Annotated in this window: 90 protein-coding genes and 1 riboswitch (1 of these 91 only partly in view); of the genes, 52 read left to right on the top strand and 38 right to left on the bottom strand. The window is 65.4% G+C overall.

The window, feature by feature from the left end:
• Positions 1-311: 311 nt before the first annotated feature.
• From C8J98_RS13015 to C8J98_RS13005, 3 genes are read right to left on the bottom strand one after another with little or no spacing between them, the layout of a single operon-like run.
• Positions 312-1,916 (bottom strand): PepSY-associated TM helix domain-containing protein, encoded by a 1,605-nt coding sequence (locus C8J98_RS13015; protein ID WP_107913617.1) that lies wholly within the window; start codon positions 1,914-1,916, stop codon positions 312-314.
• Positions 1,917-1,920: 4 nt separating this feature from the next.
• Positions 1,921-2,184 (bottom strand): hypothetical protein, encoded by a 264-nt coding sequence (locus tag C8J98_RS13010; RefSeq protein ID WP_233260226.1) that lies wholly within the window; start codon positions 2,182-2,184, stop codon positions 1,921-1,923.
• Entirely contained in the window at positions 2,184-2,453 is a 270-nt protein-coding gene (locus C8J98_RS13005) for a hypothetical protein (RefSeq protein ID WP_146171636.1), read from the bottom strand. The genes C8J98_RS13010 and C8J98_RS13005 overlap by 1 nt, the downstream gene beginning before the upstream one ends.
• 306 nt (positions 2,454-2,759) lie before the next feature.
• Here C8J98_RS13005 and C8J98_RS13000 point away from each other — a divergent pair, with 306 nt between their 5' ends.
• The 7 genes from C8J98_RS13000 (at position 2,760) to C8J98_RS12970 (ending at position 7,848) form a co-directional block, all read left to right on the top strand.
• Positions 2,760-3,194 (top strand): hypothetical protein, encoded by a 435-nt coding sequence (locus tag C8J98_RS13000; protein ID WP_107913615.1) that lies wholly within the window; start codon positions 2,760-2,762, stop codon positions 3,192-3,194.
• A gap of 69 nt (positions 3,195-3,263) precedes the next feature.
• Complete coding sequence (gene rsmG / locus C8J98_RS12995) at positions 3,264-3,893, top strand: 16S rRNA (guanine(527)-N(7))-methyltransferase RsmG (RefSeq protein WP_107913614.1); 630 nt, start codon at positions 3,264-3,266, stop codon at positions 3,891-3,893.
• Positions 3,894-4,032: 139 nt separating this feature from the next.
• Complete coding sequence (locus C8J98_RS12990; RefSeq protein ID WP_107913613.1) at positions 4,033-4,878, top strand: ParA family protein; 846 nt, start codon at positions 4,033-4,035, stop codon at positions 4,876-4,878.
• 12 nt (positions 4,879-4,890) lie between these two features.
• Positions 4,891-5,763, top strand: a complete 873-nt coding sequence (locus tag C8J98_RS12985; RefSeq protein ID WP_107913612.1) for a ParB/RepB/Spo0J family partition protein — start codon at positions 4,891-4,893, stop codon at positions 5,761-5,763.
• Positions 5,764-5,787: 24 nt separating this feature from the next.
• Positions 5,788-6,321 (top strand): sigma-70 family RNA polymerase sigma factor, encoded by a 534-nt coding sequence (locus C8J98_RS12980; RefSeq protein ID WP_159890234.1) that lies wholly within the window; start codon positions 5,788-5,790, stop codon positions 6,319-6,321.
• Positions 6,318-7,055 carry a DUF3379 family protein gene (locus tag C8J98_RS12975; RefSeq protein WP_107913610.1) on the top strand — a complete coding sequence of 246 codons (738 nt, stop codon included), beginning with the start codon at positions 6,318-6,320 and terminating at the stop codon, positions 7,053-7,055. Before C8J98_RS12980 ends, C8J98_RS12975 begins: the two co-directional genes overlap by 4 nt.
• Before the next feature lie 73 nt (positions 7,056-7,128).
• Positions 7,129-7,848: a glycosyltransferase gene (locus C8J98_RS12970; protein ID WP_199229919.1), complete on the top strand. Its 720-nt coding sequence runs from the start codon at positions 7,129-7,131 to the stop codon at positions 7,846-7,848.
• A gap of 146 nt (positions 7,849-7,994) precedes the next feature.
• Here C8J98_RS12970 and C8J98_RS12965 read toward each other — a convergent pair whose 3' ends face one another.
• Together C8J98_RS12965 and C8J98_RS12960 are read right to left on the bottom strand one after the other, a co-directional pair.
• A complete protein-coding gene (locus C8J98_RS12965) occupies positions 7,995-8,942 on the bottom strand; it encodes a patatin-like phospholipase family protein (protein WP_107913608.1) in 948 nt (315 codons plus the stop codon).
• 13 nt (positions 8,943-8,955) lie between these two features.
• Positions 8,956-9,948: a YafY family protein gene (locus C8J98_RS12960; RefSeq protein ID WP_107913607.1), complete on the bottom strand. Its 993-nt coding sequence runs from the start codon at positions 9,946-9,948 to the stop codon at positions 8,956-8,958.
• Between the two features lie 211 nt (positions 9,949-10,159).
• Between C8J98_RS12960 and C8J98_RS12955 the strand changes: the two genes are divergently transcribed.
• Both C8J98_RS12955 and C8J98_RS12950 read left to right on the top strand, forming a co-directional pair.
• Entirely contained in the window at positions 10,160-11,089 is a 930-nt protein-coding gene (locus C8J98_RS12955) for a hypothetical protein (protein WP_107913606.1), read from the top strand.
• Positions 11,090-11,142: 53 nt separating this feature from the next.
• Positions 11,143-12,159 carry a DUF481 domain-containing protein gene (locus tag C8J98_RS12950; protein ID WP_199229909.1) on the top strand — a complete coding sequence of 339 codons (1,017 nt, stop codon included), beginning with the start codon at positions 11,143-11,145 and terminating at the stop codon, positions 12,157-12,159.
• A gap of 125 nt (positions 12,160-12,284) precedes the next feature.
• Here C8J98_RS12950 and hemC read toward each other — a convergent pair whose 3' ends face one another.
• The 8 genes from hemC to C8J98_RS12910 form a co-directional block, all read right to left on the bottom strand.
• Positions 12,285-13,205: a hydroxymethylbilane synthase gene (hemC, locus tag C8J98_RS12945; protein WP_107913605.1), complete on the bottom strand. Its 921-nt coding sequence runs from the start codon at positions 13,203-13,205 to the stop codon at positions 12,285-12,287.
• A gap of 64 nt (positions 13,206-13,269) precedes the next feature.
• Positions 13,270-13,989 (bottom strand): LytTR family DNA-binding domain-containing protein, encoded by a 720-nt coding sequence (locus C8J98_RS12940; protein WP_107913604.1) that lies wholly within the window; start codon positions 13,987-13,989, stop codon positions 13,270-13,272.
• Positions 13,967-15,034 (bottom strand): histidine kinase, encoded by a 1,068-nt coding sequence (locus C8J98_RS12935; protein WP_107913603.1) that lies wholly within the window; start codon positions 15,032-15,034, stop codon positions 13,967-13,969. Before C8J98_RS12935 ends, C8J98_RS12940 begins: the two co-directional genes overlap by 23 nt.
• Before the next feature lie 44 nt (positions 15,035-15,078).
• On the bottom strand, positions 15,079-15,747 hold the full coding sequence (locus C8J98_RS12930; protein ID WP_107913602.1) for an alpha/beta hydrolase: 669 nt from the start codon (positions 15,745-15,747) through the stop codon (positions 15,079-15,081).
• Between the two features lie 101 nt (positions 15,748-15,848).
• Entirely contained in the window at positions 15,849-16,949 is a 1,101-nt protein-coding gene (locus tag C8J98_RS12925) for a glutathionylspermidine synthase family protein (RefSeq protein ID WP_107913601.1), read from the bottom strand.
• Positions 16,949-17,443 carry a hypothetical protein gene (locus C8J98_RS12920; RefSeq protein ID WP_107913600.1) on the bottom strand — a complete coding sequence of 165 codons (495 nt, stop codon included), beginning with the start codon at positions 17,441-17,443 and terminating at the stop codon, positions 16,949-16,951. Before C8J98_RS12920 ends, C8J98_RS12925 begins: the two co-directional genes overlap by 1 nt.
• A 10-nt stretch (positions 17,444-17,453) precedes the next feature.
• Entirely contained in the window at positions 17,454-17,858 is a 405-nt protein-coding gene (locus C8J98_RS12915) for a DUF350 domain-containing protein (RefSeq protein ID WP_199229908.1), read from the bottom strand.
• Positions 17,859-17,970: 112 nt separating this feature from the next.
• On the bottom strand, positions 17,971-20,073 hold the full coding sequence (locus tag C8J98_RS12910; protein ID WP_107913599.1) for a prolyl oligopeptidase family serine peptidase: 2,103 nt from the start codon (positions 20,071-20,073) through the stop codon (positions 17,971-17,973).
• Positions 20,074-20,156: 83 nt separating this feature from the next.
• Here C8J98_RS12910 and C8J98_RS12905 point away from each other — a divergent pair, with 83 nt between their 5' ends.
• Positions 20,157-22,559 (top strand): prolyl oligopeptidase family serine peptidase, encoded by a 2,403-nt coding sequence (locus tag C8J98_RS12905; protein ID WP_107913598.1) that lies wholly within the window; start codon positions 20,157-20,159, stop codon positions 22,557-22,559.
• A 190-nt stretch (positions 22,560-22,749) separates the two neighbouring features.
• On the opposite strand, the gene C8J98_RS12900 is transcribed toward C8J98_RS12905, so the two are convergent.
• Complete coding sequence (locus tag C8J98_RS12900) at positions 22,750-22,932, bottom strand: hypothetical protein (RefSeq protein ID WP_107913597.1); 183 nt, start codon at positions 22,930-22,932, stop codon at positions 22,750-22,752.
• On the opposite strand from C8J98_RS12900, the gene kdpF reads away from it, so the two are divergent.
• From kdpF to C8J98_RS12855, 9 genes are all read left to right on the top strand, one after another.
• Positions 22,931-23,023, top strand: coding sequence for a K(+)-transporting ATPase subunit F (gene kdpF, locus C8J98_RS12895; RefSeq protein ID WP_107913596.1), 93 nt, complete (start codon positions 22,931-22,933; stop codon positions 23,021-23,023). The genes C8J98_RS12900 and kdpF overlap by 2 nt on opposite strands.
• Complete coding sequence (gene kdpA / locus C8J98_RS12890; RefSeq protein ID WP_107913595.1) at positions 23,020-24,741, top strand: potassium-transporting ATPase subunit KdpA; 1,722 nt, start codon at positions 23,020-23,022, stop codon at positions 24,739-24,741. Before kdpF ends, kdpA begins: the two co-directional genes overlap by 4 nt.
• A gap of 3 nt (positions 24,742-24,744) precedes the next feature.
• Positions 24,745-26,823: a potassium-transporting ATPase subunit KdpB gene (gene kdpB / locus C8J98_RS12885; protein WP_107913594.1), complete on the top strand. Its 2,079-nt coding sequence runs from the start codon at positions 24,745-24,747 to the stop codon at positions 26,821-26,823.
• A 12-nt stretch (positions 26,824-26,835) separates the two neighbouring features.
• Entirely contained in the window at positions 26,836-27,024 is a 189-nt protein-coding gene (locus tag C8J98_RS12880; RefSeq protein ID WP_107913593.1) for a hypothetical protein, read from the top strand.
• Between the two features lie 74 nt (positions 27,025-27,098).
• The gene (locus C8J98_RS12875) at positions 27,099-28,517 is read left to right on the top strand and encodes an outer membrane beta-barrel protein (protein WP_107913592.1); all 1,419 of its coding nucleotides are present in this window, start codon (positions 27,099-27,101) and stop codon (positions 28,515-28,517) included.
• Positions 28,518-28,528: 11 nt separating this feature from the next.
• Positions 28,529-29,104, top strand: a complete 576-nt coding sequence (gene kdpC, locus C8J98_RS12870) for a potassium-transporting ATPase subunit KdpC (protein WP_107913591.1) — start codon at positions 28,529-28,531, stop codon at positions 29,102-29,104.
• 158 nt (positions 29,105-29,262) lie between these two features.
• Positions 29,263-31,923: a sensor histidine kinase KdpD gene (locus C8J98_RS12865; RefSeq protein WP_107913590.1), complete on the top strand. Its 2,661-nt coding sequence runs from the start codon at positions 29,263-29,265 to the stop codon at positions 31,921-31,923.
• Entirely contained in the window at positions 31,920-32,618 is a 699-nt protein-coding gene (locus C8J98_RS12860; RefSeq protein ID WP_107913589.1) for a response regulator transcription factor, read from the top strand. The genes C8J98_RS12865 and C8J98_RS12860 overlap by 4 nt, the downstream gene beginning before the upstream one ends.
• Before the next feature lie 279 nt (positions 32,619-32,897).
• A complete protein-coding gene (locus tag C8J98_RS12855) occupies positions 32,898-33,293 on the top strand; it encodes a hypothetical protein (protein WP_107913588.1) in 396 nt (131 codons plus the stop codon).
• Between the two features lie 140 nt (positions 33,294-33,433).
• Here the strand turns inward: C8J98_RS12855 and C8J98_RS12850 are convergent, their stop codons facing one another.
• Positions 33,434-34,234, bottom strand: coding sequence for a helix-turn-helix transcriptional regulator (locus C8J98_RS12850; protein ID WP_199229907.1), 801 nt, complete (start codon positions 34,232-34,234; stop codon positions 33,434-33,436).
• Between the two features lie 142 nt (positions 34,235-34,376).
• Between C8J98_RS12850 and C8J98_RS12845 the strand changes: the two genes are divergently transcribed.
• From C8J98_RS12845 to C8J98_RS12825, 5 genes are all read left to right on the top strand, one after another.
• Positions 34,377-34,619, top strand: a complete 243-nt coding sequence (locus tag C8J98_RS12845; RefSeq protein WP_107913586.1) for a hypothetical protein — start codon at positions 34,377-34,379, stop codon at positions 34,617-34,619.
• Between the two features lie 78 nt (positions 34,620-34,697).
• Positions 34,698-35,156, top strand: coding sequence for a MarR family transcriptional regulator (locus C8J98_RS12840; protein ID WP_107913585.1), 459 nt, complete (start codon positions 34,698-34,700; stop codon positions 35,154-35,156).
• A 23-nt stretch (positions 35,157-35,179) separates the two neighbouring features.
• Complete coding sequence (locus C8J98_RS12835; RefSeq protein ID WP_107913584.1) at positions 35,180-36,640, top strand: efflux transporter outer membrane subunit; 1,461 nt, start codon at positions 35,180-35,182, stop codon at positions 36,638-36,640.
• Between the two features lie 24 nt (positions 36,641-36,664).
• The gene (locus C8J98_RS12830) at positions 36,665-37,876 is read left to right on the top strand and encodes an HlyD family efflux transporter periplasmic adaptor subunit (protein ID WP_107913583.1); all 1,212 of its coding nucleotides are present in this window, start codon (positions 36,665-36,667) and stop codon (positions 37,874-37,876) included.
• Positions 37,877-37,888: 12 nt separating this feature from the next.
• Entirely contained in the window at positions 37,889-39,415 is a 1,527-nt protein-coding gene (locus tag C8J98_RS12825; protein ID WP_107913582.1) for a DHA2 family efflux MFS transporter permease subunit, read from the top strand.
• Between the two features lie 163 nt (positions 39,416-39,578).
• Here the strand turns inward: C8J98_RS12825 and C8J98_RS12820 are convergent, their stop codons facing one another.
• A complete protein-coding gene (locus C8J98_RS12820; protein WP_233260225.1) occupies positions 39,579-40,112 on the bottom strand; it encodes an acyloxyacyl hydrolase in 534 nt (177 codons plus the stop codon).
• 246 nt (positions 40,113-40,358) lie between these two features.
• On the opposite strand from C8J98_RS12820, the gene C8J98_RS12815 reads away from it, so the two are divergent.
• On the top strand, positions 40,359-42,965 hold the full coding sequence (locus C8J98_RS12815; RefSeq protein ID WP_146171635.1) for an EAL domain-containing protein: 2,607 nt from the start codon (positions 40,359-40,361) through the stop codon (positions 42,963-42,965).
• Between the two features lie 132 nt (positions 42,966-43,097).
• Complete coding sequence (locus C8J98_RS12810) at positions 43,098-43,871, top strand: class III extradiol ring-cleavage dioxygenase (protein ID WP_107913580.1); 774 nt, start codon at positions 43,098-43,100, stop codon at positions 43,869-43,871.
• Positions 43,872-43,998: 127 nt separating this feature from the next.
• On the opposite strand, the gene C8J98_RS12805 is transcribed toward C8J98_RS12810, so the two are convergent.
• Complete coding sequence (locus C8J98_RS12805; RefSeq protein ID WP_107913579.1) at positions 43,999-44,775, bottom strand: SDR family oxidoreductase; 777 nt, start codon at positions 44,773-44,775, stop codon at positions 43,999-44,001.
• Between the two features lie 110 nt (positions 44,776-44,885).
• Between C8J98_RS12805 and C8J98_RS12800 the strand changes: the two genes are divergently transcribed.
• From C8J98_RS12800 to C8J98_RS12790, 3 genes are read left to right on the top strand one after another with little or no spacing between them, the layout of a single operon-like run.
• The gene (locus tag C8J98_RS12800) at positions 44,886-45,788 is read left to right on the top strand and encodes a LysR family transcriptional regulator (RefSeq protein WP_107913578.1); all 903 of its coding nucleotides are present in this window, start codon (positions 44,886-44,888) and stop codon (positions 45,786-45,788) included.
• Between the two features lie 55 nt (positions 45,789-45,843).
• On the top strand, positions 45,844-46,404 hold the full coding sequence (locus C8J98_RS12795; RefSeq protein WP_107913577.1) for a DUF2239 family protein: 561 nt from the start codon (positions 45,844-45,846) through the stop codon (positions 46,402-46,404).
• The gene (locus C8J98_RS12790; RefSeq protein WP_107913576.1) at positions 46,401-47,813 is read left to right on the top strand and encodes an MATE family efflux transporter; all 1,413 of its coding nucleotides are present in this window, start codon (positions 46,401-46,403) and stop codon (positions 47,811-47,813) included. Before C8J98_RS12795 ends, C8J98_RS12790 begins: the two co-directional genes overlap by 4 nt.
• A 167-nt stretch (positions 47,814-47,980) precedes the next feature.
• Here the strand turns inward: C8J98_RS12790 and C8J98_RS12785 are convergent, their stop codons facing one another.
• The 5 genes from C8J98_RS12785 to C8J98_RS12765 form a co-directional block, all read right to left on the bottom strand.
• Positions 47,981-51,181 carry an efflux RND transporter permease subunit gene (locus C8J98_RS12785; protein WP_107913575.1) on the bottom strand — a complete coding sequence of 1,067 codons (3,201 nt, stop codon included), beginning with the start codon at positions 51,179-51,181 and terminating at the stop codon, positions 47,981-47,983.
• A 225-nt stretch (positions 51,182-51,406) separates the two neighbouring features.
• The gene (locus C8J98_RS12780; protein WP_107913574.1) at positions 51,407-53,290 is read right to left on the bottom strand and encodes a TonB-dependent receptor; all 1,884 of its coding nucleotides are present in this window, start codon (positions 53,288-53,290) and stop codon (positions 51,407-51,409) included.
• Positions 53,291-53,426: 136 nt separating this feature from the next.
• Positions 53,427-53,664, bottom strand: a riboswitch (cobalamin riboswitch).
• Positions 53,665-53,710: 46 nt separating this feature from the next.
• Complete coding sequence (nagA, locus tag C8J98_RS12775; protein ID WP_107913573.1) at positions 53,711-54,856, bottom strand: N-acetylglucosamine-6-phosphate deacetylase; 1,146 nt, start codon at positions 54,854-54,856, stop codon at positions 53,711-53,713.
• A 17-nt stretch (positions 54,857-54,873) separates the two neighbouring features.
• On the bottom strand, positions 54,874-55,908 hold the full coding sequence (locus C8J98_RS12770; RefSeq protein ID WP_107913572.1) for an SIS domain-containing protein: 1,035 nt from the start codon (positions 55,906-55,908) through the stop codon (positions 54,874-54,876).
• A gap of 15 nt (positions 55,909-55,923) precedes the next feature.
• Positions 55,924-56,676, bottom strand: coding sequence for a GntR family transcriptional regulator (locus C8J98_RS12765; protein WP_107913571.1), 753 nt, complete (start codon positions 56,674-56,676; stop codon positions 55,924-55,926).
• Between the two features lie 238 nt (positions 56,677-56,914).
• On the opposite strand from C8J98_RS12765, the gene zwf reads away from it, so the two are divergent.
• From zwf to C8J98_RS12740, 5 genes are all read left to right on the top strand, one after another.
• A complete protein-coding gene (gene zwf / locus C8J98_RS12760; RefSeq protein WP_107913730.1) occupies positions 56,915-58,387 on the top strand; it encodes a glucose-6-phosphate dehydrogenase in 1,473 nt (490 codons plus the stop codon).
• Complete coding sequence (gene pgl, locus C8J98_RS12755) at positions 58,387-59,088, top strand: 6-phosphogluconolactonase (RefSeq protein ID WP_107913570.1); 702 nt, start codon at positions 58,387-58,389, stop codon at positions 59,086-59,088. Before zwf ends, pgl begins: the two co-directional genes overlap by 1 nt.
• A 109-nt stretch (positions 59,089-59,197) precedes the next feature.
• Positions 59,198-61,009, top strand: a complete 1,812-nt coding sequence (edd, locus tag C8J98_RS12750; protein WP_107913569.1) for a phosphogluconate dehydratase — start codon at positions 59,198-59,200, stop codon at positions 61,007-61,009.
• Positions 61,010-61,028: 19 nt separating this feature from the next.
• Positions 61,029-61,673, top strand: coding sequence for a bifunctional 4-hydroxy-2-oxoglutarate aldolase/2-dehydro-3-deoxy-phosphogluconate aldolase (gene eda, locus C8J98_RS12745; protein ID WP_199229906.1), 645 nt, complete (start codon positions 61,029-61,031; stop codon positions 61,671-61,673).
• Positions 61,674-61,900: 227 nt separating this feature from the next.
• Positions 61,901-62,743 (top strand): DMT family transporter, encoded by an 843-nt coding sequence (locus C8J98_RS12740; protein ID WP_107913568.1) that lies wholly within the window; start codon positions 61,901-61,903, stop codon positions 62,741-62,743.
• An 11-nt stretch (positions 62,744-62,754) separates the two neighbouring features.
• On the opposite strand, the gene C8J98_RS12735 is transcribed toward C8J98_RS12740, so the two are convergent.
• The 3 genes from C8J98_RS12735 to C8J98_RS12725 form a co-directional block, all read right to left on the bottom strand.
• Positions 62,755-63,417: an NYN domain-containing protein gene (locus C8J98_RS12735; protein ID WP_107913567.1), complete on the bottom strand. Its 663-nt coding sequence runs from the start codon at positions 63,415-63,417 to the stop codon at positions 62,755-62,757.
• Positions 63,418-63,670: 253 nt separating this feature from the next.
• Positions 63,671-64,699, bottom strand: coding sequence for a LacI family DNA-binding transcriptional regulator (locus tag C8J98_RS12730; protein WP_107913566.1), 1,029 nt, complete (start codon positions 64,697-64,699; stop codon positions 63,671-63,673).
• 64 nt (positions 64,700-64,763) lie between these two features.
• A complete protein-coding gene (locus C8J98_RS12725; RefSeq protein ID WP_107913565.1) occupies positions 64,764-66,053 on the bottom strand; it encodes a sugar MFS transporter in 1,290 nt (429 codons plus the stop codon).
• Between the two features lie 166 nt (positions 66,054-66,219).
• Between C8J98_RS12725 and glk the strand changes: the two genes are divergently transcribed.
• From glk to C8J98_RS12710, 3 genes are all read left to right on the top strand, one after another.
• Entirely contained in the window at positions 66,220-67,476 is a 1,257-nt protein-coding gene (glk, locus tag C8J98_RS12720) for a glucokinase (RefSeq protein ID WP_343125723.1), read from the top strand.
• A 119-nt stretch (positions 67,477-67,595) separates the two neighbouring features.
• Positions 67,596-70,328, top strand: a complete 2,733-nt coding sequence (locus C8J98_RS12715) for a TonB-dependent receptor (RefSeq protein ID WP_107913563.1) — start codon at positions 67,596-67,598, stop codon at positions 70,326-70,328.
• An 811-nt stretch (positions 70,329-71,139) separates the two neighbouring features.
• Complete coding sequence (locus C8J98_RS12710) at positions 71,140-73,416, top strand: family 20 glycosylhydrolase (protein WP_107913562.1); 2,277 nt, start codon at positions 71,140-71,142, stop codon at positions 73,414-73,416.
• 138 nt (positions 73,417-73,554) lie between these two features.
• Here the strand turns inward: C8J98_RS12710 and C8J98_RS12705 are convergent, their stop codons facing one another.
• On the bottom strand, positions 73,555-77,844 hold the full coding sequence (locus C8J98_RS12705) for a DEAD/DEAH box helicase (RefSeq protein ID WP_107913561.1): 4,290 nt from the start codon (positions 77,842-77,844) through the stop codon (positions 73,555-73,557).
• Positions 77,845-77,989: 145 nt separating this feature from the next.
• On the opposite strand from C8J98_RS12705, the gene C8J98_RS12700 reads away from it, so the two are divergent.
• Both C8J98_RS12700 and C8J98_RS12695 read left to right on the top strand, forming a co-directional pair.
• Positions 77,990-80,206 carry a glycoside hydrolase family 3 C-terminal domain-containing protein gene (locus C8J98_RS12700; RefSeq protein ID WP_233260236.1) on the top strand — a complete coding sequence of 739 codons (2,217 nt, stop codon included), beginning with the start codon at positions 77,990-77,992 and terminating at the stop codon, positions 80,204-80,206.
• Positions 80,207-80,249: 43 nt separating this feature from the next.
• Positions 80,250-81,026 (top strand): transporter, encoded by a 777-nt coding sequence (locus C8J98_RS12695; RefSeq protein WP_107913560.1) that lies wholly within the window; start codon positions 80,250-80,252, stop codon positions 81,024-81,026.
• 158 nt (positions 81,027-81,184) lie between these two features.
• Here the strand turns inward: C8J98_RS12695 and C8J98_RS22175 are convergent, their stop codons facing one another.
• The 3 genes from C8J98_RS22175 to mprF all read right to left on the bottom strand — a co-directional run bounded on the left by C8J98_RS22175 (position 81,185) and on the right by mprF (position 85,364).
• Positions 81,185-81,346 (bottom strand): hypothetical protein, encoded by a 162-nt coding sequence (locus C8J98_RS22175; protein WP_199229905.1) that lies wholly within the window; start codon positions 81,344-81,346, stop codon positions 81,185-81,187.
• A 647-nt stretch (positions 81,347-81,993) separates the two neighbouring features.
• Positions 81,994-82,788, bottom strand: coding sequence for an AcvB/VirJ family lysyl-phosphatidylglycerol hydrolase (locus C8J98_RS12690; RefSeq protein WP_107913559.1), 795 nt, complete (start codon positions 82,786-82,788; stop codon positions 81,994-81,996).
• A complete protein-coding gene (mprF, locus tag C8J98_RS12685) occupies positions 82,785-85,364 on the bottom strand; it encodes a bifunctional lysylphosphatidylglycerol flippase/synthetase MprF (RefSeq protein WP_233260223.1) in 2,580 nt (859 codons plus the stop codon). The genes C8J98_RS12690 and mprF overlap by 4 nt, the downstream gene beginning before the upstream one ends.
• Before the next feature lie 242 nt (positions 85,365-85,606).
• Between mprF and C8J98_RS12680 the strand changes: the two genes are divergently transcribed.
• Positions 85,607-87,580: an alkaline phosphatase family protein gene (locus tag C8J98_RS12680; RefSeq protein WP_107913557.1), complete on the top strand. Its 1,974-nt coding sequence runs from the start codon at positions 85,607-85,609 to the stop codon at positions 87,578-87,580.
• A 108-nt stretch (positions 87,581-87,688) separates the two neighbouring features.
• On the opposite strand, the gene C8J98_RS12675 is transcribed toward C8J98_RS12680, so the two are convergent.
• Both C8J98_RS12675 and C8J98_RS12670 read right to left on the bottom strand, forming a co-directional pair.
• A complete protein-coding gene (locus C8J98_RS12675) occupies positions 87,689-89,110 on the bottom strand; it encodes a nicotinate phosphoribosyltransferase (protein WP_107913727.1) in 1,422 nt (473 codons plus the stop codon).
• Positions 89,111-89,151: 41 nt separating this feature from the next.
• Entirely contained in the window at positions 89,152-89,853 is a 702-nt protein-coding gene (locus tag C8J98_RS12670; protein ID WP_107913556.1) for a pirin family protein, read from the bottom strand.
• 197 nt (positions 89,854-90,050) lie between these two features.
• Here C8J98_RS12670 and C8J98_RS12665 point away from each other — a divergent pair, with 197 nt between their 5' ends.
• Positions 90,051-91,058 carry an LLM class flavin-dependent oxidoreductase gene (locus C8J98_RS12665; protein ID WP_107913555.1) on the top strand — a complete coding sequence of 336 codons (1,008 nt, stop codon included), beginning with the start codon at positions 90,051-90,053 and terminating at the stop codon, positions 91,056-91,058.
• 4 nt (positions 91,059-91,062) lie between these two features.
• A complete protein-coding gene (locus C8J98_RS12660) occupies positions 91,063-91,485 on the top strand; it encodes a putative toxin-antitoxin system toxin component, PIN family (protein ID WP_107913554.1) in 423 nt (140 codons plus the stop codon).
• Between the two features lie 60 nt (positions 91,486-91,545).
• Here the strand turns inward: C8J98_RS12660 and C8J98_RS12655 are convergent, their stop codons facing one another.
• A complete protein-coding gene (locus tag C8J98_RS12655) occupies positions 91,546-92,448 on the bottom strand; it encodes a LysR family transcriptional regulator (protein WP_107913553.1) in 903 nt (300 codons plus the stop codon).
• A 102-nt stretch (positions 92,449-92,550) separates the two neighbouring features.
• On the opposite strand from C8J98_RS12655, the gene C8J98_RS12650 reads away from it, so the two are divergent.
• A complete protein-coding gene (locus C8J98_RS12650; protein WP_107913552.1) occupies positions 92,551-93,261 on the top strand; it encodes an SDR family oxidoreductase in 711 nt (236 codons plus the stop codon).
• A gap of 12 nt (positions 93,262-93,273) precedes the next feature.
• Here the strand turns inward: C8J98_RS12650 and C8J98_RS12645 are convergent, their stop codons facing one another.
• The gene (locus tag C8J98_RS12645) at positions 93,274-93,921 is read right to left on the bottom strand and encodes a DUF6348 family protein (protein WP_107913551.1); all 648 of its coding nucleotides are present in this window, start codon (positions 93,919-93,921) and stop codon (positions 93,274-93,276) included.
• Between the two features lie 27 nt (positions 93,922-93,948).
• Positions 93,949-94,782: a DUF72 domain-containing protein gene (locus tag C8J98_RS12640; protein ID WP_233260222.1), complete on the bottom strand. Its 834-nt coding sequence runs from the start codon at positions 94,780-94,782 to the stop codon at positions 93,949-93,951.
• A gap of 51 nt (positions 94,783-94,833) precedes the next feature.
• Between C8J98_RS12640 and C8J98_RS12635 the strand changes: the two genes are divergently transcribed.
• Positions 94,834-95,454, top strand: a complete 621-nt coding sequence (locus C8J98_RS12635) for a response regulator transcription factor (protein WP_107913550.1) — start codon at positions 94,834-94,836, stop codon at positions 95,452-95,454.
• Between the two features lie 12 nt (positions 95,455-95,466).
• Here C8J98_RS12635 and C8J98_RS12630 read toward each other — a convergent pair whose 3' ends face one another.
• Positions 95,467-96,444 carry a helix-turn-helix domain-containing protein gene (locus tag C8J98_RS12630; RefSeq protein ID WP_107913725.1) on the bottom strand — a complete coding sequence of 326 codons (978 nt, stop codon included), beginning with the start codon at positions 96,442-96,444 and terminating at the stop codon, positions 95,467-95,469.
• A gap of 96 nt (positions 96,445-96,540) precedes the next feature.
• Here C8J98_RS12630 and C8J98_RS12625 point away from each other — a divergent pair, with 96 nt between their 5' ends.
• From C8J98_RS12625 to bla, 3 genes are all read left to right on the top strand, one after another.
• Positions 96,541-97,182: an HD domain-containing protein gene (locus C8J98_RS12625; protein ID WP_107913724.1), complete on the top strand. Its 642-nt coding sequence runs from the start codon at positions 96,541-96,543 to the stop codon at positions 97,180-97,182.
• Between the two features lie 72 nt (positions 97,183-97,254).
• Positions 97,255-98,355, top strand: coding sequence for a PepSY-associated TM helix domain-containing protein (locus tag C8J98_RS12620; RefSeq protein WP_107913549.1), 1,101 nt, complete (start codon positions 97,255-97,257; stop codon positions 98,353-98,355).
• Positions 98,356-98,522: 167 nt separating this feature from the next.
• A complete protein-coding gene (gene bla / locus C8J98_RS12615) occupies positions 98,523-99,344 on the top strand; it encodes a subclass B3 metallo-beta-lactamase (RefSeq protein WP_107913548.1) in 822 nt (273 codons plus the stop codon).
• An 89-nt stretch (positions 99,345-99,433) separates the two neighbouring features.
• On the opposite strand, the gene C8J98_RS12610 is transcribed toward bla, so the two are convergent.
• Together C8J98_RS12610 and ligD are read right to left on the bottom strand one after the other, a co-directional pair.
• The gene (locus tag C8J98_RS12610; RefSeq protein WP_107913547.1) at positions 99,434-100,324 is read right to left on the bottom strand and encodes an acyltransferase; all 891 of its coding nucleotides are present in this window, start codon (positions 100,322-100,324) and stop codon (positions 99,434-99,436) included.
• Between the two features lie 47 nt (positions 100,325-100,371).
• The gene (gene ligD / locus C8J98_RS12605; protein WP_107913546.1) at positions 100,372-102,927 is read right to left on the bottom strand and encodes a DNA ligase D; all 2,556 of its coding nucleotides are present in this window, start codon (positions 102,925-102,927) and stop codon (positions 100,372-100,374) included.
• Positions 102,928-103,069: 142 nt separating this feature from the next.
• On the opposite strand from ligD, the gene C8J98_RS12600 reads away from it, so the two are divergent.
• The 3 genes from C8J98_RS12600 (at position 103,070) to C8J98_RS12590 (ending at position 106,592) form a co-directional block, all read left to right on the top strand.
• Entirely contained in the window at positions 103,070-104,008 is a 939-nt protein-coding gene (locus C8J98_RS12600) for a fimbrial protein (protein WP_107913545.1), read from the top strand.
• Between the two features lie 89 nt (positions 104,009-104,097).
• Positions 104,098-105,786, top strand: coding sequence for a copper resistance system multicopper oxidase (locus tag C8J98_RS12595; protein WP_107913544.1), 1,689 nt, complete (start codon positions 104,098-104,100; stop codon positions 105,784-105,786).
• Complete coding sequence (locus C8J98_RS12590; RefSeq protein ID WP_233260221.1) at positions 105,783-106,592, top strand: copper resistance protein B; 810 nt, start codon at positions 105,783-105,785, stop codon at positions 106,590-106,592. The genes C8J98_RS12595 and C8J98_RS12590 overlap by 4 nt, the downstream gene beginning before the upstream one ends.
• 4 nt (positions 106,593-106,596) lie before the next feature.
• Here C8J98_RS12590 and C8J98_RS12585 read toward each other — a convergent pair whose 3' ends face one another.
• Positions 106,597-107,301 carry an SDR family NAD(P)-dependent oxidoreductase gene (locus tag C8J98_RS12585; RefSeq protein WP_107913543.1) on the bottom strand — a complete coding sequence of 235 codons (705 nt, stop codon included), beginning with the start codon at positions 107,299-107,301 and terminating at the stop codon, positions 106,597-106,599.
• Positions 107,302-107,409: 108 nt separating this feature from the next.
• Here C8J98_RS12585 and C8J98_RS12580 point away from each other — a divergent pair, with 108 nt between their 5' ends.
• The gene (locus C8J98_RS12580) at positions 107,410-108,315 is read left to right on the top strand and encodes a LysR family transcriptional regulator (protein WP_107913542.1); all 906 of its coding nucleotides are present in this window, start codon (positions 107,410-107,412) and stop codon (positions 108,313-108,315) included.
• 230 nt (positions 108,316-108,545) lie between these two features.
• On the top strand, positions 108,546-115,343 hold the 5' portion of the coding sequence (locus C8J98_RS12575; protein WP_158272696.1) for a YDG domain-containing protein. It continues 2,253 nt past the right edge of the window; only the first 6,798 of its 9,051 coding nucleotides appear in the window; the start codon lies at positions 108,546-108,548; the stop codon falls past the right edge of the window.

Genomic DNA, 115,343 nt, shown 5'->3' with positions numbered 1-115,343 from the left:
TAGTAAATCCGGCGTTACGTGATACCACTTGATCGCCCGTGTTAAAAATCCGTGTGATGTCAGCGCCTTGAGTGGTACGTAAACGTTTGCGGCGACGCAGCAGCCGCCGTGACGCAAATTTCACGGAGGTAAATAAATGTCGCGTTTAGTAACGCGCGTTACATGCGATCTCGTGATTTCTTGCGCCTGTCTTGTGGGAGCCGATTCATCGGCGAACGGGTGCTCGCGACAAAGGGGGCCGCTGCCGCGGCATCGCCGATGAATCGGCTCCTACACGCCGATGAATCGGCTCCTACAGGTAGAGTCGCGCTTCAGGCTTCCTGAGCGGTGGTCGAGGTGGTCGCAGTGGCGACCGCACGCTTCGACGACCACACACTGCACGGATCGCCTTCCACGGCACGCTTGCGGGTGGCGATGCCGAGCCAGGCAAAGCCAACGCCCATCGCAATGGCGACGAGGTCCACGCCGAGCACGGCAAAGCGGCCTTCGCCCAGCGTGTGCATAAGGCGATCGCCGTAGATCGTCATGTCGAGCACGCCCACTACGATGCTCACCAGCGCTGTGGCCCAGAGCAGATCCACCGCAGCCTTCGCCGGGCGCCGCCAGAAGGTCCAGATCACCGCGACCGCGAACGCGGTGAAGCACACCGGCTGGACGATCGCTTCCGGCTCGGCGCCTAACAACGGACCGACCAGATTGCCGAGGAAGGTCACCGAGATGGCGAAGCAGGACCCGATGCACACACCCACGGTGGCCGTGGCCATGGCGCGCACCTTCATTGGCTGCTCGGCCTGACGACGCTTACGACGCGTCTCGATGTAGAGCAGGTTGCCGGAATAAAAGAGGAAAGCACCGGCAAGGCCGAGCAGGAAGTAAAGCCAGCGCAGCGAGACGTTGCCGAACGAGCCGAAGTGCAGGCCGAAGATCGCCGAGTAGGTCGCATGGTTCGCGTCGCGCGCGCCACTTACCTGGACCTTCAACACACGGCCGTCGATGGCATCGAGCGAGACCATGCCGTATTCGCCGAGCGTCTTGGTCGAGGTGCCGCGCACTTCGGCAGCAGCTCCTTGCTGGCCGTAATGCACGTAACGCATGTAGTCGGGTTCGAAGTTCGCAGCACCGGAGGCGAGCGCCGCCTGTCGTGCCCGTGCACCGAGTTCGGTCGGGGTCAGCATCACCGCGCTGCCACCCTTCGCCGTGGTTTCGGGAAGCGCGCTGGTCATGCGTTCGAACGCGGGCAACAGCTTGCCGTCGAAGGCCACCGTGCTGAACGCCATCAACATGACCATGGTCAGGCAGAGCAGCGCGCCGGTGATGGCGAAGATGATGTGGAAGGGCAGGCTGAGGATGCCGATGACGTTGTGCGCGTCCTGCCACAGCCGCTTGAGGTTATGACCCGGACGCAGCGCGAACAGCTCGCGCAGCAGGTTGGGTAGGTGGATCAGCAGGCCGGTGAGCAAGGCGAGGCCATAGATCACGCTGACGATACCCATCAGGTAGATGCCGATCGCCGGAATGCCGAGGTCGTAGTGCAGCTCGTAGACGAAGTCGGCGAGCGCGTGCTCATGGTCCTCCGCATCGCGCGCGCCGCTTTCATCCAGCGTCTGGGTTTTCCAGTCGCCGCCCTTGTCCATCCAGTAAGCGGCCACTTCGTGCGACGGGTGATCGGCAGGGAAGGTCACGCCGATCTGGTCGCGTGCCCCGGGATGCGTGGCGACGATGCCTTCGAGCATCTTCCCCGCGCGATCCATCGTATCGGCGCGAGCCATCTCGGCCTTCGGCGATGCCCAGGTGTCGATCTCATCGTGGAACATCGTGAGCGCGCCCGCGTAGAACGCGATGAACAGCGCGAAGCCGGCGAGCAGGCCGGTCCACGTGTGCACGACAGTGAACGTGCGAACGGTCGAGGCTTTCATCGGATCAGAGCCCCGGCATCGTGTGCTTGGCAAGGAAGAGCGCGCCGAACGCGGCGAGATTGGCCATGGCCAGCCACGCCCACGCACGGGCGCCGCTGCGGAACATATAAGTGGCCGCCATGATCCCGGTCCAGGCCGGGAAGAAGGCGACCAGGAACGGCAGCGTCACGGATTCGCTCGAGCCGGGCCAGATCCAGATCACCACGGCGATGAGGGCCACCGCCAGCGGCAGGCCAAGCAGGATGCCGGCGAAGGTCTTGGCGAGCATCAGCGGGGCTTCCGCTCGGAGGCGGGACGGAAGAGCCACGCCACATAGGGGTAGGCGACCGCGCCAAGCATTAGCGCGGTGAGTGCGGAGAAGATCCCGGGAAGCGACGTCTCGCCGGCGATCCATGCGGTGAACGCGACCACGGCGAAGACCCACGCGGCCGTGCGGGTCTTGCGCCCCAACGGATGCGCCAGCAGGCGCTGGTTCCGCGCGGCGAGATAAGCGAGAGCCATGGCGACGAGGGCCGCCAGACAGCCAAGAAGATTCATACACGTGGCCGGGTCTGAGACTGATTGATAATTATTATCATTTGCAGAAGAGGCGTCAATTTCGCGGAACCGCTCACGACCGCCTTTGAACCGCCAAGCCGTGCCTCGGATGCACCGGCCGCTGGTCAACAAATCACCACCTGCTCAAGTTTTGACCAAACCGACCGTTAACTGAATACGGGGGTTAAGTAAAACTAGCGTTAACCCTCGCGTTAAATTAGAATTAACACCACACGAATCACCGCGTTGGCGTGTCTCGCCACGCAGTGCGACAGGAAACCAAGGTAACTCGTTGAAATAGCAGCCATGTTGACCACCATCCTCATTGCCACCACCCTCGTTGCCTTCGCTGTTGCGGCGGCCTCGGTGCGACGCATTCCGGAAGGCCAGGTCTACAGCGTGCGCCGCCTCGGCCGCTCGCCCTCGCTGCTTACCGCCGGCACCCACGTGCTCCTGCCGGTGATCGACCGCGTTTTCCACAAGATCGACCTCGGTGGCCAGGTGCTTCGTTTCGACGGCGGCACGGTCTACTGGCAGGTGCTCGAGCCGGCAGTGGCCGACGAAGTGATCGACGAAGCGCCTGAGATGATTCGTAGCAACGTCGTCGCCGCCCTGCGCGACGCGAGCACGGCCCATTCGGCCGACCGCCGCGCCGTCGGTACCCAGCTCAAGCACACCATGAATGGCTCGCTGCGTTCGCGCGGCATGCTGGTCACCCGCGTCGAGCTCGACGCCGCCTGATCCCCGCGCTGGCGCCTTCGCGCCGGCGCTTTCATACTCTTGCGCCCCATCACCATTCCCCGGTGCCGCATGACTGCGCGCGAAGCCCTGCAAACCCAGCTCGAACGCGGTATCGCCACGCTCGGCACCGCCCTGCCCGACGGCGCCGTGGCGCGCCTGCTGGATTACCGCGAGCTGCTGGAGCGCTGGAATGCGGCCTATAACCTCACAGCAGTCCGTAACGCGGACGAGCAGGTCGCGCGCCACCTTCTGGATTCGCTGGCCATCGTGCCGTTCGTCGAGGGCACGACGCTCGCCGATCTGGGCACCGGTCCGGGCCTTCCCGGCATCCCGCTGGCGATCGCCGAGCCCGCGCGTGAAGTCCTCATGGTTGACTCCAACGGCAAGAAGGTCCGCTTCCTGCGCGAGGCGATTCGTTCGCTGAAGCTAACCAATGGCCGCGCCTTGCAGAGCCGGGTCGAGGATGTTGAGGGCACGTTCGGCTGTATTACCGCCCGCGCGTTCGCCAGCCTCGCCGATATGCTCGGTTGGGGCGGGCACCTGCTGGCGCCGGGTGGGGTGTGGCTGGCGATGAAGGGCAAGCATCCGGCTGAGGAGCTGGATGGGGTGCCTGCGGGGTTTACCGTCGAGGGGATTCATGTGTTGACGGTGCCGGGGGTTGAGGGGGAGCGGCATCTGGTTGTTATTCGGCGGGGTTGATCCGCCGGGACCCATCGCGAGCACCCTTCGCCGCTGAAGCGGCTCCCACAAGGAGCAGCTGGCTGGCAGCCTGTAGGGCTCAGCCTGCTGGCAATGCTACGCTAGCGCCCCTTCCGCGCTCGGTAGATAACGACCCTCCATGGCCCGCATCCTCGCAGTCGCCAACCAGAAAGGCGGCGTCGGCAAGACCACCACCTCCGTCAACCTCGCTGCGGCCCTGGCCGCCGCGCGGCGCAAGGTGCTGCTCGTCGACCTCGATCCACAGGGCAACGCCACCATGGCGTCGGGTGTGGACAAGCACGAGGCCAAGCCGAATGGCTGCGAAGTGCTGCTGGGCGAAGTGGAGATCGGCAGCGTGCTGGTGCGCACCGAGGCGGGTTACGACCTGCTCCCGGGCAACGGCGACCTCACCGCCGCCGAGCTGAAGCTCATGGACGGCATGGCGCGCGAGCATCGCCTGAAGGAGCAGCTCGCCAAGGTTGCGGACAACTACCACACCATCCTGATCGACTGCCCGCCGTCGCTGCATTTGCTGACGCTCAACGCGCTCACCGCGGCCGACGGCGTGCTGATTCCCGTCCAGTGCGAGTACTTCGCGCTGGAAGGCCTGTCGAGCCTGCTCGATACGATCAAGGCCGTGCGCATGCGCCTGAATCCGGAGCTCGAGGTCGAAGGCCTGCTGCGCACCATGTACGACGTGCGCAACAACCTCGGCAACGAGGTCTCGGCCCAGCTCACCCTGCACTTCGGCGACAAGGTGCTGCGCTCGATCATTCCTCGCAATGTGCGTCTTGCCGAGGCGCCCAGCCACGGCCAGCCCATTCATCTTTACGATCGCGGTTCGCGCGGCGCCATCGCCTACATCGGCCTCGCCGGCGAAATCATTCGCCGCGAGCGCGCGATGAATGCACAAGCCGCAGGCGATACCCCAGAGACCGACGACGCGGCGCCCGGCGCCACCGACACGGCTCCGACGGCACCTTAAGGAATTCCTTCAATGGCAGCAGCGAAGAAACGTGGACTTGGCCGTGGCCTGGATGCCCTGCTCGGTGGTGGTGCCGGCCCTGACGCCGGTCCGTCGATCGTGGAGCAGGAAGGCGAGCTGCGGCTGCTGCCCATCCAACAGATCCAGGCCGGCAAGTACCAGCCGCGCCGCCACTGGAACGACGAGGCGCTCGACGAACTCGCCGCCTCGATCAAGGCCCAGGGCCTGATCCAGCCGGTGGTGGTCCGCGCCATCGGCAAGAACAGTTACGAACTCATCGCCGGCGAGCGCCGCTGGCGCGCCGCGCAGCGCGCGTCCATGAGCGAAATCCCGGCGCTGGTGAAAGACGTGCCCGAGCAGTCCGTGCTCGCCATGGCGCTGATCGAGAACATCCAGCGCCAGGAGCTCACGCCGCTCGAGGAAGCGCAGGCCCTGCACCGCCTGATCGACGAATTCGACCTCACGCACCAGCAAGCGGCCGACGCCGTGGGCCGCTCGCGTGCGGCCGTCTCGAACCTGCTGCGCCTGATCGACCTGCCGGAGTCGATCAAACAGCTGCTGGACGAGAGCAAGCTCGAAATGGGCCACGCGCGCGCCCTGCTCACCCTGCCGCACGGCATTGCCGAGCCGCTGGCGCTGGAAGCCGCGCGCCATGGCTGGACGGTGCGCGAACTGGAAGAGGCCGCGCGCAAAGCGCAGCTGGCGCCGAAGGGCAAGGCCAAGGCGAACGCCATCGACCCGAACATCGCCAACCTCGAGCGCGAGCTGGCCGAGCGTTTCGCCACGCGCGTCGAGCTGGCTCACGGCCGTGGCGGCAAGGGCAAGCTGGTCATCCATTACCACAGCCTCGACGAGCTCGACGGCATCCTGACCAAGGTCCGCTAAGCGCGGATCTGAAAGGAAATGCCCATGCCTCCGGTCCATAAGGACGTGAACCCGAAGCAGCGCCAGTACGAAGCGATGGTGCGCGCCCTGTCGGCCGACCTCTACCGGTTTGCCTTCTGGCTGTCGCGCAACGAATCCGTGGCCCAGGACCTGGTCCAGGAGACCTTCCTGCGCGCGTGGAAGAACCTCGACTCATTGCGTGACGCCGAATCGGCCAAGCCCTGGCTGATCACCATCCTGCGCCGCGAACACGCGCGTCTTTACGAACGAAAGCGCTTCGACACCGTGGAACTGGACGACACCGTGCCCGAAGAGGCCGCGTTTGCCAGCCCCGAACGAAGTGGCGACGCCGCCCAGGTGCGCGACGCCATGCTCAAGCTGCCCGACAAATACCGCGAGCCGCTGGCCATGCAGGTGCTCGGTGGGATGAGCTGCGACGAGATCGCCGCCGCCACCGACCAGCAGCCCGGCGCGGTGATGACCCAGTTGTTCCGTGCCCGTCAGCGTCTGAAGGACCTGCTCGGCGGACGCGCCGCGGCTGAAGGAGGCCGGAAATGAACTGCCTCGAATTCCGCCGCCGCATCGGCGCCGAGCCACGCTCGCGCGCCCCTGAACTGCTCGCCCATCGCGATAGCTGCAAGGACGGCTGCGCCGCGTTCTGGCAGCGTGCCCAGCGCTTCGACGACGACCTTGAAGCCGCGCTGGTCATCCCCCTCCCCGAAGGCCTGGTCGATCGCATCCTGCTGGCCCAGGCCACCGGCGAGCGCCGCCGCCAGGTGGGCATGCGCCGCGCCTGGCTGGCCATGGCCGCCTCCGTCGTGATCGCCTTCGCCGGCGTGGGCATGCTCTGGCGTCAGAATGATCTCAACTCACTACCCGCCCTCGCCGTCGCCCACATGCCGGGCGAGATCGAGGCGCTGAGCCTGACCCAGCCCATGACCGATGCCCAGGTCGAAGCCGGCTTCATGGGCCGCGCGACCCGGCTCAAGGGACCGATGCCCAATGGCGTCACCTACGTGCATGACTGCACGGTGGGGCCGTATCCGGCGGTACACCTTGTTACCCGCATGAACGATGAGCCCGTCGTGGCCCTGTATATGCCCGGCAAAATGGACACCAAGCCCGGCACGTTCGAGCGCGATGGCTGGGAAGGCCGGCAGATGCCGCTCCGTGGCGGCACGCTTGTGGTCCTCGCCCAGCGGGGTGCCAGCCGCGGCGCCATGGACGCCGTGGAGCGGGGCTGGCGTGCAGCGATCGAGGGTCCGGCCGCCCAGACCATCGGCCGGATCTGAACGAACGCCACGCGCACGGCCCCTTCCGTGGCCGGCTGGGCGATAATGCCGCCCCGAATCGAGCCACCCCGGAATCGCGATGACCGACCTCGCCGTAGTCGTGCCCGTCTTCAACGAGCGCGACAACATCCCGCCCCTCCTCGCCGAGATCGCCTCGGCCCTGCGCGGCCGGATCGATTTCGAGATCATCTACGTCGATGACGACAGCACCGACGACAGCGTTGCCGTGCTCACCGCGGCCAAGGCCCGGTATCCGGAGCTGCGGATCATCCGCCATCTCACCCGCAGTGGGCAGAGCACCGCCGTGTGGAACGGGGTGCGCAACGCCCGTGCACCGTGGATCGCCACGCTCGACGGCGACGGCCAGAACGACCCGGCCGATATCCCCAAGCTGCTCGACGCCCGCGAGGCCGCGCCGACGCTGAAGCTGTTCGCCGGCTGGCGCGTCACCCGCCGCGATAGCTTCAACAAGCGTATTTCGTCGAAAGTCGCCAACGCGGTCCGTTCGCGCATGCTCCAGGACAGCACGCCGGATACCGGTTGCGGCCTGAAGCTGTTCGAGCGCGAGACGTTCATGCGCCTGCCCTACTTCGACCACATGCACCGCTATCTGCCGGCGCTGGTAAAGCGTGCGGGGTTTGCCAGCCAGAGCGTCCCGGTGGGACACCGGCCGCGTACGGCGGGGACGTCGAAGTACGGGATGCTGGATCGACTGTGGGTCGGGCTGGCGGATCTTCGCGGTGTGGCGTGGTTGATGCGACGGGCGAAGATTACCCGTACGGAAGAGGTGTAAGGGCAAGAGCATCGCCGATGAATCGGCTCCCACAAGAGCCTAGGGAATCGCCGATGAATCGGCTCCCACAGAGCCTAGGGAATCGCCGATGAATCGGCTCCCACAAGAGCCGCTTTAATGTGGGAGCCGATTCATCGGCGATGCTCTTAACGCGTCAGCATCCGCGGCTGCCACGCATCCAACGCCCTAGCCGTCCGCTCCCGTCCCAGTTCGATCAATTCCCGCGCGCGGTAGAACTCATACACCGTCGACACATTGCGCGGAATCTCGATCAGCACATCCGGCTGGTAAGCGGCAAGGCGCAAACGTGAGAGATTGGCCTGCATCAGGTCCATGGCCTGGGTCATCAGGTCGAACGCGCCGGGATCCCTGAGCTTCGGTTTGCCATCCGAACCGGGCAGTACACGACCGATCAAGCGCCCAAGCTTGGCCGTGTAGCCCTCGTCGGTCGTGACCGTTACGTCCTTCTCGGGCGGCTTCTGCATCTCGGCCGCGCCATCCACGCTCACGGCGATCACGTAGTCGGCGTCTTCGCGCATCAGCGGCAGCACCGGCAGCGGATTCAGCAGTGCACCGTCGACCAGGCGGCGACCGTCGTGGACATAAGGCCGGAACAAGGTCGGGATGGCGATGGACGCGCGGATCGCATCGAACAGCGGGCCTTTGGTGAGCCACACCTCACGCTCGCGATCCAGGTCGGTGGCCACCGCGGTATAGGAGATGCTGAGCTCCTCGATGTTCACCTCGCCGATAAGCTCACGCAGGGCGGCCATGATCCGGTCGCCCTTGATGAAGCCACCGCCGGAGAAACTCCAGTCGACCAGCCGCAGCACGTCGAAGCGCGCCAGCGTGGAGACCCAGTCTCGATAGATATCGAGCTTGCCCATGCCGTAGATGCCGCCGATGAGCGCGCCCATCGAGGTGCCGGCAATGGCGACGACTTCGAAGCCGCGTTCCTCCAGCACTTCGAGCGCACCGATATGGGCGAGCCCTTTGGCTGCACCCGCGCCCAGTGCAACAGCGACTCGCGGCTTTCGCGGCATGCCGGTGGCGGCGGGCAAGGCGCCCGGATCCGCGATATCGATCTCACTCATGCAGCGGCGGCGCTCAGTGGTGGTTGTTCGACGTGTTCTGGTAGCCGGTCAGCGCCAGCTGGAGCAGGATTTTCATTTCTTCGCGAAGCGGCAACGGCGAGACGATCTCGGCATCCGGTCCGTACTTGAGTACGTCCATCAGCAGCTCGCGCGAGTTCGAATACGGCACCTTCAGCTCATAGCGACCGTCCGGCAGCGACTCGCCCTTCTGCTGCGAGTGCCAGTGTTCGTCGGCCACCCAGCGTGCGGCGTGCGAGGAGAAGCGGATCGTTGCCCAGGCCTTGGGTTTGCCGGCGAAGATGCCGTAGCTGGAGGCGAGCAGGTCGTTGAGCTCGGCGTCGTCGACGTCTTTCGCTTTCGCCTCCAGCGATTGCGGGTCGGCGATGCGGTCCACCGCAAAACTGCGGAGGGCTTCGCGGTCGTGGTCCCAGACATCCAGGTACCAGTTGTCGCGGTAGTGCGTGAGCCGCTGCGGCGACACCGTGCGTTTGGAATCGGAATTGGTGGTGCGCGCACGGTAGCGGAAAGTCAGCTGCCGGCGCTCGAGCGTGGCGCCGGCCACGATGCGGAACACCTGCTGGTCCATCTTGCGTGCGCCCCAGGAGATCACCCGGATGCGGTCCACCGGCAATGCCTTGCCGCTGCCGTGATCGGAGAGCAATCGTTCGATGCGCGCCTTGAACGGAGCCAGGGCTCCGGCGAGCACGCCGGGGTCGGATCGGCCGATGAGTTCGTTGAGCGCCATCAGTGCGGCGAGCTCGTCGCTGGTCAGCCACAGGCCGGGCAACTCGAAGCTATCGGCCTCGGTCGCGTCATAACGGAACGAGGCCTGTTCGCCGGCGACGCTCTGTACGGGCGCGCCCAGCGCGTCGCGGAGGAAGGCGACATCGCGATAGAGCGTGGCTCGCGAGCATTCGAGCTCGTCCATCAGCCGGGACAGCGGCACGGGATAGTGCGCTGACTTGAGCAGTCGGTGCAGGGTGAGAATGCGCTCGTAGCGGTCCATGGGTATCGCCGGCTGGATGGTGCTTCGGGAAGTGTGTCCGCGCGGGCGTGACGCCCGTATCTACGCGGCTCAAGCATGGCGGTGGTGCTGGCCGTCCGCAAGGGACGTGAGACTCGGCCATTCGTCGGGGTCTGCGGGGTACCGGGTTTGCGCCGGGGGCCATAAGGCGCAAAAATGCTGCTTTGCGATTCGCCGAAGGCCTCCCCCGACCATGGCGGAACCCAAGCACGCAGGTCCGGCCCTGGCGGGTCCTCACGATCCGCCAGCCGACGTTCCTCGCGCCGACATCCTGTTCAGCAGCCCCCTCGTGGTCATCCAGACGGCCACGGCGGCCGGCTACGGGCTGTGGATGGTGCTCGGTACCTCGCTGGCGCTGGGCCTCTACCCCGACGGCCGCGGCGAGGTGCTGGTGCCGCTGTCCATCGGCCTGGTGTTCGCCAGCCTTGGCCTGATCGCCACCTGCCTGCGCCTGAAGTTCGCCCAGGACTGGCATGGCTGGAATCCGTCCAGACGCATGATGCCGACGGTGGAAGGCCTGGTCGCCATGGCCAACTACCTGCCCATGCTGGCCCTGGCCGGGCTGGCGCGAGGCGGTAACGACTTCTGGGCGACCCGCCTGACCGGTGCCATCCTGGCCCTGTGCACCCTCGCTACCCTTGTCTTTACCGCCCGCAGCGCCTCCCGGCAGCTGCCCCCCGGCATTGCCGCGGTGGCCAACACGCAGCCCCTGGGGCGCACGGTGTCGGCCGTGTTCGCCGGTGGCCTGTGGTTCTGGGTCTGCATTGCCATGCAGAATGAGGCGCCGCTCGACCCGCTCACCCCCTGGCGACTCGGCCTTCTCGCCGTGGCGCTGGCGCTGGGCATTGTCGAAGGCATGCGCTGGCGTGCACTGCGTCTTCTGGCCGAGGAGCGCGGCGTGCCGGACCGTTTCACCACAGGCGGTGCGGCGGCTCGCCTGCTGGTCGGGCGGGTCGGGGTTGCCGTGCTCTCGGTCGGCCTGCCCTGCCTCCTGCTGGTCTCGCACCCCGTTGGCCGGCTGCTGGCGCTGGCCGCTGGTTTGGCCGCGTTAAGCTGCGGTATCGGTCAATGTCTCGAGCAGCGGCTCTACGGGCGGGCGTACGCGCAGCTCGTGGTCGCCTGACCACCTTTCCCACCTATTGCTCCACATACGATTCCTCCACATACGGGTAGACGATGAAACCATCCCTGATCGCCACGCTCGTCCTTGCCGCGCTGCCGTTCACCGCGTCGGCGCAGGACGCCAGCGCCACCAAGAACGCCGCTTCTGTTACGCCCGCTACAACGACAACGGCGACGACAACGACCACAACAACAACGCCGACTGCAACGACCACTACCACGACCGCGCCGGTTCCCGCCCCGGCTCCCGCTCCCGCTCCGTTCGACGCCAATGCGCAGGCACCCAACGCTGCCCCCAATGCGGCCCAGAACGGTGGCTGGACCGGTTCCGGCGAATTCGGTTTCGCGTCGTCACGCGGTAACTCGCGCACGGAAAACGCCAACGCCAAGCTCGGCCTGAGCCAGGAAAACGAGCTCTGGAAGAACAACATCTATCTCAATGGCCTGCGTTCGAAGGGCGAAACGTCGGTCCCCGATAACGATGGCAATGACGTCAACAGGTTCAGCACCACGGCCAACCGATACGACACCGGCGCGTCGGTGGGCTATAAGTTCGATCCGCGCAGCTACATCGTTACCGCCGCCCGTTACGAGCACGATGACTTCGGCGCCAACCTGTGGCAGGGCATCGTCTCGGTCGGCTATGGCTATGTAGCCTTGAAGAACGAGCGCGCCGAGCTGTCCTTCGAAGTCGGTCCCGGTTACAAGCGCTACCAGCCTGCCAAGTCCACGCGTCCGGAACTCAACGCCGACGGCACGCCGGTGGTGGATCCGGCGACTGGCGCCGAGGTCTCGGTGCCCTATACCCCGAATACGGAAGGCGAGGTGGTCGCCCGTAGCCTGATCAACGGCAAGTACCGCCTCACCGACAACACGGCGCTGGAAGATACGTTGCTGATGGAAGCGGGCTCGAAGAACCAGTACTACCAGAACGATATCGGCCTGTCGGTCAGCATGACCAAGAAGATGGCGTTGAAGCTGGGTTACCAGATCCGCTACAACAGCGACACCCAGCCGGGTACGGTGAGCACCGACAAATTGATGACGACGAACCTCGTCTACAACTTCTGACGCGAGCACCCATCGCCGATGAATCGGCTCCCACACAGAGCTGCTCTTGTGGGAGCAATTCATCGGCGATTGCTTTTTGTAGGAGCCGATTCATCGGCGATCCCGCGGCAGCGGGCCGGGCTACCTCAACGCTGAGGCGCCAGAAACGCCTCAGCGCCCAAGCCGATCAACATCGCCGCCACCTCATGGCCCAGCTCCACAGGCGTATCGGCCGTCGCATCAGCCTGCGCACGCAGCAGTTCACCCGTATGCGCATTGCCGACCATACCGTGCAAGGTGAGGCCGTACTCGGCAACCACGCACCAGGCGCCGATGGCCACGGCGCAGCTTCCGCCCAGTCGTTCGTTCATGGCGCGCTCCGCGTCCACGGCTATCTGCGTCTCGGCATCGCGCAGGGCAACCATCAGTTCGGTGACACGGGTGTCGCTTGCACGCGACTCGACGGCGATCGCGCCCTGTCCCGGCGCCGGAAGCCAGTCGGGGCTCGCCAGTCGCGTGGTGATGCGTTGGCCGAGGCCGAGCCGTTCCACCCCGGCGCAGGCGAGGATGATGGCGTCGTAGTGGCCTTCGTCGAGCTTGGCCAGCCGGGTGTTCACGTTGCCGCGCAGGTCGAGCAACTGCAGGTCGGGTCGCACCGCGCGCAGCTGCGCCTGGCGACGGAGCGAGGAGGTGCCCACGCGCGCGGCGTGCGGCAGCTCGGCCAGATTCGCGTACCGGTTACTGATGAAGGCATCGGCGGCATCCGCGCGCGGCAGGATGGCCGAGAGCACGAAGCCCGGCTCCAGCTCCGCAGGGACGTCCTTCAGCGAGTGCACGGCAATGTCTGCGCGGTCGTCGAGCATCGCGACTTCGAGTTCCTTGAGGAACAGGCCCTTGCCGCCGATGGTGGCCAGCGAGCGATCGAGGATCTCGTCGCCGCGGGTCGATAGCGGCACCAGTTCCACCTGCAGCCCCGGATGCGCCTGGCGCAGCAAGGCGGCCACGTGCTCGGCCTGCCAGAGGGCCAGGGCGCTCTTGCGGGTGGCGATGCGAAGCGGTGCGGTCATTTCTATCCTGGCGGTCGATCGGTCGAGGCGCGATTGTCCCGCGTTTCGACCCGGCCGTGCACGCTCAGTCGGCGTCGGTACGCAGCAGCTGGCGCACGGCCGGCAGGTTGCGCCGGCTCACCTCGGGCGTGACCTCGGTGCCGGAGAGACGGGCCAGCACGCGGCCATCGCTCAGCGTTCGCAGGCCAAGCAGGCGACCGCGCGGCACCAGGCAGTTGCGATGCAGGCGGACCAGCCGGTCACCGTGCGTGGTCTCGAGCTGGCGCAGGGACTCGTCGATCAGCCACATGCCGCCGCCATGGTGCACGGCCACGTACTTCTCGTCGGCCAGCAGGTAAAGCACATCGTCCAGGCGCACGCGCACTTCGTCGGCGCCACTGCGCGCACGCAACCAGGCCGGCTGTGCGGCTGGGGCTGGGGCTGGCCGCAAGCGGGCAGCCGCACGATCGAGTGCCTCGTCCAGGCGTTCCGCGCGCACCGGCTTGAGCAGGTAATCGGTGACGCCGAGGTCGAAGGCGCTGAGCGCGTGCTGCTCGTAGGCGGTGCAGAAAACCACTTGCGGGCGCGTCGGCGCCTCGGCGAGACGACGTGCCACGGCGGTGCCGCCCAGACCGGGCATCTCGATGTCGAGCAGGATCAGATCAGGCTGCAGCGAAGCGCAGGCCTCGAGCGCGGCTTCGCCATCGGCCACGCTGCCGACCACCTCGACATCGGCGCGACGGGCGAGCAACGAATCCAGCCGTGCCCGTGCGAGCGGTTCGTCATCGGCGATCAGTACGCGCATTCGCGGACTCCGGCAGGAAAACGGTCACGATGAAACGATCGGCCAGGGTGTCCACCCGTACGCTGGCGCGCGCGCCGTAGTGAAAGCGGACGCGTTCGCGGACGTTGCGCAATCCATGACCCGTACCCGGCGTGGGCGCACCGTCGGCGACAGGGTTGTCGACGACGATTTCGACGCCGCCGGGAACCCTGCGTCCCAGGAGGCGGATCGTGCCACCGGCACGGTTGGGCTGCACGCCGTGGCGGATGGCGTTCTCCACGAGCGGTTGCAGGAGCAGTCGCGGCATGGGCAGTTCGACGGGCACGTCGATATCGCGTTCCACGCGGAGCCGATCACCGAGGCGCAGCGACTCGATGTCCAGGTAGCGGTCGACGAGGTTCCATTCTTCGCCCAGCGTACCGATGGATTCCGGGTCGCTGCCCAGTGCGGCACGAAACAGCTCGGCGAGGTTCTCGACGGTGCGCTCGGCGGCGTCCGGATCGACACGGATCAGGGCGGCCACCGCATTCATGCTGTTGAACAGGAAATGCGGACGGATGCGCGCCTGCAGGGCGGCGACCTGCGCCTGCGCCGCCGCGGCCACGCGTACCTGCCACTGCGCGACGACGAAGAAGTAACGCAGCAGGCCCGCACCGAGCAGGCCGGTAGCGACCATGCTGTCGCGCACGAAGCGGCCGGTCGGCGAGGGCGTGATGCCGACGGTGAGGCTCTGGTCCATCCAGCCCAGCACCGCCGCGCTGATCCCGACGGTCGCGACCAGCAGCAGCCAGACAGCGGCATAGGGAAGCAGGCCGTTCAGGCGTTGCATGCCGGTGCGCAGCTTGCACAGCAAGACGGTCAGCAGGACCGAAAGCCAGCTGGTGAAGAGCACGGCGATGCAGTAATCGCGAAGGTTGCCCGATCCGCCGGGCGCCAGCCACATCAGCGTGACGGTCAGCGCGCCCACGACAAGCAGGGCGAACAGCACCGGCAGGCTGCAGAAATCCGGCAGCGGTGCCGATGGCGGCTGCGGAACGTCGGTCGTCTGGGAGGGGGTGACGGGCATGCGGCGAGTATGCCGGATGCCCGTTCACACCGACGAGTACACGATCACGCGTCGGCGAAGCGCTCGGTCAGCCAGGCACGCACGTCGGCGATTTCGGGCAGGCTGACCTGATGGGCCATCGGATAGGTGTGCCAGTCGATCCGGTGGCCGAGCGATTCGAGCGCCTCCCGCGAGTGCTCGCCGAGCACCAGCGGAACGATGGGGTCGGCCGTGCCGTGACCCCAGAAGATCGGCGTGCTGTGGTTCGCGCCGGCACGCTCGGCTTCGATCGTGTCATGCAGGGGCAGGTAAGCCGAAAGGATCAACAGCCCGGCCAGCGTTTCACGGTGGCGCAGCCCCGCTGAAAGGGCCATCGCGCCGCCCTGCGAGAAACCGGCGAGGATGATGCGCGAAGCGGGGACACCGCGGTCTTCTTCGCGCGCGATCAGCGCTTCGACTTCCTCGATGGAGGCGCGGATGCCCTCGGCATCCTGCTTGTCGGCGATGGCGAGACCCTTGATGTCGTACCAGGCGCGCATCGGCGCGCCGTTGTTCACGGTCACCGCGCGCACCGGTGCATGTGGAAAGACGAACCGCACGCCCGGCCATGCCGCGTCGACCAGTTCCGGCACGATCGGCGCGAAGTCGTTGCCATCGGCACCGAGCCCATGCAGCCAGATGACCGACCAGGTCGGCGATGGCCTGGTTTCAGTTTCGACGGTAGGCAACGGCATGGCGGGAATTCCTGGGTGCGATCGAACATGTTACACGGCAGCCTCCATGTAGGAGCCGATTCATCGGCGATGCCCTTGCCCGCAACCTTCGTCCCGCACGACTATCTGAACAAGTGCGGGACGAAACAGCTCGTATTACGGGTAATTCGATCACCGTCTTCGCGAATACCGATACCCGCGGGTACATCGCCAATAACCCAGGAGCCGACCAGTGCATGCTTGCCATCGAAGACAGGTAACGGCGCCAGTGCCTGATAGATCTGGAACGGCGACTCCGACCCGCGCTCATGGGAATCCAGTACAACGATGCCTTCGCCTTCGCGGCCCCAATACGGCTTCGCCACCGCGGCGCCTTCGATGTCCTCGCGGCGCAGGCTTGCAGGAAGCAGGTTCGGGTGTCGCGGAAAGTATTCCCAGAGGATAGGCAGGATCGCCTTGTTGGAGAGCAGCATCTTCCAGGGTGGCTCGATCCACCGTGTGCCGCTTGCGGGAATATGCTGGGCGAATGCTTCGCTCATCAACCATTCCCACGGATAAAGCTTGAACAGCCGGTCGATCGGCCGGTCGGCAAGGTCGATGAAGGCCTTGCCGGACCAGCCGATCGATTCGATGTCGAGGGCATCTACCACGTGGCCCGCCTGCGTGCAGGTGTCCAGCAGGTAGTCGCACGTCGTCGCGTCTTCGGGGTTGTCGTAGCACGCGGCGAAGTGCACGCGCGGTCCACCGCCGACGACGCGCCAGCGCTCGATCAGCTTCTCGTGAATGGAGTTGAACTGATCCGCATCGGGCGCGACATCCTCCAGCCAGTACCACTGCACCACGGACGCTTCGAAAAGCGACGTAGGCGTGTCGGCGTTGTGCTCAAGGAGCTTCGGCGGCGAGTGGCCATCGAAGGAGAGATCCATGCGACCGTAGAGCGCGGGATCGCGGTCGAACCAGCTGCGCTCGATCAGTTGCGCGGCGCGGTCGTCGAGACCGAGGTCGGCGTAGCGGCCGGCACGGACAATGCGATCGACTGCTTCGAGGCAGAGTCCGTGCAGCTCCGCCGTAGCCGCCTCGAGCATGTCCACGGCGACTTCGTCGAACATATAGCACGCATCTTCACGCCAGTAGGCCTGGCCGTCGATCGTGTGGAAGCCGAAACCGAGCGCCTCGACCTTGCCTTGCCAGCCTTCGCGAGGTGCGATGGATTCGCGGCGCATCAGCCGCCCCGCGCGGACACGCGGCCGCTCGAGCCGAAACCACCGCGGCTTCCGAAATCGAATCCGCTGGGACCATGGCCAGTGAAACCACCGCCGGAAGCGTAGCTGCGGCCGGGGCCGGGATCGCCTTTGATGGGACCGCTGCGCCAGTCACTGCGGTACCAGGGGCCGTAGTAGTGGTAGCCACCCGCGTAGCCTCCGCCACCCGCATTCCCGGTGCCTCCGACCGGCTGGTCGCGTGTGCACTGGCCGGTCGCGTAGTCGTGCTCACAGTCTTCCTGCGAGTTGTAGCTGTTGCGTTGCACGTCCTTGCCGCCGAGGGTGGCAAAGCCAACGGCTGCCGCGCCGAGCACGCCAAGGGTAATGGCGACCGTACGCTTTCGCGTCAGCGGCTCTTGCTCGGGGTAGAACGAGGGGTGGCGATACTTGCTGACAGGATTGAGCGCGGGTGCTTTCGGCTTGACGACAGACTTCGACTTCCCTTTGTTTGCCATGCGATCGACCTCAGTAGGACATCGCAGCGGCGTTCAACGCACCGACGCAGACCGCGACGATGGCGACGAACAGGGCGACCGACCTCACGTCCTCTTCGATCTTCCGGCGCAGGTCACGCACCAGCAACCGAAGCACGAAGTGGGTGAGTAACTGCACAACCCAGGCGACCAGGCCCCACAGGGCAAGATCCGCGAGGCTCACACTGTGCGCGATGGCACTGGCCAGGGGCTGGACGAAGCCGAGGGCCGCACCGCCAAGGCTGATCGCCGCGGCGAGGTTGCCGTCGCGGATCAATGCCATTTCGCGTTGGGGCGTGATCCAGATGTAGGTCACCACGAAGGCGACGAAGTAGAAGATGCCCAGGGCGAGATACGCCACGAAGGCCGGCAGGGTGAACAGGTCCGAGACGATCACGAACGCTTCCTTGTATGAGTGTGTGTGTTTCGCAAGCACCCTTCGCCGATGAATCGGCTCCTACACAGAGCGTATTGCATCTTTTGTAGGATCCGATTCATCGGCGATGTTCTTACTCCCCGAGACCCAGTTCGGTAGCAAAGAACGTCATCGACAGCGCCGCATTACCGACGCGCTGGCTGAAGGGCGCACCGATACCGTGCCCGGCATTCATGCGTGTCAGCAGCAACACCGGCTGGCCGGAGGTGGTGGCGTCCTGCAATGAGGCGGCGAACTTGCGCGACTGCCACGGGGCGACGCGCGGATCGTTCGCGCCGGTGGTCAGCAGCACCGCTGGATACGCGGTGCCCTTCTTCACGTTATGCAGCGGCGACCAGGCCAGCGTGGCCTTGGCCTGCGCGTCGTCTTTCACCGTGCCGTACTCGCTCACGTTGTACGGCCCGTTAGCAAACGCGGTCTCGTGGCGCGGTACGTCGTAGATGCCGACGGCGCCGACCACGGCGCGGTACTGCTCGGGATGCTGGGTGAGCGCCGCGCCCATCAACAGGCCGCCATTGCTACCGCCGAGGATGCCGAGATGCTTCGTGTCGGTCCAGTTCGACGAGACCATGGCTTGCGCCGCGGCGTAGAAGTCGTCGAACACGTTCTGCTTGTGCAGTTTCTGACCCTGCTCGTGCCAGGCCTCGCCGAACTCGTTGCCGCCACGGATGTTCGCGTAAGCCAGCACGCCGCCACGCTCGAGCCAGGCGAGATTGGCGCCGACGAAGCCCGGCGTTACCGGAATGCCGAAGCCGCCGTAGCTGTAGAGAATGGTCGGGCGCTTGCCGTTGGGGGTGATGCCATCCATCGAGATCACGGTGACCGGGACCTTGCTACCGTCCTTCGAGACACCGTCCACGCGGGTGACGCGCACCTTCGAATAGTCGGCAGCCGGCTTCACTTCGAAGATCGTTTTCAGCGAGCCGCTGGCACCGTCGTATTCCGCCCAGTGCGTCGGCGTGGTCCAGCCAGCGTAGGCGATCAAAGCCTTGTTCTGGCCGGACTCCGACGCGATGCCGCCGATCGCCACGCCGGTGGCCGGCAACGGCACACGACGCACGAAGCCTGCCTTGGCGTCGTACTGGTCGGCCCACCAGTCGGGGCCGGCGCTGCGCACGACCAGGAAGCCATCGCCCAGCGGGGTCACGCGCTGGATAGCGCCCTCGCCCTGGTCGAGTACGGGGCTGGTCTTGCCGCCGGCCGCCACGGCAACGATCTTGCCGCGCGGCGCACCGGCGAAGCTGACCACGAAGAGGCGGTTGCCCACCCAGGCGGCCGAACGCACGTCCGCGTCATGGCCGAGCACGCGGGCGAAGTTGCCCTTGCCTTCGCGCAGGTAAACCTCGGCCGGCCCGCCGTCGCCTTCGTTGGCGAGGAGCGCAACGGACTTGCCTGCACTGCCTTCGAGCAGGATGTATTCGGCGACGTGCGAGTAACCCTTGCCGAACACCGTGCGGTCCTTCGTGGCGGGCTCGCCGAGGGTGTGATGCGCCAGCACGGCGTCGAACTCGCGCAGGGCCTGGCCGGCCTTCGGCGCTTCGAAGCGCGCGTAGGTCACGCCCTTTTCGTCCGCGTCCCAGGCCAGCGCTTGCGGCGTGGTGCCACCGCCGGCCAGCGGGAGAACGTCACCGAATGGCTTGGCCGTGGCGGTGTCGAGAATGTGGATGGTGGTCAGCTCGCTACCGCCTTCGGCCGTACCGTAGGCGAGGTAGCGGCCGCTCGGCGAGGGCCAGTACTCCGTGATGGCGGTGTTGCCGTCACCCTGGTTGAGGTCGACGAGGGTGCGCGTCGGGCCGTCCGGCCAGGCCTTGGCGACCAGGACCGGCTGCGGCTGTGGCGGCGTGTTCTCGAAATAGAACAGCGTGCCGCCGGCCAGCGTGGGCGACGAGCGTGTGGTCGAGGTGATCGCCAGTTCGCGAATGCGCGCGCTCAGCGTCTTGCCCAGCGGCATCGCGCCGATGGTCGACTCCGTATAGGCGTTCTGCGCGTCGATCCACTTCTTCACGTCCGCCGCGTCGGGGTTCTCCAGCCAGCGGTAGGGATCGTTCACCGGCTGCCCGGCGAGAGTTTCGGCGACCACGTGCTTTGGGGTCGGCGGCGGGCTGGGGGTGGCGGCGTGGGCGCCACAGGCAACGAGCAGGCTCGCGGCGAGCAGGCGGGGAACGAGTACGCGCATGGGGGACGACTCCGGTGGACGGGACCCGAGCGTAGCAAAGGCGCGCTATCCTCGACCGATTTGCCAGACCCGGGAAACGTTCGATGCGCGTACTCGCCGCCGCCCTGCTCACCATCCTCGCCACCGCGCCGGCCTTCGCCGCGCCGCCGCCTCTGGACATGGAAACCATCATGGCCGACCCGGACTGGATCGGCGCACCGGTCGAGGACGCCTACTGGAGCGTCGACGGTAGTCAGCTCTACTACTCGCTCAAGCACGACGGCAGCCCCGTGCGCGATCTCTACCGCGTCGCCGCCACCGGTGGCTCACCCCAGCAGCTCGACCCCAAGGCCGCCGCCGGCGCCGACGGCACGAAGGGGGTGTTCGACCGTGACCATCGCCATGCAGCCTTCATTCGTCATGGCGACATTTTCCTGCGCGACCTTGGTACCGGCACCACGGTGCAGGTGACCCGTTCGGCGGCCAAGGAACGCGACCCGCGCTTCTCCGCGGATGGCCGCCTGCTCTCCTTCCGCAGTGGTAACAACTGGTTTACCTACGCCATTGCTGGCGGCCCGGTAACCCCGGCGGCCCTGCTCGAAGAGAAGGACGATCCGAAGACGAAGAAGTCCGACGACCTCAAGGACGACCAGCAGGCCATCTTCAAGACGCTGCGCGGCCTGCGCGCGGACGACGATGCCGTGACCGCCGACGCCGAGGCGCTCGCCGCCGCCGATCCTGGCCAGGCACCCCAGCCGTTCTGGCTGGGCAAGAACGTGACCGTGACCGATACCTCGCTGTCGCCGGACGGCCGCTGGATGCTGGTCGTCACCCAGGCCAAGGACGCCGAGGAAGGCAAGATCGCCGACCTCACCCACTATGTGACCGACTCCGGCTACGCCGAAACCGAAGCGACGCGCGTCTATGTCGGCCGTAACGCTCCGGCGCCGCAGTCGCTCCGCCTGCTGGACCTGCACTCGCACACCAGCTTCAACCTCGACACCGCGAAGCTCCCGGGCATCGGCGAGGATCCGCTTGCCGAGCTGCGCGCGAAGACCATGGCCGCGCTGCGCAAGGACGGCAAGGGCGACCGCGCCGACGCACTCGCCGCGCCGAAGGTCCGCCCCGTGATCGTCAACGGCGAGTACAGCCCGGGCATCGTCTGGAGCGACGATGGCCACAACGTGGCGGTGCAGCTGCGTGCGATCGACAACAAGGACCGCTGGATCGCCACCGTCGACTTCGACAAGCACACGCTGCTCAACCAGCACCGGCTGACCGACAAGGCCTGGATCAATTGGGACGGCAACGACTTCGGCTGGCTGCGCGACGGCCGCACGCTCTGGTATCTCAGCGAGGAATCCGGCTTCGCGCAGCTCTACACACGGCCGCTGGGGGGCAAGGCCACAGCTCTCACCAGCGGTCGCTTCGAAACCGACCACCCGGTGCTCAGCCCGGATGGCGCGACGTTCTACGTGCGGACCAACCAGGTCGCGCCGTACAGCTACGACATCTACAGCGTGCCTTCGACCGGCGGCGCACTGACCCGCATCACGCACTTCGAAGGCCTGGACGATTTCGCCCTGTCGCCGGACGGCCGTTCGCTCGCCGTCCTGCACTCGTCGTCGTACGTGCCCTCGCAGCTGGCGACGATCGGCGTGGACGGCTCGGCCGCCCATGAGCTCACCGACACGCGCAAGCCTGGCTACAAGGCTCGTGAGTGGATCGCGCCGAAGATCGTGCAGGTGCCCTCCAGTCACGGCGCGGGGACGATCTGGGCGAAATTCTACGGCCCGGCCAATGATGCTGCCGCCGCCTCGCGGCCGGCGGTGATCTTCGTCCACGGTGCGGGCTACCTGCAGAACGTGCACCTGTCGTATCCGTCGTACTTCCGCGAGCAGATGTTCCACAACCTGCTGGTGCAGCGCGGTTACGTCGTGATCGACATGGACTACCGGGCTTCGAAGGGCTATGGCCGCGACTGGCGCACGACGATCTACCGCAACATGGGCCACCCGGAACTGGACGACCTGCTCGACGGCAAGGCCTGGCTGGTGAAGAACCAGCACGTGGACCCGAAGCGCGTGGGCATCTACGGCGGCAGCTATGGCGGCTTCATGACCCTGATGGCGCTGCTGCGTGCACCGGGTGAGTTCGCCGCTGGTGCGGCGCTGCGCCCGGTGACCGACTGGACCAGCTACAACCACGAGTACTCGGCCAACATACTCAACGACCCCCAGCTCGACCCCGAGTCGTATGCCACCAGCTCGCCCATCATGTACGCGGACAAGCTCGCCGATCCGCTGCTGATGGAGCACGGGCTGATCGACGACAACGTGCTGGCCAGCGACACGGTCCGCCTGTACCAGCGGTTCATCGAGCTGCATAAGAAAAACTTCTGGATGTCGCTGTACCCGCTGGAGCGGCACGGCTTCGTGCACCCGGATTCCTGGTACGACGAATACTGCCGCATCGACGAGCTGTTCCAGCAGAACCTGCACCAGTAAGGCCGGCACCCATCGCCGATAAATCGGCTCCCACAGGGTTACGGATGCCATGTGGGAGCCGGTTTATCGGCGATGCTTTCTGTGGGAGCCGATTCATCGGCGAGGGGGCGTTCGGCTAAACCGCTTCGTTGGCTTTTCGCCGATGAATCGGCTCCCACAAACGCCGCTGCGTGGAGACTTTACGCAGATTTTACGCGCCACGCGGGGCGCGATACGCAAGAAATATCGCCAGGGGAGAACAATACGCCGTCTTCTCCGACGGAATGCCCCCGTGGAACTCCTGTACGTTCTTCTCGTTGTCGTCCTTACGGCGGTGACGATCGGTTTCCTCATGATTTGCGACCGTCTCGGTCGCCGTTGAGGAACCTGTCATGACTCCCGTCCTGTTCATCGCCACCGTGGTGGCGGTAGCCCTCGTTGGCTACCTCTGCGTCGCCCTGTTGAAGCCGGAGTGGTTCGAATGACCGCGAACGACTTCTTCCAGGTCGGCCTGTATCTGGCTGTCCTCCTGGTGCTGGTGAAGCCCGTGGGCCACTACATGGCCCAGGTGTTCGCCGATACGCCTAATCGCGTGAACCGCTTCGGCGCACGTGCCGAAAGCCTGCTCTATCGTCTTTCCGGCATCCGCGCCGATGAGGACATGAGCTGGAAGCGCTATGCCATCGCCATGCTGGTATTCAACGTGGCCGGCCTTGCCGTCGTCTACATTCTCCAGCGCACGCAGCAGTGGCTGCCGTTGAACCCGCAGCACTTCGGCGCTATCACGCCCGATTCGGCGATGAACACCGCCGTGAGCTTCGCGTCGAACACGAACTGGCAGGGTTACGCCGGTGAGTCGACGATGAGCTACTTCACCCAGGCGATCGGCCTGGCCGTGCAGAACTTCCTCTCGGCGGCGACCGGTATCGCCGTGCTGATCGCGGTGATCCGTGGCTTCAGCCGTCGCGGTGTCGCAGCCGTGGGCAACTTCTGGGTCGACATGACCCGCGCCACGCTTTATGTGCTTATTCCGTTTTCCCTGGTGATCGCCTTGCTGCTGGTTTCGCAGGGTGTGGTGCAGAACGTGTCGGCCTATGTGGACGTCGCGACCCTGCAGCACGGCCAGCAGACCTTGCCGATGGGGCCGGCGGCCTCGCAGATCGCGATCAAGATGCTCGGCACCAATGGTGGTGGCTTCTTCAACGCCAACTCCGCGCATCCGTTCGAGAACCCGACGCCGTTCTCCAACTTCGTCGAGATGCTGGCGATCTTTCTTGTTCCGGCGTCACTTTGCTACACCTTCGGCAGCATGGTCGGCGATCGCCGCCAGGGCTGGGCGCTGCTCGCCACCATGCTGCTCATTTTCGTGCCGCTGACGCTGGGCCTCGTCGCCGCCGAACAGGCCGGCAACCCGGCGCTGCACGGACTCGCCATCGACGCGCAGGCTTCGGCCACACAGGCCGGCGGCAACATGGAAGGCAAGGAAACCCGCTTCGGCATCGCCGCCTCCGGTCTGTTCGCCGCGATCACCACGGCCGCGTCCTGCGGCGCCGTGAACGCCGCGCATGACTCGCTTACGCCGCTCGGTGGCCTCGTGCCCATGTGGCTGATGCAGTTGGGCGAAGTGATCTTCGGTGGTGTCGGTTCGGGTCTCTACGGCATGCTCGCCTTCGCCGTGGTCGCGGTGTTCATCGCCGGGCTGATGGTTGGCCGCACGCCGGAGTACCTCGGCAAGAAGATCGAAGCGCACGAGATGAAGATGGCGAGCCTTGCCGTCCTGATTCCCTGTGCCCTGGTGGTGATCTGTACAGCGATCGCGGTGATGACCCCGGCCGGTACGGCGGCGGTCGCCAACCCGGGTGCGCACGGCTTCAGCGAGATCCTCTATGCGGTGAGCTCGGCGTCGAACAACAACGGCAGCGCATTCGGTGGCTTGTCGGCGAACACGCCCTTCTGGAACGTGTTGCTCGCCATCTGCATGTTCCTCGCCCGCTTCCCGCTGGCCATCGCCATGCTCGCCATGGCCGGCTCGCTGGCTGCCAAGGGCCATGTGCCGGAAACCGCCGGCACGCTGCCGACGCATACACCGCTGTTCGTCGCACTGCTTGCCTGCGTCGTCATCGTCGTCGGCGCACTGACCTTTCTCCCGGCACTCGCCCTCGGGCCGATCGCCGAACAACTGATGTCCGCCACGGGCCACTGATTCATGACTTCCCAAGCCCATACTCCGCGCGGTTTCGATCGTGCGCTGGTGATCCGCGCCCTCGGCGATTCGTTCCGCAAGCTGTCGCCGCGCCTGCAGTTCCGCAACCCGGTGATGTTCGTGGTCTTCGTGTGCAGCGTGGCGACCACGCTGCTCTGGTGCCAGGCCCTCGCCGGCCACGCCGAAGCGCCGACCGCGTTCATCTTCTGGGTCAGCCTGTGGCTATGGTTCACCCTGCTGTTCGCCAACTTCGCCGAAGCACTGGCCGAAGGTCGCGGTAAGGCCCAGGCCGACGCGCTGCGTGGCTCCCGTCGCGACGTGATTGCGAAGAAGCTCGCTTCCGCCGACCGCAACGCGCCGGTCGTGTTCACCCCGTCCAGTGAGCTTCGCCTTAATCACTACGTGCTCGTCGAAGCCGGCGATATCGTGCCGGGTGACGGCGAGATCGTGATTGGCGCGGCCAGCGTGGACGAGAGCGCGATCACCGGTGAATCCGCGCCGGTGATCCGCGAATCAGGCGGCGACCGCAGTGCAGTGACCGGTGGTACCCGCGTGCTCTCCGACTGGCTCGTGGTGCGTATCAGCAGCAACCCGGGTGAGAGCTTCCTCGACCGCATGATCTCGATGGTCGAAGGCGCGTCGCGTCGGAAGACACCGAACGAGATCGCGCTGACGATCCTGCTGGCGAAATTCACGCTGATCTTCCTGCTGGCCTGCGCCACCCTGCTGCCGTACTCGATCTACAGCGTGCAGGCCGCCGGTGCGGGCGAGCCGATCAGCCTGACCGTCCTCATCGCCCTGCTCGTCTGCCTGATCCCGACCACCATCGGTGCGCTGCTCTCGGCCATCGGCATCGCCGGCATGGATCGCATGATCCGCGCCAACGTCATCGCCACCTCGGGTCGTGCCGTCGAAGCCGCCGGTGACGTCGACGTGCTGCTGCTCGACAAGACCGGCACGATCACCCTGGGCAATCGCCAGGCCGTGGCCTTCTACCCGGCGCCGGGCATCGAAGAGCGCGAACTCGCCGAAGCCGCCGAGCTCGCCTCGCGCGCCGATGAAACGCCCGAAGGCCGCAGTATCGTCACCCTGGCCGCGAGGTACATCAGCGTCAGCGTCAGCGAGCGCCGCCACGACGACCGTCGCGCCGAGTTCGTGCCGTTCACCGCGCAGACGCGCATGAGTGGCGTGGACGTCGGCGCCCGTCACATCCGCAAGGGCGCGATGGATGCCGTCGAGCGCTATCTCGACGCGCAGGACAGCCACCTTCCGCCGCTGGTCCGTCGCATGGCCGAGGACGTTGCCCGTCGTGGCGCGACCCCGCTGATCGTGGTCGACGGCTCGCTGACCCTGGGCGTGGTCGAACTCAAGGATATCGTCAAGGACGGGATCAAGGAGCGCTTCGCCGAGATGCGCAAGATGGGCATCCGCACCATCATGATCACCGGTGACAATCCGCTCACCGCGGCCGCGATCGCCGCCGAAGCCGGCGTGGACGACTTCCTCGCCGAGGCCACGCCGGAAGCCAAGCTCAAGCTCATCCGCGACATGCAGGCCGAGAACCGCCTGGTGGCGATGTGCGGCGACGGCACCAACGATGCACCGGCGCTGGCCCAGGCCGACGTGGCCGTGGCCATGAACAGCGGTACGCAAGCGGCCAAAGAAGCCGGCAACATGGTCGACCTGGACTCCAATCCGACCAAGCTGATCGAGGTCGTGGCCATCGGCAAGCAGATGCTGATCACCCGCGGCGCGCTGACCACGTTCTCCATCGCCAACGATATCGCCAAGTACTTCGCGATCATCCCGGCGGCGTTCGCCACGACGTACCCGGCGCTCAACGCGCTCAATGTGATGCACCTGGCCACGCCGCGCAGCGCGATCCTGTCGGCGGTGATCTTCAACGCCCTGATCATCATCTGTCTCATTCCGCTCGCGCTCAAGGGCGTGGCGTATCGCGCGCTCGGTGCCGGCGCGCTGCTACGTCGCAACCTGCTCGTCTACGGACTCGGCGGCATCGTCGTGCCCTTCATCGGCATCAAGTTGATCGACATGTTGCTGGTCCTGCTCGGACTGGCCTGACCGAGGCTCCCCATGCATTCCGTGAAGCTCACCGTTTTCATTGAAGACCACGCCGACCTGGACATGGAAGTCCGGGTGGTCGCCCCGGAACACGGAGCGGCCGTTGCAGCCGCGCCGGTCGCGACGATCAAGCCGCGCATCGTTCCGGTCACGCCACCCAACGACGACGAATACACGCTCGGCGGCTACGCCGGCATCTGAAACACCCGCTCCTGATAGGCACAACCCACTAACTCCACCGATAAAGGGGTCCCGAGAGGGATCGGTCAAACGCCATGCGTACCACTCGTTATGCTCTCCTCGCCGCTATCTGCGCTCTCGCACCTGTCACCAAGGCCATGGCCTCGGGCAGTGACGATTGCTCCAAGGGTTTTGCTTCGCGCTTCGCCGCTGCCTACCGCGAAGACGCCCAGCCCGCCGACCCCAACGCTGAGGCGCCGGCACGCCGCGGGCTTGCCTCGCCGTTCTCGTCACCGCCGTTCCCCTCGGCGGAATGGCAGCTAGGCGGCGTCGCCTATCCGATTGGCGTGCCCAATCTGAATTCGCAGTATCCGCTCGAGAAGGCACTCGCCTGCACCAGCGTCGGCTCGTGGATGAAGGACAACCGCATCGAGGTCTATGGCTGGCTCAATGCGTCGGCCAACCTGAGCACGTCCTCGCATACGAACTATCCGGTGTCGTATGCGGTGCGTCCCAATCGCGTCGAGTTCAACCAGGCCCTGTTCCGCATCGAGCGTCTGGCCGACACCGTGCAGACCGATCACGTGGACTGGGGCTTCCACCTCGACAACCTCTATGGGTACGACTACCACTTCACCACGGCGAAGGGTGTCCTCAGCAACCAGCTTCTGAACAATCCCAAGCCGAACGAGCCGCTCAACGGCAAGATCTACGGCTACGACCCGATGCTGTTCTATGGGGATATCTACTTGCCGCACGTTGCCGAGGGCATGGACATTCGCATCGGTCGCTGGCTGTCGCTGCCGGATATCGAGGCCCAGTTCTCGCCGAACAACTACCTGGTAACCCACTCGATTCTCTACACGGTTGATCCGTATACGCAGATGGGTGTGATGACCACGACGCGCCTCAACCAGCAATGGACATTGCAGGTCGGCGTGAACGGCGGCAACGACACCGCCGTGTGGAATCATTCGGCACGCCCGACCCTGCAGGCCTGCGTGCGCTACGTGTCGTCCGACAACAACGACATGCTCTACCCCTGTGTGAACAGCTTCAATAATTCGGACTACAACTACAACAACGTGCAGATGTACGTGACGACCTGGGGTCATCGCTTCAGCGACAACGTGCATATCCTCACCGAGGCTTACTACATGTACGGCCGCAACATCCAGGGCTACGGCGCTGGTTTCGACCCCAAGGTCGCCGGCTCTTCGCCGCTGGCGGGCAAGGCCGCCGAGTACGGCATCGTGAACTACTTCAACGTCGAACTCGATCCGAAGAACATGATCTCCTTCCGCAACGAGTTCTATAACGACCAGAAGGGCCAGCGCACCGGCTTCCCGACAAAGTACACCAGCCACACGCTCGGCCTCACCCATTGGGTAAGCCCGGACCTCGAGATCCGTCCCGAGATCCGTTACGACAAGTCGTACGACGTCGACGCATACGACGGTGGCCGCAAGGACTACCAGGCAACTGCGGTTGTCGACGCTATCTGGCACTACTGAGGTAAACCACCATGACCACCCTGCTGCGTAACGCCATCGTCCTGCTCCTGCTCATGACCGCGGTCACCGGCGTGGCCTATCCGGCGGTGGTCGGTGGGCTCTCCGCCCTGTTGTTCCCGCACCAGGCCGGGGGCAGCCTGGTCGAACGTGACGGCAAACCGGTCGGCTCCGAGCTGATCGGCCAGTCGTTCACGGCGCCCGGTTACTTCTGGGGCCGCCCGTCGGCGACGACGCCGGCCCCGAACAATGGCGCGGCGTCCACCCCGTCGAACCTTGGCCCGACCAACCCTGCCCTGACCAAGGCGGCGAACGATCGCATCGCCGCGCTGCGTGAGGTTGATCCGGCCAACAGGGCCGCCGTACCGGTGGACCTGGTGACGGCTTCGGGCAGCGGCCTGGATCCGGAAATCAGCCCGGCTGCAGCCGAGTACCAGCTGGCTCGCGTTGCTCGCGCGCGCCATCTCGACCCGGCGAAGCTGCGGGAGCTTGTTGCGGCGAGTACAGCCGGTCGCCAGCTTGGCGTGCTTGGCGAGCCGCGGGTGAATGTCTTGAAGCTGAATCTGGCGGTTGATGAGGCGGCGCGGTAACGCCCATCGTCTCGGCAACCCCATCGCCGCTGAAGCGGCTCCCACAGTGAGCATCGGCACCGGCTCTTCTGTGGGAGCCGATTCATCGGCGAAACCAGATTGCCCCGGCCCATCGGCTACCCTTCGCTTCATGCTCCCTTCTCTTCCCGGCCACCCTCATGACTGACGACCGCGACGCCCGCGCCAACGCGCTGCTCAGTGCCGCCAGGGAAGAGGATGGCCAGCGGCTCAAGGTCTTCCTTGGCGCCGCGCCGGGCGTCGGCAAGACGTTCGCCATGCTTTCCGCGGCTCGTGACCTCAAGCGCCAGGGTATCGACGTGGTCGTCGGCCTGGTCGAAACCCACGGTCGCGCGGACACGGCCGCCTTGCTCGAAGGCCTCGAAGTACTTCCGACGCGCCCTGTGCGCTATGCCGGCCGCGACTTCCGCGAGTTCGACCTCGAAGCCGCGCTACTCCGTCGTCCGGCCGTGTTGCTGGTGGACGAGCTCGCTCACACCAATCTCCCCGGTGGCCGTCACACGCGCCGTTGGCAGGACATCGCCGAACTTCTCGATGCGGATATCGAGGTGTATACGGCGCTCAACGTCCAGCACCTTGAGAGCCTCAACGACCAGATCCGGCGGATCACCGGCGTGGCCGTGCGCGAAACCGTGCCTGATGCCTTTCTCGATCGCGCCCGCGACATCGTGCTGGTCGACCTGCCACCGCGCGAACTGATCGGTCGGCTCAAGCAGGGCAAGGTGTACGTGCCGGAAACCGCGGCCGTTGCGCTGGATGCCTACTTCTCGCCGACCAACCTCGCCGCCCTGCGCGAGCTCGCGGTCGAAACCGTGGCCTCCCACGTCGACAGCGATCTTCGCGAGCACATGCTTGCCCGCGGCGACGCCATGCCGGTACGCCGCCGCTGCATGGCGGCCATCGACGGCCAGGGCCAGAGCGAGTACCTGGTGCGCATCACGCGGCGTATCGCCGAGCGGCGTGGTGCACCGTGGAGTGTCGTGTTCGTCGACCGCGGCGGCCTCGACGCCGAGCGCCGCGAGCGCGTGGATTCGGCGATGCGCCTTGCCCGCCGTCTCGGTGGCGAGGGTGTGATCCTGCGCGGTCATGCCGTGGCCGACGAGCTGCTCGCCTGGGCCGATCGTGAAGGCGTGGGCCAGATCATCGTCGGACGGACACGCGAGCGGCCGATCGCGCGGCGCCTGGGCTTCTCGCTCACCCAGCAGCTTCTGCGTCGCGGCGCCCACCTCGAGCTGACCATCGTCGCCACGCCCGCCGAGCGTGCCCGTGCGCGTCGACGCCTGCGTTTCAAGGATGGCAACGGATCACGCCGCGAGTACGCTTTCGCCACGGGTGCGACCGCCATCGCGATGGCGTTGTCGTTCGTTGCCGACCGTTTTCTCTCGGTCGCCAACCTCTCGCTGATCTTCCTCACCGCCGTGCTCGTCGTCGCGGTGCGCACGCGCATGGCCGTCGCGGTGTATACCGCGCTGCTGTGCTTCCTTGGCTACAACTTCTTCTTCGCCCCGCCGCGCTACACGCTGGCCATCGCCAATGCCGACGACGTCCTGGCGGTGATCCTGTTCCTTGTCGTCGCACTGGTCTGCAGTCGCCTGGCGACTCGCCTCGCCGGGCAGGTGACCTCGTTGCGAGCGGGACAGGTGCGTGCCCGCGCGCTGGTGGCGCTGGGCCAGCAACTGGCGACCAGCGCCGACGCCGACAGCATCCGCAAGGCCGGCGCGGCGGCGCTCGCGCGCGCGCTGTCCATCGAGATCGCGATGCTCACGCGCGATGTGAGTGGCCACCTCAAGGTGGTCAATTCGGTGCCCGACGCCTTCGCGCTCTCCACGCAGGACCTCGCTGCGGCCGACTGGTGCGAGGGCCACGCCGAGCCCGCGGGCCGCTATACCGATACGCTGCACGCCGCCTCCTGCTGGATGCTGCCGCTCGGCGCCGAGCATCAGCGCGCCGGTGTCGTCGCCCTGCGTTTTCCACTCGGCACGCGCGAGCCCGATGCCGATCGGCGCAGTCTCGCCATGGCGATGGTGCAGGACATCGGCCAGGCACTCGATCGCGCACGCCTCGCGCACGAACTGGAAGGAGCGCGCGTGCAGGGTGAAACCGAACGCCTGCGCAGTGCCCTCCTCTCGTCGGTGTCGCACGATCTCCGCTCGCCGCTGGCTTCGATGATCGGCTCCGCGGGCACCCTGCTCAGTTACGACGCGCAGCTGCCCGCCAATGAACGGCATGAGCTGCTCCAGGCCATCCTCGGTGAAGGCCAGCGTCTGGATCGCTACATCCAGAACCTGCTCGACATGACCCGCCTCGGCCATGGCACGCTGCAGCTCCAGCGTGACTGGGTGGACGCCGGTGAGATTGTCGCCGCCGCCGTGTCGCGCATGCACAAGCTTTTCCCCGAGGTGCGGATCGACGTGCACCTGCCGGCCGAGACCGTGCTGCTGCATGTGCATCCGGCGCTGATCGAGCAGGCACTGTTCAATATCCTCGAGAACGCGGGCCGCTTCACCCCGCCGGAGGAGCCGATTCGCGTCACGGTCCGCTCCGAGGCCGGCCGCCTGCTGGTGGACGTGGCCGATCGCGGTCCGGGCATCCCGGAAGACGAGCGCGCGCGGATCTTCGACATGTTCTATTCGGTAACGCGTGGCGATCGCGGCGGCAAGGGCACCGGACTGGGCCTGGCCATCTGCCGCGGCATGATCGGCGCGCACGGCGGTAGCGTGGAGGCCTTGCCCCACGCGGGCGGAGGCACGACCATCCGGGTTTCGCTGCCCCTGCCGCCGCCGCCCGTCGAGAACGCATGAACCCTACCGCTCCACGAGTGCTGGTGATCGACGACGAGGCGCAGATTCGCCGCTTCCTCGACATCGGGCTGCGTGCCGAAGGCTACCAGGTGCTGCTCGCCGCTACGGGCCAGGAAGGCCTGGGGCTCGCGGCGACGCAATCGCCCGACGTGGTCGTTCTCGACATCGGGCTACCGGACATGGAAGGCCACGACGTGCTTCGTGAGATTCGCACGTGGAGCGAGGTGCCCGTGCTGATGCTCTCCGTGCGCGATTCGGAAACGGAGAAAGTCCGGGCGCTCGACCACGGCGCGAACGATTACGTGACCAAGCCCTTCGGCATCCAGGAACTGATGGCGCGCTTGCGCGTGTTGCTACGACAGGGAGCCAAAGGCGGTCAGGCCGACGCCCCGGTGCGTTACGACGACGGCAACCTCGTGATCGACCTGGCTCGCCGCGAGGTGCTGCTCGACGGCGCTCCTGTCGCCTTGACGCGCAAGGAGTTCGCTGTGCTCTCGCTCCTCGTGCGTCACCCCGGCCGCGTCGTCAGCCAGCAACAGATCCTGCGCGAAGTCTGGGGCGCCACCCACACGCAGGACACGCACTACCTGCGCATCGTCATGGGCAAGCTCCGCCTGAAACTAGGTGACGATCCGTCCACACCGCGCTGGCTGAAAACCGAACCCGGCGTCGGCTACCGCTTCCCCGCAAGCTGACATCTTGAAACCTGCACGCTCCCTGTGGGAGCCGCTTCAGCGGCGAAAGCATGCCCGCAAAATCGGCACGTACAGAAGGTGGGAATCGATTCATCGGCGAACAAGTGCTCGCAAAATCGGCACCCGTAGGAGTCGACGATGTCGGCAATTGCTCCCGCGACCGACCCCAACTGTGACGCAGCCCACAGCCCAACAAACCCGCCGTTTTTTTCAGACTATTCTGATTCCCACCCCACGATGAACCCATGACCTTCCGCCCCTCTCACCAAGGAGCAAGGCATGAAACCGTTCCGTACCCACGCAGTGATCCGACGCATCTCGGCAGCCGCCAGCCTGCTCTCGGGCCTGGTCACTGCGACTCCTGCATTCGCCGGTTCCCCCGCCTGCACCAGCGAACATTTCAGAACCGGCAAGCTCACCCTGCCGAGCTACGACGAAGCGATGGCCGATTGCATCACGCAAGAAACATCGATGACGAATACGGCATCCGGCACGTTCGAGCCGCTGCGGTCTTGCCACGACATCGGACCGCGAGGCAACCATGGCCCATGGATACATGGTCGCATCGGTGTCGACGTCGTCGAGCGAAGCAGTGGCGATCGCTACACGTTCGAAGGATTGTGGATGTGCAAGCCGGTCGCCGAGGCTGTCTTCGACGGCCCCTCGAGCCGCTGACCGCTTCCTGTGGGAGCCGGCTACGCCGGCGATTGTGGGAGCCGCTTCAGCGGCGATGCTTTCGCGAGCACCCATCGCCGATGAATCGGCTCCTACAGCGAGCACCCATCGCCGATGAATCGGCTCCTACAGTTCAAGGCTCAGGCGCCGCTGGCTTGTCGCGCGAGATAACGGCCTGGCGAATCGCCGAAGGCGCGCCGGAACATCGCCACGAAGGCACTCGGCGTGGCGTAGCCAAGGGCGTCGGAGACGACCGAGACGGCCTCGCCGTGGGCCAGCCGTTCGAGCCCACGAGCCAGCCGCGCCTGTTGCCGCCACTGCGCCACGCTGCACTGGGTTTCCTGGCGGAACAGGCGTGTGAGCGTGCGCGCGGACATACCTGCCCAGCTAGCCCATTCTTCGATGCCGCGCGTGTCGTGTGGACTCTCGTACATGGCCATGGCCACGCGGCGAAGGCGGCGATCCACCGGCATCGGCAGGTGCAGCGATTCCACCGGGGCACGACGCAGTTCGTCCAGAAGCACGGCGAACAGGCGTTCGCGCTCGGGGTCGGTCTCGGTGGTAACGACATCGACCGGCCAGGTGGCGGCGCGCTTGACGATGGCGCGGAACAGGTCGTTTACGCCGACCACGCAGGGGCGGTCCGGCAGGCAGGCGGCAGCGCAGGGGGCGATGAAGACGCCCCATGCGTGACTCGGACCCGCGATGCTCACCGTGTGCATCATTCCCGGCGGCATCCAGCCGGCGCGGTGCGGCGGCAGCAGGTAGGAGCCGTGCTCGGTACGACTGATGAAAAGCCCCTGTTCCACATAGAAAAACTGACCACGCACATGGCTGTGCCAGTCGGTTTCGCGCAGCGGCAGCTCGCCTCGGGCCTCGTAAGCGATGAGCGGCGGGCCGTCCGCGCTCTCGAGTAATCGATGTAGAACTTCGTCGTGCATTTGGCCGAATCTCGACATAAGTTGGCCCACTAACGATATCAGGCCGATAGCTTCCATAGCTATCATTTGCAACCCCAAGCAAATGTCCCTGCGCACGGCATCCGTCGACACCTGCGCCCGTGACCCTGAAGCGGAGATCCCTATGATCCGTCTCGTCACTACCGATTTAACCGATTTGAGCGAGGGCCAGGAGGCCGGCGACGCTCTGGTGACCTTCGTCGCCTGCGCCCACGCCATGCTCGATCCGACCACCCCTGAAGAGCAGGTTCGCCGCCTGGAACCCCGCTTGCTGGCTCAGTTGCCGACCCTCAGGGCACTGGGTGTCTTCGACCTGTTCGAGGTGCGTGACCCGGCTCTGGCGGCGTTGCTGGCCGACGAAGGATGAATATCCGAGAAACCTGAACTATCCGCCTAGCGTATATTTGCCTTGACAACTATCTTCAGGGCAATAGAATGCACGTCCATGAACAACCACCTGTGCCTTTCCTACGACGGTCGCGACACCCTCGGTGCCCTCATCGGCATGGTGCGTAGCGAAATCGTCCGCGCCATCGAGGCCGATCTCGCCGCGCTGGGCGCGGACCTCAAGTTCACCCAGTTCCATGTACTAAAGCGTCTGGCCACCCACGGTGCGATGACGGCGACGGAGCTGGCACGGGCGGTGGATCTCGACGGCGGCGCCATGACGCGCCAGCTCGACCAGCTGGAGTCCAAGGGCTACCTGCGGCGCAAACAGCACGAGCAGGATCGCCGTGCATTGCGCATCGAGCTGACCGAAGCCGGTGAGGCGCTCTGGAAGCATCTGTACGAAAGCAACATCGCGACGCTGGATCGGGCCCAGAAGGACCTCTCCAAGACCGAGCGCGATCAGTTGCACGATTACCTGGAACGCGTGCTCAACGCGCTCCGCGACAAAGACTGAACTAAACGTCCGAGGCAAAACGCATGCGTCTGCACACTCTCGTGGCGGCCGTCGGGGCCGCGTTGATTCTTTCCGGCTGTGTCACCAGCCGTGGACTGGATCCGCAGGGTCAGCTCACCGACCCGACCACCCTTCACGCCGACCGTACCTTGTCGAAGGTGGCCGTCTCCCCGGCCGGCTGGCCGTCGGCTGACTGGTGGACCGGTCTGGGCGACAGCCAGCTCGCATCGCTGATCGAGGAGGCGCTGAAGGACAATCCGGATCTGGCTACCGCCGACGCACGCGTGCGCCAGGCACAGGCACAGAGCAGCGGGGCCGATGCCGCGCGCGATCCGACCTTCAGCGTCGGCGCTGGCGCCGCTGGCGCGCACCTGCCGGGTTCGCTGCTGCCGTCGCCGCCGGGTAACCACTTCTCGTGGACGAAGTTCGGCTACGGCAACTTCAGCTGGGACCTCGACCTGTGGGGCGGCAAGCGTGCCGCGTGGGAAGCCGCCCTCGGCAGCCAGCGTGCCACGGAGATCGACGCCCGCGCCGCGCGTATCGAGATCTCGACGAGTGTCGCCCGCGCCTACGTGCAGCTCGGCTACGCGTTCACCCAACTGGACGTGGCCAAGGCCGAGCTCGATCGCAGTAACGCCTCGCAGAAGCTGACCGTGCAGCGCGTGGCCGCCGGCGTCGACAACCAGACGCAGGTAAAACAGGCCGACAGCGAAGTGGCCTCGGCCGAGCGTGAGATCGCCGTGTCGGAACGTGCCATCGATACCGCGCGCATCCAGCTCAGCATGCTGCTGGGCAAGGGTCCCGACCGCGGCATCGACATTACTCGTCCCGCCGCGTTGACCCCATCAGCGGTAGCGATTCCGGCGAACCTTCCGGCCGACCTGCTCGGTCATCGTGCCGATCTGGTCGCCGCTCGCTGGCGTGTCGAGGCGGCATCGAAGGACATCGTCTCGGCAAAGACGGAGTTCCTGCCCAACGTATCGCTCGGCATCCTCGCCGCGCAGGCGGCCAGTGGTTCGGACAACCTGTTCTCGTCGCGCGCGCGCTTCTGGCAGGTGCTGCCGGCGGTGAGCCTGCCGATCTTCGACGGCGGTCGCCTTCGCGCCAACCTGTCGGGCAAGGACGCCGAGTACGACCTCGCCGTCGCGCAGTACAACAAGACGCTGGTGGGTGCGCTCAACGAAGTGGCCGACGACCTCTCGGGTCTCGACTCGCTGGGCACGCAGATCCAGGCACAGCAGCGCGCGCAGGACGCGGCACAGCAGGCATACGACCTCTCGCAGCTGCGTTACAAGGCGGGTGTCGGTAGCTACCTGGAGTCGCTCGCGGTACGTCAGCAGTTGCTGGAAGCCCAGCAGCGCATGGCCTCCCTGAAGGCGCAGCAGGTCGACACGTCCGTCCAACTCATTCAGGCGCTCGGCGGCGGTTTCCGCCCTGAGGCCGACGACCAGCCGGTCGTCGCCGCCACGCCCGCAACCCACTAAAAAATCGCACCGAGGCAGCTTCCGATGTCACAAGAAACCATTGCCCCATCCGGCGCCGTCGTTGCGCCGCCCCCGAAGAGCCGTCGCGGCTTCTTCCTCAAGCTCCTGGTTGCCGTGATCGTGCTCGCCGCGATCGGCTGGACCGTCTGGTACTTCGTGGACGGCCGCTGGGAAGAGGACACCGACGACGCTTACGTCAACGGCAACGTCGTGCAGATCACCCCGCAGATCGCCGGCACCGTCACCTCCATCGGTGCCGATGACGGCGACCTCGTCCATCAGGGCGACGTGCTGGTCAAGCTCGATCCGAGCGACGCCGAAGTCGCCCTGGAGAGTGCGCGCGCCAACCTCGCCAACACGGTACGCAAGGTACGTGGCCTCTACAACAACGTGACCTCGTCGCAGGCCGATGTCGCCGTGCGCCAGACCGCGGTCGATCGCGCTCGCCAGGACTACAACCGTCGCCGCGATCTCGCCAAGTCCGGCGCGATCTCCGCCGAGGAGCTCTCGCATGCTTCCGATACGCTGACCTCCGCCGAGAGCAGCCTCGCTTCCGCGAAGCAGGCATACAGCAGCAACAAGGTGCTGGTCGACGATACCGTCGTCGCCTCGCATCCGGACGTCCGCGCCGCGGCCGCCAAACTGCGTTCCGCTTACCTCGACGACGTTCGCGCCACCCTGGTCGCGCCGGTGGACGGTTACGTCGCCAAGCGCACGGTGCAGGTCGGCCAGCGCGTGCAGCCGGGCGCCGCCCTGATGGCCGTCGTGCCGCTCCACGAGGTGTGGATCGACGCGAACTTCAAGGAGACCCAGCTCAACAAGATGCGCATCGGCCAGCCGGTGGAAGTGACCGCGGACGTATACGGCGGCAAGACCGTCTACAAGGCGAAGATCCGTAGCCTGGGTATCGGCAGCGGTAGTGCGTTCTCGATCCTGCCGGCGCAGAACGCGACCGGTAACTGGATCAAGATCGTCCAGCGCGTACCGGTACGCGTGGTCTTCACCGAACCCCGGCAGCTCGAAGAGAAGCCGTTGCGCCTGGGCCTGTCGACCAAGGTCACCGTGAACCTGCACGACCAGAGCGGCCCGCTGCTCTCGACGCAGGCGCCGACCAAGGCCGAGTTCTCCACGCCGATCTACGACAAGCAGCTTGCCGATGCCGACAAGGACATTGCGCGCGTCATCCACGAGAACGCATCGGCGGGTGAAGGCGAGCAGCAGAAGGCTCCGAAGTAAGGAGGCCGCGCAATGAGCACCGAATTTCGACCGCCAAACCTGGCGCTGTCCACGATCGGCCTGTCGCTTGCGACCTTCATGCAGGTGCTCGACACGACGATCGCGAACGTGTCGCTGCCGACCATCGCGGGCAATCTGGGCGTCAGCTCCAACCAGAGCACGTGGGTGATCACCTCGTTCGCGGTCAGCAACGCGATCGCGCTGCCGCTGACCGGCTTCCTGACGCGGCGTTTCGGTGAAACGAAGCTGTTCGTCATGGCCACGCTGTTGTTCTCGCTGGCATCCTTCCTGTGCGGTATCGCGCAGAGCATGACCATGCTCATCGTGTTCCGCGCTATCCAGGGCGCGGTGGCCGGCCCGATGTATCCGATCACGCAGAGCCTGCTGATCTCGATTTATCCACCGGCCAAACGAGGCATGGCCCTGGCCCTGCTGGCGATGGTCACCGTCGTCGCGCCCATCGCAGGTCCGATCCTCGGTGGCTGGATCACGGACAACTACACCTGGCCGTGGATTTTCTTCATCAATGTGCCGATCGGCATCTTCGCCAGCTTCGTCGTGGCGAACCAGATGAAGGGACGCCCGGAGGTCACCGAGAAGCCCAAGGTGGATTACGTGGGCCTGATCACGCTGATCATCGGCGTGGGTGCACTGCAGGTGGTGCTCGATAAGGGCAACGACGAGGACTGGTTCTCGTCGCCCTTCATCATCGTTACCGCGATCATCGCGGTGATCGGCCTGGCCGTGTTCCTGATCTGGGAGCTCACGGACAAGGACCCGATCGTGAACCTGAAGCTGTTCCGGCATCGAAACTTCGCCATGGGCACGCTATGTCTTGTGCTGGCCTACGCGGCGTTCTTCGCCATCGGCCTGCTCGTGCCGCAGTGGTTGCAACGCAACGTGGGGTACACGTCTACGTGGGCGGGCCTGGCCGCGGCGCCGCTGGGTATCATTCCGGTGATCCTCACCCCCTTCGTCGGTCGCTACGCGCATAAGTTCGACCTGCGCGTGCTGGCCTCGGGCGCGTTCCTGGTGATGGGCGCGACATGCTTCATGCGCTCGGAGTTCTATCTCGACATCGATTTCTACAGTGTCGCGATGGTGCAGCTGATCCAGGGCCTGGGCGTGGCGTTGTTCTTCATGCCGATCCTCAGCATCCTGCTGTCCGACCTGCAACCGCGCGAAATCGCGGCAGGCTCCGGCCTCGCCACCTTCCTGCGTACGTTGGGCGGCAGCTTCGCGGCGTCGCTGACCACGTTCCTGTGGGATCGACGGGCGATCGTGCACCACGAGCGGCTGACCGAAACGATCACGCCGTTCGATCCGACGGCCCAGCAGGCGCTGACCACGATCGGCCACGGCGATTCGCAGTACGCGACCTCGGCGTTGAACGCGATGATTACCAACCAGGGGTATCAGATCTCGTTCAACGAGGTCTTCCACCTGCTGGGGTATGTGTTCATCGCCCTGGTGTTTATCGTCTGGCTGGCGAAGCCACCGTTCGCGGCAAAGGCCGGCCCGGCGGCTGCAGGCCACTAAGACCAGATGTGTGTGGGAGCCGCTTCAGCGGCGATGCCCCTCGACGAGAAAGCCGGCGCATCACAGCGCCGGCTTTTTGTCTTTTGTGGGAGCCGGCAACGCCGGCAACGGCGTTACGGCACCCTGGCCTTTCGCCGCTGAAGCGGCTCCCACATTTCCTTGATCAGAGATTGAAGCCGATACCCACCAAAGCCATCGTCTCGCCGCGGTTCGGCTCGTGGAAGCTGCCGTTCGAGATATGGCGGATCTGGAAGCTGACGTTCTTCATCTGCCAGCCGAGTGTGCTGACGAACTCGTAGTCGCTGGATAAGGCCTGGGTGTGACCACCGGCCGTGCCCGCCACCTGGAAGCTGAAGAACAGCGGCTGGTACCAGTCTGTGTCGTTACCGTAGTGGAAGCGGGCGCCGGCGGCGCCGACCCATACGTTATTGGTGACGCCGGGGTGGTAGTCGGCGTAGCGCCCGATGTGGCGACCGTCGATATAGCCGATGGAGACATCCGGCGACCAGGTGAAGCGGCTCTGGCCCATGGGATGGGCATCGAACACAGACTCGATGAAGAAGACGCTGGTGCCGTGGGTGTCCATGTAGCTACGGCCGCCCTGGAGTTCCAGGTGGGTTTCGGCAGCGGCGGGGATGGCGACAGCGGACAACGTAAGGGTGGCAATGACGCCAAGTGCAAAGCGGGACGAGCGCATGGGGGAACTGGTCCTTGGTGGTGGGGCGTACTGTTTGTGAACTGAATCGTTCGGTAAATAGTGTTCAGCAAACGTGAATGAAAGAGGGTACATAAGAATATTCGTGCCGATATTGCATCTCCCTTTCGCGCGCGCGACTTGCTCGCCGTGGCGATCAAGACGACGGGCCGCCTGCCGTTACAGATGCACAGGGCCCCGCCGCCGACCGGCCGCGGGAATAGGATCGGCGTTGCGGCGCAAGGGGGCGTGACGGTGGAAGGCGCGATGGACAAGGGCGCGGCGAAGCTGCGCACCCGGCGTATCCGTCTGGCCACCTGGGGCGTCTCGCTCGGCCTCAGCGTGGGTCTGGTCACGCTGGTCGCCTTCCTGCAGATCGATGTCTACCGCGGCATGCTCGCGAACGGGCGCCGTCAGCTCGCCGGCTCGGCCAGTGGCACGGTACGCATGGTCGACCAGGACATCGACGCCAGCCTCGGGCCGCTGCTCGCGCTGCGCAATGCAAGCGACACCGCCGAGTCCGGTTCCCTGCACATGCGCCTGGCCGAAGTGCAAGCGCGCCACCCCGAGCTGCCCACGTTTGTCGCCCTGGATGCGGGAGGCGGCGTGCTCGCCTGTACCAGCGCGCCCCTGCTGAACTGGCGCGAGGGCCTGGACGCTCCCCGGCGCGAAGCGCTCGGCGCCAGCGTGCGCGTCCTCGTGGCCGACGGACAGAACGGGGCGCCACCGACCATTCGCATCCTGGTCGACTCGCGTGTGCCTGAGCCGGCGGCCTTCGGCACCGTGATCGACGAGGCGCGCGTGCGCGATGGATTGAGTCGCTCGATCATGGGCGGCACCGCGGACATGACCGTTTTCTCGCTGGATGGGCGTCGCTTCGCCAGCAATCGTGCCGACCGTGTTTCATCCTGGAGCGGTCCCGTGCCGACGCCCGGAACGAGTGGCCAGCATGCCGACGACCTCCGGATCTACGCGTGGGCCGCATCGGCGCATTATCCGTTCGCCGTGCAGGTCGGCCTCGAACGTGCGGGCATCTTCGACGAATGGTTCCGCCAGGCTCGCTCGTCGATGCTGGCGACCTTCGCCCTGGTCCTCCTGCTCAATGCCTTTGCCGCCGCGTTCGACCGTGCCTATCGCCGGCAGAGCCACCTCATCCGGGCCCTGTCGCTCAGCACGCTTCATCAGCGCGACACCGACCGCGACCTCGCTGCAAGCGAGGCCGCCTACCGCCAGTTGATGACGCGTATGCCATTGCCCGTGATCATCGTGCGCAACGACCGCATCGAGTACGCCAACCTGCTCGCCGAGGAGCGCCTCGGTCACGACGGCGCGACCCTGGTCGGCCGTCACGCGGCGGAATTCATGGATGCCGATGCGCTCGAGGCAATGCGCGGTGGAACGCCCGAAGGCACCAGTGTGACCGCGTGGCTGAACCCCGAAGAGGGCATGCCGTTCGAGGCCGAGCTGGCGCTCTCGGACTACCGCGATTCCCGCGGACGCGGCACGCTGGCGATCGTGCGCGACGTGACGCAGCAGCGCCGCTACGAAGAACGACTGAACCACCAGGCGACGCACGACGAGCTCACCGGCCTGCCCAACCGTCGCGCGCTGCGCGAGAAGCTGGAGCATCTGATCCGGCAATCTCAGCGCGACGGCTCGGGCCTCATGGTGCTGTTCATCGACCTGGATCATTTCAAGTTCATCAACGACGCGCTCGGCCACGCGCTGGGTGACCAGGTGCTGCGCGACGTGACACTCAAGCTGGGCGACGTGCTCGACGGCCTCGGTCACATCGGCCGCTTCGGCGGCGACGAGTTCGTCGCGATGCTGCCCTTCAGCTGTTCGCCGGCACGCGCACTCGACGTGCTGCCGCGCATCCAGAGCGCCATTGAAGAGCCCCTGGAAGTGGGCGGTTCGGTGCAACGCCTGAAGTGCAGTATCGGTGTCGCCTTCGCCACACGCGATGGTTCGGATGCGGACACGCTTATTCGTAACGCCGACACGGCGATGTACGACGCGAAGCGGTCGGGGCGACATACATGGAAGCGTTATTCCGCCGACATGCATGCAACCGCCATGGCCCGCCTTACCGTGTTGTCGCGCTTATCCGGCGCCAATCTCGACAATGAGCTCGCGCTGGCATGGCAGACCCAGCACGCCGGCGACGACGGCCGCGTCATCGGTGTGGAGGCCCTGCTGCGCTGGCCGTCTGCGCCGGGAGATCTCGGCACGCCCGACAAGCTGGTGCCCTTGCTGGAAGAAACTGGCGCCATCGTGCAGATCGGTCAGTGGGTCTTGCGCGAGGCATGCCGGCAACAACGTCGCATCGCGGGATTGCTGGGTGCCGACTGCCGGATCGCGGTGAATATCTCGGCGCAGCAACTGGTACACGTCGATCTCGTGGCTGAAGTGCGGCAGGCGCTGGCGGAGACGGGCGCGAGTGCGTCGCTGCTGGAACTGGAGCTGACCGAAAGCGCCTTCATGAATGAGCCTGCGCGGGCCATTCGCACCTTGCATGAGCTGCGCGCGATGGGTGTGAGCATCGCGCTGGACGACTTCGGTACCGGCTACTCGAACCTGACGTATCTGTCGCGGTTGCCGCTGGACAAGATCAAGATCGACAGGCACTTCACCAGCGCGCTCCTGCAGGACGACGTGGACGCCTCCATCTGCCGCTCGATCGTCTTCCTCGCCCGCAGCCTCAACCTCGAGGTGGTCGCCGAGGGCGTGGAGACCGACCGTCAGCGTCGCTGGCTGCTCGACGAGGAGTGCACGTCGATGCAGGGCTTCTTCTTCTCCCGGCCGGTACCGATCGACGAATTGGGTCCGGCGACACACGAACTCCGCTTGACCTGACGCTGGCAGGTCGCGATGACCGGTTGTTCCCCGGGAGAGCCAATGTGTTCTTCCCACGGCGATTTATCCCCCGGGTCACACCCCTTACATTGCTAAGAGGAGGCAGCCGCTTCCGCTTTTCAGGTATTCGCCATGCCCCGCGCGCCCGCTCTCTTCATTTCCCACGGTGCCCCGACGTTTGCGCTGGAGCCGGGTCTGCTCGGCCCGCGCCTGACCGACATCGGAGAGCGCCTGGCCAACGCCATGGCCATCGTGGTGGTCTCGCCGCACTGGCAGACGGGCGGTATCCGGGTGACCGGCGCAGCCACGCCGGGAACGATCCACGACTTCGGCGGCTTCCCGCCGCCGCTCTACGCGCTGACGTATCCCTCGCTGGGCTCGCCGGGGCTGGCGTGCGAGACGGCGTCGCTATTGATCGACGCAGGTTTCGTCGCGATCGTCGATCCCGAGCGCGGGTATGACCACGGCGCGTGGGTGCCACTGCGTTACCTGCGTCCGGATGCGGACATTCCGGTGATCCAGGTGTCGATGCCGCACAACCTCGACACCGCCGGGGCGCTGCGCCTGGGTAAGGCGCTGGCGCCGTTGCGTGAGCAGGGTGTCGTCGTCGTCGGCTCGGGGAGCCTTACGCATAACCTGTACGAAGTGCGGCGCGCCGGCGAGAACGCCGCGTATGCCAGCGACTTCGCGGCCTGGAGTCGCAGGGCCGTGCTCGAGCGCAATACCGACGCACTGCTCGATTACCGCCGGCTCGCGCCCAGCGCCATCCGCGCGCATCCCACCGAGGAGCATTACCTCCCGCTCCTCGTCGCTGCCGGTGCGGCAGGGAACGACACCCCCACCGCCATCGATGGGGGCATCACCTATGGCGTTCTCTCCATGGACTCCTACGCCTGGGGTTTGTAGGTCTTTGTGGGAGCCGGCTATGCCGGCGATGGACCCCGACTAAACCGCCCCGTTGGCTTGGCGATAGACCTCGGCTACACCGCTTCGTTGGCCTTTCGCCGCTGAAGCGGCTCCCACATTGTTCTTTTCAGATCTGGGCCTGGCCGCCATCGACGAACAGTTCGATGCCGGTGATGTAGCTGGCTTCGTCGGAGGCGAGGAACGAGACGGCCTTGGCTATCTCGTCCGGCGTGCCTGTACGGCCCAGCGGCGTGATGCTTTCCACGTAGGCGCTGTAGTCGGCGATCTGCTGTTCGCTCATGCCGAGTTCCGATGTGTAGGCCGGCGTGACGACGGTGCCGGGTGCGACGACATTGACGCGGATGTCGCGACCCTTCAGGTCGCTGGCCCAGGTGCGCGCAAACGAGCGGAGCGCCGCCTTTGTCGCCGCATACACGCCGAAGGCCGGCGCGCCCTTGATCGACACCATGGAACCGTTGAGCACGATGGCCGAGCCCGGGCCCATCAGTTCCAGCGCTTTCTGCACGGTGAACAGCGTGCCCTTCACGTTGATGCCGAAGTACTTGTCGAACTGCGCTTCGTTGATCTGGCCGAGCGGCGCGAACTCACCGCCGCCAGCGTTCGCGAAGAGGATGTCGAGGCGGCCGCTCGTTTCGCGGATGGTGGCGAAGATGCGGTCCAGGTCGGCGGCGCTGGCGATGTCGCCCTGGATAGCGGTGGCACCGATGGACGCGGCGGCGGCATCGAGTTCCGCCTGGCGGCGACCGGTGATATAGACGGTGGCACCTTCGCGGACGAAACGCTCCGCCGTGGCCAGGCCGAGGCCAGAGCTGCCGCCGGTGACGAGAACGATCTTGCCGGCATGGCGAGTGGCGTGGATGTTGCTGGTGGCAAGGGTGTGCATGGTCTTCGGCTCCGATAACCGCGGTGCGGTCGATACGCACAAGATGGTTATTCGGCGTTCGTGGATAAATAATGGAATCGCGATTTCATTATTCATGCCGGGAAACAGCCATGGACCATCTGCTTGCCATCCGTGTCTTTGGTCGGCTCGTCGAGACCGGCGGCTTTGGCCGCGCGGCGGATGCCCTGCGTATGCCCAAGTCCACGGTGACCAAACTCATCCAGGGTCTGGAGGCCGAATTGGGAGTGCGCCTGCTCGAGCGGACTACCCGGCGTGTCACGGTGACCGCGCACGGGGCCGCGTATTACGAGCGCACCCGTCAGTGGCTGGCGGAACTGGACGAGTTCGAGACCACACTGGCACGCGGCCGCAACAGTCCCATAGGCAACCTGCGTATCGACACCGGGGGATCGGTCGCGGCCGGCCTGATTATTCCGGCGCTACCGACATTCCGGGCGCGCTATCCGGGCATTCACATACAACTCGGAGTGACGGACCGCACCGTCGACCTGATCAGCGAAGGTATCGACTGCGCCATTCGCAGCACGGGGGACGACCCCAACCTGGTCACGCGACAGATCGGCGAGCTGTCCTGGACGCTTTGCGCAACGCCAGACTATCTTGCCCGGCGCGGCACACCCGCGGTGCCGGACGATATCGTCCGCGACGGCCACGACGTGGTCGGCTATTTTTCCGCCCGCAGTGGGCGCATGCATCCGTTGCGCTTTCGCGAGGGCGAGCGAACGTTCGAGATCGAGTTCACGGCCTCGATCGAGGTCAATGAAAGCAATGCGCATACCGCCGCGGCGATCGCTGGCCTCGGGCTCGCCCAGGCCCTCGACTTTACCGTCGCCGATCGCGTCGCCAAGGGAGAACTACTGCCTGTGCTGGCGGCATGGCAGCCCGCCCCACTGCCGGTCTATCTCGTCTACCCGCCCGATCGACGGCACAATGCGCGCCTGCATGCCTTCGCTGAGTGGCTCGCCGTCGAGGGTTTTACCCGGAAGTATTGACGAAGTATTTAATCCGGGTAATATCGCGGCATCGCACTGGATTATCGAGACACCCATGACTACCTTTATCGCCTTCGACGGCATGACGCGCCTTGCCGCGGGCTCGCTCGCGGCCGTTGTCGAGCGCTGCAAGCACCTGCTCGACGCCCAACCGGATGCCTCGCCCATCATCTATGACGACAGTAGCGGCCGCCCCGTCGATGTCGACTACCGCGGTACGACTCACGACGTGCTGGCCAGGCTCCCGGGCAACGAGGCGCCGGCCAAGCGTGGACCCGGGCGGCCGAAGCTCGGCGTGGTGGCACGCGAGGTGACGCTCCTGCCTCGGCACTGGGGCTGGCTCGCTGCACAGCCTGGCGGGGCGTCCGTCGCCCTGCGCCGGCTGGTCGAAACCGCAAGTCGCGAACGCGCACCGGCCGATCGCCTGCGCCAGGCCAGCGAAGCGGTGGATCGCGTGATGATGGCGCTGGCCGGCAACCTGCCCGACTACGAAGAAGCCTCGCGCGCCTTCCATCGGAACGACCGCGAGCGATTCGACGTACTCACCGACGCGTGGCCAGCGGATATCCGCGATTACGTGCGCCATCTCGCCGCGCGTGCCGGCGGTGAAGCATGACGTCGCCGGCATCACGTATCGCGCTGACCGAAGGCCCGATCGCCCGCACGTTGTTGCTGTTCTCGCTGCCGATCCTCGGCGCGAACGTGCTGCAGTCGCTGAACGCATCGATCAATGCGGTATGGGTCGGGCACTTCCTTGGGGAGTCCGCCTTCGCCGCTACATCCAACGCCAACCTGATCCTGTTCTTCCTGCTGGGCGTGGTTTTCGGCATCGGCATGGCGACGACGATCATGGTCGGACAGACCGTCGGCGCGCATGACATTCCCGAAGCGCGGCGCGTGGTCGGCACGGGCCTGGGCTTCTTCGTCGCGATCTCGCTGCTGGTCGCTATCGGTGGCTTCATCGCCACCCCGGCGATGCTTCGCGGCATGGGCACACCGCACGATGCGCAGCCCTACGCCATCGAGTACCTGCGGATCATCTTCGTCGCGCTGCCGGCGATGTACCTCTATACGTTTCTCGGTATGACGCTGCGTGGCGCGGGTGATTCGCGCACGCCCTTCGTCTTCATGCTGGTCTCGGTGATCCTCGACATCGCGCTCAATCCGCTCTTCATTTTCGGTCTGGGGCCCATACCGCGCATGGGTATCGCCGGCTCCGCCGTGGCGACGCTGATCGCACAGACCAGCACCTTGCTGGCCCTGCTCGCCTGGCTGTACCGGAAGAAGTATTTCCTCTGCATCCATCGCAACGAGCTGCGCTTGCTGGTGCCCGATGTCACCCTCCTGAAGAGCCTGATCGCAAAGGGACTGCCGATGGGTGCGCAGATGGTCGTGATCTCGTCGTCGGCGATCATCATGATGTCCCTGGTCAACCGGCATGGTTCCCAGACAACCGCCGCTTTCGGTGCCGCCTCGCAACTGTGGACCTATATCCAGATGCCCGCGCTGGCGATCGGTTCCGCCGTGTCGTCGATGGTCGCGCAGAACGTCGGGGCGAAACGCTGGGATCGTGTCGCCGGCATCGGCCGCGCGGGCGTGCTGACCAACTTCGCGCTCACCGGCACGCTGGTGCTCATCATCTACCTGTTCAACCGTGCCGCACTCGCGTTATTCCTTGGCAGTGACAGCTCGGCGATCGGTATCGCGCAGCACCTCAACCACATCGTGGTCTGGTCGTTCCTGCTGTTCGGTGTGACCTTCGTGATGTTCGGCGTGGTGCGCGCCACGGGCGCAGTGATGCTGCCGCTGGTCGTGCTGATCATCTCGATGTGGCTCGTGCGCTTCCCGTTCGCCGCCCTGCTGGAGCCGGTCATGGGTGCGGATGCGATCTGGTGGAGCTTTCCGGTGGGATCGCTCGTGTCGCTTGCGATCACGACGGTGTACTACCGCCGTGGCACCTGGAAGAAGGCGCATATGTTACCGGCCACGCCCCCGGTCATAGCCGAGGTCGAGCCGGTCGTCTAATCCCTGCTCTCTGTAGGAGCCGATTCATCGGCGATCCCGCGGCAGCGGGCAAGGGTGCGGCGAGCACCCAATCGCCGATGAATCGGCTCCCACAAGGAGCCCGGCTCCCACAAGGAGCCCGGCTCATGCCGTGAGCCTGCGCGTGCCTTATTGAGCCTGCGCGTGCCTTATGTGGGAGCCGCTTCAGCGGCGATGCCCGGATGTCCGCCGGCCTTCCTGATCTTCAACCAGACCTTATAGCGACGCTTCAACATACGACGATGCTTGCGCCGTGCCACGCGGATCTTGCGGTCGTGGTTCCACAGGTAGATGGCCGGCGTGCTGAGCAGGGTCAACAGCTGCGATACCAGCAGGCCGCCGACGATGGCGATACCCAGCGGGCGACGCATCTCCGAGCCCACGCCGAAGCCGATGGCCAGCGGCAGCGCGGCGCCCATCGCGACCAGGGTGGTCATGGTGATGGGGCGGAAGCGCACCAGCGCGGCCTGTCGGATCGCCTCCACCGGTGTCATGCCGTACTCGCGTTGGGCGACGAGCGCGAAGTCGACCATCAGGATAGCGTTCTTCTTCACGATGCCGATCAACAGCAGCACGGCGATGATCGTCATCAGCGTGAGTTGCTGCTGCGTGATCAACATGGCGAGGAAGGCGCCCGCGCCCGCGGCCGGCAGCGTCGAGATGATCGTCAACGGATGCCCGAGGCTCTCGTAGAGGATGCCGAGCACGATATAGACGGCGAGGATCGCACCGATAAGTAACACCATGCCGTTGGACTGGGCGTCTTTCAGCCGCTGGTTCGTGCCGGTGAAGTCCATGCGGATCCCCTCGGGCAGGTTGAGCTGGCGCACGGCCTCCTCGACCATGGTGTTGCCCTTGTCCGGGGTGACCTTCGGCGGAAGGTTGTAGGTGATGTCGGCCGACTCGAGCTGGTTCTGGTGAGTGATCGTGGTGGGCGTCGCGACCGGTGCGATTTTTGCAAGCGCGGACAGCGGCACCATGACGCCTGTGGCGCTCTTCACGTAGGTATTCAGCAGGGCGTCGGGGCTCAACGTTTGCGCCGCGGCTGCCGTGAGCACCACCCAGTACTGGTTGATGTCGGAGTAGATGATCGACACCTGACGCTGGCCGAAGGCGTTATAGAGGGCGGAATCGACCATGCCCATGCCAACCGACAGGCGCCCCGCCGAATCGCGGTCCACCTGGAGCATCTGCTGCTTGCCCACCACGTCGAAGTCGCTGCCGACGTCCTTGAATTCGGGAATGGTGCGCATCTTGCGCACCAGCTTCATCACCCAGGGCTGGAGATTCTCGCCGCCGGTACTGATCAACTGGAACGAATACTGCCCTCGGTTGCCGTTGTTGCCACCGCCGCCGAGGAACTGCACGGGACTCATGAACACCTGGACGCCGGAGAGCTTCTCGTAGTCCTTGCCCAGTCGCTCCATGATCTCCTTGATCGACTCCTTGCGATATTCCGGCCCGCTGCCCTTCGGCTTGAGATCGACGAACATCAGGCCGGAATTGCCGACGGCCGCACCGTCGTTGCCGCTGCCAAGAATGGTATTCACGTCGGCGACGGAGGGATCGTTCTGCATCATGTCGCCGACCCGCTTGAGGCGGCGCGACATTTCGTCGGGCGAGATGTTCGCGTCCGCTGTCACCTCGGCCTGCAGCATGCCGGTGTCTTCGTCAGGCATGAAATTACCGCCGGCGGTCTTCACCACGGCGAAGCCAAGCGCAAACGTCGCGAACAGAAGGATCAGCGGCTGCCAGCGCATCACCCGCCGATGCCGCATGGCCCAGTCGAGCGCGCGTTCGTAGGTGCCCAGAAGGCCACGATCGAAGCGCTCGAGCGCGCGCTCCCAGCGGCTTACCTTGCGATCGGCTTCGTCGTGCTTGAGATACCGGGCGCACAGCGCCGGCGTCAGGGTCAACGAGACGACGGCCGAGATCACTACGGCGGCGGCGAGCGTCACCGAGAACTCGCGCAGCAGCTTGGTGATCATGTTGTTGCCGAACAGCAGCGGCGCGAACACGGCGATCAGCGATAGCGTGATCGAGACGACGGTGAAGCCGATCTCGCGTACGCCTTCCAGCGAGGCCGGCATCGGGCCCGTTCCATTCTCCATGTGGCGAACGATGTTCTCGATGACCACGATGGCATCGTCCACGACGAAGCCGATGCACAGCACCAGCGCCATCAAAGACATGGTGTTGAGCGTGTAGCCGAGTGTCCACATCACCACGAATGCACCGGCCAGCGAGAGCGGCACGCTGAGCGTGGCGATCAGGGTGGGGCCGAGGCGGCGCAGGAACACCATCATCACCAGCACCACCATCACGATGCTGATGAGCAGCGCGACCTTCACTTCGTGCAGGGCCGACTGGGTGGTCTGCGTGAGATCGAAGATCGGGGTCACCACGGCATCGGCCGGCAACGACGACTGGAACCGCGGCAACGCAGCCCGGATCGCCTCGGCGGTCGCGATGGAGTTGGCTTCCGGCCGCTTGCTGATCTGCATGGTGACCGAGCGTTCGCCCTGGAACCACGCTGCCTGGTACTGATCCTGCTCGCCGCTGGTCACCTTGGCGATGTCCGACAGGCGCACCGGCACGTTGTTGCGCACGGCGATCAGGATCTTGGCGAAATCTTCCGGTTCACGCAGGCCATCGTTGGCCGTCACCGTCATCTGCGTGGCGCCGTCGGACAGCACGCCCTGCGGGGAATTCACGTTGGCCGCGTTCAGCGCATTGGAGACATCGTTGGCCGTGAGCTGCTTGGAGGAGAGTGCGTTGGTATCGAGCTCGATACGCACGGCATGCGGCGTGCCGCCGAACACCTGTACGCGCGACACGCCGTCGATCTGCTTCACGCTCGGCATGATCAGCGTATTGACCACGTCGAACAGCTTGTCCGGTGGCATCGTCTTCGAGGTGAAGGCCACAAGCAGGACGGGGATCTGGCCGGTGTCGAACTTGAAGTACTGGGGCGGCGTCGGCATGCCGGCCGGGAGGTCGGCCGCGGCCGCATTGATGGCCGCCTGCACGTCGCGCGCGGCGGCGTCGGTGCTGCGGTCCATGGTGAAACGGACACGAACGAAACCAGCCCCTTCGGAGCTGTTCGAGTACATCTGGTCGACGCCTGGAATCTGGCCGAGGTGGCGTTCCAGGGGCGCGACGATGGTCGACGCCATGGTCTGCGCGTTGGCGCCCGGCATCTGCGTCTGGATGAATACCGCCGGCACCTCGATCGAGGGCAGCGCCGCCACGCCCAGCAGCATGTACGCGATAGCACCGGCAAGGGTCAGCCCCGCCGCAAGCAGCGACGTACCGATCGGCCGGCGAATGAATGGTGCAAAAAAGTTCACGACACTTCCTGTGATCGCGGGAAGCATACCCGCGCCCGTGGACTTTATGACGGCAGCGCGACGGTGTCGCGTGTGCCTTTAGTGGGGGCCCTGCCGGAAGGCAGGGGTGCCTTGTTCATTTAGATCGAGGGAATCGCCGATGAATCGGCTCCCACAAAAAGCCCGGTACCTATCAGGCACAGGCAGCTGTTCTGTGGGAGCCGCTTCAGCGGCGATCGGTTCGCCTCAACGCGCCGGCGAATACCGCACGGTCAGGTAATACGTCCGGCCCAGCTGGTTGTAATACGCAGCAGTTTCATAGTGACGGTCGAACGCATTGGCCAGGCGACCCTGAACGCTCCAGTCGCTATCGACGTGCCACGTAGCACGCACATCGGCCGTGGCGTAACCACCAAGGCGCGTCGTATTGGCCGCATCGTCGTAGCTGTAGCCAGCCGCGTAGACCGAGCCGCCGACCGTGAAGGAGCCCAGGTCGCGGTCCACGTCGACACGCGCCGTGCGCTTGGGACGACGGGCGAGCAGGTTGTTGTACTCGTCGCCGCTGTCCCGGTCCTTCGGCTGCTGCAAGGTGGCGTAGCCACGCAGGTGCCAGCCGTCCACGTCCGCGCCCAGCTGCCCTTCCAGGCCGCGAATGCGCGCCTGGCTGACATTGATCGGCAGGAAGTTCGCGTCGAAGCCGATCAGGTCGTCCACCTTGGTCTGGTAGGCGTTGACCGCCCAGTTCCAGATGCCCGGGCGGGCCGACAGGCCGATCTCGGCCGTGCGCGACTTCTCGGGGCTCAGGTTCACCGGGGCGCCGTACGGGTAGTACTCGTCGTTGAAGGTCGGCGCATGGAACGCGGTGCCATAGGAGGCGGTGACCTTCATGCCGTTGTCGAAGCGGAAGCCGTACGCCGCCTGACCGGTGGTGTGGTTGCCGAACTGCGTGTTGTGGTCGTGGCGCGCCGAGAGCTGGATCTCATTGGCGCCGAAGATGCCCTGGTACAACGCGAACACGCCGGTGTTGTTGCGGGTGTCCTTGAGGTAATCCGTGTCGCTCTTCAGCTTCTCCTGCTGGTAGTCGACGCCGACGCTCAGGGTCTGGCCTGTCGCGAGGGTGATGTCGTTCTGCCAGGACGCCTGGTTGCGCCTGGAGTACAGGTAACCCACGCGTGCCTTGTCCACACCGTAGTTCACGAAGTCCAGGGTCTTGTCGGCGCCGTTGAGGTAGTTGTCGGCACGGTCCTGGTTCTGGCCCAGGCTGATCGACATGCGCCAGTTCTCAAGCGCGTTGAAGGCGAGCTTGGTGCCGGCGACCTGCTGCGAGCGGCGGGTCAGGTTCTGGAAGTCGCCGTCGTATTCGATGTCGCCCTTGCTGCGCAGCCAGCTCCCGGTGAGCTCGGTGCCGTCGTCCCAGCGGTAGCCGCCGGAGAGTGCGCCGTTGTAGGTGCGGTAGGCATCGTGGTCGGGCTCGTTGGTGAAGCAGCCCTTGAACACGTCGCCCGCGCCGACGCGGCAGGCATTGATACCCGAGGTGTACTGGCCACCGAGGCTGGCGTTGTACCAGCTGTGCTGGGTGCCACCGGACAGACCGAACTGGCCGTCGGTGTAGCCATGGCTGCCACCGGTGACTGAAAGCGACGGGGTCGGCGCTTCGCCGGCCTGGCCGTGGCGGGTGAAGATCTGGATGACGCCGCCGATGGCGTCGGAGCCGTACAGGCTCGACTGCGGGCCGCGGACGATCTCGATGTGGTCGATCTGGTCCACCGGCAGCTGCTCGTAGGCCGGGATGCCGGCACCGACGGTGCCGACGCGAACGCCATCGAGCAGGACCAGGGTGTGCGAGGAGTTGGTGCCGCGCATGAACAGCGAGGTCTGCTGGCCGATGCCGCCTGCGTTGGCGATGACGATGCCCGGCAGGCCGGTGAGCAGGTCCTGCACACTGACCGGCTGCAGGCGCTCGATGTCCTCGCGGGTGATCAGCGTGACCGGCGCGAGCACTTCATCGAGCGGCGTGGCCGCACGATTGGCGGTAACGACCACCGGGTCGAGCCGGTCGGCAGGAGCGTCGGCCGCGTGGGCGGCGGCGATGGACGACAGCAGGGCCATCGCGAGCAGGGTCTTCTTCATGGAGCCGTTTCCTTATTGCGTCGCTAAAGGCGACACGGAGGACAAACGGCGAACGGCATGCGGGCACGGATCGACCCGGAACGCTGTCCGGATCCGCCCTCCGCGAATCGCCCAACATAAAACGCCCCGCGATAGTCGCGAGGCGAATGCATCGGGCCGGTCTCCGGACTCACTTCAGCCACCTGCCGTGGCGGAACCCGGCGCCTTCCCGCTTTCGCAGTGGCGTATGGCCGGTTTCCGTAAAGACCTTCAGGCCTTCCTGTCGCTTACCGTTGCGGGGGCAGTGCCGGAATAGTCGCGAGGCGACGCACCGGCTTCCCGTTTCATCCCGCTGGCCTCAGGCCAGTCGGGACACCCGAACCGCGCCACTTTAGCGGGCCGTTGGGTTGGTGTCACGCGGATTTAACAACCGTATCGTCGTCAGCCGACCACGCGTACGCCGGCGATCCAGGTCTCCACGACGTCGTGGTTGTCGTCCATCACGACCAGGTCGGCGCGGTAACCGGCGGCGATGTGGCCATGGGTGGCGCCAAGACCGAGGAAGGCCGCGGGGTAGGTCGACGCCATGCGAGCCGCTTCGTCGTAAGGCACGCCGACCATGTTGATCGTGTTGCGCACAGCCGTGGCCATGTCCAGCGCGGAGCCGGCCAGCGTGCCGTCGGCGGTCTGGCAGACGCCGTCTTTCACCGTGATCGTCTCGCCCTTGAGCACGAAGGTCGGATCGTCCGAGCCGACCGGCGGCATGGCGTCGGTCACCAGCATCATCTTCTCGCGCGCCTTCGCCGCGATGGCGACGCGCAGCGAAGCCGGGTGTACGTGATGGCCGTCGACGATCAGGCCGCACCAGCTGGCCGGGTCCTCAAGTGCCGCGCCGACCACGCCGGGTTCGCGACTGGTGAACGGCGTCATCGCGTTGAACAGGTGCGTGAAACCGCGAATACCCGTGGCCAGTGCGTTGCGTGTGGTGTCGTAATCCGCTGCGGTGTGGCCGGCGGCGACGATCACGCCGTTGGCGACCAGTTCCTGCAGCACGGCGGCGCTGGCGCGCTCCGGCGCGAGGGTGAGCAGGGTCACGCCACCATGGCGGCGGGCGACCATCGCTACGTCACTCGCATCGGCGATGCGAAACTTGGCCGCATCGTGCACACCCTTGCGCTCGGGCGCGATGAACGGGCCCTCGAGATGGATGCCGAGCACGCCCGGTACGCCCTGCGCCACGGCGTCGTTCACGGCGTCGATGGCCTTCGCCATCACCTCGACATCGTCGCTGATGAGGGTCGGCAGGAAGCCGGTGGTACCGAACTTCGCGTGTGCCTCGCCGATGGTACGAATCGCATCGACGGTGGGCACGTCGTTGAACAGCACGCCGCCGCCGCCGTTGACCTGGCAGTCGATGAAGCCCGGCAGCAGGGTGCGGCCACCGAGGTCGTGGCGTTCCGCCGCGCGAACGCGCGGGTCGGACGGCAGAGCGAGTCCGGTAATCTTTCCATCGTCGATCAGGACGGCGAAGCCACCCTGGAATCCGTTATCGGTAAGGACGCGGCCGTTGACGAGGGCGAGGGTCATACGAGGAACTCCGTAGATCAGACGGTTTCCGTCACCTTGTTCAGGTGCGGCGGGACGTCGGGATTGAAGCCACGGCGCAGCGCGAGCGCGGCGGTGGCGCGATAGAAGCTCTGTACGGTGACCAGCACCGCGGCGATGGGCGCGGTGGCGACCAGCGGGAGGATGTCGTCGCCTGTGGCGCCCGGCGCGGCTACCCAGACCCTGGCGCCGCGCTTGCGGAACTCGGCGGCGACGTCGAGAACGCCGGGCAGCGTGTCGTCGTTCTGCGCGAAGAACAGCACGGGGAAGTCCGGACCGACCAGAGCCATCGGGCCGTGCTTCACTTCGGCCGCACTGAATGCCTCGGCGTGCAGGCCGCAGGTTTCCTTGAACTTCAGTGCTGCTTCGAGTGCGCCGGCAAAGCCGAAACCACGACCGACGACGAACAGGTTATGCGCATCCACCAGGCCATCGGTGAGCGCCGACCAGTCGGCGTTCCAGCCGTGACGGAGCTGGGCAGGCAGCGCGGTGATCGCGTCGGCGATCTCGGGCTTGCCACTCCAGCGTGCGGCGATATGCAGGATCGCGAACAGTGCACCGAGGTAGCTCTTGGTCGCGGCGACGCTGGTTTCCGGGCCGGCATGCAGCGGCACGACCACATCGGCGACAGCGGCCAGCGGCGAGTCCACGACGTTGACCAGGGCGACCACATAGGCGCCGGCCTTCTTTGCGGCCTCGGCATTGCGGACCAGGTCGGGGCTCTTGCCGGACTGCGATATGGCGACGTAGAGCGCGCCATCGAGGCGCTGCGCCGCGTGGTAGATCGAGGTGACCGACGGCGAGGCCGAGGCGGTGACGACACCGAGCTGGGTCTCGAACACGTACTTGGCGTACATGGCCGCGTGATCCGAGCTGCCGCGTGCGCAGGTGATGACCATGCGCGGCGGTGTGGCGCGCAGGCGTTCGGCCAGGGCACCGATCACGGCTTCGTTGTTGGCGAGTTGCCGCTCGACGACCTCGGCGGTCTCGTGCGCTTCGCGGAACATCAGGGTGTCTTGCGGCTGGATCGTCATGGTCTGGTTGGCTCGTTAGTCGCTTTGCAGCTCGGCGACGAAGTCATAGATGTCCCCGCGGTACCAGGAACAGGTGAATTCGACGATCCGGCCGTCGTCGAGGAAGCTGCGGCGTTCGATGCTGAGGCCCGCACTGCCCGCGCTCAGGCGCAGCAAGCGGGTCTGCGCCGGACCGAGCACTACCGCGCGCAGGCGCTGCAAGGCGCGAAGCGGACGGTTGCCCAGTTTGTCGAGGGCCTCGTAGAGGGAGTCCTCGACCAGGTTCGGATCGGGCAGGAGCGACAGCGGAACGGCGCTGCGCTCGATGGCCAGCGGTTCGTCGCCGGCGTAGCGCAGGCGGTGCAGGCGGACCACCTGGGTGCCCGGCGACAGGTTCATCGCCATGGACTCCTCAGGAGTGACTTCACCGATCGCGCGCTCGAAAAACTCCGAGCGCGGGTTGAGGCCGCGGGCACGAAGGTCTTCGGTGAAACTGGTCATCCGCGAGAGCGGCTTGACGATGCGCTCGGAGACGAAGGTGCCGGCACCGTGCCGCTGCGTGAGCAGGCCGTCCTCGACAAGGCCACCGATGGCCTTGCGCACGGTGACCCGGGACAGGGTGAGGGCCCGGGCCAGGTCGCGTTCGCTAGGCAGCGCATGGCCGACCTGCACCTCGCCGTTCTCGATCACGTTGCGGATCGCCCGGCGCAGGCGAATGTACGCCAGCGGCAGCCGGGCGGCCGGGTCGTGCTGCAGGCGCTGGTATTCGGCGACGAGGGCGATTTCCATTTCCTGAAGATACCAATACCTGACCACTGGGGCAAGCGCGTGCAAGTTCGCCCATACCACCGGGGGATTCAAACATTCGTTTGCACGATCCAAATGGGCTGTGGAAACGTTTCCGTTGGGTATTCATGCCGTCAATGGCGGCGAAACGCCGCGGCGATTGGTACGGGGCTGGTATGACCTGGTATGTCACTGGTACGATCCGGTGGCATCTTCCCTCGACTTTGAACAGGCCACTGTCGTGAGCGCACAACTCCTGCCGATCGAGCCATTCGATCTGGTCATTTTCGGCGGCACCGGCGACCTCGCCGTCCGCAAGCTCCTTCCCGCCATGTACCACCGCTTCGTCGACGGCCAGATCCAGCCGAGCAGCCGGATCATCGGTGTGGCTCGCGAAGGACTGGACGACGCCGGGTACCGCGAGCAGGTTCGCGTCGCCATCGAGAAGGGCGTGGCCCATGTCGCCAAGGCCCAGCTCGACGCCTTCATCGCGATGATCGGCTACCGCTCCCTGGACGCCCGCAAGCCCGACGGCTGGGACGAGTTCTCGGCCCTCATGGCGGCGCAGCCCACGCACATCCGCGTGTTCTACCTGTCGACCTCGCCGGACATCTTCACCGACATCTGCCAGCGTCTGGGCTCGCTTGAACTCAACGGCGAACGCTCGCGCGTCGTGCTGGAGAAGCCGATCGGCCGTGACCTCCAGAGCGCCAATGCGATCAACGACGCCGTAGCCGGTTACTTCACCGAATCGCAGACCTACCGCATCGACCATTACCTCGGTAAGGAAACGGTGCAGAACCTGTTGGCGCTGCGCTTCGGCAACGCCTTGTTCGAGCCGCTGTGGAATGCGCAGCACATCGACCACGTGCAGATCACCGTCGCCGAAACGGTCGGTGTCGGCCATCGCGCCGGCTACTACGACCGTGCGGGCGCGCTGCGCGACATGGTCCAGAACCATATCCTCCAGCTCCTTTGCATGCTCGCCATGGAGCCGCCGTCGTCGCTGGCGCCGGATGCCGTGCGCGACGAAAAACTCAAGGTGCTCCGGTCGCTGCGTCCCATCGACGCCAGTAACGCCGGCCAGCTCACCGTGCGCGGGCAGTACCGCGCCGGTGCGGCTGAAGGCCAGAGCGTCCCGGGCTACCTGGACGAACTGGGCAGCGACCAGTCCAAGACCGAAACCTTCGTCGCCCTCAAGGCGGAGATCGGTAACTGGCGCTGGGCCGGTGTCCCGTTCTACCTGCGCACCGGCAAGCGCCTCCCCAGTCGCGTATCGGAGATCGTGGTGACGTTCCGTGCGTTGCCACATTCCATCTTCGACCCCGCCAATGGCCCGCTGTTACCCAACCGCCTCACGCTGCGCCTGCAGCCCGACGAGGGCGTGAAGCTGTGGCTGACCATCAAGCATCCGGGCCCGGGTGGCCTGCGCCTGCGCCACGTGCCGCTCGACATGAGCTTCGCAGCGGCGTTCGGCATCCAGCAGCCCGATGCCTACGAGCGCCTGATCCTCGATGTGGTTCGTGGTAACCCGACCCTGTTCATGCGTCGCGACGAAGTCGAGGCGGCATGGAACTGGGCCGGCCCCATCCTCCAGGCGTGGGAGGCTGGCGGTGACACGCCGAAGCCGTATACCGCGGGTACCTGGGGTCCGAGCGCCGCCGTGGCGCTCATCGAACGCGATGGCCGTACCTGGGCCGAGGACGCTGCCTGATGAACGCAAAAGTGAATCGTCATGAATTCGCCGATCGCCTGACCCTTGGCGACATGCTGGCCCGCGACATCGCGAGCAAGCTCGACGCCGCCATCAAGGCGCGCGGCAAGGCCAGTCTCGTCGTCAGTGGCGGCAGCACGCCGAAGCTGATGTTCGCCGTGCTGGCAGAACAGGAAATCGACTGGTCGAAGGTCACCATCTCCCTGGTCGACGAGCGCTGGGTGGACGAAGACAACGAGCGTTCCAACGCGCGCCTCGTCAAGAAAACGCTGATCGCACACGAAGCGCATGTCGCGGGCTTCCAGCCACTGTTCGACAAGGCGCATGCGGATGACGTCGACGCCGCGCTCGCCGGCGTCGGCGAAAAGGTCGATGCCCTCGGCAAGCCCTTCGACGTCGTGGTCCTTGGCATGGGTCCGGACGGCCATACCGCTTCGTTCTTCCCGGGCGGCGATCATCTCGCCCAGGCGCTCGATCTCGACGGCAAGCAAAGCGTCCTGTCGATGCGCGCCGAAGGCGCCGGTGAGCCGCGCATCACGCTCAGCCTGCCCCGTGTGCTCGATACGCGTGCGCTCTACCTGCACATCGAAGGCAACGACAAGAAAGAGGTTCTCGGCAAGGCGCTTGCCGGCGAAGATTTCCCGATTGCCTCGGTGTTGAAGCAGGAACGCGTCCCCGTCGACGTGTACTGGTCGCCCTGAGACCGACTGTCCCAACGCTGTTAAAGCCATCGTGCCGCGCGGGATACGCGCGGCCCGGGTCGCCCCGGCGGGGGCCGGCGACCCCACTACGTAGCCACGCGGAACTGCCATGACCATTCACCCCATCCTCGCCGAGGTGACTCAGCGAATCGTCGAGCGTAGCCACGCCTCGCGCGCCGCCTTCCTGGCGAAGATCGAAGGCGCGCGCGGCAAGGGTGCGAAGCGACACCATTTGTCGTGCGGCAACCTTGCCCATGGTTTCGCCGCCTGCGGCGAGAACGACAAGGAGGCGCTGCGCAACGGCCACGCCGCGAACATCGCCATTGTCACCTCGTACAACGACATGCTTTCCGCGCACCAGCCGTACGAAAGCTACCCGGAGCGCATCCGTGCCACCGCGCGCACGTTCGGCGCCACGGCGCAGGTCGCCGGTGGCGTGCCGGCGATGTGCGACGGCGTCACCCAGGGGCGCCCGGGTATGGAGCTGTCGCTGTTTTCGCGCGACCTCATCGCCATGGCCACCGCGGTGTCGCTGTCGCACGACATGTACGAAGGTGCGCTCTACCTGGGCATCTGCGACAAGATCGTGCCCGGCATGCTGATCGGTGCGCTGAGCTTCGGCCATCTCGCCAGCGCCTTCGTGCCGTCGGGCCCGATGCCCTCGGGCATTCCCAACGAAGAGAAGTCCAAGGTCCGCCAGGCCTTCGCCGCCGGCAAGGCCTCTCGCGCCGAACTCCTCGATGCGGAAGCACGTTCGTACCACGGTTCCGGCACCTGCACGTTCTATGGCACCGCGAACTCCAACCAGATGCTGATGGAGATCATGGGCCTGCATATTCCGGGTGCCAGCTTCGAAGCACCGGACACGCCATTGCGCGAAGCGCTCACCGCGGCTGCCGTCGAACGGGTGCTGGCGACGGACTGCCTTGGCGATCACTACATGCCGATCGGTCGCATCGTCGACGAGCGCGCCATCGTCAACGGCGTGGTCGGCCTGCATGCGACCGGTGGTTCGACCAACCACCTGCTGCATCTGGTTGCCATCGCGCGGGCCGCGGGCATCGAGCTGCGCTGGGATGATTTCGACGCACTTTCGGCGGTCGTACCTCTGCTGGCGCGCGTGTATCCGAATGGCTACGCGGACGTGAACCACTTCCACGAAGCCGGCGGCATGGCCTTCCTGATGGACCAGCTCCTGGACGGCGGCCTGCTGCACGGCGACGTGAACACCATCATGGGTCATGGCCTGGAAGCGTATCGCCATGTGCCCCGGCTTGAAGGCGAGAGGCTCGCTTGGCAGCGCGTTTCCAAGGAGAGCGGCAACCGCGGCGTGCTCCGTTCGATCGCCGAACCGTTCCGCCAGGACGGTGGCTTGCGCATGCTCTCGGGCAATGTCGGCCGCGCCGTGATCAAGGTCTCTTCCGTGCCCGACGATCGCATGATCGTCGAAGCACCGGCCATCGTCTTCGACGAACAGGATGACGTGAAGGCGGCCTTCGATCGCGGCGAGCTCAATCGCGACTTCGTCGCCGTCGTGCGTTTCCAGGGGCCGCGCGCGCGCGGCATGCCCGAGCTGCACAAGCTCACGCCGACCCTGAGCCTGCTGCAGGACCGTGGGCACCGCGTCGCCCTGCTTACCGATGGCCGTATGTCCGGTGCGTCGGGCCGTGTGCCAGCGGCCATCCACGTCACCCCGGAAGCCGAAGCCGGTGGTCCCATCGCGCGCATTCGCACCGGTGACCTCGTGCGCCTGGACGCGCTCGCCGGCACGATCGAAGTGCTGGTCGACGCCGAAGACTGGAACAGCCGCATTCCCGACAACATCGACCTCGCCATGCACCACACCGGCATGGGTCGCGAACTTTTCGCCATGTTCCGCCAGTCCGCCGTCACGGCCGACCTCGGTGCGGGCGTCTTTTGATATTCCGGAGCCGTACCTGATGAGCAACGAAGCCAAGCAACAACTCGTCGAATCCACCCTGCGCCTGGCGCCGGTGGTTCCCGTGGTGATCATCGAAGACGCCTCCAGAGCCGTAGGCATGGCACGTGCGCTGGTGGCCGGTGGCATTCGCGCCATCGAGGTGACCCTGCGTACGCCGGCCGCGCTCGACGCTGTGCGTGCGATCGCCGCGGAAGTCGAAGGCGCCTTCGTCGGCGTCGGCACGGTGCTGACCGCGCGCGACCTCGAGGCGGCATACAAGGCCGGCGCGAAGTTCGCCGTGTCGCCGGGCAGCTCGCCGCGCCTGCTCGACGCCGCCGCCGACCACGACCTGCCATTGCTGCCGGGTGCCGCCACCTCCAGCGAGGCGATGAACCTGCTCGAGCGCGGTTACCGCTTCCAGAAGTTCTTCCCGGCGGTGCCGGCCGGCGGCAGCAAGCTGATCGGCGCCTGGGCCAGCCCGTTGCCGCAGATCACCTTCTGCCCCACCGGGGGCATCAGCCTGGCCAACGCCGCCGAGTTCCTCGCGCTGCCGAACGTGGTTTGCGTGGGCGGCTCGTGGCTGACGCCAGCGAACCTGCTGGCTGCTGGCGATTACGCCGCGATTGAAGCGCTGGCGCGCGAGGCTTCGCAGCTCGGTCGCTAGTACCCATCGCCGCTGAAGCGGCTCCCACAGGGAGAGCTGCTCCTTGTGGGAGCCGCTTCAGCGGCGATGCTCTGTGCTCTCTGTGGGAGCCGCTTCAGCGGCGATGCTCTATGCTCTCTGTGGGAGCCGCTTCAGCGGCGATGCTCTATGCTCTCTGTGGGAGCCGCTTCAGCGGCGATGCTTCGTGCGAAACTTGCCAGCTTCGCCCCACCGCGACATCCCCGCCCATGATCTACATCCTCCTCGCCGTCGCCTTCAGCGTCACCGTCTCGGTCCTGCTGAAGCTCGCGCGCCGCGCGAACGTCGACATCGTCCAGGCGGTTGCCACCAACTACATCGTGGCCGCGGGACTCGCCGTATGGTTGCTCGGCGCGACGCCACAGGCGGCCCTCCAGTCCGATGCACGCACCCCGCTGATCCTGCTCGGCATCCTGCTGCCGGCGATCTTCGTCATGCTCGCCCGCTCGGTCAGCAGCGCCGGCATCGTCCGCACCGACGTAGCCCAGCGCCTGTCCTTGTTCCTGTCGCTGGCGGCCGCCTTCCTCCTGTTCGGCGAGGTACTGGTTCCGCTGAAGATCCTCGGCATCGTCCTCGCACTCGTCGCCGTGGCCTGCATCCTCTGGCGCAAGGAGCGCACCGAACGCGCAGGCTGGCTCGCACCGCTGGCCGTGTTCGCCGGCTTCGGCGCCATCGACATCTGTTTCAAGCTGATCGCGCAGGCGCATGCGCCCTTTCCCAGCGCCCTGCTCGCTTCGTTCCTCATTGCATTGGTGCTCTGCTGGATCGCCGTCTTCGCCCGTGCTCTGACCCGCCAGGCGGCGCTGTCCTTGCGCAGCATCGGTTTCGGTGCGGTGCTCGGCGCGGCGAACTTCGCCAACATCCTCTTCTACGTCCGCGGCCATCAAGCGCTGCCGAACGATCCTTCGTTGGTGTTCGCGTCGATGAATCTCGGTGTCGTGCTGCTTGGCGCGCTTGTCGGCGCGCTGGCGTTCCGCGAGAAGCTCTCGTGGCTTAACTGGCTTGGCCTTGCGATCGCCGTTGCGGCCATCGGGGTGATGACGGTAGCCTGACCTCGCATCGATCAGGCCTGGGCGGGACTCGTTGCCGCCAGTCGTGCGAACCACTCAGCCACACCGCTCGGCAGGACGACGTCAGCGTGGTGACGCATAGGCTCCTTGACGCCATGTCCAAGCGTGACAAGGACAAGTTGCGTGCCTTCGCGGCGCGCGAACTTCATGGCAGGAACAAAATCACTGTCGCCCGTCACGAGCACGATCAGCGACGAAAGCTTCTTTAGCGTGAGATTCGCCATGTCGAGTCCGATGCGCATGTCAACGCCCTTCTGACCGACTATCGGTTTGATGTCGTCGGAGCGAAGCGTGAGACTTTCCTCGGTCACCTTGCGGAGATCCTTCTTCGGCGTCCAGCCCTCGACAGACAGCTCACCGAGTCGGTTTGCAAAGAAGTCCTCGCATGCCAGTTGGTTGTGCATGACCTCACTGGCTCGATAAGCCCTGGTCGTACCGAAATCGAGTCGTTCCCCGGAAAAGGGATTCTCGATGATCTCGGAAGACGGTGCCGCATCGTAGAAATAGATGCGGTGCAAGCGGTGAGAAAGGAGGAGCGGGTGGCTTCGTATGGCCGCCGACAGTCGGACAATGTCGTCAGACGTGGCAGGTTTCGTTGCGCTGCCGGTCTTCCGCCTGACAAAGCCACCATCGAGCATGATGGAATAGGTGAGCATCCATTCTCCAAGTTAGCCGCCAAGCAGGTGGAGGACGAACCTCGCTTATATGTCACCCGCAGGGCAGCCGTTTCTTGTGTCAAAGGTTCGGTGTCTTGAACCGTCGTCACGACACAGGTGGAGGACGAACCTCGCTTATATGTCACCTGCCGCGCAGCACTTCTTGTGCCGCAAGTTCTACGTGAACCGCCGCCATTATCGCCGCCTTAAGCTCTCCGTCAATGTCGCCCCGACCGATAAGTTCTGTAGGCGCTCACAACCGCCGAGGCGCTGTCGAACCGCGAACGACGAGGTCCGGGCTGAAGCCCTCGTTCTCGATGATGTGCTCGTCACCGTCCCGCTCGAGTTCAGCGATGAGCCGCTGCGCCGCATGACGACCGATTTCTTCCGTGTTCTGCCGCGCGGTGGTAAGCGCCGGCCACGACTGCTTCGAGAACGGACTGTCCTCGAAGCCGGCGATGGAAAGCTCCCATGGCACGTCGACACCACCCGACCGGGCGGCCGCGAGGACACCAGCAGCGATCTCGTCGTTCGAGCCGAAGATGGCGGTTGGCGGTTCCTTCAGTGCGAGCAGCTTGCGCGCACCGCGGAAGCCATCGTCGAAGGAGTAATCGCCTTCGACCACCAGTTTCTTGTCGACCGGTAGACCGTACTCGCGCAGCGCATCCTCGTAACCCTGGTAGCGCTCAGGGCTGGAACGATGCTCCTTGCCACCCCAGAGGAAACCAATGCGATGGTGTCCGAGCTGGATCAGGTGCTCGGTGATCGCATAGGCGGCGTCGCGATCGTCGACGAAGACGCAGGGCCAACCGTCCTTCGGATCCTGCCGTGCGGAGATGATCCGCACGAAGGGGATCTTGTGCTCGGTCAGCGTGGCCAGCAGCCGTGGCTGCTCGGACATGGGCGGGGCGAGCACGAGGCCGGCAAGGCGGTTACGCCGCACCAGGTCGCTCAGCTGCTCGGCCAGCTTGGGGGCCGACGAGTCACAGGGGTGGATCTGCAGGCCGAAGCCACGCTCCCGACACACCGACAGCACGCCGTTCTGCATGGCGATGACGTAGTGGGCGTTCGGGTTGTCGTACACGAGGCCCAGCGCGTAGGTCCTGGCGCTGCGCAAGCTGCGCGCCGCCTGGTCCGGCTGGTAGTCGAGGGCGTCGATGGCACGCTGCACCTTGTCGCGGGTGCGCGCATGAACGGATGGCTCGTGGTTGATGACGCGGGAGACGGTCTTGAGTGACACGCCGGCCCGCTCGGCCACGTCCTTGATGGTAGGGCTACGCAATCTCGGACCCTCAATAGCAAGACGGCCATCCTAGCGGATGGCCGTTACGTAGCGAAGGCGGACGTTAGTCCTTGATGTGCTGACCGACCCGATGGCCGGCCGCGCCGTAGTACAGGATGTACAGGTAGCAGGGGACCATCAGGCAGAGGAACACGGCCTGGAAGTCGTGGCTCTGCTTCAGGTGGGCGAAGAGCACCGGGATGATCGCGCCACCGGCGATGCCCATGATCAGGAAGGCCGAGCCGAACTCGGTCAGCGCGCCCAGGCCCTTGATCGCCAGCGGGAAGATCGCCGGCCACATCATGGCGTTGGCGAAGCCCAGCGCGGCGACGAAGCCCACGGCGGCATATCCGCTGGTCATATAGGTGCCGATCGAGAAGATCACGCCGAGCACGGCCGAGAACGCCAGGTACTTCTGCTGCGAGACGAACTTCGGAATCAGCAGGAGGCCGGCGATGTAGCCGAGCAACATGGCGAACAGGGTGTATGAGGTGAAGTGCTTGGTGTCTTCCGGCGTCATGCCGAAGCCCTGGCCGTAGGTGCCGATGGCGTCGCCGGCCATTACTTCCACGCCCACGTAGACAAAGAGGCAGAGCACGCCCAGCCACAGGTGCGGGAAGCTGAAGATGCTGCCCTTGGCGTGGCCGATGGCGCGCTCGGAATTCGCACCGGAAGGCTTGATTTCAGGCAGCGAGGAGCGAACCACCCAGACGGCGAGTACAACCAGCAGGCCGGCCATGACCATGTACGGCAGGTGCACCTTGGCGGCGAATGCGGCGAGCAGGGCATCCTTCTCGCCGGGTGAACCGGCGGCGGCGATCTGCTTGTCGAACGTGCCGATATTGCTCATCACCACGGCACCGAAGACGAACGGAGCGAGCGCGCCGGCCACCTTGTTGCAGATGCCCATGAAGGCGATGCGCTGCGCGGCGCTGTCGATCGGGCCGAGGATGGAGATGTACGGATTGGACGCCGTCTGCAGCAGCGAAAGGCCGGCACCGATGACGAACAGGCCGGTCAGCGCGCCCGGGTAGATACGCATGGTGACGAACTGGCCGAACAGCACGGCGCCGATCGCCATGACGAACAGACCCAGGCCCATGCCCTTCTTCATGCCGGTCTTCTTCAGGATGAAGGACGAGGGCAGGGCGAGGAAGAAATACGACAGGTAGAACGCCATCGGGACCAGGAAGGCATTCACGTCGTCCAGGTTGAAAGCGAGCTTCACGAACGTGATCAACGGGCCATTGAGCCACGTGACGAAGCCGAAGATAAAGAACAGGACGCCGATGATGATCATCGGAACCAGACTGGAATGTCGTGTCTCGTCGACGCCGACCGCGGTGGATGACATGGGTGCTTCCCCTCGTGTTGTTTTCGGTATCCAGGCGGGGGCACCGCCGGATACGCCCCGATTTGTCGCCTTTATTGACTCGTGTGCGTAACGTTGTCAATTGGCTTTTTACGCGGCCCCGCCCCATCCGGCCCCGTTTTCGACTTTCGATGTCGCGCCGCGTCAAATGCCCGATCGACCATGCATTCGCCGTGCCGCACGCCGCGCCATGCCGCGAACTGGACGAGAACGAGGGCGTCCGCAAACGTTTCCTGCTGCGGCGCAGGATGGAATGGTGGATGTCCTAGCCATTTGTCCTGTTGACAACGTTGTCATTCGACTCACAGACTCCGCCTCAATCAGGGGCGTCACAGAAAGTTCATGTGACGACGAACGCATTAGTCATAAGGGGCGGGGCGTGGGCGAATCGGCCAAACAACGGGAAATCGTGCGTGCTTCGCGTTCCGGGGCGTTCATCGCCGCCGACGTGGGCGGGACGCATGCCCGTATCGGCCTGGTGCGTCGTGCCGCCGGCTCGACCGCCATCGACGTGCTCCGCTACGAGCGTTACGCCTGCGCCGACTGGCCGAGCCTGACCGCCGTGCTGCAGGACTTCGTCAGCCGCCTGGATGGCCAGCACCACATCGAACATTGCGCCGTGGCGAGCGCGGGCTACGTGCTAGGCGACGCTATCGTCAACGAAAACCTGCCCTGGCCGGTCTCGATCGGCGATATCCGCGAGACCCTCGGGCTGCTCGGTCTGGCCGTGGTCAACGACTTTGAAGCCGTGGCTTACGCCTGCCAGTTCCTCGAGAACCACCAGACCACGCCGATCATCGAGACCGCCGCCGCACCGGCCGTGGGTCCGATCCTCGTCATGGGACCCGGTACGGGCCTGGGTTCGGCTGTACTCCTGCCGGGTTCGCCGCATGCCACCGTGCTGCCGACCGAAGCCGGCCAGATTTCCCTCGCGCCGGGCAACCCGCGCGAGGTCGCGATCCTCGGCGAGCTCGCCCGCGGCCGCGACTACGTTTCCTACGAGACCGCCCTGTCGGGACCGGGTCTTGTCCACCTCTATGAAGCCATTTCGACGCTGCGCGGCACGCCCGCGACGCTGACCGAGCCCGCCGAAGTCACGCGCGCCGCCCTGGACGGGAACGATCCCGCCGCGGTGGAAGCGCTGGACGTTTTCTGCGGCCTGCTCGGCAGCTTCGTCGGCGATCTCGCCCTTCTCTACGGCGCCCGCGGCGGCGTGTTCCTTGCGGGCGGCATCCTGCCCCAGGTTCGCGACCGCCTGCTCGCCAGCAGCTTCGCCTCCAGGTTCTTCAACAAGGGCGTTATGCGCGCCTTTCTCCAGCAAGTACCGGTACGTCTGATGGACCACGGGCAGTTGGGTGTGATCGGTGCCGCCGGTCTCTACCTGCACGGTTCGAACGCTCACTGAAGAGCGGGAAAGGAACGCAGGCTCAGTACAACAACCGGGTCGAAAGACCCTTCGATAGCAACGAAGCATGACGCGGCCGCGAAACCCGTCACTGCTACATCCTCTGAGGGGAGGACACCATGTCGCATCGTAGAAACCTGCTGACGGCGAGCATCATCGCCGGACTCTGTTGTGTTACCAGCATCGCCGCCGCGCAAGACGCGACGCCGCCGCCGGCAAAGCCGCAGACCGCCCAGCAAAAAGCTGAAGCCGCCAAGGCCCAGCAGCTCGAGGGCATCACCGTTACCGGCATCCGCGCCAGTCTCGAGAAGTCTCTCGATACCAAGCGCAATGCCGATGCCATCGTCGAAGCGGTTACCGCCGAAGACATCGGCAAGTTCCCGAACACCAACGTCGCCGAAGCGATGACGCAGATCCCGGGCGTCACGATCGACCGTCAGTTCGGCCAGGGCGACCGCGTCTCCATCGACGGCACCGATCCCAGCCTCAACCTTACCTTCCTCAACGGCCAGGCGATCTCGCAGACGCCGTGGCAGTATGGTGCGCAGCCGAACCGCGGCTTCGATTTCACCATGCTCGCGCCGGAAATCATCGGTCGCCTGGAAGTCTACAAGTCGCCCGAAGCGCGCCTGACCGAAGGCAGCCTCGGCGGTACGATCCTGCTGCATACGCTGGAACCGCTCGACCTGCCGGCCAACACGGTGCGCGGTTCGTTCGGCCTGAACTACAACGACCAGGGCAGTGGCGGCTCGCGTCCCACGGCGTCGGCGTTGTACAGCTGGAAGAACACGTCCAACACCTTCGGTGTGATCGCTTCGGCGCAGCACTACGAAGAGAAGATCGACCGCCAGGGTCTGGAAATCTTCAGCTACAGCCCTGTCTCGAAGTGGGCATCGAGCCCCGCCGTCGCCGCAGGCATAGCCAACGGTTCGCTCAATCCGAACGCGAAGGTGCCCGACGAGGTCAACTCCGCCTGGTTCCAGCAGAACCGCAAGCGCGACACCGCGACCCTCGGTTTCCAGCTGCGTCCGACGGATAACTGGGATATCAATCTCAACAGCCTGTTCATCCGCGAAAACTTCGACAACTGGAACCAGTCGATGTACCCGTTCACGGGTAATGCGCCTGGCAACGTGACCAGCTTCACCCAGGGGCCGAATGGCGTCGTCACCGGCGGCCATGTCTGCGGTAACGACAATCCGGGTTGCCCGGCCATCGGCCCGACCCTGATGGACAGCAACGTCCGCAAGTCCGTGGTCCGCACGGCGGCGTTCGACCTGAAGTCGACGTATCACGGCGACGGTTGGAGCCTGGGCGGCGCGGCTGGCTACAGCAAGGCCCGCAATGACAATATCTCGCAGGCGGTGATCGAACCGCAGTACGCGGGCGGCTATACGTGGGACATCAACCACGGCTTCAACTTCGACAGCCCCGCGGCGGCAAAGAATCCGGCCAACTGGCACATGGGTGACGCGGACGGCCTTGGTGGCTGGCCGGGCAACTACGGCTCCTACAGCGCGGATTCGCGCGACACGTATGCCCAGCTCGATTTCAGCAAGGACTTCGACAACTTCTTCAACGAGTTGCAGGTTGGCTATCGCTGGAACCGCCACGAAGAAGGCATGAACGCGCACGTCTACGGCGGTAATGGTCCGATCTCGCTCGCGGATCTTGGCACCGACGGTCTCACCAATGTCCTCGGCAGCGTGGGTGGTTGGGATGGCTCCTCGCAGCACGTCAGCGCCGATCCCAACGCGCAGTACGCCTGGGTTCGCGGCACCAATGGCGGTAACGAAGATCCGGGTACGTTCCTCAACGGCACATACAAGCTCATCGAGAAGACCAACGCGGCCTACGCACAGCTGAACTTCGCCGGTGGCGATTTCCACGGCAACCTGGGCATGCGTTACGTCGATACCAAGACCGACGGCTTCGGCTACAACTACTCGGGCGCCCCGGTGCTTCCCGCTCCCGTTGGCAGCTACCAGCAGGCGTCGCAGACCAGCAAGAACTGGCTGCCGTCGCTCAACGTAGCCTATGACGTGGCCGAGGACGTGATCCTGCGCTTCGCCGCCGCCAAGGTCATCGCTCGCGCGCCTTACAACATGCAGGTCAACAACCTGTTCCTCAACGACACCGTGCTGACTGGCTCCGGCGGCACGCCGGACCTCAAGCCGTTCAAGTCGAAGAACTTCTCGCTTTCCGGCGAATGGTACTTCGCACCGCAGTCGTACTTCGCGATCACCGGCTTCTACAAGAAGATCGACGATTACGTCTTCCAGGACGTGGTCCAGGAACAGCACTTCAACTCGGCGACCTCCACCGATCCCGTCCAGTTCGCCAAGGAACTCGCGGCGGGCCTGTGCACGGCTGACGGCTTCTGTACCTACGACATCTCCCGCCCGGCCAACGTCGGCTCCGGCAAGGTCAGGGGCGGCAACGCCAGCTTCCAGCAGGCCTTCTGGGATACCGGTTTCGGCGTCACGGCGAACTACACGTACGCCAAGGGCACGCTCGATTCGGGTGGCCAGCTGCCGTACAACTCGAAGAATGCGTACTCCATCAGCCCGTACTACGAGTTCGGCCCGTTCAGTGCCCGCATCAACTACAACTGGCGTAGCGCGTACCTCGCCGGTGGCTACGTGGCCGGTGCGCCGCCCGCAACCACCGAGGCTTACGCCGATCTCGGCGCAACGCTGGGCTGGAAGCTCAACAAGCAGGTGTCGTTCACGCTCTCGGGCATGAACCTCGCCAACGAACAGTACAAGCAGTACATCGGCACGAAGGACTTGCCGGTTGCGAAGTACACCACGGGTCGCCGCTACATGGCCTCGGTGCATTTCGACCTCTGATAAAGCGTCATGGATCAGCGGCCAGGGAAGGCCGCAAACCCCTCGAAGCTTCATTCCCCACGGGCCCGACTAATCATTATCGGGCCCGCTTTTTTTGGTTCTTCGCGGATTACCGGGGACCGCGCGCGCTCGGCTTCACCGTCGCTCTCTACACTTGGGCGTCTCGCGGGGGAGACCTTGGTGCCCACCCTCGCTGCTCAGACAGTCCTCCGCGTTCGACAAGGAAAGGCCGCTCACGCGTCCCATGTATCTATCTGGCCTACGGCCGCTCCACTTGTGCGGAACTCGCCTCGAGGGTGGACACCAAGGCCTCTCACCACGATACGGTGGAGTGGAAGGAGAGCCGTTGCGTGGTGCCGTCGTCGGCCCCGTCGGCTCTTGGGACACCAGGGCGAAGCGGACGCGGTTGCCATTACCCGGTTGCCGAACACCTTCCTCGCGCCTGTGCCAGCGTGCCGATGTGCTGGCTGACGATGCTGCCGCGCGCTTTGTCTCGACCCACGCGAACCTCAGGGTTCGGAAGAGCCTTCGGTGCCCACCCTCGAGGCGAGTTCCGCACAAGTGGAGCGGCCGTAGGCCAATAAGAACACGGGCCGCGCAGCGGCCCTTCCGGTACGAAACGCGGAGGACTGTCTGAGCAGCGAGGGTGGGCACCGAAGGCTCTGCACCGCTACGTCCATACCCGCCGCGGCGTGAGTTGGTAGCAGCGAGAGAGGCGACGCCTTCGGCGTGCGCGGACGTCCGCGAAGAACCTTTTTTTTGTACGTTTCCGGCACAATCGGGCGGTTGCCCAAATTCACAGGAGCTATCGATGCGCCGAACCCTCATCCTCGCCATGGCCCTTGGCCTTACCGCTTGCGCCAGCCAGCCGAGGCACGAAGCCGGCCCCGTCGATAGCACACCGCTCTCACTGATCCCGCAGCCGGCATCACTGCAGCGCCTGCCAGGGCATTACCGTCTCAACGCCTCGACCACCATCGTCGTGGCACCGGACAACGCCGCGGCGAAGAAAGTCGCGAGCCAGCTGCAAGGCTGGATCCGCCAGGCACGCGGTGTGGATATCGCCATCGTCGAGGGCAAGCCGCGAGACGGCGCGATCGTCCTGCTTACCGACACGACGACCAAGGGTCGCGAGGCCTATACGCTCGACGTGAACGGCAACGGGGTACGCATTGCCGCCAACGATGAAACCGGCCTGTTCTACGGTGCGGTGACCTACTGGCAGTTGCTCACCGATCCGGCCACGCAGAATGGCGTGCCCGCCGTGCACATCGTCGATGCGCCGCGTTTCGCCTGGCGCGGCCTGATGCTCGACTCCGCCCGTCACTTCCAGTCGGTCACCGAAATCGAACACCTGCTCGACCAGATGGCGCTGCACAAGCTCAACACCTTCCATTGGCATCTCACCGACGACCAGGGCTGGCGCCTGCAGATCCTCAAGTATCCGAAGCTGACGGAGGTTGGGGCCTGCCGCAAGCCGATCGGTCCGGACGTGGCACTCACCGGTGACCCGGACCGCCCGTATTGCGGCTTCTACACGCAGGACGAGGCGAAGCAGATCGTCGCCTATGCGGCAGAGCGGCACATCACCGTGGTGCCCGAGATCGAAATGCCGGGTCACGCGCAGGCGGCCGTCGCGGCGTACCCGCAGTTCGGTGCCGGCAGCAAGAAGCTCGGTGTCTCGACGGACTGGGGCGTCAACACGGCGTTGTTCAACGTGGACGATGGCACCTTCACCTTCCTGGAAAATGTGCTCGACGAGGTGATGGCGATCTTCCCGTCGACGTATATCCACGTCGGTGGCGACGAAGCGGCCAAGGACGAGTGGGAGCATTCGAAAACGATCCAGGCGAAGATGAAATCGCTCGGTATCGACAACGAGGAGAAGCTGCAGGGCTGGTTCGTCGAACGTATCGGCAACTATCTCGACCAGCACGGTCGCCGGATCATCGGCTGGGACGAGATCCTCGACGGCAAGGTGCCGGCGAGTGCAACCGTAATGTCCTGGCGTGGCACCAAGGGCGCGATCAAGGCTGCCAATGCAGGGCACGACGTGGTGATGGCGCCCTCGCCGACGCTCTACCTGGACCGCCTCCAGTCCACCCTGCCCGACGAGCAGCCGGGTAGCCCCCAGGTCCAGACATTGAAGAACGTCTACGACTTCGACCCGGTGCCGGCGGACATCGCCGCGGACAAGGCGACCCACGTGCTCGGCGCGCAGGTCACGGTGTTTACCGAGTACCTGCCGAACTGGTATCGCACGCAACACGCTGTCTTCCCGCGTATTGCCGCTCTCGCCGAGCGCACCTGGTCGCCGACGGCGGACTGGAATGGCTTCGTCGCGCGCCTGCCGGCGGAGATGTCCCGCTATCGCGCCGCCGGCATCGTGCCTGCCGACGGTGCCTACGCGGTCGCCATCGCCGCCGCCGCTGCGGATGGCGACAAGGCAAAGGTCACCCTGTCCACCCAGACCGGCTACGGCGCCATCCGTTACACCACGGATGGCTCATCGCCAACGGCGCAGTCCACCGCGTATACCGCGCCGTTCGACGTGTCCTTGCCGACGACGGTCCGTGCCAATGCGTTCGACAACAGTTTCGCCCTCGCCGGCCCGCGTGACGAAGCCATCGACGCGAAGTCGCTCCTGCGCCGGTCCAGCGACCAGCTCGATACATGCGCCGACAAGCTAGTGCTCCGCATCGAAGCGCCAGACGCGGTAAACGGCGTGCGGCCGGTGTACAAGGTCGACATCATGAACACCTGCTGGGTGTGGAAAGGCGTGAAGCTCGACGGCCGCTACGGCGTGGACGTGTCCGTGAACCGCCTGCCGTACAACTACGCACTGTGGAAGGACACCGTGGGCATCGTTTCGCGCAAGGCGCGCTCACGTGCCGGCGAGATCGAGGTGCACCAGGATTCCTGCGACGGCCCGAAGATCTCGACCATTGCGCTGGACAAGGCGAAAGACGGCCGCGCTACGTTGCAGGGCATCCTGCCCAAGCGCGAAGGTGTGCATGACCTGTGCTTCGTGATTACCGGCAAGCCGGGGCCGAAGATCTGGGTGATTGGGGATGTGCAGCTGCGTTGAGAAGCATCGCCGCTGAAGCGGCTCCCACACATCGCCGCTGAAGCGGCTCCCACACATCGCGGCTCCCACAGAAAGCAGCTGTTGCCTTGTGTGGGAGCCGCTTTCTGTGGGAGCCGATTCATCGGCGATGCTCTTGCCTCAAAACGACATCGCCGTCGAAAACGTCGCATGCCTCTGTAACGCCGAGCGCGCTTCCCGCTCGTCATCGCCTTCCAAACGCATCAGTGTGACGAACTTGCCGGCGATCATCGCCGCCAAGGGCATGCCGTCACGTATGGCAATACGCGTGCCGAGCACCGCGGGAACCTTCGCCGCTCCCGCGATGATCGTGCCGATGAGATTCAGCGGATCGGTGCCCGCGATACAGACCATTTCACCATCATGCTCGCGGTGGCGAATCTGCCGTAGCGCCGCGAGTGCCTCCGGCAGCGCGAACTGCTCGCCCACCAGGCCATCGACGAAACGGCCGCCGCGGATCTCGCCGCGTGCCTCCAGGCGATGGAACACCCGCCGCAGATCCCGCCACGTTGGCAACCACGCAGCCTCGCGTTCGAGGATGCGCCAGCTGACCACGCCATAGCGGCGCAGCAACGTGCGTGCCATGTGGTCGAGCCCATCGGCATCATTGCGCTGTTCGTTCGGCCGACGCGCCAGCGACCAGCGACCCGCATCCTCGATACCACTCATCATGTGCCGGCGCGTGCGGCGATGACGGCTGCCGTTGCGCCTGGACGCCGGGAGCAACAAGGCGCGCAGCCCGGCGAAGCTGTCCGCGGTGACGCGGCCGGCGGCCACCAGTTCGCCAAGTGCATCTTCGAGTTCGGTACGTAGCAGGCGCGTCGACGACGCGAGCTCATCGAAGAACAGCGCGCCTTCATCGCGCAGTGCATCGGCCACGGCCTGCGCCCGCGAGGACAGCGGCAATTCTTCGGCGATCGCCGGTGCCGCCGCCGACCAGATCGGCAACTGCCGCCGCGGCAGCAACACGATGGGCGTGGAGCGGACGGGGCCGCCGCTGCCCGTACCCAGGCGCAGGCGACTCCACACCACGCGTCCGGCCCGGCAAAGGTCATCGAGCCAGCCGATGCTGTAGTCGCTGACACGCGCAGGCAGCAGCTCGGCCTCCCACGCACCCGCGGCGGCCTCGAAACCTTCGAGCTGTGCGATCACGCCAGCCAGCGCATCGGGACCGGCGACCTGTGTATTGCGGGTCACGTGTTGCCAGTCGAGAAGGAAGCGCATGAAGTCGCGCGGCGCGACCGGTTCGATCTCGCGACGCAAGCGGCCGATGGTGTAGCGATGGATACGCGCGAGCAGATGCCGCTCACACCATTCCACCTCCGTGGTGCCCGGGGAGAACGGCCCGCGCATGACGTAGCCTTCGGTTTCGAGCGATGTCAGCGCGAGATCGATGGCGCTGTTCTCCACGCCGAGGGACGAAGCGAGCACGCGCGCAGGCACCGGGCCGAGACCGCCGAGGCGGCCGCGAACGATGTCGACCAGGGCCGATTCCATCGTCCACGCCTGCGCTTCAAACTCCGGCGGCGCGGCGATGGCAGGCGACGCCGCTGCACCAGGCTGGATAGCGCGCCATGTCGGCAGGCGCTCGGCGGCAACCCACAGCGATACCTCGCCGTGGGTAAGCACCGTCGCACGCGCATCCTTCGCCAGCGCGTGCAGCAGTCCGGCCCATGCGGGGTGCTCGTGTATGTCGTTTTCGGTCACGGCACCTAGCAGCATGAGCGCCTCATGCATCTCGTCGGCGTTGCGTGCCTCGGGCCACGCTTCTTCGCGTACGGACGCAATCGCCTCGGCGTCGAGCCGGCCGAGATCGTCGGCCGTCTCCGCCTCGTTCCAGCGGCGCGACTGCACGGCGTGGGTACGACGTTCTTCCAGCGGCGCGTCGTCGAGAAAGGCGTACGGCGCCGCGTTGAGGATCTCGGCGGCCAGCGGCGAGGGTGTGGCGAGGTCGCGCGACACCATCCGGATGGCACCCGACTCCAGACCGCGAAGAATGGCGAGCAGGCCTTCACTGTCCATCGCCTCGTGCAGGCAGTCTTCAATCGTCTGGTTAACCAGCGGATGGTCGGGCACCTCGCGCTCGCCGACGAGGTTCTCCGCGCAGGCGACCTGGTCAGGGAAGACCGTGGCTAGCAGGTCTTCGCTCTTCATCCGTTGCAGCTGCGGCGGCACCTTCTTGCCGCCGCTGAAGCGTGGCAATGCCAGCGCCGTGGTTGCATTCCAGCGCCAGCGCACGCCGAAGAGCGGTGCGTCGAGCAGGGCCTGGATCAACACGTGCTCGGCCGAGTTCGAGTGCAGGTAGCGCGCGACTTCATCCAGCGGGAAGCTATGGCTGGTGGACAGTGAAAGCACGATGGCGTCTTCGGTCGCCGCAGCCTGCAGCTCGAAGTTGAACTTGCGGCAGAAGCGCTTACGCAGGGCCAGGCCCCAGGCGCGATTGATCCGGCTGCCGAACGGCGTGTGGATGATCAACTGCGTGCCGCCGGATTCGTCGAAGAAGCGTTCCATCACCAGGGTGTCATGCGTCGGCAAGGCACCGAGTGCCGCGCGTGCGCGGAACAGATAGTCGACCACCTGCTCGGCGGCGGCTTTGCTGAGGCTCAGCTCGGCAGTCAGCCAGTCGAGCGCCGCGTCGCGGCCACCTTCATCGAACTTCTCCGAGATCTCACTGCGCAGGCGCGACACACCGATCGACAGTTCGTCGGTGCGCCCGGGCGCTTCGCCGAGCCAGAAAGGAATATTCGGTGGCTGTCCCTGCGCATCTTCGACACGCAGCCGACCCATCTCCACCCGAATGATGCGATACGAACGGTTGCCCAACTGGAATACATCGCCGGCCATGCTCTCGATGGCGAAGTCTTCGTTCACGGTGCCGACCACGATCGCCTGCGGTTCGAGAAGGACGTTGTAGTCGCCCGTGTCCGGGATGGTCCCGCCGGAGGTGACGGCGGTGAGCTTCGCACCACGACGTTCGCGCAGCCGCTTGTTCACCGCATCGCGGTGGATGTATGCACCGCGCGGGCCAACGCGCGTGGTGAAGCCCTCGGCGAGCATGCGCACGGTATCGTCGAAGATCTCGCGCTTGAGTGCGTTGAATGGATATGCGCGGCGGACGAGATCGAACAGGGCGTCCTCGTCCCATTCCTGGCAGGCCACCTCGGCCACGATCTGCTGGGCGAGTACGTCGAGCGGCTGGTGGGGCATTACCAGGGTATCGAGTTCACCGCGGCGCACGCAGTCGAGCAAGGCGGCGCATTCGACCAGATCGTCACGCGAGGTCGGAAACAGACGCGCCTTCGGTGTACCGCCGACGTCATGACCCGCGCGGCCTGCGCGTTGCAGAAAGGCGGCGATGGATCGCGGCGAGGCGATCTGGCAGACCAGGTCGATGTCGCCAATGTCGATACCGAGTTCGAGCGAGGCCGTGGCGACCAATGCGCGCAGCTCACCCTTCTTCAGGCGCTGCTCCGCGTCCAGGCGTTGTTCGCGCGACAGGCTTCCATGGTGCGCCGTGACCGCTTCCCGCCCGAGACGTTCCGAAAGGTGACGTGCCAGGCGCTCGGCCATGCGCCGCGTATTGACGAAGATCAGTGTGGTGCGATGCTGCTCGATCAGGTTGGACAGCCGGTTGTAGACCAGCTCCCACATGTCGTTGGACATCACCGCTTCGAGCGGCACCGGCGGTACTTCCAACGCGAGGTCGCGCTTGCGCGTATGGCCGATGTCGATGATGGCGCAGTCTTCTTTCGCATTGCCGGTGAGGAAGGCGGCCACCTTTTCGATCGGTTTCTGCGTGGCGGACAGGCCGATGCGGGTGATGCGCCGCTGCGCCAGCGATTCCAGGCGTTCGAGCGACAACGCCAGGTGGCTGCCGCGCTTGCTCGCCGCGACGGCATGGATCTCGTCGACGATCACTTCGCGCACGTTCGCCAGCATGGAACGGCCGGAGGCGGAGCCAAGCAGCACGTAAAGCGACTCGGGCGTCGTGACCAGGATGTGCGGCGGTCGCTTCTTCATGCGCTCGCGATCGGACGCCGGTGTATCGCCCGTGCGCACCGCGGTGCGAATCTCGAGATCCGGCAGGCCCTGCTTGCGCAGTTCTTCCCGGATGCCGGCCAGCGGCGCGTCCAGGTTGATACGGATGTCGTTGGACAGCGCTTTCAGCGGCGATACGTAGAGGATGGTCGTGCGGTCCGGCAGGCCGCCGTCGCGGATGCCTTCGCGCACCAGCATGTCGATGGCCGACAGGAAGGCGGTGAGGGTCTTGCCCGAACCCGTCGGCGCGGCGACGAGGGTATGGCGCCCGGACCGGATCGCCGGCCACGCGGCTGCCTGCGCGGCCGTAGGCTCCGGAAATGTATTCCCGAACCAGGCGGCGACGGCGGGATGAAAAGCGTCTAGCGGCATCGACTTTTGTGAATTCATTGAATCACTTAAGTGGGGGCTGGCGGTTCATGGGTCAAGTTCGAGACTACCGCGAAGCCGTCTCGCGGGTTGCGATAAAAACGTTACTGAACGAACGTAGACGTTTCCCCGGACCGACTTCGTGACCATGCCCGATACCGCGCGCCGCACCGCCCTCGCCTTCGCCATCACCGCCGGCCTCGCCGCCACCGCCAGTGCGGCCACGCCACCGGGCCGCCCGTGGATGGACCGCTCGCTGTCGGTGGATCGCCGGGCCGAGCTCGTCGTCGCAGCCATGACGGACGATGAGAAATTTCGCCTGATCCGCTCCGACTTCGGCCTGGCCAGCGACAAGCACGGCGTGCCCGAGGGTGCCGTGAGTGGCGCAGGCTACGTTCCCGCGCTGCCGCGCCTTGGCCTGCCCGCGATCAACGAGACGGACGCGGGCCTGGGCGTGAACAAGCCGGGTATCGACGGCAAGGGTGCGATCTCGCTGCCGGCCGGACTGGCCACGGCGGCCAGCTTCGATACCGCCGTTGCCCATGCCGGCGGTCGCATGATCGGTGGCGAGGCGCGCGGCAAGGGCTACGGGGTGCTGCTTTCGGGCGGCGTGAACCTGGTGCGCGACCCGCGCAACGGCCGCAACTTCGAGTACGCCGGTGAGGATCCGATCCTGGCGGGCACCATCGTTGGCGCCACGATCAAGGGTATCCAGGAACAGAAGATCGTCGCGACCACCAAGCATTACGCGATCAACGACCTCGAGTCCGGCCGCAACACGCTCAGCGCCGACATCGATCCTGTCGCCCTGCGCGAATCCGACCTGCTCGCTTTCCAGATCGCCATCGCCCATGGCGATCCCGGCTCGGTCATGTCCTCGTACAACCGGGTCAACGGCACGTTCGCGGGTGAGCACGACTGGCTGCTCAACCAGGTGTTGAAGCAGGAATGGGGCTTCAAGGGTTTCGTCATGTCCGACTGGGGTGGCGTCCATAGCGGTGCCAAGGCCGCACTGGCCGGCCTGGACCAGGAGTCGGCGGGCGAGGTGTTCGACGCCGAGGTGTTCTTCGACAAACCGCTGCGTGCCGCCGTTGCTTCGGGCGAAGTCCCGAAGGCGCGCCTGGACGACATGGCCCGGCGCATCATGCGCAGCCTCATTGCCCACGGCGTGATCGACGACCCGATCCCGACGAAGCCGACCACCCCCGTGCCCTACGATGCCGATCGCAAGGTCGCCCGTGACACGCTCGAGGCCGGCGCTGTCCTTCTGCGCAATGAGGCGGGTCTGTTACCGCTGTCGCGCAAGGGTCAGTCGGTCGTGGTGATCGGCGCACACGCCGACAAGGGCGTGCTTGCGGGTGGCGGCTCGTCCACGGTCACCGACGAAGGCGGCGACCCGGTCCCGGGCCTGCAGCCGACGGGATGGCCGGGTCCGGTGCGGTACCACGCCTCCGCGCCGCTTACCTTTATGCAGAAGCTAGGAGCGAAGGTGAGCTTCGACCCGGGTACCGATCCCGCCGCCGCGGCCAGGGCGGCCGCAGGCGCCGATGTGGCCGTGGTCTTCGTCACGCAGTGGGCTGCCGAATCCTTCGACCTGCCCGATATGGCCTTGCCCGATGGCCAGGACGCGCTCGTCGCCGCAGTGGCGAAGGCCAACCCGAGAACCGTCGTCGTGCTGGAAACCAATGGCGCGGTGAAGATGCCCTGGCTCGACAGTGTCGGTGCGGTCCTGCAGGCCTGGTATCCGGGCTCGGGTGGCGGCGAAGGCATCGCACGATTGCTCTATGGCGAAGCCTCGCCGTCGGGCCGGCTGCCCGTGAGCTGGCCTAAGGACGAAGCCCAGCTTCCCCGCCCGACCATCCAGGCGGCGGGCCTGTATTCCAAAGAGAAGCCGGCGGACAACGTCGACTACAACATCGAAGGCGCCGATGTCGGCTACCGCTGGTTCGAGAAGACCAGGCGCGAGCCGCTGTTCGCCTTCGGCTATGGCCTGACGTACACGAACTTCGCCTATAGCGACTTCGCCGTGGACAAGGACGCCAAGGGCCACCCCGTCGCCCACGTTACGGTAAAAAATACCGGCAAGACCGCCGGTGCCGACGTGCCGCAGATCTACGTAACCGCGCCTGGCGCCGCCACGCGACGTCTCGCCGGTTGGAGCAAGGTCGCGCTGAAGCCAGGTGCGAGCCGCCGCGTGAACATCCCGCTCGAGTCGCTGGCACTGGCGCGTTACGACGATGCGGGCAAGCGCTGGCGCGTGGCGCCGGGGACGTACGCGGTGAAGCTCGGCCGCTCGGCCAGCGATATCGCCGCCGAGGCCACGGTCACGGTCGGTGAGAGCTTCCCGGTGGTGCAGGCGCCTTAGGCGCCTGCACGACACCGCGACACCGGATAGCCACAATGCGCGCATGAACCTGCGCCCCGCCCCGATCGTCGCCACCCTTCTTTGCCTTGCGTCGGCACCCGCCTTCGCCGATCCGCCGGACTTCGATCGGCCCGGCGCGGGCTTCGCCACCAGCGTGCTCCCCGTGGGCACGCTGGCGCTCGAACAGGGCTTGCCGACCTATGAACGCCAGCGTCAGGACGGTCTGCTCGACAAGACCTACACCGCCGACAGCCTCATCCGCATCGGGCTCGGTGGTCCGGCCGAGCTGCAGGTCGGCGGGTCGGCATGGAACCGGCTGGAAGAAAGTGGAGGCGGCAGCAGGCGTCACGCCACGGGCCACGGCGACACCAGCGTCGGCCTGAAGATCGCCCCCGGTGGTTCAGGCGCCACCGGGACCTTCAGCTGGGCTGCGCTTGGCCAGGTCTCGTTCGCCAACGGCGATCGGGATTTCAGCAACGGCGCGAAGCAATACACCCTCGGCGCCACCGGCCAGTGGAAGCCGGACGACACCTGGCAGGGCACGCTGTTCGCCAACGTCGATCGCCTCCAGGGCAACAACACGTGGACCCTGGCACCGACCTTCGGCCGCAAGCTCGGCGAGAACTGGACGGCCTACGTGGAAACCGACGCGATCCACGATGCCGGGGACGGGAACGAGTTGCAGGCAGGCGGAGGCGTTGCGTACAGCATCGGTGACCACGCGCAGCTCGACGCCTACGCCCTGCACCGTATCGGCACGCACGGGCCTTCGGTCGTCGCCGGCATCGGCTTCTCTGTGTTCTTCGGCAAGAAGGGCTAGCGCAAGACGCCCGAGCTTTGTGTGGGAGCCAGGCTGTGTGTGAGAGCCAGGCTTCGTGTGAGAGCCTGGCTTTGTGTGGGAGCCGGCTATGCCGGCGATGGGATTAGGGGCGGATATCGCCGCTGAAGCGGCTCCCACAAGGAGCTTGCGGGCGACACTTAACGGTTGCCTTTGCGCATGGCGCGCACGAGCAGCACGGTAAGTACCAGGCCGATGACCAGCCCGATTCCACCACCCCAGACGGAGCCGGTGCGGGAGTCGATGGCGTAGCCGATGCCGAAGCCGATCAGCATGAACAGTGGTAAAGGCAGGCATCCCATGGGTCGATGCTACCGAGAAACGTACCCCAGATAAAAACATGGCCCTCGCGCTCACGCGGAGGGCCATGACGGACGTCCCTGGGTCCGGTGGCATCAGCCACACCAGAACGCGGCCCGGCAAAGCCGGCGCGGCGTTATCGCCGATGAAGGGGGGATCGATCCTGGTACTAGGGACAGACGGCATCCTGCCGTCGGATCGGTCATCGGCGATTCGGTCGTCCCGACCGACTTCAGGCCGGGCGGGACACGGGATCTATCTTGCGTAGGCGTGCCGACGACGGATATAGGAGGAATCTTAAAAACGCCTGTTTATTTCCGACGTCGGTGCGGCCTGCGCGAAAGTCTCAAGCGCAGGCAGGTTGCGCCGGTCGTGGTCGCACCCGGTGCCCGCGCGAATCGCGCGGCGCTATTGGCGGCGCCGGCTTCGGCACGGCCTGGGTTACCGGTACGCCACGGCTCGCGAGGCTGCGCAGCCGCGCACAATCGGAGGATCCGTAGTCACGTTTTCCCGGTTCTCGTTGCATCGACCGTCTCCTGCCTTCGTCCCGCCCGAACGTGCAGCGTGATCCGGAAAAGAGAAAATTCCGGTGGCGCGCCGGTGAACGTTTCGTGACAGGTCTTCACGCGCCCGAAGGGCGGAAAACCCGTTAAGGCGACGTGGAGACGGGTGCCGTGCCGGACGGCATGCGCTCGATCAGTTCCGTGGCGAGCTGCTCGTAGTTCTCATCGAAATGATGCGAGCCGGCTTTCTTGTAGACGGTGACGAACGAGGGCAGCTTCGGATCGGTGCAGCCGCTGTCCCCGGCATCCTCCATGCCGTAGTAGCACGCCATCGGCGGTTTACCGCCCAGGGCCAGGATCGGCGGGATAGCGTCGGTGTGGACGACCGGGTTCAGCCACTGCAGCAGGTTGTGCGTGTGCGTGGTCCACCAACCCTGCTGCATATAGCCCTCGAGTTCGATCTCGAAGTTGACGTCCCGGCTGGACGACAGGAGGACGAGTTGGCTGAGTTTCGCGCGGTTGTCGGGACGCAGCTTGCCGACGATGGTCGGCAGGACGTCGGCACCGAAGGAATAGCCGATCAGCAGCACGCGCCTCTTTTTCCACTGCGTGGTGTAGCGATCCAGCAGGCGGTCGAGGTCGTGGGCCGATTCATCGGGCGAACGGTAACGCCAGAAGTACTTGAAGGTGCTTACGCCGGCGACGGGGATGCCGCGCTGGGTGAACACCGCGCCCAGGCGCTGGTCGAGGTCCCACCAGCCGCCATCACCGGAGTAGATGACCACGAGCAGGTCTTCCTCGCCGGCTGGCGCGGCTTTCAGCGCGGGCAGCTCCACCGTGGAAACTTCCATCGACGCGTGTGTCCACGGGTGCCAGGCAAGCAGTCCAAGCGCAGCCATCGCGCCGACAGCGATCAGGGCGTAACGCAGGAATCGTTTCATCGACGCACCACGCCGCCCAGGCCGCCCGAGATCAGGCTGGCAACATTGGCGAGCGCCAGCGGCACGGCGATGCCGCCGGCCACGGCGATGTAGCGCGGTTCCCACTCGGGGTCGAACTTGTCCTTGTAGCGATGCAGGCCGCGGAAGTTGTAGAAACGCTCGCCGCGACCGAACACCATCGCGCCGAAACGACTCCACAGCGGCGCCGTGCGGCGGTTCTGCAGGCCCGACAGCGGGGCCATGCCCAGGTTGAACCAGCGATAGCCTTCGGCTTTCGCCCAGACCATCAGTTCGATGAACAGGAAATCCATGATGCCGGAGGGTCCGTCGGGCAGGTGGCGCATCAGGTCGACGGAAGCTTCTTCCTTCGTCGAGGTCACGAAAACATTGGCGAAGGCGACGGGCTCATCACCCTGCCAGACCACCGCCATGGGTGTGCGCGCGAGATAGCGTTCGTCGAACAGGCCGAGCGAGAAGCGCTTCTCACGGACTTTCTTGTCGCGCAACCAGGCGTCGGAAATCACCTTCAACCGTGGCATGAGAGCCGGCACGCCTTCGACCGGCACGATCTCCATGCGCAGGCCGTCGCGGGCGAGCTTGTTCACCGTGCCACGCAGGGTCTTCTTCGACTTGCCGTCGAGATTGAAGGTCTCCAGTCGCACGCGTGCCTCTTCGCCGATTTTCAGCAGGCTCATGCCGACCTCGAGGTAAAGGTCGAGGTCTTCCGGGCGTACCTGGTAGAACAAAGGCCAGCCGCCGGCGTGTTCGCATTCCTCACGGAAGCGCCAGACCAGTTCGCGGCGTGCATCCTCGCTCTCGCCGACCGGGTCGCCCATCGCCACCCAGCTACGGCCTTCGATGTCGTACATGATGAAGGCGCGGTCGTCCGGCGCGAACATCAGCATCTTGTCGCCCACCAGGGCGAGGTGGGCCTGGGCCGAGGAGAAGCCTTTCAGCAGCGGCATGGCGCGGGCCAGGTCGGCATCGCCCGGCAAGGCGCGACGCGTGCGTGCAGGCCGGATAAGGTTGGCCAGCGCGAACAACATCACCACCGCGGTGGCGCCGACCAGTGCGCGCAGCGCGCGAGGCGCGCCGCCGTGGTGGAAGCTGAACTCCCACCAGAGGTTGTTGCTGTATTCGACGTGCTTGAAGCTGAAAAACACCAGCCACGTGGCACAGCCGAGGACGGCGGCGATCGCCGCCATCCAGCCCACCGAGAAGCTGGCGCGGAACAGCGAGGCACGGCGATAGAAGTGACGGTGCGCCGGAGCCAGTGCCAGGGCCAGCAACGAGAGCAGGGTCGCTTCCTCGTAGTCGATGCCCTTGAGCAGCGACAGGATGGCGCCGACGATCAGCAGCACGAGGGTCAGCACATAGGCCGCGTCCAGACGGCGCTGCAGGCCGCGGGCGAGGATCAGCAGGAGCATGCCGACGACGCTGGAGAGGAAATGGGAGACCTCGACCAGGGGCAGGGGCACGAAGCCACGCAGGATTTCCATGCGGCCCGGAATCGCCAGGGTGGCACCGGAGAAAAGCAGCACGGCGCCGGCAAGCAGCGTCAGGCCGGCGAAGAACGGCGGCAGCAGGCTACTGAACCACGGCGTGATCAACGCCGTGTGGCGCAGGCCGCGGATCTCGCGCCAGATCACCATCACCGTGGCTACGCCCAGCGGCAGGAGGTAATAAACGAGGCGGAAAGCGGTGAGCGAACCGAGGATCGGGGCTTCCAGGCCGTGATTGCCGGTGGCGCCGAAGCCGGCCAGCATCACCGCCTCGAACACGCCCAGGCCGCCCGGTACGTGGCTGATCAGTCCGGCCATCTGGGCCAGCACGAAGATCGCCAGGAAGTGGCCGAAGCCTCCGACGATCTCCTGCGGCATGAGAACGTAGAGCACGCCCGAGGCCAGGCCCCAGTCCAGCGCGCCGATCAGGATCTGGCGGGCGGCGACTTGCGGCGTGGGTGTGTTGAACGCCCAGCGGCCGAGGCGGACGGGCCGGCGCACCAGTGCGGCGGCGGCAAACCAGGCCAGCGGAACCAGGGTAAGCAGGATCGCCAGCGGGATACGCAGGCCCGAAAGCGGCACCTCCGGCGGAATCGGCACGATCAACAGCGTCACGCCGGTCAGGGCGGCAAGGCCCAGCCAGAAACTCAGGGTGGTGTAGAGGACCACGCGCGCGACTTCGCCCGTGCTCAGGCCGGCCTGGACGTAAAAACGGTAGCGGATCGAGCCGGACACCAGCAGCGACATGCCCAGCGCGTTGGAAAAGGCATAGCTGATGAAGGAGATAAAGCCGACGCGTTTCGGCGGAAGGCGCCGCCCGATGCTGGCAAGGCCGAACCAGTCGTACAGGGTCATCACCGAGAAGCCCGCACCGGTGAGCACGATGGCCAGCGCGATATCGGTATTGGGCAGGCCGTGGACATAGGCGCCGATCTGGCGGTATGTGACCTCGGTGGCCATGGCGTGCAAGGCCCACAGTGCCAGGCACAGCAGCAGCAGGGACAGCAGGGGGCCGCCTGCACGACGTAGCAGAGTCGCGTATAGCGCGGGCTTCGTCAGGGGCGCATCGTTCACTGGCAGCTCCGCCCTCGTATCGTGCTCCACTGCGTCCGCGGCTCCGTTGGTTCTCGTAAGGTCGTGTAGGGTGCCACATAGCGCGTTCAGGCGGCAGGTCGCGGTGCGTCCGGCGTTCATCCTTACGTGGTCAGCCGGCAAAAGCTTACGATAAGGTTTGGGAAAGCCTTATGTAAGCCGTCCTATCTAACCTCGCGGCACATCCTGCCCGCCTTGCGGCTGGCGCTCTTCGGTGAGGCACCATGCGTTCTGATTCCCTGGCACCCGGCGTCCTGCGCCAGCGATTCCGTCCGCTCCTGTGGTTCGGCATCCTCTTCGTCGGCGTGGCCTTCCTGGTTCGCCTGATCCTGCTGATCAAGACCGGACACGACATTCCTCGCGAACCGGGCAAGTGGCTGTACCTGTTCGCCGTGGGCCTGGGCTACGACCTGGTCACCTTCCTTTATTTCGCCTGGCCGATGCTGCTGGTGCTCTGGCTGCTGCCGCGGCGGGCCTACGTGTCGACCTGGGGGCGCCGGATCTTCCTCGGCTTCTGTTTCGTGCTGGCCTTCGCCGTGCTGTACCTGGGCGCCGCCGAGCTGGTGTTCTGGGGCGAGTTCAGCGCCCGCTTCAACTTCATCGCGGTGGACTACCTGGTCTATACGCATGAGGTCGTCGGCAACATCCAGGAGTCATACCCGATCGTCACCTGGTCACTGTTGCTGTTGCTGGCAACGGTGCTGGTGATTTTCTTCAGCCGACGCACGCTTAGAACCCGCGACGAGGGCTCGCGCTTCCTGGGCCGGACCGCCGTGGTGGGCGTCTGGCTGGTCCTGACCGTGGCGGTCAGCTTTGCTGTCGACGGCTCGATGAAAGACCGCTCGGCCAACAACTACGTGAACGAACTGGCCGGCAACGGCATCTATCAGTTCTTCGCCGCGTTCCGGAACAACGAGCTGGATTACGCGAAGTACTACCCGACGATTCCCGACGACCAGGCCTTCAGCAACCTGCGCAAACTGGTAAAGACGCCGAACGCCACGTTCACCAGCAACGACCCGAACGACATCACCCGCACGATCGCCGCGGACGGCCCGGAGAAGAAGCTCAACGTGGTGTTGATCAGCGTGGAGAGCCTGTCCGGCGACTACGTCGAAGGGCTCAATGTCAGCAAGCACATGGGACTGACGCCGAACCTCGACGCGCTGGCTGCGAAGAGCCTGTTCTTCACCCAACTCTATGCCAATGGCACGCGAACCGTTCGCGGCCTCGAAGCGCTTTCGCTTTCCGTGCCGCCTACGCCGGGCGAGTCCATCGTCAAGCGGCCGGGCAACGAGAACCTGAATTCGCTCGCCGACGTGTTCAATGCGAAGGGCTACACCTCCGAGTTCGTCTACGGCGGGTACGGCTACTTCGACAACATGAACCACTTCTTCGCCAGCAATGGTTACACGGCGGTGGACCGCAATGTCATCGACAACAAGGACATCCACACCGAGAACGTCTGGGGCGTGGCCGACGAAGACCTGTTCACCCTCGTGATGAAGCGGATGGACGAGTCGTACGCGAAGGGCAAGCCGTATTTCGGGCATGTCATGACGACGTCCAACCATCGTCCGTATACCTTCCCCGAAGGTCGCGTGAACGCGAAGCAGGGCGCGCGCAATTCTGCCGTGCGCTACACCGACTGGGCGCTCGCTGACTTCCTCAAGCGCGCGTCGACCAAGCCGTGGTTCGACGACACCATTTTCGTCATCACGGCTGACCACTGCGCGGCCAGTGCCGGCAAGACCAGCCTGCCGGTGGACAAGTACCACATCCCGCTTTTCATCTATTCGCCCAAGCACATCGCGCCGGGTCGCGTGGATCGGTTGATGAGCCAGATCGATATTCCGCCGACCGTGCTGGGCCTGTTGAACTTCAGCTACACCTCGCACTTCTATGGCTACGACCTGTTCAAGCTCGAACCCGGCCGCGAACGTACCTTCATGAGCACCTACCAGGAGCTCGGTTACATGCGCGGCGGCCTCCTAACGTCGCTGATTCCGCGTGAGCCGGTGAAGGAGATGACGCCCGATCTGGTCTCCGGCGATGCCACCGTCGCAAAGGCCGATCCGGTGGATGCTAAAGATGCGATCACGTATTACCAGACGGCCGCATATTTGTTCACGCACGGGTTGATGACGAAGAAGGGCGCCGCCGCGACTGCTGCGCCGACGCCTCCCGCAGCCCCATAAACCGATCTTTGTGGGAGCCGCTTCAGCGGCGATAGGGTGCTTGCCGTATCCTTCCCCGCTGCCGCGGGATCGCCGATGAATCGGCTCCCACAAGAGCGTCGGCTTTGCCTAGCGCCCGCCAGCGGCGCGTTCGCGCACCTCGGCGAAGGTCCAGTCGCGCAGCAGCTCACCGTTTTCCCACACGGTGACCATCGCTTCCTCCCAGCCGGGCTCCAGATCGTCCGGCGCGAGCGACACCGCGTCGCCCGGTAACGCCACGGTGCGATAGCTGCCGTATTCGCGATGGCGCACGAGGGTCATGCGACCGCGCTTGGATGTCTTGCCCTGGTCGGTGACGGGATCCTTCCACACATCGCGCCACCCGCCTTCGATGCGCACCGCCGAGCATTTGAGCGCGAACTTCTGCGTGTCGCGAGTGAGCTTCTGCAGTAATGCGCCGCCCATGCCGAAGGCGAGGTTGTCGGCCGAATAGCCGGCACCGGTGATGCGTTCGAGGATGGCGCGGATGCTTTCGGGGTTGACGCCGTCGCCCTGGATCACGCGCACGTGGTTCAGTACGCGAAAGCCCTTGCCGTTCACCGTGCTGCCGAAGGCATCGTTCAACAGGCTCACGCAGCGATGCACGACTTCCACCGGATCGCCGGAGTCCGGACGCACGATAACGGTGGCGCCCGAAGCGATGACTTCGTCGCGAAGCGTCTTGCCCCAGTGTTCGGCAATGGCGTGGAAGATGTCGTAGCTGTCGGAAACCACGGCGACGAGACTGCCGGCTCTGGCGAAGTGCTTCAGCATGTTCCGGTACGCATCCACTTCATGCTCGCGGCCCCAGCTGGTAATCGTGCTGTGCTCGGCCGCGGGGATCGAATAGCCCGCCATGGCCTCGCCGTAGAACGCCCGCGCGGCGAGCACGCCGGACACGGTATCCGTACCCATGAAGTTGACCAGGTGCGCCATGCCACCGAGTCCGGCGGATTCCGCACTGGACACGCCGCGCGCACCGAAGTCATGCAACTTGAAGGGAATCTGTCCGGCCGGGTCGTCCGAGGTCTTCTCCAGGTATTGCAGGATGGTCCGCCGTGCCTGCCAGCTGATCGTCGCCACGGTCACCGGATACCACAGGCGCAGCAGCAGGGTTTCCAGGTACGACGGCAGCCAGAAGGATTCAGGATCGGTCGACTCGATGGTGACCAGGGCCTGATGCGTGGGTACGACAGAACCTTCGGCCACGGCGCGAACGCGCACGGGCAACCTGCCGCCGTGGACATCCACGATGCGTCGCCAGCCAGCTTCATTGAAGGGTTCGCCATGGGCGGCGAAGAAGTCGCGGGCCGCATCCACATGCGCATGCGTGACCGGCCGGCCGAGGCGCGATTTGAGGACGGCCTGGAGGCCGAAAAACACCGTGCTCTCGTAGGTTCCGCCGCGCGATTCCACGTAGAAGAACGTGGCGTCGGTGCCTGGCGGATACTGCAGCCAGTGGCTGGCCTTATAGCTGTCGGTATCGAGGATGGGATTGTCGAGATAGGACATGCCGTGGGTCGTCATGACCCACAGCATACCCCTGGTGTCACTTATGCCGCGCTGTCGACCAGCACCAGTTCGGCATCGGCCGAGGCGGTGATACGCAGCGTGGTCTCGTCGCGGATCGCGGCACCGTCGCCCTTGTTGAGCGTCTTGCCGTTGATCTCGACCGAACCCTCGGCCGGCACCATGTACGCGAAGCGACCCTCGCCCAGCGTGTACTCCACGGTCTGGCCGGCCTTCACACTGGCGCCGAGCACGCGCGCGTCGGTGCGGATCGGCAGCGCGTCGCCATCACCGGCCATGCCGCTGGCCAGGGTGACGAACTGGCCGGAGCGCTCACCCTTCGGGAAGGGGCGGGTGCCCCATGACGGCGCCTTGCGCTCGCCGTCCGGGATGATCCAGATCTGGAAGATCCGGGTCGCGTCCGGCTCGGCGTTGTACTCGGCGTGGCGGATGCCGGTGCCCGCGCTCATCACCTGCACGTCGCCCGCTTCGGTACGGCCCTTGTTGCCCAGGCTGTCCTCATGGGTGATCGCGCCTTCACGCACATAGGTGATGATTTCCATGTCCGCATGCGGGTGCGCCGGAAAGCCGGTGCCGGCGGCGATCGTGTCGTCGTTCCAGACCCGCAGCGCGCCCCAGCCCATGCGCTTCGGATCGCTATAAGAGGCGAATGAAAAATGATGCTTCGCGTCGAGCCAACCGTGGTTGGCACCGCCAAGACTGTTGAAGCTGCGGACGTCGATCATGTCGTGCTCCCCGGAATTACCGGACTGGGTGAGTGAATGGGTGTATTTTCCTCTCCCCTTACGGGCTGCGGAGCATCGTTCCGCCGAACGGATTGTTTCCCCGGGATAGCTTGTGAGGGTTGCAAACCGGCCCCTCGCCGCCCATCTGGAACGAATTGGCGGTTCGCCCGCCTCCCCCTTTAATGAGGTGTCTGCGGATGATTCCGTTCTCGGTACTCGACCTGTCCCCGGTGGCGCGCGGCTCCAACCCTGGTCAATCGCTGCGCAACTCACGCGATCTCGCCCAGCATGCCGAAGCGCTCGGTTTCCATCGCTACTGGCTGGCCGAGCACCACAACATGACCGGCATCGCCAGTGCAGCCACCTCGGTGGTGATCGGCTTTATCGCCGAGGGCACGAAGACGATCCGGGTGGGCTCAGGCGGCATCATGCTGCCAAATCACGCACCGCTGGTGATCGCCGAACAGTTCGGCACGCTCGCCTCGCTGTATCCGGGCCGCATCGACCTCGGCCTTGGGCGCGCGCCGGGGACCGACCAGGGCACGGCGCGCGCCTTGCGCCGCTCCATGGGCCCCAGTGACGACCGCTTCCCGGATGATGTGCAGGAACTCCAGCTCTTCCTCGGTCCGCAGCAGCCCGGCCAGACGGTGCGCGCCGTGCCGGGCATGGACACCAACGTGCCGCTATGGCTGCTCGGCTCGAGCCTGTTCAGCGCGCAGCTCGCCGCGCACCTCGGCCTGCCGTTCGCCTTTGCCTCGCACTTCGCGCCGGACATGATGATGAAGGCGCTCGAGGTGTACCGGCACATGTTCCGTCCGTCCGAGGTGCTCGATAAACCCTACGCCATGCTCGGTATCAACGTGGTCGCGGCAGCGACGGATGAAGACGCGCGTCGCCTGTTCACCTCGCAGCAGCAGGCGTTCTGGAACCTGCGTCGTGGTGCGCCGGGCACGCTCCCGCCGCCGGTGAACTCGATGGATGGTGTGTGGACGTCGATGGAGAAGGCGCAGGTGGATCATGCGTTGTCGTGCGCGGTGGTCGGTTCACCGGACACCGTGCGCGACGGTCTCGCCGAGTTCATCGAGCGCACGGGCGCGGACGAGCTCATCATCACCGCGCAGATCTTCGACCACGCGGCGCGCAAGGAGTCGTACTCGATCGTCGCTGCCCAGCACGCCAGGCTTGCCGAGCGTTCGGCGGCCTGATCGCATGCGAGTCGTCCTGGATACGAATGTCTGCCTGGACGCGTTCGTGTTCGACGATCCACGCGCTGCACGACTCGTCGCGGCGCTCACCTCCGGTGACATCGAGGCGGTAACGCGGACGGATTGTCGCGATGAGTGGTTGGGTGTGCTGGCTTATCCCACGCTCAAGCTGGATGAAGTGCGTCGCACCGAAGCGGCGGCGCGTTTCGATGGCCTTGTCACGTTGCTGGAGGGCGACACTGCGTCCTGTGTGTCGCTGCCTCGCTGTCGTGACCCCGATGACCAGAAGTTCCTAGAGCTCGCGGCGACGTCGGGGGCTTCCGTTCTGTTCTCGCGCGATGCGGAAGTGCTTCGGTTGGGACGGAGAACGGTGCGTGATGGCTTGTTCGAAATTCTGAAGCCCGAGGATTGGGTGGCGGCTCGGTAACAGGGCCCGCTGCCGCGGGATCGCCGATGAGTCGGCTCCTACAAGATCAAGGCGAGGCTCTCAATCGCCCCAGCGCCATTCTTCCTTCAAGCGCTCCGCGCAGAAATCGACGAATCGCCGCACCTTTGGCGCCAGGTGTTGCGCATTCGCATACACCGCCTGCAACGGCGCCGCCGGAATCGCGTACTCAGGCAACACGCGAACCAGGCGCCCGTTGCCTAGATCGTCTCCCACATCCCAGATCGACTTCTGCACGATGCCGCCGCCGGCAAGCGCCAGCGTGTGGGCGGCTTCGCCGTCGTTGGTGATGAAAGAAGGGTTGACGCGCACCGATACAGGCCCATCGGCGTGCTGGAAGTGCCATTCGCGGGTCGGTTGTTCGCCGAAGACGATGCAGTCATGGCCGACCAGAGCCAACGGTTCCACCGGCAGGCCGCGCCGCGCGAGATACGACGGCGCGGCGCAGAGCACGCGATAGTTCGGTGCCAGCGAGCGGGCAATCAGCGAAGAGTCGGCCAGGCTGCCAAAGCGGATTGCCAGGTCCACGCCCTCGTCGACGATATCCATCAGGGCATCGGTCAGGGTGAGATGGACATTGAGCCCGGGATGTTCCAGGCGGAAGGCCACCGTGAGTGGGGCGATGCGGCGGCGCCCGAACGCCCTGGGTGCGGTCACCCGCAATACACCGGTCACGGCATCGCGGCTGCGCGACACGGCCGCCTCCGCTTCCTGCACTTCGGCCAGGATACGGACACAGCGCGCGTGGAAGGCTTCGCCCTCCTCGGTGAGTGACTGGCGGCGCGTCGTGCGCTGCAACAGTCGGACGCCGAGGCGTGCTTCCAGCGCGCTGAGGCGTTTGCTGACCACGGCCAGCGAGAGGTCGAGTTCACGGGCGGCCGCGGACAGGCTGCCCGCGGAAACGATGCGGGCAAACACGGTGAGCTCGAGGAGGTTGTCGATCATTCTTCGGTCCCGGGCAAGAGTCTTTCAGCCTCACGAGCCTTTGTCGGCTTCTGGGCAAGGATCATAGTGATCCCACCTTCTTCCCGCTTGTAGAGGCTCACCATGTTCTCCTTCACGAATCAGGATGTGCTTGTGGTCGGCGGCAGTTCCGGCATCGGACTGGCGACCGCCAAGGCGTTCACCGCCGCCGGTGCGCGCGTGACTATCGCTTCCCGCTCCGCCGACAAGCTCGAAGCGGCGCTGAAAGAGCTGGGTGGCGAAGCGCGGTCGCAGGTGTTGGACACGGGCGATGCGAAGGCCGTCGAGCAGTTCCTTTCGGGGCGCACCTGGAACCACGTGGTGGTATCGGCCGCGAAGACGCCGAGCGGTCCGGTCCGCCAGCTTTCGTTGGAGGATGCGCACAAGGCCATGGAGAGCAAGTTCTGGGGCGCCTACCGCGTCGCGCGCGCCGCGCGCATCCACGATGGTGGCTCGATGACTATCGTCTCCGGTTTCCTCTCCGTGCGACCGAGCGCCACCTCGGTACTGCAGGGCGCGATCAACGCCGCGCTGGAAAGCCTGGTACGCGGCATGGCGCTGGAGTTCTCGCCGGTGCGCGTCAACGCGGTGTCCCCCGGCATGATCCGCACGCCATTGTGGAGCGGCATGGATGCCGACAAGCGCGAAGCGATGTTCGCCGCCGTGGCGGAGAAGCTCCCGGCGAAGCGCGCCGGCGAGCCCGAAGACATCGCGAACGCGATCCTCTATGCCGCCGCCACGCCGTTCACAACGGGCTCGACCATCACCGTGGACGGCGGCGGCTCGATCGCCTGAAGCGCGGCGGCTTCAGTCCACCGGCACCAGCGCGATGAAGTTCCGCAGGCTGTAGTAGCGCTCGTGCTGCGGCCACTCCACCGACGCGATGGCCTTGTGCCCAGCCGCCCAGGGCTCGTTGTCGAGCAACACTTCGACCTGGCTCTTGCCGTCGCCCACGTTCCCGTAGAACACGCGGATCCAGTGAACGTCGTTGGTCAGCGGCGCCGTGGAAATCGCCGCCTCGAGGGCGGAAAGGCCGTCCTCGGGAATTTCCATCGGCGCGTCCTTCTCGCCGCGCAGCGTGAAGTCGCCGATATACGCGTTGAAGCGATGCACGCCAGCCGTCAGTTCGCGCACGGCGAGCTTGCTCTTGTTCACCGTGTGCCAGCATGCCGCCAGCACCACGTAGAAGTCGTTCCGCGCAAAGCTGTCCAAGGCATCGCGACAACCGATCTTGCCGCTGCCGATGCCGCCAAAGCTTTCCTCGATGGTACGTTCCTCGTCGAGCACGATGTCCAGGTCCAGTCGGCCCATGCCGCCGTCCTTGCCTTCGTGCCAGATGCCACGCAGGGCCGGGTAGTCGTCACCTTCGGTGAGCAGCCAGTCTTCGTCGGGCTCGAGTTCCACGCCGTGCTCGGCGAAAAGGTCGGTGAGGGTGTTCTGGATGAGACGGTCCATGGGTCGTCCGTTCGGGAAAGGGAGAGATTATGCGTTGTCGGCGAGCTTGCCGAGCGCCACGGCGGCCGAGGGGTTGCGCTCCTTGGCGGCGGAAATGAAATAGACGAAGACATCCCGGGGGGCCTGCTTCGACAGCGCATCACCGACATGGGGCAGGTCGACGGGATCGCCGCCTGACGCCCAGGTGGCGGCGTGCTTCGCCCAGGATTTGAGTTCTTTCGCAGGATACCCGTTCTTTTCAGCCGCCCGGCTGCGCATCAGACGGGCGTAGACGAAGGATCCGGTCAGGTCCGCGAAGGACGGATGTTCGGGCGAGTCGGTGAACACGGTGGCTACGCCGCGGTCCCTCGCGAGTTCGAGCCAGCGCCCGTCCATGTAACTCTCGTTACGTACTTCCACCGCATGACGTAGGGTCACGCCGCCGGCTTTCTCGGGCAGCAGGTCGAGGAAGGCCGCCATGTCGTCCGGATCGAAAGCGCGGGTGGCGAGGAACTGCCAAAGGATCGGTCCGAGGCGGTCGCCCAGCGCGCTGGCGCCCTCAACGAAGCGTTCGATGCGCTCGCCCGCCGTGGCCAGCAGCTTTGTCTGCACGATGTGGCGTGGTGCCTTGACCGAGAAAACGAAGCCTTCGGGCGTTTCCGCCGCCCATTTCCGATAGATCGCCGCGTCGGGTGCTCGGTAATACGTGCCGTTGATCTCGATCGCCGTGACCTGTCGGCTGGCATATTCCAGCTCGCGTTTCTGCACGAGATCGTCGGGATAGAACACCCCTCGCCACGGTGCGAACACCCAGCCGCCCATGCCTGTTCGGATGTGCCCGGGGGCAGTGGGCTTGTTGCTGGCGCGCCTGGTTGCCATCATGGGGCGATGCTCGCAAGTTCATGGTGGATGCGGTGTCGTTATACTCCGCCCATGCCGTCTATCCGCATCATGACCGTCGACGACCACCCCCTGCTACGCGAGGGCATCGCCGCGGTCATCGAAGGCCAGGACGAGCTCCAGCTGGTGGCGGAGGCGAGTACCGGCGAAGAAGCGATCGAGCGTTACCGCGAACATCGCCCGGACCTCACCCTGATGGACCTGCAGATGCCGGGCATCGGCGGTCTCGCCGCGATCGAAGCGATCCGTGGCGAGTTTCCCGACGCGCGCATCCTGGTCCTGACCACCTACCGCGGTGACGTGCAGGCACTGCGGGCGTTCCGGGCAGGAGCCCAGGGTTACCTGCTCAAGAGCGAACTCCGTAAGGAAATGCTCAGCACCATTCGACAAATCATGGACGGCAAGCGCCGTGTACCCCAGGAGATAGCGCACGAAATGGCAGGCCACGCGAACGACGACGAGCTGACCCCCCGAGAGACCCAGGTTCTCACCCGTGTCGCCATGGGGGAGGCCAACCGCGATGTCGCGGTGTCCCTCGGCATCGCCGAGGAGACGGTTAAGGCGCATATGAAGAGCATCCTGGCGAAGCTGATCGCCAACGACCGCACGCATGCCGTGGCCATCGCTCTGCGCCGGGGCATCATCGACATCTGAAAGCCTCCGCGGTCAAGCGCGCGCGTGCGCGTGCCGCTTGCGGTACTCGGCGGGCGTCACGCCGACGCGGCGCATGAAGGCACGCCGTAAGCCGTTGGCATCGGCGTAGCCACAACGAGCGGCGACGCGCTTGGGCGTCTCATGGCCTTCCTCGAGCAGGCGCCGGGCTGCTTCCACGCGCATGGTCTCGACGAACTCCGCCGGCGTCATGCCGACCTCGTGGCGGAAAATGCGCGCGAAGTGCCGTGGGCTCATGCCGACACGTTCGGCCATGGCCGTGACGGAATGCTCTTCCGCCGGGTGGGCGGCCACGTAACGCTGGAGCTCTTGCAGGGCCCCGCGGCCGGCCGGCGCGGCCTCGCCGTGACGACTGAACTGCAGTTGCCCGCCCGGACGCCGGTAGAACACCACCAACTCGGCGGCCACCGCCATGGCGATGTCGCGACCGAGGTCTTCTTCGACCAGGGCGATGGCCAGGTCCATGCCTGCGGTTACCCCCGCCGCGGTGCAAACCGGGCCATCGCGGACGACGAAGGCGTCGGCCTCGACCTGCAACGAGGGGTGCCGCTCGGCGAGCAGGCCGGCCACCTTCCAGTGCGTGGTGACGCGGCGGCCCTCGAACAGTCCGGTCTGGGCGAAGAGCAAGGCGCCGCTGCAGATCGACCCATAGCGACGCGACACCGCCGCGTGGCGGCGCAGCCAGTCGAGCAGGCTGTAATCGATGGCCGCGGAGGACAGGTCGGGCGAGCCGGCAACCAGCAGGGTGTCGATCCGCTCGAGGTTCTCCAGGGTGCTGCGGTCCGGCAGGAAACGCATGCCGGACGAAGCGGTGACCGCCAGCGGGGCGGTGCCCACGGTAAGCACCCGGTACACCTCGCGCCGCGTCTGCCGGTTGGCCTCGGCGAACACGTCGGCAGGCCCGGAAACGTCAAGCATCTGCACGCCCGGCGGGGCCACGATGGCGACGGTGAGGGGAGGCGGCGACTGCATGGCGCACAACATGGCAGAAATTGCTATGTCGAGTCAAATCAAGACGGCCGCCGGAGAGCGTCCAATGGTTGCACCCACCGCATGAGGCCCACCGCCATGTCCACGACCATTGCCGGCATCGCCATTCCCGACAGCGCCCTCGCCCGCGAGATCACTGATCTGGTGCGCGACACCGAAACCGACCTTCTTTACCACCACTCCCGCCGCGTCTTCCTGTTCGGCGCCCTGACCGGCAAGGCCAAGGGCCTGGCGTTCGACCCCGAGCTGCTCTACGCAGGTGCCATGTTCCACGACATGGGCCTGGTCCCGGCCTATTCGAGCAAGACCGAGCGCTTCGAGGTGGACGGTGCCAACACCGCTCGCGACTTCCTACGCTCGAAGGGCATCGACGAAGCCCAGATCGACATCGTCTGGGCCTCGATCGCGCTACACACCACGCCTGGCGTGCCACAGCACATGAAGCCGGAAATCGCCCTGGTCACCGCCGGCGTCGAAATGGACGTGCTCGGCCTCGGCTTCGAGAACGTGGCGACCAGCGACCGCGAGACCGTGGCGCAGGTGCACCCGCGTGGCGGCGCCTTCAAGGAAGGCATCATCGACGCCTTCTACAACGGTGTCCGCAACAAGCCGGAAACGACCTTCGGAAACGTGAAATCCGACGTCATGGCCTACAAGCAGCCGGGCTTCAAGCGCACCGATTTCACCCAGTGCATCCTGCATAACCACTGGCCATCGTAAGAAACTGTCAATTGATCTGAGAATCATTCGCACCTACGATGACGGCCTTTCGCTTCCCGCAAGGCCGTCTTCATGCCGCACCCGCGCCGTTTCCGTTCGACGCTGAAAACGATGCACCTGTGGCTTGGCCTCAGCCTTGGCCTCGTGCTGGCACTGGTGACCCTCACCGGCAGCGTCTTGCTGTGGGAGGACCCGCTGTTCGCGGCCGGCCACCCCGGACTGACATCGCGCCCCCTGCCGGACCTGGCGACCCAAGGGCATTCGCTGGCGACCCTGCTCGCGTCCCCGGACGGCAAGGGTTTGCGGGGCCTCTCGCTGCCGGACGAGGAACTACCGGTATGGGAAGCCCAGTCGCGCGGCGGCGGCCGCAGCTACTTCGACGCGACCACCGGAGAGCTGCTCCTGCGCCGCGAAAAGACCGGCGACGTCATGCTCTTGCTGATGGATTGGCACACCCATCTCCTGAGCGGTGAAGTAGGTGAAACCATCCTCGGCGTCGTCGCATGCACCGGCTTGTTCATGCTGTTCTCGGGCGTGTGGCTTTATTGGCCCGGGCGTCGTCGCGCGCTGAAACACCTCAAGCCGCACACCAACCCGCCCGTGCTCCGTTGGGCAAGCTTCCACCGCTTCGTCGGCGTCGCTGCCCTGCCCTTGCTTATCGTCATGATCGGCACCGGCACCACCATGGCGTATCGCGGCGCGGTACGTAATGGTCTCGCCTCGGCCTTCCATGAAGCCCCGCCCGCCAAGCCACCGAAGCTGCCGCCCGCGCACGGGGATATCGACTGGCCGGCCGTCCTCGCCGCCGCCCAGGCCGCCGCTCCCGAAGCTGAACTCACCCGCCTGATGCTGCCGCAGAAGGACAACGGCACGCTCGTCCTGCGCGTCCGCCGTCCCGGCGAATGGAACAAGGACGGTCGCAGTTCGTTGTGGATGGACCCGGTGGCCGCGCGCGTGATCGGTGGCGACGATGCGACGAAACTCGGACCGGGCCTGCGCCTGGCCAATGCCCTGTTTCCGATCCACTCGGCGGCCGTCGGCGGTCTGCTCTGGCGCATCGTGGCTTGCCTCACCGGCATGCTGCCGATGTTCCTCCTGGTCACCGGCTTCCTCTTCTGGCGCGCCCGCCAACACCGTCCCACCTTCCCACAGGCTAGCGGCGCTACCGGCTGAATCATCGCCGCTGAAGCGGCTCCCACAAGAGGCTTGGCTACCTGCTCCCTGTGGGAGCCGATTCATCGGCGAACGCTCGCTTGCCACAACTTCGCCCGTTCCCTGGCACCCATCCGCCCTACCCCCTCGCCTATCCTGCGTTCCGCCTTCCGAAGGGAACCACCGATATGCGCCGCACCCTGCTCGCCCTCGCCTGCTGCACCGCCCTGCCCGCTTTCGCCCATGACGCCGCACCGGTCGTCACGGGAGCCAATCCGGCATGGACGCAACCGGTCGCGCCGCACGTCATCTATGGCAACACGTACTTCGTCGGCACGAAGGGCCTTTCGGCGGTTCTCATCACCTCGCCTCAGGGCCACGTGTTGATCGACGCGCCCTATGTGTCCAACGCGAAGCTGATCGAGGCGAACATCCGCAAGCTCGGCTTTCGCGTCGAAGACATCAAGCTGATCCTCAACACGCATCCGCACCACGATCACGCCGGTGCCATCGCGCAACTGGCGAAGGACAGCGGCGCACCGGTGCGAGCGACGGCAAAGGCTGCCGAAGCGATGCGTCTGGGTGGAAAGTATCCTGACGATCCGCAATACGATCCGACCGAAAAGGCCTATCCCAAGGTCGACGCGAAGGGCGATATCGTCGACGGCACGGTGGTGCACGTGGGGCCATTGTCACTGACCGCGCACATCACACCCGGCCATACGCCGGGCGGCACGGCATGGACATGGCAGTCGTGCGAGGGCACGTCGTGCAAGAGCATCGCCTTTGCCGACAGCCTCTATGCGTTCGCGGCAGGCACCTATCGCTTCAGCGATCATCCGGCGTATGTCGCCGAGTACCGCAAGACCTTCGACCGCGTTGCCGCACTGCCCTGCGATGTCCTGATCACGCCTCACCCGGAACAGGGCGAAGGCAAGACCTGCAAGACCTATGCGGACGCGGGCCGCGAGAGGCTCGACGAAGTCCTCGCCAGGGAAGCGGCCAGGTAATCCCGGGCCTCGCTTCCTGTAGGAGCCGATTCATCGGCGAGCACCCATTCGCCGATGAATCGGCTCCTACAACAGCAGGTCTGGCCGGCTCAGTGGCTTAGCATCGCTGTAATGCGCGCATCTTTCTCTGCCCAGAGCTGGTTCACCCAGTTCTGGAAGCGCTCGCGATACACCGCATCGTTCTCGTAGTCGCCGCGCATCGAAGGATCGATGGACAGGCGGCGCACGTGGATGCGAATTTCGCGAATGCGACCGGCGATCAGGTCCATCATCGTGCCCGGTCCCGCCGGGTAGACAATCGTGACGTCGAGCATCTGGCGAATCGCGTCGCCCATGGCGTCGATCACGAACGCGACGCCGCCGGCCTTCGGTCGCAGGAGGTGCGTATACGGCGACTTCTGCGCGTCGTGCTTGGCCTTGGTAAATCGCGTGCCCTCAGTGAAGTTCATCACCGAGACCGGTACATGGCTGAACTTCTCGCAGGCGCGGCGGGTGGCTTCGCGATCCTTGCCGCGCAGTTCCGGCTTCGCTTCCAGTTCCTGCTTCGAATGACGCTTCATGAAGGGGAAGTCCAGCGCCCACCAGGCCGGCCCGAGCAGGGGCACCCAGATCAGCTGGCTCTTCAGGAAGAAGCGCATGAAAGGAATGCGCCGGTTGAAGATCTTCTGCAGCGCCGGAATATCCACCCAGCTTTGGTGGTTGCACACCACCAGATAATTCTCACGTGCACTCAGGCCCTCCAGCCCCTCCACCTGCCACTGCGTGCGGGTAAAGGCAGCGAACAGCCAGGCGTTGACGCTGAGCCAGCTCTCCGCGATATGCACCAGGACGGGTGCAAAGCCGTTGCGCATGGCGCGCACCGGAATGATCAGGCGAACCACCGTCAGCAGCAGGAGCGGCCCCACGTGCAGCACCGTACTGACGAAGAGCGGGACGCAGGCGAGGGGAATGCGCAGGAATCGGGGGAGCGAAACGAACATAAGGTCGTCACGAAAGGATGAGGCCGCAGTTTACTTGGATCGCCCCATCAGCGCGCCGAGAGGACCTCATTGACCGCTTCGAGGTCCTGTTGCACCTGGTCGATACCTTCCCAGGGGTCTTTCTTCAGCCGAGCGAGCCGCTTCGGCACAGCGGCCAGGTCGAACGCGTTGCCGGATTTGAGCTTGCCCAGTTCTTCCCAGCGCAGCGGCACGGCCACGGGGGCGCCTGGCCGTGACCGCAGCGAATAGGAAGCGACCGCCGTCGCGCCACGGCCGTTGCGCAAGTAGTCGACGTAGATCTTCCCGCGGCGGAAGCGCTTGCTGGCCGTGGCGACGAACTCCAGGGGATGCAGTTGTGCCAACGTTTCCGCGAAGCCGCGGGCGAAGTCCTTCACCGTGCTCCAGTCGGCGCCCGGGTTCAACGGCACGACCACATGCAGGCCCTTGCCGCCCGTGCTGCGTACGAAGGAAACCAGCCCCAGTTCCTCGAGAAAGCCGCGAACCATGCGTGCGGCGGCGATCACACGGCGCCATTCGACATCCTCCCCGGGATCGAGGTCGAACACCACGCGGTCTGCGATATCCGGCGACTTGACGTGTGATCCCCAGGGATGGAATTCGACCGCGCCGAACTGGACCAGTTCGATCACGCCGGCCTCGTCCTTCGGGTACAGATACACCGCCTGGGCACCTGTCTCCTCTTTCAGCTTCGCCGTGCCGACGTGCGCGAGACCGGCCATCACATGCTTCTGGAAGAAGCAGGGCGAGCCGATGCCACCCGGACAGCGAATCGTCGACGTGGGCCGATCGGCGATCGCCGGAAGCAGCCATGGCATGACGGCGCGGTAGTAGTCCACCACCTGTTGTTTGGTGATGCCGTCGTCGGGAAACACGATTCGGTCGGGGTGGGTGATGACGATACTTTTACCGACAGTTCTGGTTTCACCTGCGGCCACGGGCTTGCCGGCCCGTCTTGTCGCCGGGCGACGGTCGGAATCGCGCAGATCCTCGGGCGCCTTATCCACGCGCAACGCCTTGAGGCTCGGTTGTCGCAGGAGGTTCTTGTTACCGATGCCGCGGTAATACACCTCGGCGACCGCCTTAGGGGGAACCCATAGCGCACCGCGCAAGGTCGGGTCGACGGCGTCGATGCGCACGGTGGGCTTCTTCGCGCCGCGTTTTGTCAGGGTCTTGCCCAGCTCGCGCAGCATCTCGTCGGTAAACCCGGTGCCGACCCGACCCACGTACGTCCAGCCGCCGTCTGCGTCGGGTCTGGCGAGAAGCAGGGAGCCGAAGGTCAACCGGGAACCTTTAGCCGGGGTGTAGCCGACCACGGCGAACTCGTCACTCTCCAGTCGTTTGATCTTCAGCCAGTCGTCGTTACGACCACTGCGATAACCGCCATCGGCGCGTTTGGAGATGATCCCTTCGAGTTTCTGCTCCATCGCCATGGCGAACACCTGGTCGCCGTCGCCGAGGTTGTGACCGCTGTAGGAGAGCAGGCGAGGTGCATGCGAAAGCAACCGTTCGAGCAAGGCCTTTCTGTCCCTGAGCGCGACCTTGCTGAGGTCGTAGCCTTGCAGATAAGGCATGTCGAAAAGCATGTAGGCGAGCGGTGCCTGCAGTTCACCGGACAGCGTGCGCTGCAGCGCATTGAAGTCGCTGCGCCCCTGCGTATCGAGCGCGATGAGTTCGCCGTCGAGCCGTGCGCTTTCCAGACCGAGGCTTTCGATGGCGGCGACGATTTCCGGCAGGCGATCATTCCAGGGCAAGGCATTGCGCGACCACAGCATGACCTTTCCCTTGGCCACGCCGGCCAGGATGCGATAGCCGTCCCATTTCACCTCGTGCAGCCAACCGTCGCCTTGCGGCGGTGTCTCCCGAAGACGCGCAAGCTGAGGCGCGAAGAACTCGGCGGAGGCTTTTGCCTTGCGCGCCCCCTCGAGGGAGCCTGCCGCCCTGGTCAACGTGGTTACCGGGAGGCGTCGTGCCTTCGGCGCCTTGGGCGCTGCCTTCGTGGGCGCCGCCGTTTTCTTTGCGCCAACCCTTGCTACCGGGTTCTTCGTCGCGCGGCGTGTGCTCTCGCGCATCTTCGCGTCGAGCAAGTCGTCGGCTTCCATATCGCTCGCGTAGGCGTCGCTCGCCTTGATCAGGAACCACGAGGGCTGGCGCTCCTTCTTCCCGCTACGCACCAGATGCCAGCTCCCTTTGAGACGTTCGCCGAACAGTTCGAAAGTGAGGTGACCTTTGAGCAGCTGCGCCTCGGCGTCGCCCGGGGTGGACCAGACGCCACGGTCGAACGTGTCGACATGGCCCTTGCCGTAACCTTCGTCGATGTCGCCTTCGAAACCGGCATAGGACACCGGGTGGTCCTCGACTTCCACCGCAAGTCGCTTCACCTTCGGGTCGAAGCTGGGTCCCTTGGGGACGGCCCAGCTACGTAACACGTCACCTACCTGCAGGCGGAAGTCGAAGTGCCGGCGCGATGCATGATGGAGCTGGACGACGAAGATGGCACGGCCGCGCCCGCGCGCGGAGCCGTCGGGGGCGGGCTCCCGCGTCCTGGTGAAGTTCCGCTTGCGGCGATAATCCGTCAGGCTCATGGGCGGATCATTGGCGCGATGCGGTGAATGGACCGTGCATCCCGGGTGGTGCGCTGTCGGCGCTATTTCAGAATCCTCCGATGGGCATCACGTGGTGGCGTGAGCAGACTCGATACAGTCTCTCCTTCGTGAAGCCATCGTCATGTCGCTTGCCCGTATCGTTCGTCTCGCCTGCCTGCCTGTTGCCTTGTTCGCCCTGCCTGCGCATGCGGGTTGTCTGGGTTATCCCTCACAGGGTGGCCCGCAGGTCCTCTCGTTCGGTACGGTCTCCGTGCCGGTGGATGCCCCCGTTGGCACGCCTCTGGCGGAGAAAGTCACCACGGGCTGGACATCCTCCAGGTTCAAATGCCTCTACCCGACCCGCACGTCCAGCCTGGGTAGCTTCGTCTCGCCCAGCGCCAGCGGTGGCGGCATCTACGACACCAACGTGCGCGGCGTCGGCATCCGTATTTACTTCGACAATGGCAACAACGGCGAGCTGCTCGTGCCGTACCGTACGTCGATTCCCTTTATCTTCGATGCCACCCTCGTCTCGCACTACCGCGTGCAGCTCATCAAGACCGGCGCCGTCGACGAGGGTGGGGCGCTTACCTCGGGAACACTCGCCCGCGGCGGCTACGACGACCGTGCGCAGGTCTGGGTGGACCTGCTGGACACGCGTATCGAGCCGGAGCGACCCACCTGCGCCTTTGCCTCACGCGGCCTCACCTTTGCGCTGGACAAGGTCGATGGCCGCGACCTGCTCGTCGCCGGCAGCAGCCCGTGGGTCTCGCAGGCACTGGTCTCCACCGGTTGCAGGAATGCCACCCAGATACTCATGAGCTTCACGGCGGCGCCGGACGACCACGACGCCTCATTGTTCAAGATCGGAGGCGCCGCTCCGGCCACCGGCGTCGCCGTGGAACTGCGCAGTGACGATCCCGATACCCAGGTCATACCCAACGGGCCGTCGCCCTTGATCCTGCCGGCGGTGCGTGAAGGGCGCAGCTACGGATTTCGCGCCCGCTATCGCCGCGTCGGCCAGACGGTGACGCCCGGTGCGGCCAATGCTTCGATCGTCGTCAACGTGAGCTACCGTTAGGCCGCACGGAGCCTGCTCCAGAGTTGTCGCGCCTCGACCATCGTCGTTACGCTCGGTGTTCTTTCGATGTTCCGGGCTCGGGAAACGACATGCGCGATCACGGCGAACCAACGATCCACCTGCCACGCCGCCGTTTCGTCCAGGGCGTGGCGGTGGCAGGCATCGGGCTGGGCTTCGGCGTCGTCCGACCCGCCACCGCGACCGAGCCGATGCGGAGTGCGGGCGAACTGGCCGGCCCTGACATGACCCTGGACATCCGTCAGGCTGCCGTCGACTTCACCGGTCGCGCACGGACCGCCGTGACGGTGAATGGTGGTGTGCCGGGCCCGATCCTGCGTTGGCGCGAGGGCGAGTCCGTCATCCTGCGCGTGCGCAACCAGCTCGACACCGTGTCGTCGATTCACTGGCACGGCCTCGTGGTGCCCTTCAACCAGGACGGCGTGCCGGGCCTGAGCTTCGACGGCATACCGGCACGCAGCGAGTTCACTTATCGCTTCGCCGTGAAGCAATCGGGCACCTATTGGTATCACGCACACAGTCGTTTCCAGGAACAGAGCGGCCTGTACGGTGCCATCGTCATCGCCCCGAAGGAGGGTGAACGCCACGCGGTGGACCGTGAGCACGTGATCCTTATCAGCGACTGGACCGATGAGGATCCCGAGCGCCTCTATGCCAAGCTGCGCTCGCGCAGTGATATCTACAACTACGCGCAGCCGACCGTTGCCGACTTCTTGCGCGACGCGCGTGCGAAGGGCTTTGGCGATGCCATGGCCATGCGTCGCATGTGGAACCGCATGCGGATGAACCCTGGCGACCTCGCCGATGTATCGGGCGCGACGTACACCTACCTCGTCAACGGCAGCGCGCCGGCAGGCAACTGGACCGGCTTGTTCCGGCCCGGCGAGCGGGTCCGGCTGCGCCTGATCAACGGTTCGTCCAACTCGATCTTCGACCTGCGCATTCCTGGCCTGCGCCTGAGCGTGGTCGCCGCGGACGGCCAGGACGTGGAGCCTGTCATGGTCGATGAGCTCCGCCTTTCCGCGGCGGAAACCTATGACGTGATCATCGAGCCGCGCGAGGACCCCGCCTATACGATCTTCGCCCAGTCGATCGACCGCTCGGGTTTCGCCCGCGCCACGCTAGCGCCACGCGAGGGCATGCGCGCCGAGGTGCCGGCACTCGATTCCCGACCGCGCCTGGCGATGCGCGACATGATGGGCTCGATGGCCGAAGACAGCGGCGATGGCGGCGGGATGGTGATGGCCCACCACGCCAGCACCGAGTACGGCCCCGGTGTCGACATGCGTGTGGACATGCCACGGACCAACCTTGACGATCCCGGCGTCGGGCTGCGCGAGCGCAGCCATCGCGTCCTTACCTACGCCGATCTGCGTACGATCGGCGGTGCGCTGGACACGCGCGAGCCGGGGAGAACGATCGAACTGCACCTTACCGGCAACATGGAGCGCTTCGCGTGGTCGTTCGACGGCGTGAAGTATTCCGCTGCGACACCGGTGCATTTCCGCCGCGGCGAGCGCTTGCGCGTGCGCCTGGTCAACGACACCATGATGAATCACCCGATTCACCTGCACGGCATGTGGAGCGAGGTGGAATCGCCGGATGGCGAGTTCCTGGTGCGCAAGCACACGGTGAACGTGCAGCCCGCCCAGCAGGTGACTTATGCGGTGAATGCCGATAACCCCGGGCGGTGGGCCTTCCACTGCCACATGCTCTATCACATGGAAGCGGGCATGTTCCGCGAAGTGGTGGTCTCGTGAGGCGCTTCGTATTTGCCCTGCTGGCGCTCGGTACCATCGCGTCGGCAGGCGCACAGGACATGAAGATGGGCGCCATGCAGGGCGGCAACGCGCCAGCCGACGCGCGCAGCCCCGACTGGTCCGATGGCGTGCCGTCCAGCAGCATGCACGGCATGGCCATGCATGACATGGACGACACCGCTCCTGTCGGCATGCTGTTGGTGGACCGCCTGGAGTCGTTCGCGGGGCAGGGTGGCCACGGCCAGTCCTGGGAGGCCGAGGGCTGGTACGGCAATGACAGCGACAAGCTCTGGATGCGCAGCGAAGGCGAGCGTGAAGGCAACCGGCCGCGCGATGGCGACGTCGAGTTGTTCTGGAGCCACGCCGTGGCGACCTATTGGGATACTCAACTGGGCGTGCGGCGCGACATCGGTGAAGGTCCGAAGCACAACTGGGCAGCGTTCGGCGTGCAGGGTCTCGCGCCGTACTGGTTCGAGCTGGAGGCGACGGCGTATGCGGGTGAGGGCGGACGTACCGCCGCACGCGTGCGTGCGGAGTACGAACTCCTGTTTACCCAGCGACTGATCCTCCAGCCGGAAATCGAGATCAACGCGTACGGCAAGGATGACGTGCAGCGTGAGTTGCGCGCGGGTATCTCAAGTGTCGAAGGTGGCCTTCGGCTTCGCTACGAGATCCGCCGCACCATCGCGCCGTATGTCGGTGTGTCCTGGGAACATCTCACCGGCGCCACGGCCGGTCTCGCACGCAACGACGGCCGGCGCATCACCGATCGCCGCTGGGTGGCCGGCATCCGTATCTGGCTCTGAGCGGTCACCAGGGCAGGGTCTGGCCCTGGTAATTGACGTAATGCGCGCCCGCCTTGCCGCGGTGCGCCTCGATGACGTCGACCACGCGCGGGATACTCTCTTCGACCGAAAGCGCGGCATCGGCACCGCCCATGTCCGTGCGCACCCAACCGGGAGCGATCGCAAGCACCGCGCGAGGATCGCCACGGCGGGTATTGGCGAAGCTGCGCAGCATCTGGTTAAGCGCCGCCTTGCTGGCGCGATATACGGTCCAGGCGCCGTCCTGGTTGTTCTCGATGCTACCGAGCCCGGACGACATAACACCCAGCGTGCCGGAGCGTGGTACCAACGATTCGAACGCTTCCAGCACGCGCATCGGGCCAAGCACGTTGGTCGCCATGACGTGGGCGAACTCTTCGTCGGAAATCGTGGCGCCGTTCGCATCGCGTGCCTGGGTCATCACCCCGGCGTTGACGAATACCAGGTCGAAGGCGGTGCCATCGAGCGTGCGGCGCAGCGCGTCGATGTCGCTGCCCCGCGCAATGTCGGCATGCTCGATGCGAAGGCGTCCTTGCGAAGCGGTGGCCAGCGCTGCGAGCGCGGCCGGTGTCTCACTGCGCACGGTGGCGACGACGTGCCAGTCGCGGTGCAGGTATTCCTCGACGAGGGCGAGGCCCAGGCCGCGGCTCGCGCCCAGGATGAGGGCGATAGGTGCGCGGGAAGCGTTCATGGAAGGCTCGGTGGGAAAGGGATGGTGCACAGACTAAGCGCCTCGCTCTATTGACGGAATATCCGCCGAGGCAGATCTTTCGTGACTCACGATCACGAGTCGCCCCTCATGTCCTCCGATGGCCGCCTGCTTGGCAACCTAAATGTTCTGGTTTCCGTCGTCGAGACCGGCAACTTCGCGCGCGCAGCCGACGCCCTGGGGCTTTCGCCATCGGGCGTGAGTCGCGCGGTGAGCCGGTTGGAAGAACGACTCGGCGTGCGTTTGCTTCATCGGACCACCCGCTCGGTCACCCTGACCGATGAAGGCGAGCGCCTCTATGCGCAGGTGGGTCCGCTGTTGTCGGGGATCGAAGATGCCGCCCTGGCCGCCGCCGGCGATTCGCAAGCGGTACGTGGCCGACTGCGAGTGAGCCTGGACCCCATGTTTGCCCGCCAGGTTATCGCGCCGCAACTCGCCGCCTTCCTGGCTCGTTATCCGGCCCTGGAACTGGAGATCGTCACCCGTGATGAACTCGGCGACCTCGTCGCCGATGGCATCGATGTAGCCGTCCGCTTCGGTGTGCCTCCGTCATCGTCACTGATCGGCCGCAAGCTGCTTGAAACCCGGGTGCTCACCGTCGCGGCGCCGGCCTATCTCGCCGCCCATGGCCGTCCGGCGACACCGAAGGACCTCGTCAATCATCGGTGCATCCAGTTCCGCGACCCGGTTACCCGTCGTCCATTCGAATGGGAGTTTCACCGTAAGGGCAAGGTCGTACCGGTCGAAACCACCGGGCCGCTCCTGGTCACGGACTCGGGAATCATGTTCGCCGTGTGCATCGCCGGGGCAGGGATTGCGCAGGTGCTGGCGGTGAGCGTGCAGGATGCCCTGGCCGACGGACGGTTGGTCGAACTGTTCCCCGACTGGGCCGAGGAGCGCTTTCCCCTGTACGCCTTCTACCCGTCGCGCAAGAACTCCCCGCCCAAGGTTCGCGCGTTCGTGGACTTCTGCGTGGAACTGGCATCGCCTCCGTGAGCCTGCTGGCCAGGACCTGACCAATTTTATCCGGGTCAAACGAGCAAAGCGCGACCGTCTTCACAACTTAAATGTGATGCACTTCACACTTATCGACTAACATGCCGCAAACGCGCAGGCGCCGAAACGGCCCAGCGCGGCCCGCAGGGGGGCCCAAGCAACTACCACGTCTCGGCTAACGCTGGGGACGCCTCTGCCTATGCATGCGCCCACGACCGAAGGTTGCTCGAATGAATCGTATCTATCGCCTGTGCTGGAATGCCGTCACGTCGCAGTGGGTCGCTGCCAGCGAACTTGCTCGCAATAGCCGTCCGGCGGCACGTTCCGCATCGACATCGAAGAACCCTCATGCCGCTTCGATCGCGTTGGCCATCGCGCTGGCGCTCAGCGCCGCGGGTGCCGCGCATGCCGGACAGACCGGCGGTCAGATCGTTTCCGGTAGCGGTGCGATTCACCAGAACGGCGCGACCACCACGATCAACCAGGGCAGCCAGCATCTCTCGCTGAACTGGCAGACCTTCGACATCGCGCCGAACGAAACGGTGAACTTCGTGCAGCCGGGCAGGGATGCGATCGCGGTCAACCGCATTCTGGGCAACAGCGCGTCGGGGATCTACGGCCACCTCAACGCCAACGGCCAGGTCTGGCTGATCAATCCGAACGGCGTGCTGTTCGGACAAGGTGCACAGGTGAACGTGGGCGGGCTGGTCGCCTCCACGCTGGACACGTCGGATAGCTCGCTCTCGTCGGATACGCGCAGCTTCAGTGGTAACGGCAAGGGAAGCGTGGTCAACAAGGGTTCCATCCGTGCGGCCAACGGCGGCTACGTGGCCCTGCTCGGCAACACAGTGTCGAACCAGGGCACGATCAGTGCGCAGCTCGGTACGGTCGCCATGGGCGGAGGCAGCGCTGTCACGCTGACTTTCGACGGCAGCCAGCTCCTTCACCTGCAGGTGGACCGCAGCACCCTGGACAACCTCGTCGAGAACCGCCAGTTGGTGCAGGCCGATGGCGGCCGCGTGCTAATGACAGCAGGCGCAGCGGATTCGCTGCTGGCCAGCACGGTCAACAACACCGGCGTCGTCCGTGCGCAGACGGTGGAAAACCACAACGGCCAGATCGTGCTGCTCGGCGGCATGCAGGCGGGCCACGTGAACGTGGAAGGCACACTGGACGCCAGCGCGCCGAACGGCGGCAACGGTGGCAGCATCGAAACCTCGGCAGCGTTCGCGCATATCGGCGCGGCGTCGATCAATGCCAGCGCGCCGAAGGGTAAGGCCGGTACGTGGTTGGTGGATCCGTATGACCTGACGATCGACGCGACCGCTGCAGCGACCATCTCGACCACGCTCAACGGCGGCACCAGTGTCACCGAAATCACCACCGCAACGGATGCCACCGGGCAGGGCGTGCAGAACGCCTCCGGCGTGGGCGACATCAACGTTAATTCGGCCATCACGTGGAACAGCGCGGCGGCGACACTCACGCTCGACGCGTATCGCGGCATCAACGTCAATGCGCCGATCTCGGGCGCAGGCGGCGTCGTACTCACGGCCAACCGCGGCAATATCACTCTCGCAGCCGGCGGCACGATCGCCGGTGGTGCCGGCGTGACGCTCACCGCGGCAAACAACTTCATAAACCATGCCGGGTCGGCTGCGCTGAATTCGGCGTTGGGCAAATGGCTGGTCTACTCGTCGGATCCGACGCTGGATACGCGCGGTGGTCTTGCCCCGCAGTTCATGCAGTACGCGGCCAATGCCGGGGCCACGCCGCTGGGTGCAGGCAACGGCTTCCTCTACAAGCTCGCTCCGACGTTGACCGTTACGGGCCTGACTGGTTCAGTCAGCAAGGTCTACGACAGCACGAACTCAGCCAACTTCACGGGTGCGAACCTCACCACGACTGGCCTGACCGACGGCGACACGATCATCGGTGCCACCGGTGGCACGTACGCTACCGTGAACGCGGCCTCGAACATACGTGTCACCTCGCCGGGAACGATCGACAACTTCAGCATCAGGGATGCCGCCGGGACGATTCCGGTGTTCGGCTATGCCCTGGGCGGCTCCCCGGTGAGCGCCAGGGTTGGCCAGATCACACCCGCACCGCTGACCGCACAGATCATCGGCAATCCGACCAAGACCTACGACGGCACCGCCACGGCAACGCTGGGCTCGGGCAACTACCAGATCGATGGCTTCGTCGGCGGCCAGAGCGCCACGGTGAAACAGCCGAGCTCCATCGCCTACGCCGGGTCCGACGCCGGCAGCGTGGCACTCAATGCTACGTTCTCGGTGACCAACTTCACGGCAGGCGCCGGCACCAGCCTGGCCAACTACCTCCTGCCGACCGCAGCGACCGGCATGGGCACGATCAACCAGGCGCCGCTGTTGATCAGCGGTCTGTTGGCCAGCAACAAGATCTACGACGGCAACGCGAACGACGCCATTCTCACCGGCGGCGCCAAACTGTTCGGCGTGATCCAGCCCGACTCGGGGCAGGTGGCGCTCGTCACCACCGGCATCGTCGGCACGTTCGCCGATGCCAACGTGGCCAACGGCATCGGCGTGGCGATCAGTGGTTATGCGTTGACCGGTGGCAAGGCGAGCAATTACGTGCTGCAAGCCCCGACCGGCTTGAGCGCCAACATCACGCCAAAGACACTGACCATCAACCCGGCCACGGTCACCGCCAACAACAAGATCTACGACAACACGAAGAATGGCACGCTCACCATCGGCGACACCGGCAATGCGCTGACCGGCAAGGTGGGCAGCGACGATGTCACGCTCACAGCGTCAGGCGTGACAGCCCTGTTCGGCCAGACCGACGTGGGCAGCGGACTCGCCGTGACCGCCAGCGGCTTCGGTCTCACCGGTTCGGCTGCCGGAAACTATATGCTCGCCGCGCCAGTGCTTACGGCGGACATCACGCCGCGCCTGCTGACCATCGGCATGATCGGCAATCCAACCAAGACCTATGACGGCACCAATGCCGTCACCCTGAACGGCGGCAACTTCACGCTCGGTGGCTTTGTCGCCGGCCAAAGCGCGACGGTGGGCCAGAGTTCGGCAACCTACGCGACTGCCAACGCAGGCAGTGGCATCGATGTCACGGCGGCTCTCCAGCCCTCCGACTTCGTGCCGGCCGGCGGCACCTCGATGTCCAACTACACGTTTGCGCCGACGGTGACCGGCTTTGGCCTGGGCGTGATCAATCCGCTACAGCTGACGGGCCAGATCGTCGGTAACCCGACCAAGGTGTTCGACGGCACCACGGATGCCGCACTGAGTGCATCGAACCTGCAACTGCTCGGCCTGCTGTCAGGCCAGAGCATCGGTGCCAGTTTCAGCGGCACCGTGCCCGGTCAGTATGACAACCCGAACGCTGGCGCACGCGGCGCCAGTGCGGGCGCGCTGCCCGGCACCGACTTCACGGCCGGTAGTGGCACGCTGTTGAGCAATTACCTTCTGCCGACCAGCTATCTCGGCTCGGGCTCGATCACGCCGGCACCGTTGACCGGCGGCTTGATCACGCTCGGCGTCGGCATCGTCAATGCCAGCAAGATCTACGACGGCAGCTTGAACATCAGTTTGATGCCGAACAACTTCACGCTGAGCGGGTGGGTCGGTACCGACAGCGGCGTGGTCTCGCACTCGATCATCGGCACGTTTGGCCAGAAGAACGTCGGAACGGATCTCGCGTTGTCGGCCGGGCTTTCCACGGCCGACCTGACCCCCGGTGGCAGCACCATCCTGTCGAACTACGCGATCAATACGCCGGTGCTGGGCATTGGCAATATCACGCCGGCTCAGCTGACGGTGTCGATCGTCGGCAATCCGACCAAGACGTATAACGGCAGCACCAATGCGGCGCTGGGATCAGGCAATTTCAATGTCAGCGGCTGGGTGTCGGGCGAGAGTGGCACGATCAATCCCAGCGCTACCGCCAGCTACGACAGTGCGAACGCGAGCACGGCCAACGGACGCGCCATCACCGCGACACTGACGCCAGGCAACTACGTACTCGGCGGCAGCACACTGCTTTCCAACTACAACGTCGATCTCACCGCCACGGGCTCCGGCACGATCAACCAGGCACCGCTCTTCGTCACGGGCGTGTTCGCCACGAACAGGAGCTACAACGCCACCACGGCCGATACGCTCAACCTGTCCAGGGCCGGCCTCGCCGGGCTGGTAGACACAGATGCGGGCAGTGCCAGCAAGGTGGCTCTGAACCTGGCTGGCGTGAGCGCCAACTTCAGCCAGGCCAATGTCGGCAACGGCTTGACCGTGACGGCGGCCGGCTTCGGAATCACCGGCAGTGCGGCGGCCAACTACATCCTGCAGCCGGTCGCCGGCCTGATCGCCAATATCACCCAGGCTACGCTGACGTTGAGTGGCGTGACCGCGAACGACAAGACGTACGACGGCAATACCACCGCAACGCTCACCATTGCGGGTAATGCAGCGCTCAATGGCGTCTTCGCCGGTGATACGGTGGGATTCGACGGAGGTGGTGCATCGGGCCGGTTCGGTACGGCCAATGCTGGCGACAACCTCGGCGTCGCCATCAGCGGCTTTGGCCTGAATGGCGGCAGCTCGGGGAACTACGAGCTCCAGCAGCCGGCCGGCCTGACCGCGACGATCAATCCCAAGCAGCTCACAGCGGTAATCACCGGCAGCCCGACCAAGGTCTACGATGGTACCGATTCGGCCACGCTGATTGCGTCCGACTACGACCTGCAGGGTTTCGTCGGTATCCAGGGCGCCTCCATTCCGCAATCGGCGACCGCCAACTACCTCACCAAGAACGTCGGCACCGGCCTGGGCGTCGCGTCCACCCTGGTGACCTCGGACTTCGTCGCGAACGCAGGGACCGATCTTTCCAACTACATCCTGCCGACCACGGGCGCCGGCAGTAACGGCGTGATCCAGTCGAAGGTGATCGACCTTACCGGTACGCGCGTCTACGACGGCACCGCAACGGCCAACAGCTCGCTGTTCGGCGTCCTGCAGGGTGTGAACGGCGAGACGCTCGGCGTTACGGGCAGCGGCACGCTGGTCGACAAGAACGTGGGCGAGGAGAAGGATTTCTTCGCCATGGGCAGCCTCGCGCTCGCCAACGGCGGTAGCGGCGGTCTGGCCAGCAACTACACACTGGTCGGCGGCGTCGACTGGGTGACGATCACCCCCGCCACGCTGACGGTGAGCGGAACCGTTGCCGACGACAAGATCTACGATCACACAACGGCGGCGCACCTCTCGGGATCGACGCTCAACGGCGTCTTCGCCGGCGACGCCGTGACGCTGGCTAATGATGCACTCGGTCAGTTCAGCGACAAGAACGTCAATGCCGTCGGCAGTCCGAAGACGGTCACTACCTCGATGACCATCGACGGTGGCGACATCGGCAACTATGTGCTCGTACAGCCGACCGGTGTGACGGCCAACATTACGCCGAAGACGATCGCCCCCTCTGCCACCGCTCAGAACAGGCAGTACGACGGGACGACGAATGCCGGCACGACGCTGGCGTCTTCCGGCGTATATGGCGGCGACACGGTCACCTTCGCCAGCACCTCCAGCCAGTTCGACGGCAAGGACGTTGCTAACGGGCGCACGGTCACTGTGGGTGGGATCACCGTGTCCGGCGGAGCCGATGCAGGCAACTATGTCCTATCCACCGATACGGCGACGACCACGGCGAACATCACGCCGCGGATCGTCAACCTGAGCGGCACGCGCGTCTACGACACGACGAAGGCTGCCGACGCCGGCTCGTTGGTCCTCGGTAACGTGGTGGCGGGTGAATCGCTTTCACTGGGCGGGTCCGGCTTGCTGTCGAGCAAGAACGTCGGTACCTACAAGAACAGCGCGGGCTTCGGCCTGGATACGCTCGCCCTTTCCGATGCGCCGGGCGGCCTGGCCAGCAATTACACCCTGGTGGGCGGTACTGACAACTACATTGTCACCAAGGCGACCCTGAACGTCACCGGGACAGTGGCCGAGGACAAGCCCTACGACGGAAACACGGTTGCAGGCCTCCATGGGTCGACGCTTGGCGGCGTGTTGACCGGCGACACGGTGGACCTCACCAACGACGCGACCGGCACCTTCGACACGAAGAATGTCGGCACGAAGAAGACCGTCACGACGGCGATGGGCATCGACGGTACGGACGCCGGCAACTACAACCTCGTCCAGCCTTCGAATCTCCAGGCCGACATCGCGGCCAAGTCCATCACGGTGGTGGCTACCGGCGTCAACAAGGTATACGACGGCTCGATGACTTCGGCCGCCACGCTCTCCGGCGACATTGTTGTCGGTGACCAGGTGACGTTCAACTTCACGACGAATACCTTCGACACCAAGGACGTCGGTACCGGTAAGGACGTGACGGTCGACGGTATCACCTCCAGTGGTACGGATGCCTCCAACTACATCCTGATTAACGGCACTGCGCATACCACGGCAGCCATCACACCGTTCATCATCAATCTCTCGGGTACGCGCACTTACGACGCCACGGCCGGTGCAGCCGCTGCGCTCTTCGGGACCAGCGGCGTCGTCAATGGCGCGAACGGCGAGACGCTGACGCTGAGCGGATCGGGCACGACGGCTTCGAAGAACGTGGCGACGTACCACCGCGCAGCCGACGGCACCGGTAACTTCGACCTGAACACCCTGGCTCTTACGGGCAACGCGGGTGCCAGCGCCGGCAACTACTCCCTGGTCGGCGGCGTCGACAGCTTCACGATTACGCCGTTCGCCCTGACCGTTGACGCAGACGGCATCGACAAGGTCTATAACGCGAACACGGCCGCCGCGGTCGCTCTCTCGTCCCTGGGTATCTTCCATGGCGATACGATTGACTTCGCTGCCGGCACGGCCACGTTCGACAACAAGAATGTGGGCCAAAACAAGCCCATCTCGATCGCGGGGATCACGGCAAGCGGTGCCGATGCCGGCAACTACACCTGGAACGCGACAGCAAGCGCCGTAGCTAATGTCACGGCACTCGCC

The organism is Luteibacter sp. OK325, from assembly GCF_003050935.1.
Taxonomy (GTDB): domain Bacteria; phylum Pseudomonadota; class Gammaproteobacteria; order Xanthomonadales; family Rhodanobacteraceae; genus Luteibacter.
This window is presented reverse-complemented; position numbering and strand designations above follow the sequence as displayed.

Excerpts from the sequence above, each read along its gene's own strand:
- C8J98_RS12770 (WP_107913572.1), bottom strand. The coding sequence starts at position 55,908 with ATGACGATCCAGCCGCAAGACACCCTGATGTTCCGCGAAGCGCACGAG.
- C8J98_RS12830 (WP_107913583.1), top strand. The coding sequence starts at position 36,665 with ATGTCACAAGAAACCATTGCCCCATCCGGCGCCGTCGTTGCGCCGCCC.
- C8J98_RS12880 (WP_107913593.1), top strand. The coding sequence starts at position 26,836 with ATGCATTCCGTGAAGCTCACCGTTTTCATTGAAGACCACGCCGACCTG.
- kdpA (WP_107913595.1), top strand. The coding sequence starts at position 23,020 with ATGACCGCGAACGACTTCTTCCAGGTCGGCCTGTATCTGGCTGTCCTC.
- C8J98_RS12705 (WP_107913561.1), bottom strand. The coding sequence starts at position 77,844 with ATGCCGCTAGACGCTTTTCATCCCGCCGTCGCCGCCTGGTTCGGGAAT.
- C8J98_RS13000 (WP_107913615.1), top strand. The coding sequence starts at position 2,760 with ATGTTGACCACCATCCTCATTGCCACCACCCTCGTTGCCTTCGCTGTT.
- C8J98_RS12655 (WP_107913553.1), bottom strand. The coding sequence starts at position 92,448 with ATGATCGACAACCTCCTCGAGCTCACCGTGTTTGCCCGCATCGTTTCC.
- C8J98_RS12700 (WP_233260236.1), top strand. The coding sequence starts at position 77,990 with ATGCCCGATACCGCGCGCCGCACCGCCCTCGCCTTCGCCATCACCGCC.
- C8J98_RS12765 (WP_107913571.1), bottom strand. The coding sequence starts at position 56,676 with ATGGAAATCGCCCTCGTCGCCGAATACCAGCGCCTGCAGCACGACCCG.
- C8J98_RS12900 (WP_107913597.1), bottom strand. The coding sequence starts at position 22,932 with ATGACAGGTTCCTCAACGGCGACCGAGACGGTCGCAAATCATGAGGAA.
- C8J98_RS12960 (WP_107913607.1), bottom strand. The coding sequence starts at position 9,948 with ATGGACCGCTACGAGCGCATTCTCACCCTGCACCGACTGCTCAAGTCA.
- C8J98_RS12725 (WP_107913565.1), bottom strand. The coding sequence starts at position 66,053 with ATGTCATCCACCGCGGTCGGCGTCGACGAGACACGACATTCCAGTCTG.
- C8J98_RS12670 (WP_107913556.1), bottom strand. The coding sequence starts at position 89,853 with ATGATCGACGTCCGCAGCTTCAACAGTCTTGGCGGTGCCAACCACGGT.
- C8J98_RS12610 (WP_107913547.1), bottom strand. The coding sequence starts at position 100,324 with ATGTTCGTTTCGCTCCCCCGATTCCTGCGCATTCCCCTCGCCTGCGTC.
- C8J98_RS12835 (WP_107913584.1), top strand. The coding sequence starts at position 35,180 with ATGCGTCTGCACACTCTCGTGGCGGCCGTCGGGGCCGCGTTGATTCTT.
- C8J98_RS12735 (WP_107913567.1), bottom strand. The coding sequence starts at position 63,417 with ATGCTCACCTATTCCATCATGCTCGATGGTGGCTTTGTCAGGCGGAAG.
- kdpB (WP_107913594.1), top strand. The coding sequence starts at position 24,745 with ATGACTTCCCAAGCCCATACTCCGCGCGGTTTCGATCGTGCGCTGGTG.
- C8J98_RS12940 (WP_107913604.1), bottom strand. The coding sequence starts at position 13,989 with ATGCGCGTACTGATCGCCGATGACGAACCGCTCGCACGGGCACGGCTG.
- eda (WP_199229906.1), top strand. The coding sequence starts at position 61,029 with ATGAGCAACGAAGCCAAGCAACAACTCGTCGAATCCACCCTGCGCCTG.
- C8J98_RS12640 (WP_233260222.1), bottom strand. The coding sequence starts at position 94,782 with ATGATGGCAACCAGGCGCGCCAGCAACAAGCCCACTGCCCCCGGGCAC.
- C8J98_RS12950 (WP_199229909.1), top strand. The coding sequence starts at position 11,143 with ATGAAACCATCCCTGATCGCCACGCTCGTCCTTGCCGCGCTGCCGTTC.
- C8J98_RS12985 (WP_107913612.1), top strand. The coding sequence starts at position 4,891 with ATGGCAGCAGCGAAGAAACGTGGACTTGGCCGTGGCCTGGATGCCCTG.
- C8J98_RS12620 (WP_107913549.1), top strand. The coding sequence starts at position 97,255 with ATGCCGCACCCGCGCCGTTTCCGTTCGACGCTGAAAACGATGCACCTG.
- C8J98_RS13015 (WP_107913617.1), bottom strand. The coding sequence starts at position 1,916 with ATGAAAGCCTCGACCGTTCGCACGTTCACTGTCGTGCACACGTGGACC.
- C8J98_RS12850 (WP_199229907.1), bottom strand. The coding sequence starts at position 34,234 with ATGCACGACGAAGTTCTACATCGATTACTCGAGAGCGCGGACGGCCCG.
- C8J98_RS13005 (WP_146171636.1), bottom strand. The coding sequence starts at position 2,453 with ATGAATCTTCTTGGCTGTCTGGCGGCCCTCGTCGCCATGGCTCTCGCT.
- C8J98_RS12840 (WP_107913585.1), top strand. The coding sequence starts at position 34,698 with ATGAACAACCACCTGTGCCTTTCCTACGACGGTCGCGACACCCTCGGT.
- C8J98_RS12990 (WP_107913613.1), top strand. The coding sequence starts at position 4,033 with ATGGCCCGCATCCTCGCAGTCGCCAACCAGAAAGGCGGCGTCGGCAAG.
- C8J98_RS12645 (WP_107913551.1), bottom strand. The coding sequence starts at position 93,921 with ATGGACCGTCTCATCCAGAACACCCTCACCGACCTTTTCGCCGAGCAC.
- C8J98_RS12980 (WP_159890234.1), top strand. The coding sequence starts at position 5,788 with ATGCCTCCGGTCCATAAGGACGTGAACCCGAAGCAGCGCCAGTACGAA.
- C8J98_RS12675 (WP_107913727.1), bottom strand. The coding sequence starts at position 89,110 with ATGTCCTATCTCGACAATCCCATCCTCGATACCGACAGCTATAAGGCC.
- C8J98_RS12855 (WP_107913588.1), top strand. The coding sequence starts at position 32,898 with ATGAAACCGTTCCGTACCCACGCAGTGATCCGACGCATCTCGGCAGCC.
- C8J98_RS12925 (WP_107913601.1), bottom strand. The coding sequence starts at position 16,949 with ATGCGCCGCGAATCCATCGCACCTCGCGAAGGCTGGCAAGGCAAGGTC.
- ligD (WP_107913546.1), bottom strand. The coding sequence starts at position 102,927 with ATGAGCCTGACGGATTATCGCCGCAAGCGGAACTTCACCAGGACGCGG.
- C8J98_RS13010 (WP_233260226.1), bottom strand. The coding sequence starts at position 2,184 with ATGCTCGCCAAGACCTTCGCCGGCATCCTGCTTGGCCTGCCGCTGGCG.
- C8J98_RS12920 (WP_107913600.1), bottom strand. The coding sequence starts at position 17,443 with ATGGCAAACAAAGGGAAGTCGAAGTCTGTCGTCAAGCCGAAAGCACCC.
- kdpC (WP_107913591.1), top strand. The coding sequence starts at position 28,529 with ATGACCACCCTGCTGCGTAACGCCATCGTCCTGCTCCTGCTCATGACC.
- C8J98_RS12665 (WP_107913555.1), top strand. The coding sequence starts at position 90,051 with ATGATTCCGTTCTCGGTACTCGACCTGTCCCCGGTGGCGCGCGGCTCC.
- C8J98_RS12800 (WP_107913578.1), top strand. The coding sequence starts at position 44,886 with ATGGACCATCTGCTTGCCATCCGTGTCTTTGGTCGGCTCGTCGAGACC.
- rsmG (WP_107913614.1), top strand. The coding sequence starts at position 3,264 with ATGACTGCGCGCGAAGCCCTGCAAACCCAGCTCGAACGCGGTATCGCC.
- C8J98_RS12930 (WP_107913602.1), bottom strand. The coding sequence starts at position 15,747 with ATGCCGTTGCCTACCGTCGAAACTGAAACCAGGCCATCGCCGACCTGG.
- nagA (WP_107913573.1), bottom strand. The coding sequence starts at position 54,856 with ATGACCCTCGCCCTCGTCAACGGCCGCGTCCTTACCGATAACGGATTC.
- C8J98_RS12780 (WP_107913574.1), bottom strand. The coding sequence starts at position 53,290 with ATGAAGAAGACCCTGCTCGCGATGGCCCTGCTGTCGTCCATCGCCGCC.
- C8J98_RS12710 (WP_107913562.1), top strand. The coding sequence starts at position 71,140 with ATGCGCCGAACCCTCATCCTCGCCATGGCCCTTGGCCTTACCGCTTGC.
- kdpF (WP_107913596.1), top strand. The coding sequence starts at position 22,931 with ATGACTCCCGTCCTGTTCATCGCCACCGTGGTGGCGGTAGCCCTCGTT.
- C8J98_RS12905 (WP_107913598.1), top strand. The coding sequence starts at position 20,157 with ATGCGCGTACTCGCCGCCGCCCTGCTCACCATCCTCGCCACCGCGCCG.
- C8J98_RS12580 (WP_107913542.1), top strand. The coding sequence starts at position 107,410 with ATGTCCTCCGATGGCCGCCTGCTTGGCAACCTAAATGTTCTGGTTTCC.
- C8J98_RS12695 (WP_107913560.1), top strand. The coding sequence starts at position 80,250 with ATGAACCTGCGCCCCGCCCCGATCGTCGCCACCCTTCTTTGCCTTGCG.
- C8J98_RS12690 (WP_107913559.1), bottom strand. The coding sequence starts at position 82,788 with ATGAAACGATTCCTGCGTTACGCCCTGATCGCTGTCGGCGCGATGGCT.
- C8J98_RS12820 (WP_233260225.1), bottom strand. The coding sequence starts at position 40,112 with ATGCGCTCGTCCCGCTTTGCACTTGGCGTCATTGCCACCCTTACGTTG.
- C8J98_RS12955 (WP_107913606.1), top strand. The coding sequence starts at position 10,160 with ATGGCGGAACCCAAGCACGCAGGTCCGGCCCTGGCGGGTCCTCACGAT.
- C8J98_RS12910 (WP_107913599.1), bottom strand. The coding sequence starts at position 20,073 with ATGCGCGTACTCGTTCCCCGCCTGCTCGCCGCGAGCCTGCTCGTTGCC.
- C8J98_RS12860 (WP_107913589.1), top strand. The coding sequence starts at position 31,920 with ATGAACCCTACCGCTCCACGAGTGCTGGTGATCGACGACGAGGCGCAG.
- C8J98_RS12595 (WP_107913544.1), top strand. The coding sequence starts at position 104,098 with ATGCGCGATCACGGCGAACCAACGATCCACCTGCCACGCCGCCGTTTC.
- C8J98_RS12625 (WP_107913724.1), top strand. The coding sequence starts at position 96,541 with ATGTCCACGACCATTGCCGGCATCGCCATTCCCGACAGCGCCCTCGCC.
- edd (WP_107913569.1), top strand. The coding sequence starts at position 59,198 with ATGACCATTCACCCCATCCTCGCCGAGGTGACTCAGCGAATCGTCGAG.
- C8J98_RS12630 (WP_107913725.1), bottom strand. The coding sequence starts at position 96,444 with ATGCAGTCGCCGCCTCCCCTCACCGTCGCCATCGTGGCCCCGCCGGGC.
- C8J98_RS12795 (WP_107913577.1), top strand. The coding sequence starts at position 45,844 with ATGACTACCTTTATCGCCTTCGACGGCATGACGCGCCTTGCCGCGGGC.
- C8J98_RS12660 (WP_107913554.1), top strand. The coding sequence starts at position 91,063 with ATGCGAGTCGTCCTGGATACGAATGTCTGCCTGGACGCGTTCGTGTTC.
- C8J98_RS12650 (WP_107913552.1), top strand. The coding sequence starts at position 92,551 with ATGTTCTCCTTCACGAATCAGGATGTGCTTGTGGTCGGCGGCAGTTCC.
- C8J98_RS12715 (WP_107913563.1), top strand. The coding sequence starts at position 67,596 with ATGTCGCATCGTAGAAACCTGCTGACGGCGAGCATCATCGCCGGACTC.
- C8J98_RS12740 (WP_107913568.1), top strand. The coding sequence starts at position 61,901 with ATGATCTACATCCTCCTCGCCGTCGCCTTCAGCGTCACCGTCTCGGTC.
- bla (WP_107913548.1), top strand. The coding sequence starts at position 98,523 with ATGCGCCGCACCCTGCTCGCCCTCGCCTGCTGCACCGCCCTGCCCGCT.
- C8J98_RS12865 (WP_107913590.1), top strand. The coding sequence starts at position 29,263 with ATGACTGACGACCGCGACGCCCGCGCCAACGCGCTGCTCAGTGCCGCC.
- C8J98_RS12635 (WP_107913550.1), top strand. The coding sequence starts at position 94,834 with ATGCCGTCTATCCGCATCATGACCGTCGACGACCACCCCCTGCTACGC.
- C8J98_RS12825 (WP_107913582.1), top strand. The coding sequence starts at position 37,889 with ATGAGCACCGAATTTCGACCGCCAAACCTGGCGCTGTCCACGATCGGC.
- C8J98_RS12965 (WP_107913608.1), bottom strand. The coding sequence starts at position 8,942 with ATGAGTGAGATCGATATCGCGGATCCGGGCGCCTTGCCCGCCGCCACC.
- hemC (WP_107913605.1), bottom strand. The coding sequence starts at position 13,205 with ATGACCGCACCGCTTCGCATCGCCACCCGCAAGAGCGCCCTGGCCCTC.
- C8J98_RS12845 (WP_107913586.1), top strand. The coding sequence starts at position 34,377 with ATGATCCGTCTCGTCACTACCGATTTAACCGATTTGAGCGAGGGCCAG.
- glk (WP_343125723.1), top strand. The coding sequence starts at position 66,220 with ATGCCCGATCGACCATGCATTCGCCGTGCCGCACGCCGCGCCATGCCG.
- C8J98_RS12805 (WP_107913579.1), bottom strand. The coding sequence starts at position 44,775 with ATGCACACCCTTGCCACCAGCAACATCCACGCCACTCGCCATGCCGGC.
- C8J98_RS12935 (WP_107913603.1), bottom strand. The coding sequence starts at position 15,034 with ATGCCCGTCACCCCCTCCCAGACGACCGACGTTCCGCAGCCGCCATCG.
- C8J98_RS12810 (WP_107913580.1), top strand. The coding sequence starts at position 43,098 with ATGCCCCGCGCGCCCGCTCTCTTCATTTCCCACGGTGCCCCGACGTTT.
- C8J98_RS12600 (WP_107913545.1), top strand. The coding sequence starts at position 103,070 with ATGTCGCTTGCCCGTATCGTTCGTCTCGCCTGCCTGCCTGTTGCCTTG.
- C8J98_RS12875 (WP_107913592.1), top strand. The coding sequence starts at position 27,099 with ATGCGTACCACTCGTTATGCTCTCCTCGCCGCTATCTGCGCTCTCGCA.
- C8J98_RS22175 (WP_199229905.1), bottom strand. The coding sequence starts at position 81,346 with ATGGGATGCCTGCCTTTACCACTGTTCATGCTGATCGGCTTCGGCATC.
- C8J98_RS12585 (WP_107913543.1), bottom strand. The coding sequence starts at position 107,301 with ATGAACGCTTCCCGCGCACCTATCGCCCTCATCCTGGGCGCGAGCCGC.
- C8J98_RS12680 (WP_107913557.1), top strand. The coding sequence starts at position 85,607 with ATGCGTTCTGATTCCCTGGCACCCGGCGTCCTGCGCCAGCGATTCCGT.
- C8J98_RS12790 (WP_107913576.1), top strand. The coding sequence starts at position 46,401 with ATGACGTCGCCGGCATCACGTATCGCGCTGACCGAAGGCCCGATCGCC.
- pgl (WP_107913570.1), top strand. The coding sequence starts at position 58,387 with ATGAACGCAAAAGTGAATCGTCATGAATTCGCCGATCGCCTGACCCTT.
- C8J98_RS12975 (WP_107913610.1), top strand. The coding sequence starts at position 6,318 with ATGAACTGCCTCGAATTCCGCCGCCGCATCGGCGCCGAGCCACGCTCG.